Annotated in this window: 83 protein-coding genes, 2 tRNA genes, 2 rRNA genes, 1 other RNA gene and 2 riboswitches (2 of these 90 only partly in view); of the genes, 48 read left to right on the top strand and 40 right to left on the bottom strand. The window is 53.0% G+C overall.

What is annotated here, in order from left to right:
• The 3 genes from DS739_RS12425 to DS739_RS12415 form a co-directional block, all read left to right on the top strand.
• Positions 1 to 2,353, top strand: a 23S ribosomal RNA gene (locus DS739_RS12425) (it extends 390 nt beyond the left edge of the window).
• Positions 2,354 to 2,459: 106 nt separating this feature from the next.
• Positions 2,460 to 2,575, top strand: a 5S ribosomal RNA gene (gene rrf, locus DS739_RS12420).
• A 57-nt stretch (positions 2,576 to 2,632) separates the two neighbouring features.
• Positions 2,633 to 2,709 (top strand) — tRNA-Met (locus DS739_RS12415).
• A 545-nt stretch (positions 2,710 to 3,254) separates the two neighbouring features.
• Here the strand turns inward: DS739_RS12415 and holA are convergent.
• From holA to DS739_RS12380, 7 genes are all read right to left on the bottom strand, one after another.
• Positions 3,255 to 4,268: a DNA polymerase III subunit delta gene (gene holA / locus DS739_RS12410; protein WP_006115445.1), complete on the bottom strand. Its 1,014-nt coding sequence runs from the start codon at positions 4,266 to 4,268 to the stop codon at positions 3,255 to 3,257.
• 15 nt (positions 4,269 to 4,283) lie between these two features.
• Positions 4,284 to 4,979 (bottom strand): LPS assembly lipoprotein LptE, encoded by a 696-nt coding sequence (locus DS739_RS12405; RefSeq protein ID WP_035351832.1) that lies wholly within the window; start codon positions 4,977 to 4,979, stop codon positions 4,284 to 4,286.
• The gene (leuS, locus tag DS739_RS12400) at positions 4,979 to 7,597 is read right to left on the bottom strand and encodes a leucine--tRNA ligase (RefSeq protein WP_006115444.1); all 2,619 of its coding nucleotides are present in this window, start codon (positions 7,595 to 7,597) and stop codon (positions 4,979 to 4,981) included. The genes DS739_RS12405 and leuS overlap by 1 nt, the downstream gene beginning before the upstream one ends.
• A 59-nt stretch (positions 7,598 to 7,656) precedes the next feature.
• Positions 7,657 to 8,193, bottom strand: a complete 537-nt coding sequence (locus DS739_RS12395; protein WP_006115443.1) for a DUF3576 domain-containing protein — start codon at positions 8,191 to 8,193, stop codon at positions 7,657 to 7,659.
• 239 nt (positions 8,194 to 8,432) lie between these two features.
• Positions 8,433 to 9,527 (bottom strand): lytic transglycosylase domain-containing protein, encoded by a 1,095-nt coding sequence (locus DS739_RS12390; RefSeq protein WP_035351852.1) that lies wholly within the window; start codon positions 9,525 to 9,527, stop codon positions 8,433 to 8,435.
• A 71-nt stretch (positions 9,528 to 9,598) separates the two neighbouring features.
• Positions 9,599 to 9,820, bottom strand: coding sequence for a hypothetical protein (locus tag DS739_RS12385; protein WP_006115441.1), 222 nt, complete (start codon positions 9,818 to 9,820; stop codon positions 9,599 to 9,601).
• 187 nt (positions 9,821 to 10,007) lie between these two features.
• Positions 10,008 to 10,544, bottom strand: coding sequence for a DUF721 domain-containing protein (locus DS739_RS12380; RefSeq protein ID WP_006115440.1), 537 nt, complete (start codon positions 10,542 to 10,544; stop codon positions 10,008 to 10,010).
• Between the two features lie 10 nt (positions 10,545 to 10,554).
• Between DS739_RS12380 and DS739_RS12375 the strand changes: the two genes are divergently transcribed.
• Both DS739_RS12375 and hemH read left to right on the top strand, forming a co-directional pair.
• The gene (locus tag DS739_RS12375) at positions 10,555 to 11,628 is read left to right on the top strand and encodes an A/G-specific adenine glycosylase (RefSeq protein ID WP_035351836.1); all 1,074 of its coding nucleotides are present in this window, start codon (positions 10,555 to 10,557) and stop codon (positions 11,626 to 11,628) included.
• 2 nt (positions 11,629 to 11,630) lie between these two features.
• The gene (hemH, locus tag DS739_RS12370; RefSeq protein ID WP_006115438.1) at positions 11,631 to 12,659 is read left to right on the top strand and encodes a ferrochelatase; all 1,029 of its coding nucleotides are present in this window, start codon (positions 11,631 to 11,633) and stop codon (positions 12,657 to 12,659) included.
• Positions 12,660 to 12,702: 43 nt separating this feature from the next.
• On the opposite strand, the gene nth is transcribed toward hemH, so the two are convergent.
• Entirely contained in the window at positions 12,703 to 13,560 is an 858-nt protein-coding gene (gene nth / locus DS739_RS12365; protein ID WP_035351839.1) for an endonuclease III, read from the bottom strand.
• Between the two features lie 67 nt (positions 13,561 to 13,627).
• Here nth and DS739_RS12360 point away from each other — a divergent pair, with 67 nt between their 5' ends.
• Positions 13,628 to 15,421 (top strand): ABC transporter ATP-binding protein, encoded by a 1,794-nt coding sequence (locus tag DS739_RS12360; protein WP_035351855.1) that lies wholly within the window; start codon positions 13,628 to 13,630, stop codon positions 15,419 to 15,421.
• Positions 15,422 to 15,486: 65 nt separating this feature from the next.
• Here the strand turns inward: DS739_RS12360 and DS739_RS12355 are convergent.
• From DS739_RS12355 to gatC, 4 genes are all read right to left on the bottom strand, one after another.
• Positions 15,487 to 15,579: transfer RNA gene (locus tag DS739_RS12355), tRNA-Ser, on the bottom strand.
• A gap of 102 nt (positions 15,580 to 15,681) precedes the next feature.
• Positions 15,682 to 17,136: an Asp-tRNA(Asn)/Glu-tRNA(Gln) amidotransferase subunit GatB gene (gene gatB / locus DS739_RS12350; RefSeq protein WP_006115435.1), complete on the bottom strand. Its 1,455-nt coding sequence runs from the start codon at positions 17,134 to 17,136 to the stop codon at positions 15,682 to 15,684.
• Entirely contained in the window at positions 17,133 to 18,620 is a 1,488-nt protein-coding gene (gene gatA, locus DS739_RS12345; RefSeq protein WP_006115434.1) for an Asp-tRNA(Asn)/Glu-tRNA(Gln) amidotransferase subunit GatA, read from the bottom strand. Before gatA ends, gatB begins: the two co-directional genes overlap by 4 nt.
• A complete protein-coding gene (gene gatC / locus DS739_RS12340; protein ID WP_035351843.1) occupies positions 18,620 to 18,907 on the bottom strand; it encodes an Asp-tRNA(Asn)/Glu-tRNA(Gln) amidotransferase subunit GatC in 288 nt (95 codons plus the stop codon). Before gatC ends, gatA begins: the two co-directional genes overlap by 1 nt.
• 80 nt (positions 18,908 to 18,987) lie before the next feature.
• Here gatC and ruvX point away from each other — a divergent pair, with 80 nt between their 5' ends.
• Together ruvX and DS739_RS12330 are read left to right on the top strand one after the other, a co-directional pair.
• On the top strand, positions 18,988 to 19,452 hold the full coding sequence (ruvX, locus tag DS739_RS12335; RefSeq protein WP_006115432.1) for a Holliday junction resolvase RuvX: 465 nt from the start codon (positions 18,988 to 18,990) through the stop codon (positions 19,450 to 19,452).
• A gap of 3 nt (positions 19,453 to 19,455) precedes the next feature.
• On the top strand, positions 19,456 to 20,112 hold the full coding sequence (locus DS739_RS12330) for an endoglucanase (protein WP_006115431.1): 657 nt from the start codon (positions 19,456 to 19,458) through the stop codon (positions 20,110 to 20,112).
• Positions 20,113 to 20,477: 365 nt separating this feature from the next.
• Here DS739_RS12330 and gabT read toward each other — a convergent pair whose 3' ends face one another.
• Positions 20,478 to 21,764 (bottom strand): 4-aminobutyrate--2-oxoglutarate transaminase, encoded by a 1,287-nt coding sequence (gabT, locus tag DS739_RS12325; protein WP_006115111.1) that lies wholly within the window; start codon positions 21,762 to 21,764, stop codon positions 20,478 to 20,480.
• A 160-nt stretch (positions 21,765 to 21,924) separates the two neighbouring features.
• A complete protein-coding gene (locus DS739_RS12320; RefSeq protein WP_035351858.1) occupies positions 21,925 to 22,872 on the bottom strand; it encodes a LysR substrate-binding domain-containing protein in 948 nt (315 codons plus the stop codon).
• Between the two features lie 117 nt (positions 22,873 to 22,989).
• A riboswitch (cobalamin riboswitch) is annotated at positions 22,990 to 23,210 on the top strand.
• A gap of 118 nt (positions 23,211 to 23,328) precedes the next feature.
• Between DS739_RS12320 and DS739_RS12315 the strand changes: the two genes are divergently transcribed.
• From DS739_RS12315 to DS739_RS12305, 3 genes are all read left to right on the top strand, one after another.
• Positions 23,329 to 24,921 carry a carbohydrate porin gene (locus tag DS739_RS12315; RefSeq protein WP_006115109.1) on the top strand — a complete coding sequence of 531 codons (1,593 nt, stop codon included), beginning with the start codon at positions 23,329 to 23,331 and terminating at the stop codon, positions 24,919 to 24,921.
• Positions 24,922 to 25,067: 146 nt separating this feature from the next.
• The gene (locus tag DS739_RS12310; RefSeq protein WP_003627697.1) at positions 25,068 to 25,286 is read left to right on the top strand and encodes a CbtB-domain containing protein; all 219 of its coding nucleotides are present in this window, start codon (positions 25,068 to 25,070) and stop codon (positions 25,284 to 25,286) included.
• Between the two features lie 23 nt (positions 25,287 to 25,309).
• On the top strand, positions 25,310 to 26,044 hold the full coding sequence (locus tag DS739_RS12305; protein WP_006115107.1) for a CbtA family protein: 735 nt from the start codon (positions 25,310 to 25,312) through the stop codon (positions 26,042 to 26,044).
• A 186-nt stretch (positions 26,045 to 26,230) separates the two neighbouring features.
• Here DS739_RS12305 and DS739_RS12300 read toward each other — a convergent pair whose 3' ends face one another.
• From DS739_RS12300 to DS739_RS12285, 4 genes are all read right to left on the bottom strand, one after another.
• Positions 26,231 to 27,808, bottom strand: a complete 1,578-nt coding sequence (locus DS739_RS12300) for a carbohydrate porin (RefSeq protein WP_039891426.1) — start codon at positions 27,806 to 27,808, stop codon at positions 26,231 to 26,233.
• Positions 27,809 to 27,972: 164 nt separating this feature from the next.
• Positions 27,973 to 28,524: an iron transporter gene (locus DS739_RS12295; RefSeq protein WP_006115105.1), complete on the bottom strand. Its 552-nt coding sequence runs from the start codon at positions 28,522 to 28,524 to the stop codon at positions 27,973 to 27,975.
• 33 nt (positions 28,525 to 28,557) lie between these two features.
• On the bottom strand, positions 28,558 to 29,379 hold the full coding sequence (locus DS739_RS12290) for an FTR1 family protein (protein WP_006115104.1): 822 nt from the start codon (positions 29,377 to 29,379) through the stop codon (positions 28,558 to 28,560).
• A gap of 3 nt (positions 29,380 to 29,382) precedes the next feature.
• Positions 29,383 to 29,742: a cupredoxin domain-containing protein gene (locus DS739_RS12285; protein ID WP_006115103.1), complete on the bottom strand. Its 360-nt coding sequence runs from the start codon at positions 29,740 to 29,742 to the stop codon at positions 29,383 to 29,385.
• 74 nt (positions 29,743 to 29,816) lie between these two features.
• Here DS739_RS12285 and DS739_RS12280 point away from each other — a divergent pair, with 74 nt between their 5' ends.
• Positions 29,817 to 30,347 carry a hypothetical protein gene (locus DS739_RS12280; protein WP_006115102.1) on the top strand — a complete coding sequence of 177 codons (531 nt, stop codon included), beginning with the start codon at positions 29,817 to 29,819 and terminating at the stop codon, positions 30,345 to 30,347.
• Between the two features lie 73 nt (positions 30,348 to 30,420).
• On the opposite strand, the gene thiC is transcribed toward DS739_RS12280, so the two are convergent.
• Positions 30,421 to 32,298, bottom strand: a complete 1,878-nt coding sequence (thiC, locus tag DS739_RS12275; RefSeq protein WP_006115101.1) for a phosphomethylpyrimidine synthase ThiC — start codon at positions 32,296 to 32,298, stop codon at positions 30,421 to 30,423.
• 83 nt (positions 32,299 to 32,381) lie between these two features.
• A riboswitch (TPP riboswitch) is annotated at positions 32,382 to 32,535 on the bottom strand.
• 171 nt (positions 32,536 to 32,706) lie between these two features.
• On the opposite strand from thiC, the gene DS739_RS12270 reads away from it, so the two are divergent.
• A complete protein-coding gene (locus DS739_RS12270) occupies positions 32,707 to 34,194 on the top strand; it encodes a sugar porter family MFS transporter (protein WP_006115100.1) in 1,488 nt (495 codons plus the stop codon).
• A gap of 91 nt (positions 34,195 to 34,285) precedes the next feature.
• Here the strand turns inward: DS739_RS12270 and accC are convergent, their stop codons facing one another.
• Genes accC through aroQ form a run of 3 tightly spaced genes read right to left on the bottom strand, consistent with a single transcriptional unit; the run spans position 34,286 to position 36,554 of the window.
• Positions 34,286 to 35,629: an acetyl-CoA carboxylase biotin carboxylase subunit gene (accC, locus tag DS739_RS12265; protein ID WP_006115099.1), complete on the bottom strand. Its 1,344-nt coding sequence runs from the start codon at positions 35,627 to 35,629 to the stop codon at positions 34,286 to 34,288.
• Complete coding sequence (accB, locus tag DS739_RS12260) at positions 35,629 to 36,102, bottom strand: acetyl-CoA carboxylase biotin carboxyl carrier protein (protein WP_006115098.1); 474 nt, start codon at positions 36,100 to 36,102, stop codon at positions 35,629 to 35,631. Before accB ends, accC begins: the two co-directional genes overlap by 1 nt.
• A complete protein-coding gene (aroQ, locus tag DS739_RS12255; RefSeq protein ID WP_035352282.1) occupies positions 36,102 to 36,554 on the bottom strand; it encodes a type II 3-dehydroquinate dehydratase in 453 nt (150 codons plus the stop codon). The genes accB and aroQ overlap by 1 nt, the downstream gene beginning before the upstream one ends.
• Positions 36,555 to 36,814: 260 nt before the next feature.
• Between aroQ and DS739_RS12250 the strand changes: the two genes are divergently transcribed.
• Entirely contained in the window at positions 36,815 to 37,408 is a 594-nt protein-coding gene (locus DS739_RS12250; protein WP_006115096.1) for a septal ring lytic transglycosylase RlpA family protein, read from the top strand.
• A gap of 99 nt (positions 37,409 to 37,507) precedes the next feature.
• Here DS739_RS12250 and DS739_RS12245 read toward each other — a convergent pair whose 3' ends face one another.
• The gene (locus tag DS739_RS12245) at positions 37,508 to 38,578 is read right to left on the bottom strand and encodes a YihY/virulence factor BrkB family protein (protein ID WP_006115095.1); all 1,071 of its coding nucleotides are present in this window, start codon (positions 38,576 to 38,578) and stop codon (positions 37,508 to 37,510) included.
• A gap of 184 nt (positions 38,579 to 38,762) precedes the next feature.
• On the opposite strand from DS739_RS12245, the gene DS739_RS12240 reads away from it, so the two are divergent.
• Together DS739_RS12240 and DS739_RS12235 are read left to right on the top strand one after the other, a co-directional pair.
• Entirely contained in the window at positions 38,763 to 40,076 is a 1,314-nt protein-coding gene (locus DS739_RS12240; protein WP_006115094.1) for a type III PLP-dependent enzyme, read from the top strand.
• Between the two features lie 47 nt (positions 40,077 to 40,123).
• Positions 40,124 to 40,912 (top strand): YfdX family protein, encoded by a 789-nt coding sequence (locus tag DS739_RS12235; RefSeq protein ID WP_170315271.1) that lies wholly within the window; start codon positions 40,124 to 40,126, stop codon positions 40,910 to 40,912.
• A gap of 58 nt (positions 40,913 to 40,970) precedes the next feature.
• Here DS739_RS12235 and ccmB read toward each other — a convergent pair whose 3' ends face one another.
• Together ccmB and ccmA are read right to left on the bottom strand one after the other, a co-directional pair.
• A complete protein-coding gene (gene ccmB / locus DS739_RS12230; RefSeq protein ID WP_006115092.1) occupies positions 40,971 to 41,639 on the bottom strand; it encodes a heme exporter protein CcmB in 669 nt (222 codons plus the stop codon).
• A complete protein-coding gene (gene ccmA, locus DS739_RS12225; RefSeq protein WP_006115091.1) occupies positions 41,636 to 42,382 on the bottom strand; it encodes a heme ABC exporter ATP-binding protein CcmA in 747 nt (248 codons plus the stop codon). The genes ccmB and ccmA overlap by 4 nt, the downstream gene beginning before the upstream one ends.
• Positions 42,383 to 42,573: 191 nt before the next feature.
• On the opposite strand from ccmA, the gene acnA reads away from it, so the two are divergent.
• From acnA to DS739_RS12205, 4 genes are all read left to right on the top strand, one after another.
• The gene (gene acnA / locus DS739_RS12220) at positions 42,574 to 45,267 is read left to right on the top strand and encodes an aconitate hydratase AcnA (RefSeq protein ID WP_035352276.1); all 2,694 of its coding nucleotides are present in this window, start codon (positions 42,574 to 42,576) and stop codon (positions 45,265 to 45,267) included.
• A 64-nt stretch (positions 45,268 to 45,331) separates the two neighbouring features.
• The gene (locus tag DS739_RS12215) at positions 45,332 to 46,093 is read left to right on the top strand and encodes an amino acid ABC transporter ATP-binding protein (protein ID WP_003624594.1); all 762 of its coding nucleotides are present in this window, start codon (positions 45,332 to 45,334) and stop codon (positions 46,091 to 46,093) included.
• Positions 46,090 to 47,649 carry an ABC transporter substrate-binding protein/permease gene (locus DS739_RS12210; RefSeq protein ID WP_006115089.1) on the top strand — a complete coding sequence of 520 codons (1,560 nt, stop codon included), beginning with the start codon at positions 46,090 to 46,092 and terminating at the stop codon, positions 47,647 to 47,649. Before DS739_RS12215 ends, DS739_RS12210 begins: the two co-directional genes overlap by 4 nt.
• Before the next feature lie 211 nt (positions 47,650 to 47,860).
• Positions 47,861 to 48,775 carry a LysR family transcriptional regulator gene (locus DS739_RS12205; protein WP_035352274.1) on the top strand — a complete coding sequence of 305 codons (915 nt, stop codon included), beginning with the start codon at positions 47,861 to 47,863 and terminating at the stop codon, positions 48,773 to 48,775.
• Between the two features lie 6 nt (positions 48,776 to 48,781).
• Here the strand turns inward: DS739_RS12205 and DS739_RS12200 are convergent, their stop codons facing one another.
• The 3 genes from DS739_RS12200 to DS739_RS12190 are packed head-to-tail and all read right to left on the bottom strand — an operon-like array spanning position 48,782 to position 51,670.
• Complete coding sequence (locus DS739_RS12200; protein ID WP_006115087.1) at positions 48,782 to 49,750, bottom strand: hypothetical protein; 969 nt, start codon at positions 49,748 to 49,750, stop codon at positions 48,782 to 48,784.
• Positions 49,751 to 49,793: 43 nt separating this feature from the next.
• Entirely contained in the window at positions 49,794 to 51,077 is a 1,284-nt protein-coding gene (locus DS739_RS12195) for an AAA family ATPase (protein WP_006115086.1), read from the bottom strand.
• Positions 51,074 to 51,670 (bottom strand): hypothetical protein, encoded by a 597-nt coding sequence (locus tag DS739_RS12190; RefSeq protein WP_035352272.1) that lies wholly within the window; start codon positions 51,668 to 51,670, stop codon positions 51,074 to 51,076. The genes DS739_RS12195 and DS739_RS12190 overlap by 4 nt, the downstream gene beginning before the upstream one ends.
• A gap of 233 nt (positions 51,671 to 51,903) precedes the next feature.
• Between DS739_RS12190 and rimP the strand changes: the two genes are divergently transcribed.
• From rimP to rbfA, 5 genes are read left to right on the top strand one after another with little or no spacing between them, the layout of a single operon-like run.
• A complete protein-coding gene (gene rimP / locus DS739_RS12185; protein WP_006115085.1) occupies positions 51,904 to 52,509 on the top strand; it encodes a ribosome maturation factor RimP in 606 nt (201 codons plus the stop codon).
• Between the two features lie 30 nt (positions 52,510 to 52,539).
• A complete protein-coding gene (nusA, locus tag DS739_RS12180; protein WP_003624601.1) occupies positions 52,540 to 54,084 on the top strand; it encodes a transcription termination factor NusA in 1,545 nt (514 codons plus the stop codon).
• Between the two features lie 13 nt (positions 54,085 to 54,097).
• Entirely contained in the window at positions 54,098 to 54,748 is a 651-nt protein-coding gene (locus DS739_RS12175; protein WP_035352270.1) for an RNA-binding protein, read from the top strand.
• Positions 54,745 to 57,414 carry a translation initiation factor IF-2 gene (gene infB, locus DS739_RS12170; protein ID WP_006115083.1) on the top strand — a complete coding sequence of 890 codons (2,670 nt, stop codon included), beginning with the start codon at positions 54,745 to 54,747 and terminating at the stop codon, positions 57,412 to 57,414. The genes DS739_RS12175 and infB overlap by 4 nt, the downstream gene beginning before the upstream one ends.
• Positions 57,411 to 57,875, top strand: a complete 465-nt coding sequence (rbfA, locus tag DS739_RS12165; RefSeq protein WP_006115082.1) for a 30S ribosome-binding factor RbfA — start codon at positions 57,411 to 57,413, stop codon at positions 57,873 to 57,875. The genes infB and rbfA overlap by 4 nt, the downstream gene beginning before the upstream one ends.
• A gap of 4 nt (positions 57,876 to 57,879) precedes the next feature.
• Here the strand turns inward: rbfA and DS739_RS12160 are convergent, their stop codons facing one another.
• Positions 57,880 to 58,332 (bottom strand): Lrp/AsnC family transcriptional regulator, encoded by a 453-nt coding sequence (locus tag DS739_RS12160; protein WP_006115081.1) that lies wholly within the window; start codon positions 58,330 to 58,332, stop codon positions 57,880 to 57,882.
• A gap of 128 nt (positions 58,333 to 58,460) precedes the next feature.
• On the opposite strand from DS739_RS12160, the gene alr reads away from it, so the two are divergent.
• The 3 genes from alr to DS739_RS12145 all read left to right on the top strand — a co-directional run bounded on the left by alr (position 58,461) and on the right by DS739_RS12145 (position 62,678).
• The gene (gene alr, locus DS739_RS12155; RefSeq protein WP_006115080.1) at positions 58,461 to 59,606 is read left to right on the top strand and encodes an alanine racemase; all 1,146 of its coding nucleotides are present in this window, start codon (positions 58,461 to 58,463) and stop codon (positions 59,604 to 59,606) included.
• A gap of 30 nt (positions 59,607 to 59,636) precedes the next feature.
• Positions 59,637 to 60,896: a D-amino acid dehydrogenase gene (locus DS739_RS12150; RefSeq protein WP_006115079.1), complete on the top strand. Its 1,260-nt coding sequence runs from the start codon at positions 59,637 to 59,639 to the stop codon at positions 60,894 to 60,896.
• A gap of 249 nt (positions 60,897 to 61,145) precedes the next feature.
• Positions 61,146 to 62,678, top strand: coding sequence for a glucoamylase family protein (locus tag DS739_RS12145; protein WP_035352265.1), 1,533 nt, complete (start codon positions 61,146 to 61,148; stop codon positions 62,676 to 62,678).
• 48 nt (positions 62,679 to 62,726) lie between these two features.
• Here the strand turns inward: DS739_RS12145 and DS739_RS12140 are convergent, their stop codons facing one another.
• From DS739_RS12140 to ssrA, 4 genes are all read right to left on the bottom strand, one after another.
• Positions 62,727 to 63,119, bottom strand: coding sequence for a VOC family protein (locus DS739_RS12140; RefSeq protein WP_006115077.1), 393 nt, complete (start codon positions 63,117 to 63,119; stop codon positions 62,727 to 62,729).
• Positions 63,120 to 63,179: 60 nt separating this feature from the next.
• Positions 63,180 to 64,832 (bottom strand): fumarate hydratase, encoded by a 1,653-nt coding sequence (locus tag DS739_RS12135; RefSeq protein ID WP_006115076.1) that lies wholly within the window; start codon positions 64,830 to 64,832, stop codon positions 63,180 to 63,182.
• A gap of 46 nt (positions 64,833 to 64,878) precedes the next feature.
• Complete coding sequence (locus DS739_RS12130; RefSeq protein ID WP_006115075.1) at positions 64,879 to 65,415, bottom strand: SspB family protein; 537 nt, start codon at positions 65,413 to 65,415, stop codon at positions 64,879 to 64,881.
• Positions 65,416 to 65,582: 167 nt separating this feature from the next.
• Positions 65,583 to 65,910: a transfer-messenger RNA gene (gene ssrA, locus DS739_RS12125) on the bottom strand.
• Between the two features lie 120 nt (positions 65,911 to 66,030).
• On the opposite strand from ssrA, the gene thyX reads away from it, so the two are divergent.
• From thyX to DS739_RS12110, 3 genes are all read left to right on the top strand, one after another.
• The gene (gene thyX, locus DS739_RS12120) at positions 66,031 to 66,939 is read left to right on the top strand and encodes an FAD-dependent thymidylate synthase (protein WP_035352263.1); all 909 of its coding nucleotides are present in this window, start codon (positions 66,031 to 66,033) and stop codon (positions 66,937 to 66,939) included.
• A 22-nt stretch (positions 66,940 to 66,961) separates the two neighbouring features.
• On the top strand, positions 66,962 to 67,240 hold the full coding sequence (locus DS739_RS12115; RefSeq protein WP_006115073.1) for a hypothetical protein: 279 nt from the start codon (positions 66,962 to 66,964) through the stop codon (positions 67,238 to 67,240).
• Between the two features lie 123 nt (positions 67,241 to 67,363).
• Positions 67,364 to 67,645, top strand: a complete 282-nt coding sequence (locus tag DS739_RS12110; protein ID WP_006115072.1) for a hypothetical protein — start codon at positions 67,364 to 67,366, stop codon at positions 67,643 to 67,645.
• Between the two features lie 79 nt (positions 67,646 to 67,724).
• Here the strand turns inward: DS739_RS12110 and DS739_RS12105 are convergent, their stop codons facing one another.
• Positions 67,725 to 68,840: an Mrp/NBP35 family ATP-binding protein gene (locus DS739_RS12105; protein ID WP_035352304.1), complete on the bottom strand. Its 1,116-nt coding sequence runs from the start codon at positions 68,838 to 68,840 to the stop codon at positions 67,725 to 67,727.
• Positions 68,841 to 68,997: 157 nt separating this feature from the next.
• On the opposite strand from DS739_RS12105, the gene DS739_RS12100 reads away from it, so the two are divergent.
• The 6 genes from DS739_RS12100 (at position 68,998) to DS739_RS12075 (ending at position 75,830) form a co-directional block, all read left to right on the top strand.
• Positions 68,998 to 70,209, top strand: a complete 1,212-nt coding sequence (locus DS739_RS12100; protein WP_006115070.1) for an OpgC family protein — start codon at positions 68,998 to 69,000, stop codon at positions 70,207 to 70,209.
• Between the two features lie 33 nt (positions 70,210 to 70,242).
• Positions 70,243 to 70,878 (top strand): SGNH/GDSL hydrolase family protein, encoded by a 636-nt coding sequence (locus DS739_RS12095; RefSeq protein ID WP_006115069.1) that lies wholly within the window; start codon positions 70,243 to 70,245, stop codon positions 70,876 to 70,878.
• A gap of 132 nt (positions 70,879 to 71,010) precedes the next feature.
• Complete coding sequence (locus DS739_RS12090) at positions 71,011 to 72,543, top strand: DegQ family serine endoprotease (protein ID WP_006115068.1); 1,533 nt, start codon at positions 71,011 to 71,013, stop codon at positions 72,541 to 72,543.
• A complete protein-coding gene (locus DS739_RS12085) occupies positions 72,544 to 73,572 on the top strand; it encodes an aromatic acid exporter family protein (RefSeq protein ID WP_006115067.1) in 1,029 nt (342 codons plus the stop codon).
• Between the two features lie 101 nt (positions 73,573 to 73,673).
• Positions 73,674 to 74,669 carry a quinone oxidoreductase gene (locus DS739_RS12080; RefSeq protein ID WP_006115066.1) on the top strand — a complete coding sequence of 332 codons (996 nt, stop codon included), beginning with the start codon at positions 73,674 to 73,676 and terminating at the stop codon, positions 74,667 to 74,669.
• A 465-nt stretch (positions 74,670 to 75,134) separates the two neighbouring features.
• On the top strand, positions 75,135 to 75,830 hold the full coding sequence (locus tag DS739_RS12075; RefSeq protein WP_035352260.1) for a hypothetical protein: 696 nt from the start codon (positions 75,135 to 75,137) through the stop codon (positions 75,828 to 75,830).
• A gap of 125 nt (positions 75,831 to 75,955) precedes the next feature.
• Here DS739_RS12075 and ilvD read toward each other — a convergent pair whose 3' ends face one another.
• Positions 75,956 to 77,824 (bottom strand): dihydroxy-acid dehydratase, encoded by a 1,869-nt coding sequence (gene ilvD / locus DS739_RS12070; RefSeq protein WP_035352258.1) that lies wholly within the window; start codon positions 77,822 to 77,824, stop codon positions 75,956 to 75,958.
• Positions 77,825 to 78,088: 264 nt separating this feature from the next.
• Here ilvD and pstC point away from each other — a divergent pair, with 264 nt between their 5' ends.
• From pstC to phoU, 4 genes are read left to right on the top strand one after another with little or no spacing between them, the layout of a single operon-like run.
• Positions 78,089 to 79,072 carry a phosphate ABC transporter permease subunit PstC gene (gene pstC, locus DS739_RS12065; RefSeq protein ID WP_006115063.1) on the top strand — a complete coding sequence of 328 codons (984 nt, stop codon included), beginning with the start codon at positions 78,089 to 78,091 and terminating at the stop codon, positions 79,070 to 79,072.
• 2 nt (positions 79,073 to 79,074) lie between these two features.
• On the top strand, positions 79,075 to 79,950 hold the full coding sequence (gene pstA / locus DS739_RS12060) for a phosphate ABC transporter permease PstA (protein WP_006115062.1): 876 nt from the start codon (positions 79,075 to 79,077) through the stop codon (positions 79,948 to 79,950).
• Positions 79,947 to 80,777, top strand: a complete 831-nt coding sequence (gene pstB / locus DS739_RS12055; RefSeq protein ID WP_006115061.1) for a phosphate ABC transporter ATP-binding protein PstB — start codon at positions 79,947 to 79,949, stop codon at positions 80,775 to 80,777. Before pstA ends, pstB begins: the two co-directional genes overlap by 4 nt.
• A gap of 17 nt (positions 80,778 to 80,794) precedes the next feature.
• Complete coding sequence (gene phoU, locus DS739_RS12050) at positions 80,795 to 81,511, top strand: phosphate signaling complex protein PhoU (RefSeq protein WP_006115060.1); 717 nt, start codon at positions 80,795 to 80,797, stop codon at positions 81,509 to 81,511.
• Between the two features lie 27 nt (positions 81,512 to 81,538).
• On the opposite strand, the gene DS739_RS12045 is transcribed toward phoU, so the two are convergent.
• The gene (locus DS739_RS12045; protein ID WP_006115059.1) at positions 81,539 to 82,411 is read right to left on the bottom strand and encodes an SDR family oxidoreductase; all 873 of its coding nucleotides are present in this window, start codon (positions 82,409 to 82,411) and stop codon (positions 81,539 to 81,541) included.
• On the bottom strand, positions 82,411 to 83,742 hold the full coding sequence (locus tag DS739_RS12040; protein ID WP_006115058.1) for a hypothetical protein: 1,332 nt from the start codon (positions 83,740 to 83,742) through the stop codon (positions 82,411 to 82,413). Before DS739_RS12040 ends, DS739_RS12045 begins: the two co-directional genes overlap by 1 nt.
• A gap of 206 nt (positions 83,743 to 83,948) precedes the next feature.
• Here DS739_RS12040 and rplM point away from each other — a divergent pair, with 206 nt between their 5' ends.
• Both rplM and rpsI read left to right on the top strand, forming a co-directional pair.
• Complete coding sequence (rplM, locus tag DS739_RS12035; protein WP_006115057.1) at positions 83,949 to 84,425, top strand: 50S ribosomal protein L13; 477 nt, start codon at positions 83,949 to 83,951, stop codon at positions 84,423 to 84,425.
• Positions 84,426 to 84,430: 5 nt separating this feature from the next.
• Positions 84,431 to 84,919, top strand: coding sequence for a 30S ribosomal protein S9 (rpsI, locus tag DS739_RS12030; RefSeq protein ID WP_003624653.1), 489 nt, complete (start codon positions 84,431 to 84,433; stop codon positions 84,917 to 84,919).
• Positions 84,920 to 84,985: 66 nt separating this feature from the next.
• Here the strand turns inward: rpsI and DS739_RS12025 are convergent, their stop codons facing one another.
• Positions 84,986 to 86,578, bottom strand: a complete 1,593-nt coding sequence (locus DS739_RS12025) for a S10 family peptidase (RefSeq protein ID WP_006115055.1) — start codon at positions 86,576 to 86,578, stop codon at positions 84,986 to 84,988.
• Positions 86,579 to 86,762: 184 nt separating this feature from the next.
• Between DS739_RS12025 and DS739_RS12020 the strand changes: the two genes are divergently transcribed.
• The gene (locus DS739_RS12020) at positions 86,763 to 87,497 is read left to right on the top strand and encodes a hypothetical protein (RefSeq protein WP_232517462.1); all 735 of its coding nucleotides are present in this window, start codon (positions 86,763 to 86,765) and stop codon (positions 87,495 to 87,497) included.
• A gap of 60 nt (positions 87,498 to 87,557) precedes the next feature.
• On the opposite strand, the gene DS739_RS12015 is transcribed toward DS739_RS12020, so the two are convergent.
• Together DS739_RS12015 and DS739_RS12010 are read right to left on the bottom strand one after the other, a co-directional pair.
• Positions 87,558 to 89,312: a DEAD/DEAH box helicase gene (locus tag DS739_RS12015; protein WP_006115408.1), complete on the bottom strand. Its 1,755-nt coding sequence runs from the start codon at positions 89,310 to 89,312 to the stop codon at positions 87,558 to 87,560.
• Between the two features lie 121 nt (positions 89,313 to 89,433).
• Complete coding sequence (locus DS739_RS12010; RefSeq protein WP_006115407.1) at positions 89,434 to 91,503, bottom strand: hypothetical protein; 2,070 nt, start codon at positions 91,501 to 91,503, stop codon at positions 89,434 to 89,436.
• Positions 91,504 to 91,548: 45 nt separating this feature from the next.
• Between DS739_RS12010 and DS739_RS12005 the strand changes: the two genes are divergently transcribed.
• From DS739_RS12005 to ftsY, 4 genes are all read left to right on the top strand, one after another.
• Entirely contained in the window at positions 91,549 to 91,950 is a 402-nt protein-coding gene (locus DS739_RS12005; RefSeq protein ID WP_006115406.1) for a VOC family protein, read from the top strand.
• Positions 91,951 to 92,055: 105 nt separating this feature from the next.
• Positions 92,056 to 92,868 carry a diaminopimelate epimerase gene (dapF, locus tag DS739_RS12000; protein WP_035352252.1) on the top strand — a complete coding sequence of 271 codons (813 nt, stop codon included), beginning with the start codon at positions 92,056 to 92,058 and terminating at the stop codon, positions 92,866 to 92,868.
• Positions 92,865 to 94,109 carry a tRNA (N(6)-L-threonylcarbamoyladenosine(37)-C(2))-methylthiotransferase MtaB gene (mtaB, locus tag DS739_RS11995; protein WP_006115404.1) on the top strand — a complete coding sequence of 415 codons (1,245 nt, stop codon included), beginning with the start codon at positions 92,865 to 92,867 and terminating at the stop codon, positions 94,107 to 94,109. The genes dapF and mtaB overlap by 4 nt, the downstream gene beginning before the upstream one ends.
• A gap of 1 nt (position 94,110) precedes the next feature.
• Positions 94,111 to 94,829, top strand: the 5' portion of a protein-coding gene (ftsY, locus tag DS739_RS11990; RefSeq protein ID WP_006115403.1) for a signal recognition particle-docking protein FtsY. Its footprint extends 211 nt past the window's final position; only the first 719 of its 930 coding nucleotides appear in the window; the start codon lies at positions 94,111 to 94,113; the stop codon falls past the right edge of the window.

The following is a 94,829-nucleotide window of genomic DNA, read 5'->3' as shown; positions in this document are numbered from 1 at the left end:
GGGGGGACCACCCTCCAAGCCTAAATACTCCCTAGTGACCGATAGCGAACAAGTACCGTGAGGGAAAGGTGAAAAGCACCCCGACGAGGGGAGTGAAAGAGACCTGAAACCGGATGCCTACAAGCAGTCGGAGCCTCTTATGGGGTGACGGCGTACCTTTTGTATAATGGGTCAGCGAGTTTCTGTTTGCAGCGAGCTTAAGCCGATAGGTGTAGGCGTAGCGAAAGCGAGTCTGAATAGGGCGCATAGTTGCTGGCAGAAGACCCGAAACCGAGTGATCTAGCCATGGCCAGGCTGAAGGTGCGGTAACACGCACTGGAGGGCCGAACCCACGCCTGTTGAAAAAGTCGGGGATGAGCTGTGGCTAGGGGTGAAAGGCCAATCAAACTCGGAGATAGCTGGTTCTCCGCGAAATCTATTGAGGTAGACCGTCAGGTGGTTACCCCGGGGGGTAGAGCACTGGATGGGCTAGGGGGGCCCAAAGCCTTACCAAACCCAACCAAACTCCGAATACCCGGAAGTATAGCCTGGCAGACAGACAGTGGGTGCTAAGGTCCATTGTCGAGAGGGAAACAGCCCAGACCACCAGCTAAGGCCCCCAAATCGTGGCTAAGTGGGAAAGGATGTGGGGATTCCATAACAACCAGGAGGTTGGCTTAGAAGCAGCCATCCTTTAAAGAAAGCGTAATAGCTCACTGGTCTAATAGAAACCCTGCGCCGAAAATGTAACGGGGCTCAAGCCACGTGCCGAAGCTGTGGGTGCATATCTATGATATGCGCGGTAGCGGAGCGTTCCGTAAGTCAGTGAAGGAGACGGGGTGACCCTCTCTGGAGATATCGGAAGTGCGAATGCTGACATGAGTAGCGACAAACAGTGCGAGAAACACTGTCGCCGAAAGTCCAAGGGTTCCTGCGCAAGGTTAATCCACGCAGGGTTAGTCGGCCCCTAAGGCGAGGGCGAGAGCCGTAGTCGATGGGAAACAGGTGAATATTCCTGTACCTGCCAGAAGTGACGAATGCGATATGTTGTCAGGTCTTAACGGATTGACCTGGCTTTTGGAGCATTCCAGGAAATAGCTCTGGCGTATAGACCGTACCCGAAACCGACACAGGTGGACTGGTAGAGAATACCAAGGCGCTTGAGAGAACGATGCTGAAGGAACTAGGCAAATTGCTCGTGTAACTTCGGGATAAGCGAGACCCGTTGGTGGGCAACCATTGGCGGGTGGCACAGACCAGGGGGTAGCGACTGTTTATTAAAAACACAGGACTCTGCGAAGTCGAAAGACGACGTATAGGGTCTGACGCCTGCCCGGTGCCGGAAGGTTAAGAGGAGGTGTGAGAGCACTGAATTGAAGCCCCGGTAAACGGCGGCCGTAACTATAACGGTCCTAAGGTAGCGAAATTCCTTGTCGGGTAAGTTCCGACCTGCACGAATGGCGTAACGACTTCCCCGCTGTCTCCAGCATCGGCTCAGCGAAATTGAATTCCCCGTGAAGATGCGGGGTATCCGCGGTCAGACGGAAAGACCCTATGAACCTTTACTGCAGCTTTACAGTGGCATCAGAGACATTCTGTGTAGGATAGGTGGGAGGCTTTGAAGCAGGGGCGCCAGTTCCTGTGGAGCCATCCTTGAAATACCACCCTGAATTTTTCTGATGTCTAACCGTGGTCAGTTAGCCTGATCCGGGACCCTGTATGGTGGGCAGTTTGACTGGGGCGGTCGCCTCCCAAAGTGTAACGGAGGCGCGCGATGGTGGGCTCAGGCCGGTCGGAAACCGGCTGTTGAGTGCAATGGCATAAGCCCGCCTGACTGCGAGAGTGACAGCTCGAGCAGAGACGAAAGTCGGCCATAGTGATCCGGTGGTCCCGCGTGGAAGGGCCATCGCTCAACGGATAAAAGGTACTCTAGGGATAACAGGCTGATCTCCCCCAAGAGTCCACATCGACGGGGAGGTTTGGCACCTCGATGTCGGCTCATCACATCCTGGGGCTGGAGCAGGTCCCAAGGGTTCGGCTGTTCGCCGATTAAAGTGGTACGTGAGCTGGGTTTAGAACGTCGTGAGACAGTTCGGTCCCTATCTGCCGTGGATGTTGGAGACTTGAGAGGATTTGTCCCTAGTACGAGAGGACCGGGATGAACATACCTCTGGTGCACCGGTTGTCGCGCCAGCGGCACCGCCGGGTAGCTAAGTATGGAAGGGATAACCGCTGAAAGCATCTAAGCGGGAAACCCACCTCAAAACTAGGTCTCCCTGAGGGTCGTGGTAGACCACCACGTTAATAGGCCAGGTGTGAAAGCGTGGTAACACGTGCAGCTAACTGGTCCTAATCACCCAATAGGCTCACTCTCTTACTGTCCCCTTAAAAGGACAGCCCGTGCACAGAAATCATCCATATATACGCCTACTTCTTCTACCAACCGTCTTCCACACACCCTTACAGGGTGGACTGGATGACCTGGTGGCCATGGCGGGGAGAGATCCACCCGATCCCATCCCGAACTCGGCCGTGAAAACCCCCAGCGCCTATGATACTGTGGCTTAAGCCACGGGAAAGTCGGTCGCCGCCAGGTCTTCCAATCCACCCTGCCAAAACTTACTACCCCTACAAATTTCAACACAATCACAACCGCGGGGTGGAGCAGCCCGGTAGCTCGTCAGGCTCATAACCTGAAGGTCATAGGTTCAAATCCTATCCCCGCAACCAAAATTTCCAAATGAAATCAAGTTGTTAGCCCGCTCATAGAGCGGGCTTTCTGCGTTCCGGAGTGCCAACTTGCAATGCAAGCCCAGCTAGATCCCTAAGCTTGGCGGGGTGCTGCATATATGACCCGCCTCAACAGGCGTCTAAATCACTAGAATAATACATAATGGTGTCCGCGGCGGGATTCGAACCCACGGCCCCAGGATTCATACCACTTCAGTTTTCACTGCCGTTGCATGATACCATGCAACGTTCGTGGTCTGGACTGTCCCTTTGCCATAAACCTAAAATTTCAGGTTCTTAGGCACTGCCCGTCCAGTCTCTACACCTTCCTTGTTCTGTATTAAAGTACAAGGCTTGGCTCGGGATTGGCACAATCTGTTTTCCAGATTAAGCGTTCCCCGACTTTGAGCAGATTCACTATAATGTTTCCAATTATAGTGCCCAATTAAATAGGAATCCTGTGCTCTATCCTGCTGAGCTACGCGGACACACGCTTTTCGTATACTGAAAGAGGTTGATACGAACAAGTGATAAAACGAACAGGTCTACCGTCTCGCCTGCATGGCTGCCCGTGCAGTTAAAGTGGAAACGTACCGTCGGCACAGCAGCGCATCGGGGCTGCCTGTTTGTTTGCAGGCATATTCCAGTGCCTGTGTTTCTTCCACAGCTTTGGTAAGAGCCGGGAGAGACCACAACTCTAATGCTTTGTTAAAACTTGCTGTGCGTTTAAAAAAAACCGGGGGACGTAGCGCTTTAACCGCATCACTCCGACTAACCCCTGCGGCCATAGCGGCTCTTACACGGCGGAGCCTATGCAGATGCCCTAGAAAAGATCTCGCAATGGCAATGGGGCTTGTATCTTCAGCTAATGCTCTTTCTAGGGCCGTATCTGCGGCAATACGATTGCCTTCTGTGGCAGCAAAGGCAGCATCTTCCAAGGAAACGCTACCGGCATCTCCTATGCTTGCTCGAACATCATCTAGCGTCAGGCTGCCAGAATCACCGGCATACAAGCACAATTTTTCTATTTCACTACGCGCTGCGGCACGGTCTGCACCAAGCCGACTAGTCAGCCAATGCAAGGCATCAGAAGCAATGCGTACCTTATGTTCTGTCAGCATGTGCGTAATGGAGGATTCGAGATTACGACCTTCTTCAGGATAACAGCCAATACTGGCGCAGTTGGCGTGTTTTTCCAGAAAGTTACGTAGCTTGGAGCGCGATGAAAGGCCCGGAGCTTCTAGGATAATAAGAGTATCGCTGCTTTGAGCCAGAAAGGCTTCTAATGGTTTGAGTACGGTGTCGGATGCATCACGCACACGCACCACGCGGCGCCCACCCATAAGAGAAAGTGCCGTAGCCTCTTCCATCAGTTTGTCATGCGTTTCACGATCAAGCACTGCAACCCGGAATGGATCATCTGCTGATCCAGCTATTTTGATAACAGCGTCCTGAGCGCGTTCTTTAATAAGCCCTGTATCTTCACCATGTAGAAGAAGAATACGCCATGCTCCAGGATCAGCCAGAACGCGGGATAGGTTGCGGGCGTCTATCTTCATGAAATAAAAGTCGCCTTAATACTGGCTCGGCCCACCACGCCCAGTAGCCATATCTGGAATTGCATCAGCACCTTCCTGTTCCATAGGCACTTCTTTGTCTGATTCTGGCATGGCTGTAGGAATAGGATAAAAGGCTTTCGGCCCTTGATCCCGCGAGACTGCTGGAGCAGCCTGAGTGCGGAACCACGTAGAAACCTGTTGGGTAATTTGTTCACCAAGGGTTTGGGCTACGCGTCCCATAGCTGTTTCGTTGTTCAATGTCTGGGCGAAATACTGTTCGTATGTGTTGGTGTAACCATCCATTGTGGTGGTATCACCCTGCGCCAGCAGCGTGGGGTTTTGCGCTACGGTAAGTAATTGCCAGTGGGCATGCCCTGTAATGCGGGTGCGCCCAGATGTGTTGTCTGAGTGAATGTCGATCGCTTCTGCATTGAAGGATGGCATCACAATAAGTGTGTATTTATGGGGGTCTTCTGGCCCATCCGCAGACATTTGCTGCTGCAAGGCCAGCCGCAACTGCTGGCCAGTGCGTTCTGGTATGTTGGCAACGTAAATGTCTTTGAGTTCTGTATTCACATCTACGTTGTTCTTCCCGCTTTCTCCATACAGGGGCTGAAAGCCACAACCGCTCAGCACAACTGGCAACGCAACCAGAGGCGTGATTGCCAGAGCAAGACGCGCGGAACGTAGGAAAAAGCGGGAATGAACCATCAGCCTGCCGTTACAAAGTTAACAATACGGTTGGGAACATGAACGCGTTTAACAATGCGTTTGCCTTCCAGAAGTCGTGCCACGTTGGGCTCGGCTTCTGCGCGGGCAACAACATCTGCGGCATCTTCATCCGGTTGCGCTTCAATCGTGCCGCGCAGTTTACCCATAATCTGCACAGCAATGGTAATATGCGTTGCTGTAAGCAGATCTGGTTCCGCTTCTGGCCAAGATTGCTGTGCAGCCAAACCAGCAGACGGCATAATCAGAGCAAACATTTCTTCAGCCAGATGCGGCATCATGGGGGCGCAAAGGAGGCACAGTGTCTGTGCAGCTTCACGGCGTGCAAATGCCATGCCGGAAACAGTTGCAGACTTTTCAGCTTCTGCCAGAGCAGATGTCAGTTCATGAATACGCGCCACAGCCACGTTAATGGCAAAACCTTCCAGAGCTTCCGTTACGGCAGCAATGGTGCGGTGTGTGGTGCGGCGTAGCGTATCCGCCTGACGATCGATGTCTGTTGGGCATTCTGTTGTGGCAGGAATATCCTGTGCAACTGTGCGAATGGTGCGGAACAAGCGCTGGTTAAAGCGGGCCGCACCGGCCACACCAGCTTCTGTCCATTCCATGTCTCGTTCAGGCGGGCTGTCAGACAGCACAAACCAGCGGGCGGTATCGGCGCCAAAGCGTTCAATAATTGCAACAGGCGCAACCGTATTCCGCTTGGATTTGGACATTTTTTCCACACGACCAACGGTTACGGGTTCGGTGGTGCCGCGTTTCACACAGCCTTGGGCTGTGCGCTCTACTTCTTCTGGGTACAGCCAGTTGCCTGATGAATCCTTATAGCTTTCATGGCTTACCATGCCTTGCGTGAACAATCCGGCAAAGGGTTCATCCACATCCAGATGGCCTGTGCGGTGCATGGCACGGGTAAAGAAGCGCGCATACAGCAAATGCAAAATGGCGTGCTCAATCCCGCCGATATACTGATCAACAGGCAGCCAGCCATCGGCCGCAGCTCTTACCGTTGGGGTGGGTGCGTGCGGTGCTGTAAAGCGGGCAAAATACCACGAGCTATCTACAAACGTATCAAACGTGTCTGTTTCGCGGGTGGCTGGTTTGCCGCATTTCGGGCAGGAGGTGTGCTTCCATGTGGGGTGATGGTCCAACGGGTTGCCGGGTTTGTCGAAAGAGACATCATCCGGCAGCTCCACAGGAAGTTGCTCATCAGGCACGGCAACCGGGCCGCACTCTGCACAGTGAATAATGGGGATAGGGCAGCCCCAATAACGCTGGCGGGAAATGCCCCAATCACGCAGGCGCCAATTCACCACACCTTGCCCGATGCCCAGCCCTTCTAGCCGAGAAATGGCTTCTTTCCGAGCTTCTGCGGTGGAAAGACCATCCAGAAACCCGGAGTTAATCATGGTGCCATCGCCTGTATAGGCCGTAGTGGTGATGGCAAAATCTGCCTGATCTTTGCCAGTAGGCAAAACAACAGGTGTGACAGGCAGATTATATTTATGCGCGAAGTCCAGATCGCGCTGGTCACCAGCTGGGCAGCCAAACAGCGCGCCTGTGCCGTAATCCATCAGCACAAAATTGGCGATCCAGACCGGGAAGCTTTTATCCATAAACGGATGGTTTACGCGCAAGCCTGTATCAAAACCGCGTTTTTCAGCAGTTTCCACGGCTTCTACTGATGTGCCAAGCCGGCGGCATTCCGCCACAAACTCTGCGGCCTGTGGGTTCTGTTCGGCAGCCCATGCAGCCAGTGGGTGATCTGGAGCAATAGCAAGAAAGGACATGCCAAAAAGCGTGTCTGGCCGGGTGGTGAACACTTCTACTGCGTTCAGATTTTCATCAAGCCCAGCCGGGGGTTGATGCAGGGAGAAACGCAGCTTTGCCCCTTCAGACCGGCCAATCCAGCGTTCCTGCATGGTGCGCACGCGTTCTGGCCAGCGATCTAGCGTTTTTAAGCCGTTCAGCAGATCTTCGGCAAAATCTGTGATTTTCAGGAACCACTGTGAAAGCTGCTTTTTTTCAATGGGGGCACCAGAACGCCAGCCCTTGCCATCTACAACTTGTTCATTTGCCAGAACGGTTTGATCGATCGGGTCCCAGTTGACCCAGCTTTCGCGCCGTTCAACTAGGCCGCTTTTTAGAAAGTCTAAAAAGAGCTTCTGCTGTTTGCCGTAATAGTTCGGCAGGCAGGTTGCAATTTCTCTATCCCAGTTCAGAGAAAAGCCTAGACGCTGCAATGTGCCACGCATGGTGGCAATATTGTTCAGAGTCCATTCCTTGGGGTGCACGCCACGTTCGCGCGCTGCGTTTTCTGCAGGTAGGCCAAATGCATCCCACCCCATAGGGTGCAGCACAGAAAAACCACGTGCCCGCTTATAGCGGGCAATCACGTCCCCCAGTGCATAATTGCGCACATGGCCCATATGTAGCTGCCCAGATGGGTAGGGGAACATTTCCAACACATAGTATTTGGGTTTGTTCGCTGGGGGGGCATCCGGAACGGTGAAAATATCGGCATCTGCCCAGGCTTTCTGCCATTTGGGTTCAACCGTATTGAAATCATAGGGCGTGGGCGTGCTGGAAGACTGGGACATGAATATTCTGTGTCTGAGACCTAATGAAAGGGAATGTGGAAAATGGCGCTGGGATAAAATTAGCTATCCCGGTTGCCATTATCGGCTCGCAGCTTACGTGCGCGGGAGAGAATGCGTGCTGCAATATCAGATGCAGTATTGGGAGCAGGCGGTGTGTCCACCCATTCTTCCCCTTGCTTGATCTGGCGGAACACGCTCAGACGCAGGGCATCGGAACGCAGGCGTTTGTCCAGAATAAAGGCAGTTACCTTAAAGCGCTCATCATGGGCAGCAGGCGGGGTGTACCAGTCTGTCAGGATAATACCGCCTTCTGCATCTGCGGTAGAAACCGGCAGGAAAGAGAGGGTATCAAGGGTTGCGCGCCACAGATAGGCGTTTACACCTCCTTTAAGTTCCGCATCACCGCCAGATGCTCCGCGATCTTCGGCCAGCAGATGGTTGCGCGGTGCTGTCAGACCATTGTCTGATCTGTCACCAGAAGAGCACGCAGCTAACAGGCCAATACCCGCACATGCGGTAAGCAGGGTGCTGGTGCGGCGGAACCCGGCAGGCACATGGCTGGCGGCGGGACGGCAGGGCATGAGACGACGAAGCATGGTGTCGGTACGGCTCCTTCAGCGCTGGGTATCCGTGTTTCCCGGTCGCCTTTGCAAATGTTCAGGTCTGGCTTCGGGGTTAAGAGAGTATTCTGCTTATCTCATATCCTTTCAGTTCTGTCCCGCCAAGCATTTGCTGGGGAGAGATGTTCAACCGCATACTGAAAACACGGGCAAGGCAGGAAAAATCATGCCTTACATACGAACACGCTATTGATGCTGAAGGGATAAAAGAGAGCTCAGCGTGTCACGGCAACACAGTTTAACCCTTGCTGTTTCAAGGACATGCAGATTGTGTCTGTCTGTGCGGATGGTAGGCCCGCCAAGCGTGAACGCCACACAGATTGCCCGCTGCTTTTAAGGGCAATCCGGTCTATGCGATCTTCCGCACCGGCCAGGGCAGGGGTGGATTGATGTGCCATCTGAATGGCGTGCTGTGCTCTTTCCTGAGAGGAAAATGCGCCAATTTGGATAATAGCGCCGCCAGAAGGTGTATTTTGCTGCCATACCATTGCTGACCCAGAAACTGGCACAGTGTTTGCGGCCTGATAAGTTGGCGGCGTGTCTGTTACTGGCTGGGTATCAGCAGAAGATGATACCGGAATAGCACTGGTATCGGGGGCGGAAGGCGCTGGTGGCTGTATGTCATCGGTAATAGGTGGCGCGATCCCCGGTGAAGCAATGCTGGCAACGTGTTGAGCGGGCGCAACCGTTACAGCCGGGGTGGCTACTGGGGTTTGCGTGTCTGCAATGGCAATCGCGCTAGCTGGCGTAATGGCGCTTGGTACCGGATCATTTAGGTGCGGAGAAACAGACGCCAGATAAGTTTTGGCATATGAGGGCAGGGCCGTGTGGCGTGAGCGGTGGTTTTCCATGCATTGTGGCCCGCAGCTATATGCGGCCAGAAAATCAGGAGAACCAAATCTGTCATACAGTTGGCGGATGTAACCACTGCCCGCCATAATGTTGTCGTGCGGATTATAGGGGTCAGAGCCAAGCTGGTACCGCTTGGCCAGTTCGCGGTAAGTGTCTGGCTTAATCTGCATCAGCCCGACGGCACCGTGCACAGAACGTGTCAGATGGCCATGCATATATTGGTGACCACCAGATTCCTGCTGCATCACGGCCCGGATCCATGCCTGAGGAATGGAAAAGCGGGTGGAGGCTTCCTGAATGTAAGGCCCCCATTTATCTACGGCGGGGCCGGGTGGATTATAACTGGAGCGCGGCTGGTTCGCACAGCCTGCCAGCATGGCAAGGCTGGCAAAAGCCATTAAAAACCGTTTTTGCTGACGCAATAAGATAGGCAAAGAGCAACCCATACGCAAAGACATGGCGCTTATGGTGCGCTGTGCGCCTGTGTGATGCAATCCTGATTTTATGCGAATAATGGAGAACTGGTATTTTACGGCGTTTTATGTGTTTGTGCCGCCACTTTACGGACCAAATCCGGGTTGGTTCGGCGGATCTGTCCTGCCCGTAAAACGCTTGCAGTGGAATAAGCTGGAGAAGCCACCCATTCTTGCAGAAACTGCAAGTCGGACAGGCTATCCCGTGTTTTATGCCCTGCGGGAATGTTTGTGTTCTGGTGTGTCATGTTTGGTGTCGTGTTAGGTTTACGCAACATGGCGCAGATCCTGTGCTTATCCTGTATTTATTGTTTGATTGTCAGACAAAGGCCTGAAAAAGGTTTTGGTCTTGCCCAGCTTTTGAAAAACAGGGCTTTGTAAGGCAATAAGATTATGTCAATTTCAAGAACAGAAGCGTAAAATAACTTTTTTATTATAATATACTTGGGTAAATTTTTCTTTGTGTTACAGGCGTTTTTTGTTCTGACTTTTCAAAATATCTGCTCCCAAAGTTTCCAGGGCCTGCCGTAAAGGGCCTTCTTCCAGTTCAGGAAGTGTGCAGGTTACTGCGGATTTTTGAGGTTTTCGGCGTTGTGGACGGGAGCGGATGCCTGCGGTTGGGTCTTGCACAAAGCGCAAGCGGTTTACCAAAGGTTCTCCACACCATGTGTTGATGCGTGCAATCAACGTATCTCCCAAATGCTGAAGCTCCATGGCAACGGGGCCAGCGCACGCAATGGTTAAAGTGCCAGCAGAAAGGCGGCGCGGGCTTGTAACCGCCGCATGTGCCGGGCCCACAACATCTGGCCACTGGTTCATCAACATAGCGCCTGTGGGAGAGCGACGGCGAAAAGCCGGTGCCGTTACAGCCGGTAGAAGTGCTGCAAGGCTGCGTAGGTTTCTGGCGCGCGGCGGAGGTGCTGCTTCTGGTTTTTGAGGGGTACGGCGTGTGCTACGGCTTTTAGGTGTTACAGCCTTGCCGCCGTTGGCTTCCTTCTTCATAACTGCCTCCGTGACACATCCATCAGCCCACGCATTGCTTCATTGGTATGACCGACACCGCCGCACTTTGCCGTGGCGTGTTGTAGGCCAATCTCATCCAGATCCGTATCGGGTATGGCTGAGCGAGATCATGCTACAGCAGACCACTGTTAAAGCGGTTGCTCCATATTATCTACGCTTTACAGAAAAGTTTCCGACAGTGCAGGCCTTGGCAAGTGCTGATAGGGAAGATGTTTTGGCGGCGTGGGCCGGGCTGGGTTATTATTCCCGCGCTCGTAATCTGCATGCTTGTGCGCAGGCCGTGGTGGCTCTGGATGGGTTTCCGCAAGATGTTCAGGGTTTACGTGCCCTGCCAGGCATAGGCCCATATACAGCGGCTGCGGTGGCGGCCATTGCTTTTGGTGTGCCTGTGGTGCCTGTGGATGGCAATGTGGAGCGTGTAACCGCACGCTTATTTGCCATTACGGCCCCCTTGCCGCCAGCCCGTAAAAAGTTGGCACAACTGGCCATAACGTTAAATGCGGACCGTGAAGCACAGGAGCGGCCATCCGACTTTGCTCAGGCTTTGTTTGATTTAGGTTCTTCTCTTTGCTCCCCGCGGGCACCGGCCTGTGGGTTGTGCCCATGGCTAGGCGAATGTGCGGCCTATAAACAGGGTATTGCAGCCGAATTGCCGCGTAAGCTGCCTAAGGCAGAGCGCCCTGTACGTTTTGGCGCAGCTTTTCTTGCGCGAGATGCCGCAGGGCAAATTCTGCTGCGTAAACGAGCAGAGAAGGGGCTTTTGGCAGCCATGACAGAACTGCCCGGCACCGAATGGCGATTAAAAAACTGGAACGAAACAGAGATTCTGCAAGCAGCTCCATTTACGGCGGAGTGGACGTTAGCAGGTCGTGTTAAGCATGTGTTTACACATTTTACCTTATATCTGGATGTGTATGTGGCCCAGATAAAACACTTTTCCAATCAGGCTGTGAGTGATGGTTTTTTAGTGCCCATGGAATGTGTGAAAGATACAGCGTTACCTTCTATTATGCAGAAGTGCTTTGAAAAAGGTTTGAGCTGTTTGAAAGAAAAGAAGCTATAAGTATGGTTTTTCATCATATCCCGCCTCAGCCACAGCATGCACAGGCCGCTCCGCGCGTTGGTATTCTTCTGGTTAATCTGGGTACGCCGGATGATACAGGATATCGGGCCGTGCGCCGTTATCTTTCCGAGTTTCTATCCGATCGTCGGGTGATAGAAGGGCCTCCAGCGCTTTGGCAACCTATCTTGCAGGGGGTGGTACTTACAACGCGCCCACGTAGGAGCGGGAAGGCCTATGCGCGCATATGGAACACGCATAAAAATGAAAGCCCTTTACGCACTTATACGCGCCATCAGGCTGAAGCGCTGAACGAGCGGTTTGCGGCACAAAACGTGCCTGTTGCGTGGGGGATGCGTTATGGTGCGCCTTCCATTGCGGAAGCGGTGCAGGAATTACTTGAAAAAGGGTGTGACCGCATTTTGTGCATGCCGCTTTATCCGCAGTACAGTGCCACAACAACAGCAACTGCCAATGATCAGGTGTTTCGTACGCTTATGCGTTTGCGTAACCAACCTGCCATACGCACCCTTCCATCATTTCCAGATCAGCCAGCTTTTATTAAAGCCATTGCAGATTCTGTTCGTTTGGCAGAGGCAGAAGCCGATATTCCTTTTCAGATGGTTGTGGCGTCCTTTCATGGTTTGCCAGAAGAATATGTGCGCAAGGGGGATTCTTATCGGGCTGAATGTGAAAGAACTGTTGCAGCCTTACGCAAGGCTTTGGGGCGAGATGAAACCACCCTGCCCATGACATTCCAATCCCGATTTGGCCCAACCAAATGGCTGGAGCCTTATACGGCACCATTTATTGCCGGTTTGCCGGAAAAAGGCATTACCAGCATTGCTGTGGTAACGCCCTGTTTTATGGCGGATTGCTTGGAAACATTGGATGAAATCGGCAACGAAGTGCACGAAGAATTCATACAAGCTGGTGGTCAGGAGTTTACGCTGGTGCCGTGCCTGAATGATACGCCCGCCAGCATAGATTTGCTGGAGGATTTAGCGCGTCAGGAACTTGCTGGCTGGCTCTAAGGGTTTTTGCCACCGCGTTAGCGAGGCGCGGATCAGGGCTTTTTTATCCGGCTAAGGGTTTGGGTGCTTTTACACGTGGTGCTGGTGTTTTATCTGGAAACAGGCATGGAGTTTTAGCATTGCAGCGCCAGCATTCAGGTTTTCTGGCTTTGCAAACGTATCTTCCCTGAAGAATCATCCAGTGGTGAGAAGGCTGGATCATTTCCAGTGGAATGCGGGTTTCCAGAGCTTTTTCTACAGCTTCCACAGTTTTGCCTCGTCCCAGTCCAGATCTGTTGGCCAAACGGAAAACATGCGTATCCACTGGTACGGTAGGTTTATGGAACGCAACATTTAGCACAACGTTTGCTGTTTTGCGGCCTACACCAGCCAGCTTTTCCAACTCCTCCCGCGTACCGGGTAATTTCCCTTGATGATCTGCTACAAGTTGGCGGGAAAGTTCGACAACATTTTTGGCCTTGTTACGCCATAGCCCAATGGTGCGAATAAGTTTACCAACTTCTTCTTCCCCCAATTCCACCATGGCGGCTGGAGTAGGGGCGGCCTTAAACAAAGCGGGTGTCACGCGGTTGACGGAGGCATCTGTTGCCTGAGCCGAAAGCACTACGGCTACCAGCAGCGTAAAAGGTGTGGTGTAAAGCAGTTCCGTTTTAGCATCTGGCCATGCTTGGGAAAGATCTTTCAGAAAACTGTATATTTCCTGAGGTGTCATATCCCGTGGAGCAATAGCAGCAGGTCCACTGCTTTGATTTGCCGGAGCCTGTTTTTTGGCTGTTGTGCGTTTTTGCACACGCGGTTTATCAGTCGGTTTGCCTGAATTTACGGGCGCTGAAGTGGTGGATTTTTTAACCATAAGGCAGTGTAACGCGTCTGCCCGTCTGGCGTCCATGCTGATGCGTATTCCGGATTTGCAGGGCTTTATGTCTCAGGATACACAGCGCATCGGTTCCGTTTTTCAGGTTTTTATCATGTCACAAACTTCAGAAAGTCATGTCAAATCCGGACGTAAGGCATCGCTTTTTGTAGATGTGCTGAAGTTTGTGGTGCGGCGCTGGGTGGCTTTTCCGTTGCCCTTAACCATAACAGCCGGAAGTATTCTGGCAGCTACAGTGGCCGATGTGCTTATGCCTCTGGCTGCGGGACGTTTGGTGACGGATGTTTCCGCTCCGGCTGCGCAGGCAGGCAAAGTGCATGATGCCCTATGGATGCTTGCCGCTATGGCGGCATGTGGGTTCGGGAATGTGTTGTTAAAGCGATATGCTTATTTGGGCATCACGCATCTAACCACTCAGGTCATGCAGAAAATAGGTTCAGAAGCTTTTGCGCATGTACAAAAGCTTTCCGCAGAATGGCATGCCAATACGTTTGCCGGTTCCACGGTTCGGCGTTTAACGCGGGGTATGTGGGCTGTGGATATGCTGGATGATACACTGCTTCTAATGCTGATACCCGAAGCATGCCTGCTGGTGCTTACAACCTTGGTGTTGGGGTGGCATTGGCCCTTTATGGGGGTTATTCTGGGTGTGCTTTCTGTTTTGTTTGTTGCGCTTTCCTGCACCTTAACCCTGCGTTATGTGGCGCCATCTGCGCGGGTTGCCAATGCGTGGGATAGCCGCATGGGGGCTGCTCTGGCAGATGCCATCACCTGCAATGCAGTTGTTAAAACTTTTGGCGCAGAAAAGCGCGAAGAAAGCCGCCTACAAACACTTATTTCGCAATGGCGAAAGGCCACCATTTATACTTGGTCCAGAGGGACAGATAGCGCCAATATTCAGGCCGCAGTTGTTATGTGTATGCGGCTTGTTCTGGCAGGCGCAGCTGTTTGGTTGTGGTGGCAGGGGCGTGCTGGCCCAGGTGATGTTGCCTATGTGCTGACCATGACATTTTTGGTGCAAGGCTACCTGCGCGATATTGGGCAACAGGTTTCTGTGGTGCAGAGATCTGTCAATGAAATGGAAGAATTGCTTGCGTTGTGGCGTACGCCTGAGGCGGTGGCAGATCCCGCTTATCCGCTACCCTTGTTGGTGAGTGCGGGGGAAATCTGCTTTGAACATGTCTCATTCCAATATCCGGGGCAGGAGCGGGCACTTTTTGCGGATATTTCCGTTACAATTGCTGCTGGTAGTCGGGTTGGATTGGTAGGGCCTTCTGGATCGGGAAAATCAAGTTTCATTAAATTGTTACAGCGTTTTTATGTGCCACAGTCAGGCAGAATTTTAATTGATGGCATAGATATTGCGCGTGTGCGCCAGTCTGATTTGCGGGAAAAAATTGCTTTAGTGCCGCAGGAAGCTGTGTTGTTTCATCGGAGTTTGGCGGAAAATATTGCTTATGGTCGGCCAGATGCCACACCAGAGCAAATCGCGCAGGCTGCTCAATTAGCCAATGCCGCTGGTTTTATTGATAGGCTGCCAGAAGGATATCAAACGCTGGTGGGTGAGCGTGGCGTAAAGCTTTCAGGAGGAGAGCGCCAGCGCATTGCTATTGCCCGTGCCTTTTTGGCGGATGCCCCCATACTGGTGTTGGATGAAGCAACCGCCAGTTTGGATTCCGAATCGGAAGCGCTGGTGCAGGAAGCCATGGAACGCCTGATGAAAGGCCGCACCGTGTTGGTTGTGGCACACCGTCTTGCCACCGTTGTGGGGCTGGACCGGATTCTGGTTTTTGAGCACGGACAAATTGTAGAAGATGGCGCGCATGCTACGCTGATTCAGCAAAAAAATGGGCTGTATCGTCGCTTGTATGATTTGCAGTCCCTTTAAAAAGGGTAGTAGGGCAAAAAAGCCTGAAAATATGCAGATAAGGAGTTTATCGAGATTTCTATCTCTGGCGGAGGGGAAGGGATTCGAACCCTCGATACGACTTGACATCGTATAACGGTTTAGCAAACCGCCGCCTTCAGCCACTCGGCCACCCCTCCGCCGAAGAGTGCGAACATACACGACGTTTGCACCGCTGCTTTTAGGGGGTTCAACGCGTTCCGTCAAACCCCCTGAAAACTTATTTTTTCAAATTGTAGATTTTAGCCGTCTAACTGGGCTTTTAAGGCCGAATTGACCAAGGCAGGGTTCGCCTTACCTTTGGTTTCCTTCATGACCTGCCCCACAAAGAATCCAAACAGCTTGTCTTTGCCGCCACGGTATTCAGCCACCTTATCTGCATGCTTTTCCAAAATGGCAGCAATGGCGGAATCAATAACTCCTGTGTCGGTCACCTGCCGCAGGCCTTTGCGTTCCACAATGGCATCCGGGCTATCACCCGTTTCCACCATGTCTTCAAACACTTCCTTGGCAATCTTACCGTTAATGGTGCCATCCGCAATCAGATCAAGCATTTTGCCCAAGGAAGCTGCGCTAACAGGGCTGGTTTCAATGGTGTTGCTGGTGCGGTTAAGAGCCGCAAACAGATCACCAATCACCCAACTTGCCGCCAGCTTGCCATCGCGCCCTTTGGCCACGGTTTCGTAAAAATCAGCTACGGCCTGTTCTGCAACCAGCACGCCAGCATCGTAAGACGGAATGCCGTAGTCTTTCTGGAAGCGGGCACGCTTTGCGTCTGGCAGTTCCGGCAGCTTAGATTTCAGATCATCCACCCACGCCTGTTCCACTACCAATGGCAGCAGGTCAGGATCTGGGAAGTAGCGGTAATCATGCGCATCTTCCTTGGAGCGCATGGTGCGGGTTTCACCCCGGCCCGGATCAAACAGGCGTGTTTCCTGATCAACTTCTCCGCCGTTTTCCCAGATTTCAATCTGGCGGGTGGCTTCCACCTCAATGGCCTGCATGACAAAGCGGATGGAGTTGACGTTTTTGATCTCGCAGCGAGTGCGGAAAGGCTCGCCCGCTTTGCGCACGGAAACGTTTACGTCTGCACGCATGGAGCCTTCTTCCATGTTGCCATCACACGTGCCCAGATAGCGTAGAATCTGGCGTAGCTTACGCAGGTAAGCCCCGGCCTCTTCTGGTTCGCAAATATCGGGTTCGCTCACAATTTCCATCAGGGCTACGCCTGCACGGTTCAGATCCACAAAGGATTTTGAGGGGTCCTGATCATGCAGCAGCTTGCCAGCGTCTTGTTCCAGATGCAGGCGGGTAATGCCAATCTGGCGTGTTTCACCGCTCTGAAGTTCAATTTCGATAGAACCCGTGCCAATAATCGGGTGCTCGAACTGGCTGATCTGGTAACCCTGTGGCAGGTCGGCGTAAAAGTAGTTTTTACGGTCGAACCGGCTGAACAGGTTGATCTGGGCATTCAGCCCCAACCCGGTGCGGATGGCCTGCGCCACGCATTCCTTGTTGATAACAGGCAACATGCCGGGAAAGGCTGCGTCAACCAGGCTAACCTGAGTGTTCGGGTCTCCCCCAAATTTTGTAGAAGCACCAGAAAACAGCTTGGACTGGCTGATAACCTGTGCGTGCACTTCCAGCCCGACCACAATTTCCCACGGGCCGGTTTTACCTTCAATTACGTAGCTCATGCGCCTGCTCCCGCATGTACGGACGGAAGGTGCGTAAAGCCCGCCGCCGCTTCTAACGCGCCGCCAATAGACAGCACGGTTTCTTCATCAAAATGTTTACCAATCACCTGTAACCCTAGCGGCAGACCATTGCCATTAAGCCCCACCGGAACAGAAAGGGCAGGCACACCGGCCATGCTGGCGGGTACGGTAAAGATGTCGTTCAGATACATCTGCACCGGGTCATCCATGTTTTCACCCTGCGCAAAGGCAGCGGATGGCGCGGTAGGGGTAAGCAGCACATCTACGTTTTCAAACGCCTGTTCAAAATCGCGCTTGATAAGGGTGCGCACTTTCTGGGCTTTCAGATAGTAGGCATCGTAATAGCCAGCAGAAAGCACATAGGTGCCCATCAGGATACGGCTGCGCACTTCTGCCCCAAACCCTGCGGCGCGTGTGGCCTCATATACACCATCCAGTGTGGGGGCATCCTTACGAATGCCAAAGCGGATGCCATCATAACGCGCCAAGTTGGAGGAACATTCAGCCGGGGCAATAATGTAATATGTAGTCAGGCCGTATTTGGTGTGCGGAAGAGAAACGTCCACAATCTCGCAGCCTGCTTCTTTCAACCACGCAATGCCCTTTTCCCACATGGCCACAACTTCTGCAGGCAGGTTGGGAGAACGATATTCTGTGGGAATACCCACGCGCAGGCCTTTTACGCTTTTGCCAACAGCTTTGCTAAACGCGGGAACAGGGCGGTTGGAGCAGGTGCTGTCTTTTTCATCAAAGCCAGCCATGGCTTCCAGCATCAGCCCGGCATCTGCCACGCTGCGTGTCATAGGGCCAGCCTGATCAAGCGAGCTTGCAAAGGCAATGGTGCCCCAGCGGCTGCAACGGCCATAGGTCGGTTTAAGCCCCACAATACCACAATAAGCAGCAGGCTGACGGATGGAGCCACCTGTATCCGTGCCTGTAGCAGCAAGGCCCAGCCCAGCAGCAACAGCAGCAGAAGACCCACCGGAAGAGCCGCCCGGTACAAGTATAGCGGAGGGATCATCCTTGCGCTTCCACGGGCTTGCCACTGGCCCGAAAGCCGAGGTGATGTTGGCAGACCCCATGGCAAATTCATCAAGATTGGTTTTGCCGAGAAAGACCGCGCCAGCTTTTAGTAGGTTGGCCGTAACTGTGCTTTCATAAGGCGGCACAAAGTTTTCCAGCATTTTGCTGGCAGCCGTGGTGCGCACACCTTTGGTGCAGAACAGATCTTTTACACCAATGGGCAGGCCATCCATAAGCCCGGCAGTGCCTGCGGCATAGCGGGCATCTGCCGCATCTGCCGCAGCCAATACGGTTTCTTCAGGCAGCACGGTAATATAGGCGTTGAGCACCGGGTTGAGGCGGGCAATGGCGTCTAGTTGGGCTTTGGCCAGCTCCCGTGCAGAAAATTTGCGGGCGGCAAGCCCTTCACGCGCTTGGGTGAGCGTCAGTCCGGTTAGCATTATTCCACCACCTTGGGTACTGTATAGAAGGGGCCAGATGTTTCTGGCGCGCAGGCCAGCAGGGCATCACGGTAGTTGCCGTCTGTTACCTTATCTTCGCGCTGGCGCAGGGTTTCTGTTTCTGTCCCCACCATGGGGGGAACGCCTTCCACATCCACTTCGGCAAGCTGGTCAATCCAGCCCAGAATACCGTTCAGCTTCTGGCGTGCGGCTTCAAGCTCATGCTCTTCCAGCCCGATACGGGCCAGTTTGGCAATGCGGCGGGTGGTCGCAAGGTCTAGCGACATGAAAGCGGACCCCTCTTTTCTTGATCTCAATAGGAAGAAAGCACCTAGCATAATCGCGCGAAAGGCAACATACCGTCCGTATGACACTGCTTAGCCTGACAGACCTTGTTGCAACCCTGCCCAGACACGCACGCCTGCTAGGGATAGACCCCGGCAAAAAGCAGGTGGGGTTAGCGCTTTCCGATGTTTCCCGCATGGTGGCCTCACCCTTTCAAACAGTAAAGCGCGGAAAATTAGGGCAAATGGCCAGCTTTATTCGTGATCTTGCTACAGAACACGAAATTGGCGGCATGGTTGTGGGAATTCCCCTTTCTTTGGATGGGTCCTTTGGGCCAGCCGCACAGGCCAGCCGAGATTGGGCGCTTGCGCTTTCGGAGCAGACAGGTTTGCCCGTGTGCCAGTGGGATGAGCGTCTTTCCTCATCCGCAGTGAATCGTATGCTTATTGATGAAGCCGATCTTTCCCGTGCGCGGCGGGCAGAAATGGTGGATCGGCTGGCTGCGGCATATATATTGCAGGCTGCGCTGGATTCTTTGCCGCGTTAAAGTGTGTTGGGCGCTGCTGCCACGGATGTGGCGTACATTTGCCATAAAGCCTTTGAATACTTACCTTTAATGATAAGGTTTTCACTTAAGAGGATGTATTTCGTGTCTAATTATTCTTTTCGGACGGCCGCTACAACTCTGCTGGGTGCTGCCATGTTTGCTCTGAGCCTGCCTGGCGCTCACGCTGAAGAAGGTGTGCTGGGCCGCGCGTGGGATAACACCCGCGAAGGGACCGAGCATGCTTGGAACAAGACCAAGGAAGGTACGAACAAGGCTTGGGAAAAGACAAGCAACGGCACAGAAAAAGTGTGGGACAAAACCAAGGACGGTTCCCGCAAAGCTTGGGACAAGACCTCCGAGGGCAGTGAAAAGGCATGGGATAAGACCAAAGAAGGCACCCATAACGCGTGGGATAAAACCCACGAAGGAACCGAAAAAACTTGGGACAAGACCAAGGAAGGTTCTCATAAAGTTTGGAACAAGACGAGCGAAGGTACGGACAAGGTTTGGGACAAAACCAAGGATGGTTCTCGCAAAGCTTGGGACAAAACAAGTGAAGGGACAGAGCGCGTTTGGAACAAAACCAAGGAAGGCACAGAGAACGCTGCGCACGATGTTGGCCGGTGGGGCCAGAAGACGTTCTCTGACGATAAAAAATAACGCTGCATAACGGCACAAAAAAGCCCGCGCTACCTTTGATGGTAGGCGGGCTTTTTTGTTATTTTTGATGGAAACAGAAAGGCTTAATGTTTGATATGTGATGCTTTACGCATTTTTAAATTGAGTAAAGCTTGAAGTAATTTGCGAAAAGATTTTTGTATTTGCAGCCAATATGCACCAAATGCTGTCATTCTGGCCTCCTGTTTTTCTTAGTCATTATTTCTAAGAATAAGCAGGAATGATGGCCTGACTATGACATTACATTTAGGGTGACTCCTTATGAATGCTATAAATTGGTAACAGAACAAAAAAGGCGACCCGGGAAGGGCCGCCTTTTTGTTTGAAATACTGCAACAAAATGCAGATCAGGCTTTTGCGTCTTCCAGTAGAATCTGTTCGATAATATCCAGACCCTCATCAACCAGTTCATCAGATGCGGTCAGCGGTGTCAGAATACGGATTGTTGCGCCCTGCACACCACATGCCAGCAAAATCAGACCTTTTTCACAGGCGCGGGCACACAGTTTGGAACCAAAACCCTTGCGCTGTTCCACACCCGCATGGCGTTCCAGAATATCAAAAGCAACCATTGCGCCCAGCCCACGCGGCATGCTGATAGGCAGCATATCTGTGCGCTTATGCCAGCTTGCAATACGGGCCTTCAGGCGTTCACCCATGTTATTGGCACGGTCAAGCAGCTTTTCTTCCTCAATAATGTCCAGCACGGCCAAACCTGCTGCACAACCCAGAGGGGCACCTGCATATGTGCCGCCCAAACCGCCCGGAGGAACAGAATCCATCAGTTCTGCACGGCCAATCACACCGGAAAGTGGAAAACCACCTGCCAGAGATTTAGCAATGCACACCAGATCTGGTTCTACGCCGGAATGTTCAATTCCAAACAGCTTGCCAGTACGGGCAAAACCACTCTGCACTTCGTCGGCAATCAGTTTGATGCCGTGCTGGTCACAAATAGCGCGAAGCTGCTTGAGCAGTGCTGTAGGGGCAACCCGGAAGCCACCTTCCCCCTGCACGGGCTCAATAATAATAGCAGCTACATTGTTGGGGGAGATATCAGCCGCAAATAGGAAGTGCAGCATTTTCAAGCTGTCTTCCACCGTGATGTCATGATTATCGGGGAAGGGGATGTGGTACACTTCACCCGGTAGCGTGCCAAAAGGTGCTTTGTAAGGCAGTACTTTACCCGTAAGCGCAGAAGCTAACAGTGTGCGGCCATGGAAGCCACCGCAGAACGCAATGACACCGTTACGGCCCGTTGCAGCGCGAGCAATTTTTACGGCGTTTTCTGTTGCTTCTCCACCCGTGGTGAAGAAAATGGTTTTGGCATCGCCAGAAAATGGGGCGCGGGCGTTCAGCTTTTCGGCCAGCTCAATATAGGCTTCGTAAGCAGAAACCTGAAAAGCTGTGTGGGTAAAGCGATCTAGCTGCTTTTTAACAGCATCCATCACTTTTGGGTGGCGGTGGCCAACGTTCAGAACGGCAATGCCGCCTGCAAAATCAACATAGCGTTTGCCTTCCACATCCCATAGTTCAGCATTTTCTGCGCGATCTGCAAAAACGGGGGTGGAGGTGGCAACACCGCGTGGCACAGCATGGGTGCGGCGGTTCAGAAGGTCTTTATTCGTGGCCATTAATACGGGCTCCCGGGAACTATGTTGCGGGCAAAGTTATTTCTGTTCCGTAAAATGTTTCACACAGGAGGGGGAGGAGATTTTTTGTTGCCTCTGTGGTGATAAAAGGTCACCGCTCTTTCAGAGCACATATACCGTTCCGCACAATGCTTAGCTGCCATTAGGGCAGAGAGGGGGTGTTCTGTGTTTCCAGTTCCACCTGTTCCAAAAGCCAGTTTCGGAATGTGATGAGGGATTTTTTCTCCCACGTGGCTGTGGACGCGCGCAGAAGATAAGCCCCCAAAGCCACTTCTCGCAGTGGGGTTTGCGTTGGTTGCACCCGCACCAGATGGCCTGTTTCAAGATCATTCCCCAGCAGGAAAATATTGCCCAAAGCAATTCCTTCTCCCGCGCGGGCAGCAGCCAGTGTGATGTGGGCCTGCCAAAGGCGCGTTGCGGCAGGCAGTTTTGTGCAGGCAACATTCTGCGCATGAAACCAAAGTTTCCATTCGGCTTCATCTTCTTCTTGCAACAAGGGTGCGCGGAGTAAATCTGCTGTTGTGCGAGGCTGTCCTCCCAGTTCTGTCAGGCAGAGGGGGGCAGCTACCGGAAAAACATCAGGCCGGGCAATAATCATGCTGCGTGTGTTGCGGGGTTCTGCTAACGGCGCATCATCTCGCACATAGCCGATATGAGCATGATTATCTGTTTCCACGCCGGTAACATGGAACGCCGTGTTGGCATCTACCGGGCGTAGCATAATTTCTAGTTGAGGATGTGCGCGCCGAAAAGTGGAAAGCCGTGGTAGCAGCCAATGGTAAGCAAAACCATGCGCACAGGTAATGGTAAGGGGCGGCGTATGGTTGCGAATATCTGCCGTAGCTGTGGCCAGTTCTTCTAATAGTGGGGTTATGCGGGAATAATAGGTGTGGCCTGCTAATGTAAGGGTGCCTGTTTCCTTATCCCGCAAAGGGGTGCCCAGAATATTTTCCAGATCTCGAATATGGCGGCTGATGGCTGCGTGATCCACACGCAGCTCTGCTGCGGCGCGTCTAATTCCGCCTGTGCGTGCAAACGCCGTAAAGGCGTTGAGCATGGCAAGAGGTGGAATGCGGTATCGTTGGTCCATAAGCCGCCAGTCAGGGGTAAAGTGTGGAGGAACTGGTGGGTTAAAATGCGGCTGCTGGCAAGAGTTATCCATGCAATTCAGGCAAAGATTGAAATGTGAGGCAAAAATAAGGTAAGGGTTGCGCCATCTTGCAACGGTCCCGCGCAAGCGGGTTTGAAAGGGAATGCCGGAGGTTCTGTATCAGAACCAAGTCGGCAACTGCCCTCGCAACTGTAGGCGGAGAGCATATTACTCCTTGGTCGCTTTAAAGTGGCAGCCACTGATGGTAGCATCGGGAAGGCTGAGTAACGTGCGATGACCCGCAAGTCAGGAGACCTGCCGTTGTTGTCTTGTTTAACCGCCGGGCGAGGGAATCGGAGGTGGATAGTGTACTATGCTTACTCCTCTGCCTTTGGCAGGTTTTTCCGTTAATTCTTCCTGTTGTTTTGCCTTCACGCTGCACGGTGAAGCGTAACAATGCCTATCTTTACAAACAGAACTTGGAAGAAATTTCCGTATTCTCTGCATTGCTTGCTTCTGGCCGGAGGTGTGTTGGGCAACTTGCCTGCCTTAGCGCATGGTGAGGAGACGCAGATTGAGCAGGATCGTCGTCGGTTAGGCAATTCTGGGCCTTTGATTGAACAGATTGACCCGGCCACGGTGCGGGATTCCCAACGCGCATCCGAAGATGCGGCTGCCGAGAAAAAGGGCGATGACACACCCGACATGAGCGACCACCTGCTGGGCAACATGTGGGGCGCGCGAGACTGGATGGCCAAACACGGTATCAGCTTTGACATTCAGGAAATAGATGAGCTGTGGGGCAACGCCACGGGGGGCTCGGCCTCGGGGGCTGATGGCGCCAGTGGATCAGGCACCGGCCCTGCCTATGATGGGGTAACCATGCCTACCCTGACAGTGGATCTGGAAAAGCTGATCGGCCTGAAGGGCGGCACGTTCAATGTCAGCGCCCTTCAGTTGCGTGGACGCTCTATCTCGCAGGATCATCTGGCCAACTTCAACCCCGTCAGCGGGTTTGAGGCCGATCGTTCCACCCGTCTGTTCGAGCTGTGGTACCAACAGTCTTTTCTGGATGGCAAGCTGGACGTCAAGATCGGGCAGCAGGATCTGGATACCGAGTTCCTGATCAGTGATTACGGGGCGTTGTATCTGAACTCCAACTTCGGCTGGCCCATGGCGCCATCGGTCAACCTGTATGCGGGTGGGCCATCCTGGCCGCTCTCTTCCCCCGCCATCCGTATCCGTTACCGTCCAACAGATAAGTTCACCTTCATGTTTGCCGCAGCGGATGATAACCCGCCGGGCAACCGCAACAACTCCTTTGGTATTCAAAACGGGGGCAACAGCGCAGACCCCACCAACCAGAATACCCATGATGAGGATGGCGCCAACTTCAACATGGGCACTGGCGCCCTGCTGATTACCGAACTGCAATATGCCCTCAACCCCCAGCCTGATGACATGTCACATGTCACCAAGGATCCCGGCCTGCCAGGTATCTACAAATTGGGTGGGTATTACGATACCGCCAAGTTCCCTGATTATCGTTACAACAATCAGGGCAAGCCACTGGGGAGTGCGGCTGACACCACGGGCATTCCGCGGTGGGATCGGGGCAACTGGATGGTCTATGGCATTATTGACCAGATGATCTGGCGGCCCTCGCTCCAGTCTCCGCAGTCTGTGGGTGTCTTTGCACGCGCCACGGGTAATGGTGGGGATCGGAACATGATCAGCTTTGCCATTGATGCGGGTATCAACCTCAAGGCTCCGTTCAAGGGGCGTGACAATGATACGGTGGGTCTGGGCTGGGGCATTGGCCGGGCTTCTTCTGGCCAGCGGCGGTATGACCGTAACTCTGGTGCGCCTGTGCAGGGTAATGAAAACCATCTGGAACTCACCTATCAGGCGCAGGTCACGCCTTGGTGGGTCATGCAGCCAGACTTCCAGTATGTCTGGCACCCCTCTGGCGGTGTAACAGACTGGACAGGTAACCGCCTCGTCGGGAACGAAGCCATCTTCGGGCTCCACTCCAATATCACTTTCTAGGGGCGGGGGAGCAGCAGGCGTGTTCGGAATGCCCTTGCTGTTAGGCTTTGTCATTCTATGATGAGGGCCGACCAAACCATGACGTTCTGTTTCAAACTCTTTTGTGCCTGCTACGGTGGGCTCTGTTAAATAAAGGATACAACATCATGAACACATCTGTTCATACAGCTATGCCGGTTGCGGCAGCGGGCCAGAGCATTCCGGTTCGCGCCATTCTGCCTTGGGCTGTTTTCGGTCTGATTGTTTCTGCACTGCTGATCTACTTTGTGGGTGCAGAGCAGGGCGCTACTTCCCTAATTTCCGGGCATGCCGTGCATGAATTTGTGCATGATGGCCGCCACCTGCTTGGTTTCCCCTGCCACTAAGGCACTAAAAGAAAGTTTTACTCATGGTTGGTCGTCTTTTAGCCCGCGGCATGGTCGCGGGCATTCTGGCTGCATTGCTTTCTTTTGTATTTGCAAAATTTTTTGGTGAACCGCAGGTTGCTTTAGCTATTGCGTTTGAAGCTGCGCAGGATGCTGCCGCAGGTGCGGCGCCAGAACCTGAACTGGTAAGCCGTAGCGTGCAGGCATCTTGGGGGCTGCTTACTGCTGTACTCATGTATGGCGCAGCATATGGCGGTATTTTTGCTATTGTTTTCGCATTTGCGTACCAACGCCTTGCAGCATTAAGCCCACGCAGCATGGCTTTGTTGCTTGCCAGTGTTGGGTTTTTAACGTTTGTGTTGATACCAGATTTGAAATATCCGCCGAACCCACCCGCAGTTGGTCAGGAAGAAACCATTGGCCTGCGGACGGAAATGTATTTTGCAATGGTTGGCCTTTCCATTGCAATTTCCATGATTTCTCTGTTGGTAGGGCGGGCGCTTTCTAATGTTATAGGGTATTGGAACGCTGTGGTATGTAGTATTGTTCTTGGGCTTGCGCTTGTTGCCGCAGTGCAGTTTGGCCTGCCAGACATCAATGAAGTGCCAGATAATTTTCCCGCTATTGTGCTGTGGCGTTTTCGGGAAGCATCCATAGGGATGCAGATTGTTTTGTGGTCAGTTCTGGGGCTGGTTTTTGGTGCTCTGGCAGAAAAATGTCTGCCATCGTCCAATAGTGCAGTGCGCAAGACTGCTTGATTTTTTAGTGATCGGTGTGAATGGGTTTTGTGGGAAATAAAATTTTTCCACAAAACCTAATAAGGCAAACGATTTTTCTAAATATTCTCTGTGCATAATGCACATTAAAAAAGCATTTCCTGATGTTGTATTGTTCTGCGCCGTGATAACATTAACATACAGGAAATGCTTTTTTATTTATTGTCTTTAGAAAGTGATATTGGAGTGGAGCCCGAAGATAGCTTCGTTCCCGACGAGGCGGTTGCCTGTCCAGTCTGTCACACCACCAGAGGGGTGCCAGACATACTGGAAGTCTGGCTGCATGACCCACCAAGGCGTGACCTGCGCCTGATAGGTGAGTTCCAGATGGTTTTCATTACCCTGCACAGGCGCACCAGAGTTACGGTCATATCGCCGCTGGCCAGAAGAAGCCCGGCCAATGCCCCAGCCCAGACCCACCGTATCATTGTCACGCCCCTTGAACGGAGCCTTGAGGTTGATACCCGCATCAATGGCAAAGCTGATCATGTTCCGATCCCCACCATTACCCGTGGCGCGTGCAAAGACACCCACAGACTGCGGAGACTGGAGCGAGGGCCGCCAGATCATCTGGTCAATAATGCCATAGACCATCCAGTTGCCCCGATCCCACCGCGGAATGCCCGTGGTGTCAGCCGCACTCCCCAGTGGCTTGCCCTGATTGTTGTAACGATAATCAGGGAACTTGGCGGTATCGTAATACCCACCCAATTTGTAGATACCTGGCAGGCCGGGATCCTTGGTGACATGTGACATGTCATCAGGCTGGGGGTTGAGGGCATATTGCAGTTCGGTAATCAGCAGGGCGCCAGTGCCCATGTTGAAGTTGGCGCCATCCTCATCATGGGTATTCTGGTTGGTGGGGTCTGCGCTGTTGCCCCCGTTTTGAATACCAAAGGAGTTGTTGCGGTTGCCCGGCGGGTTATCATCCGCTGCGGCAAACATGAAGGTGAACTTATCTGTTGGACGGTAACGGATACGGATGGCGGGGGAAGAGAGCGGCCAGGATGGCCCACCCGCATACAGGTTGACCGATGGCGCCATGGGCCAGCCGAAGTTGGAGTTCAGATACAACGCCCCGTAATCACTGATCAGGAACTCGGTATCCAGATCCTGCTGCCCGATCTTGACGTCCAGCTTGCCATCCAGAAAAGACTGTTGGTACCACAGCTCGAACAGACGGGTGGAACGATCGGCCTCAAACCCGCTGACGGGGTTGAAGTTGGCCAGATGATCCTGCGAGATAGAGCGTCCACGCAACTGAAGGGCGCTGACATTGAACGTGCCGCCCTTCAGGCCGATCAGCTTTTCCAGATCCACTGTCAGGGTAGGCATGGTTACCCCATCATAGGCAGGGCCGGTGCCTGATCCATTGGCGCCATCAGCCCCCGAGGCCGAGCCCCCCGTGGCGTTGCCCCACAGCTCATCTATTTCCTGAATGTCAAAGCTGATACCGTGTTTGGCCATCCAGTCACGCGCGCCCCACATGTTACCCAGCAGGTGGTCGCTCATGTCGGGTGTGTCATCACCCTTTTTCTCGGCAGCCGCATCTTCGGATGCGCGTTGGGAATCCCGCACCGTGGCCGGGTCAATCTGTTCAATCAGAGGCCCTGAATTGCCTAACCGACGACGATCCTGCTCAATCTGCGTCTCCTCACCATGCGCTAAGACGGGAGTAGTCAGAATTGTCGCGTAAAGACAAAAAAACTTTAGAAATTTTCTATTTATTTTACGGGATTTTTGCATGGTTGTAAGCTGCTCTGGTAATTGGCGCGGATGATCTGCATTTAGCAACGGATAATCATTCTCAATTAGAGCGTATAAAAATGCAATTAGAATGCTGTCTTCATAAACGCAGGGCTGGAATGTAAAAAAGAGAGGGCAATGCCCTCTCTTTTAAAACATCATTATTACTTCTGTGGGTATTCAAAAGTGAATGATTCTGTAAAGGGCTGCCAAAAGCCCGGCGTGCCGGTTTCTTTATCTGTGTGATGAATAAACCCGTTGGCTTCCGGTGAGCTGTAGTTAAACACAACCGTGTAGCTGCCAGGGCCATCCATTTTAACATTGTTGGCGTAATGCGGGCCATCTTTTGCTGTCATGGGGTGCAGCGTGCCCTGATTTTTCCAGCTGGATCCTTTTTTGGTCAGGGTGTAATCTACCTTCAGGTAGGGAACCCAAGCACCATCAGGAAAGCCCCACTGGTTATCTGCCGTGGCATGTACATCGGTTTCCAGATGAATGGTATCTTTGCCCATCGCCATGTCAGATGTCATGGGCATCATGTCAATATCAAGCAGGTAGTTTGCTGCAATTTCCATGTCATGCGCATGCACGGGGCCACCCACTGGGTATTCGCGGGCTGCAGCCGGAAGAGCGATGGCAAGGGTAAGAACCGATGCCGCGGAAAGAATTGAAAGATAGGATTTCATATGTCTGCACCTCAAGTTTTTGTAAGGCACAGTGGCAGATATTTTCTGCGCACCTGTGACTGATTATGAAGCGCTGGATTGAGGACGTGTGCGAACAAAGCGTTCAGCAACAACCAGTCCGGCAAGTGTCAGCACCCATACAAGCAGCTGAATGCCCATTGGTCTATCTGTGTATCCAATCAGAACTTTGGCCGTGCGCCCAAGCATGCTGCCATCAGACAGCAGCCAAGATGTATCCCAGATATCGTAACCCATGGCGGGGATCAGATCATCATTCGCAAGGATGGCAGCAGCCTGACTGGCCATGCCAGCAGCCAGAAAGGAGACCAGAACATTCGTGACTGCAAAAAGATGTTTCAGAGGAATGATAATCAAACCTCTATAAAGAGCCCATGAAAGTGCAGCTCCCCCCAGAACGCCAAGGAGGCCGCCTGTAAACATGGGCACAAAACCGGTATGTGCGGAAACAGCAATACCATAAAGGAACAGCACAACTTCCATGCCCTCGCGCAGAACAGCTACTGCAACAACAGTAGCCAGAGCGAAAAGAGAGCGGCTTCCTTCTGATACTTCATTGCCAACACTACGCATTTCCTGAGCAAGCTCGCGGCCATGGCTGGCCATCCAGATAACATGCCATGAAAGCATAAGAACCGCGATGCACAGGATAACAGCAGAAAAAATATCCTGCCCGTTTCCTGAAAAAGCCTGAGAGAGTTCACCCGCAAACATGGCTACAATTGCTGCACCAACAACACCTGCGCCAATGCCTCCGGAAACCCACCATCCGCGCCCCGGAATGCCCCGTGTGGCTGCCAGCACAATGCCAACAATCAACCCGGCTTCCATAACCTCGCGAAAGACAATAATCAGGCTTCCAAGCATAATTTACTTCTTTTCTTCTGCTGTAACTGTACCCTTGGCCTCGTCTGGGTGGTAATCATCAAAAAAAGTATAGGTTCCAGGGTGAAGAGGCCCAGCATGCACTTTGATTGTTCCTTGTGGAACAACAATTTTTTCAAATTTCATATCGTAACTTTCGAGCTCATCAGTTGTTGTGTCCTGATTATTGAGTTCGATCATGAATCGCTCACCAGCAGGAACGGTGATATGATCAGGCTCAAAATGATGATCTTTGACAGTAAGCTGAAAAACTGTTTGAGAATGGGCCTGCTGAGGGAAACATATCCATGCACCTGCTAACAGAGGAATGGCTGCTACAAGCAGTTTCATTGTATGATACTCCATCAGTCATGCCGTTTGGATTAGTGCGAATCATTGTCAAAGTCAATCACACCAGATAACCCGCGAGCTTAACGCTTATGTCATCTCATCCCTTGGCGTTCCTGCGCCTGCCCAACTCCTTGCTTATGGCGTTAGATAGTCGGGCTTATCATTTCTGGTTCCAGCCAGTGCATTACCTTGCGAGAATTGTACATATTCTTACAATGGCAGCGTTTTTTGGTCTGGAATTTCTGTTTATTCTCGCTGTTATTCAAAATCTGGATCGGCCAACAGTGGTGCGCATTTCACGGTTTATGGTGAAGCCACTGCATATCAGTTATGCCTTGGCGATGATCTCTGGTTTCGCTTTGTTTTTTTATGATCCAGTGCATATCGGCAATCGGGCGTATCTTTCTCCTAAATTGATAGCATTGACCGTGGCGGGTGTTCTTGCATGGTTTGGGCATAAATCTATTTATTGGCCGGTGATGGCTGGTCGGGATAATGATCTGCCAAAATGGACAAAAGCGTTTTGTGTGGCGTCCTGCGTGGTATGGGCTGCTGTTATTGTATTTTCATGCCTGAACAGTGAAGGCGTGCCGAAAGTTTATTTGAGGCACTATTTCTAACAACGTGATTTTTGAGGGCATAAAAAAAGCCCCGGGCTATTGGCCCGGGGCTTTTTGGTATCAGTTTGGTAACTTACTCTGCTGGCACATAAACTTTGCCACCAGCTTGTCGGAATTCTTCTGTTTTCTGCTCCATGCCAGCAATGCGTATGGCGTCTTGCTTCAGATCCTGACTGATGCGCATTGAACAGAATTTAGGGCCGCACATTGAACAGAAATGTGCACTTTTATGTGCCTCCCGCGGCATGGTTTCATCATGATACGCGCAGGCTGTATCTGGGTCTAAAGAAAGATTGAACTGATCTTCCCACCTAAAGGAGAACCGCGCACGGCTAAGCGCATCATCCCGATATTTTGCGGATGGATGACCTTTTGCAAGATCAGCGGCATGCGCTGCAATACGGTAGGTGATCACACCTGTTTTTACGTCATTCCTGTCTGGTAGGCCCAGATGTTCCTTGGGTGTGACATAGCAGAGCATAGAGGTGCCAAACCATCCGATCATGGCTGCGCCAATGGCAGATGTAATGTGGTCATACCCCGGTGCAATGTCTGTGGTCAGCGGGCCAAGCGTATAGAAGGGGGCCTCCTTACATTCTTTAAGCTGCTTATCCATGTTGGCCTTGATCTTGTGCATGGGCACATGGCCTGGCCCTTCGATCATAACCTGACAGCCTTTTGCCCAAGCGATTTCTGTGAGTTCACCCAGGGTTTCCAGTTCGGCAAACTGTGCGGCATCATTAGCATCGGCAATGCTGCCTGGTCGTAGGCCGTCTCCTAAAGAGAAGGAAACATCATAGGCGCGCATGATGTCGCATATGTCTGCAAAGTGTTCGTAAAGGAAGCTTTCGCGGTGACCATTTAGGCACCAGCTTGCCATGATGGAGCCGCCGCGTGAAACAATGCCTGTAACGCGATGAGCTGTTAGCGGCACATGCTGCAACCGTACGCCCGCATGAATGGTAAAGTAATCTACACCCTGTTCTGCCTGTTCGATCAGAGTATCGCGAAAAACTTCCCAGTTCAGTTTGCTGACATCACCACCGACTTTTTCTAAAGCCTGATACAGTGGCACTGTGCCAATAGGTGTGGGCGCGTTACGTAAAATCCAGTCACGGATATTGTGGATGTTCCGGCCTGTGGAAAGGTCCATTACGGTATCCGCACCCCAGCGAATGGACCATACAAGCTTTTCAACTTCTTCTGCTGCTGATGACGTAATGGCGGAATTGCCGATATTGGCGTTAATTTTCACAAGGAAATTACGCCCGATAATAACGGGTTCCAACTCTGGATGGTTGATATTTGCCGGAATAATGGCTCGGCCGCGGGCAATTTCCTGCCGGACAAATTCAGGCGTAATGAATTCTGGAATACTGGCCCCAAAGGATTCGCCATCTTCCAGGCATTGTGCGGCATCATCCGCAGCTTTTTGCCGGCCCAGATTTTCGCGGTGGGCCACGTAAATCATTTCATCTGTAATAATGCCTGCTTTAGCGAACTCATATTGTGTAACAAGCTGGCCTTCTCGCCCCTTAAGCACGGTATGCGGAGCAGGGCAGGGGGCTACAAGATAGGTGCCTTCTGCATTGCCATTATCTTCTGGCTTAATGTCACGCGGTTTGATGTGCTCAAAACCGCGGGCAGTCAGCCACGGTGCCCGAATTTTGGGTAGCCCTTTGTTAACGTCAATTTCTACAGTGCTGTCTGTGTAGGGGCCGGAAGTATCATACACACGCACTGGGGGTTCGTTTGCAGAAGGTTCCAGCATGATTTCGCGGAACGGCACACGCATATCTGGCCGATCTGCGGGGCTAGAATACACTTTACATGAACCACGGATAGCACCGGTGGTGACATGCCCCGGAGCGGGTGCAGCCGTGTTGGCAGGTTTAGGGTTGCCCCCTACACTGGAAGGGGCCGCGTTTTGTTTGGAATCAACTGAAGACATAACGTCATCGTCTCCTCTGCCGAGGAGGACAGGTCTGAAGAGACTCCGCTTTTGTGGGCGGCTAGGTTCGGGAAGAACATATCTGTCTTTTCAGGCACCAGTCCCTCCGCCGGTATAAGCCGGATCAGGTTCCCCGCCAAAACATCATGTTCTGGCGGCAGGGTCGCCACGGTGCCCGAACGAATCGTGCAAAAAGTAGCCTCTCAGTTCCTTACCGGAACCCCCCTTGGTATCGGACAGCAGATAGCTTTAAGTGCAATTATGTCAAGAAAAATCAAAGGGAAACGAAAAACGTATGCGTGCGTTTTAGAAGGGTGAAATGCGTAAGGCATAAAAGCCTATTTGTGACATAATAAATAAAATTATGTCAGCTATGCAATAATTTTCTAATCGTGGCATAATCACAGCATGAAATCTGAAAAGAAACGAGCTCAAGAAGCTATACAAAATCTCGATATTTCTCCGTATGCCAAGCACGTGTTGTGGATTGCAGCATTTGTTTCTGCCATCTGTGGTGGTCTTTACGGCTACGATACCGGTATTATTTCTGGTGCCCTTCTTCTTATTACAAAAGATTTTCATCTGACTGCTGGTCAGGAGGAAATTGTTACATCAGCTATTCTGGTAGGCGCTGTTATTGGTGCCATGGGCATTGCCAACTTATCAGAACGCTTTGGCCGCCGGGTTTCGGTTATGGTCGTTACCGCAGTTTTTGTAATTGGTGCATTAGCGTGTTCTTACGCACCCAATCTTACCAGCCTCATTATTGCCCGTGTATTTTTGGGCTGCGCAGTGGGTGGGGCTACGCAGGTGGTGCCAACATATATTTCGGAATTGGCCCCAGCCAGCAAGCGCGGCAATTTGGTAACGCTGTTTAACGTGGCTATTGGAATTGGCATTTTTCTGGCCAACTTGGTTGGTTTTACCATGCGTGAAAAATGGGGTTGGCGGCCCATGATTTCTGTGGCTGCTATCCCGGCTGCTTTTGTTTTTATCAGCATGTTTTTTCTGCCCAAAAGCCCACGTTGGACTGCTGAAAATGAAGGGCTGGAATCTGCGGTAGAGCAGCTTGGGCGTGTGCGTTCTTCCCGCAAGGTCATTCAGCGCGAGATCAATGAGATCCACGCCAATGTTGTAAATCTGGATGAAGATGAGCGTGGCTGGAAGGGCCTGAAGCTACCTTGGGTGCGCCCTGCGGTGATAGCTGCCTTAGGGATTGCCTTCTTTACGCAGGCTGGTGGGCTGGAGATGATGATCTACTATACCCCTACCTTTTTGTCTGACGCAGGGTTTGGGAGTTCATCAGCACTGCTGACAAGCTTGGGAATCGCGCTTGTTTATCTCATCATGACCCTGCTTGGGTGCTTGTTTGTAGATAAAATTGGCCGTCGGCGCTTGGTGCTTATTATGGGGCCGGGCTCTGTTGTAAGCCTTATTGGCCTGGGCATTGTTTTTGCCATGCATCCAGCTCAGGGGAGTGTGGGAAGTTGGTTGATTGTGGCCTTCTTGCTGCTGTTTATGCTGTTTAATTCTGGCGGTATTCAGGTTGTGGGCTGGCTTTTGGGTGCGGAGTTGTTTCCGCTGCCTATGCGTGCTGCGGCAACCAGTATACATGCGGCCATGCTGTGGGGGGCTGATCTGCTGGTAACATCCACGGCTCTTACATTGGTGCAGACAGTTTCTTTGGGCGGCACCATGTGGATTTATGCTGGTGTTAACCTTGCGTCTGTCTTGTTTGTTTTCTTCTGTGTGCCGGAAACAGCTGGGGCAACGTTGGAAGATATTGAAACAGCTTTGCGCCGTGGTGAATTCCGCCCGCGTGTGGGACAAGATCCGCGCATTCGCTCCTATGATGAAGAAGAAGAGGAAGCTGTTGGGGTGACGCCTAGTGCCTAATTGCTGATCTTAAGATCCAAATACAAAAAACCCGGCGGCATCCTAAAAGATGCGCCGGGTTTTTTGTGGTCGAAAACAGTCAAACCGCAGTTTAGTGTGGTTTGGCTGTAAATTGCTCCAACCAATGGATGGTGTACTCACCCTTCTGGAATTCTGGATCTTCCAGAATACGGCGGTGCAGCGGAATAACAGTTTTAATACCTTCCACCACAAATTCATCCAACGCACGCTGCATGCGGGCAATAGCCTGCTCACGCGTAGGGGCGTGTACGATCAGCTTGGCAATCATGCTGTCGTAAAAAGGTGGTACGCGGTAACCGGTGTAAAGGGCGCTATCTACACGTACACCCAAACCGCCGGGTGGATGGTAAACAGCAACCGTGCCAGGGCAGGGGGTAAAGTTGTCTGGATCTTCCGCATTGATACGGCATTCAATGGCATGGCCAGAAAATGAAATATCCTTCTGCGTGTAGCCAAGCTGCTCACCAGCGGCCAAGCGGATCTGCTCACGCACCAAATCCACATCACACACCATTTCGGTTACTGGATGTTCGACCTGAAGGCGGGTGTTCATTTCAATGAAGCAGAACTGTCCATCCTGATACAGGAATTCCAGCGTGCCCGCGTTGCGGTAGCCCATTTTGGAAAGGGCCTGCGTGGCTGTCTGGCCAATGGCATCACGCTGTTCTGCCGTAAGGGCAGGAGAACCTGCTTCTTCCAGAAGTTTTTGGTGGCGGCGCTGGAGAGAGCAGTCGCGTTCCCCAAAATGCACCACGTTGCCGTAATTGTCCCCCAGAATCTGGAGTTCAATATGGCGTGGCCGATCCATGTATTTTTCCAGATAAACAGCATCGTTACCAAAAGCAGCACGTGCTTCGGCGCGGGCCATTTTCCAGGCATCTTCCAGATCGTCAGCCGTTTGGGCCACCTTCATGCCACGGCCACCACCGCCAGCCGCAGCCTTGATCAGCACTGGGTAGCCCACTTTATCAGCAACTTCGCGGGCTTCTTCTAGGCTTGTCAGTTCACCATCAGAACCGGGCACCAAGGGCACGCCCAGCATCTGCATGGTGGTTTTGGCGGTAATCTTATCCCCCATCATGCGGATATGCTCCGCCGTAGGGCCAATAAAGGTTAGGCCATGTGCTTCCACCGTTTCGGCAAAATCAGCATTTTCTGAAAGAAAACCATAACCGGGGTGAATAGCTTCCGCCCCGGTAATGGTGGCTGCAGAAAGAATTGCAGCTACGTTCAGATAAGAATCGCGCGAGGCTGGCGGTCCGATGCAAACAGCTTCATCTGCCAGCCGAACATGCATGGCGTCTTCATCCGCAGTGGAATGTACCGCTACGGTCTTGATCCCTAGCTCCCGGCAGGCGCGCAGGATACGAAGGGCAATTTCGCCTCGGTTGGCGATAAGGATCTTAGAAAACATTACTCAATAATAGCAAGCGGCTGGCCGTATTCTACCGGATCGCCCGAAGCCACCAGCAGGGCTTTAAGCGTGCCACCTTTAGGAGCCTTGATCTGGTTGAAGGTTTTCATGGCTTCAATCAGCATCAGGGTCTGGCCGGCAGTTACAATCTGGCCTTCGCTGGCAAAAGGAGGGGAGGACGGATCTGGGGTCAGGTAAGCTACACCCACCATTGGGCTGTTTACAGCGCCCGGATGGCGAGAAAGGTCTGCCGGGGCGGCAGGCACTGCGGCTTCCGCCGGGGCTGCGGCGGGTGCCGGTGCCGGAGCTGCAACGGCCTGAGGCGCGGCGGCCACAGCTTGCACGGGGGCAGGCATGCGGGCAACGCGAATGCGGCTGTCCTTTTCCGATACTTCAATTTCAGTCAGGCCGGTTTCGGCCAGAATTTCAGCCAGAGCCCGAATGGCCTCCGCATCCACGAGCAATCCGCTCATCAGTCATCCTCATTCAGAATAAGATCGGTCATTGCCTGCAATGCCAGAGAATACCCCGCCACGCCTAGCCCACAGATAACGCCTGTAGCGGCGCGAGAGACATAGGAATGATGGCGGAATGGCTCGCGGCGGTGAATGTTGGAGATATGAACCTCTATCACAGGCAAGTCTGTTGTCAGCAGGGCATCCAGCAGGGCGATAGACGTATGTGTATAGCCAGCCGGGTTGATGATAATGCCCCGCGCACGCTTGCGGCAGTCCTGCACCCAGGAGATTAGTTCACCTTCAATGTTGGTCTGGCGGAAATCTATGGCCAAGCCCAGCTTTTCAGCTGTTTGCAGGCAAAGTTGTTCCACGTCGTCCAGCGTTGCCCGCCCGTATATTTCGGGTTGGCGCTGGCCAAGCATATTCAGGTTGGGGCCGTTGAGTACAGCAATAAGAGGTCTTTCCATAACAGGAAGGGGCCGTAGCACGATGCTGCCCCGTATCCAAGAGAAGAGGCATGCTGGTGGACAGGAAAATGTAGTCTAGCAAAAATACGTGCAGCGGAGTTGCGCGCTTTAAGGCCATATTTTTGTCACGATAAGCGTGTTGAACATAAGTGACTATAAATCTGTATTTGCATTCTGAAAGTTGAAAAAGATTGCTTTTACAGTGTGAACACGGTCTTCTGGCGAACAGAACGATGTCAGAAAATGGAGTAAACAGGCGGATGTCAGCCCTGCGCCGGGCACTTCTTGGAAGTGTGTTTGTTATGTCTTCTCTTTTGTCGGCTTCCGCTGTTCAGGCAGCAGAGGCCGGGCAAGGTGGTACGGCGTGGGCAGATTCTGTCCGCCGTGCATTGGCTGGGCGTAGCGCACAGACAGTCGCCACTGCGGATTCTGATACAAATAAGGCGCAGCGCATTTTTCAAAAAGGTGTGGCCAGTTGGTATGGGGGGCGCTTCCATAATCGACGCACATCTTCGGGGGAGCGGTTTGACAAGGGCAGCTTAACAGCCGCGCATCCTACGGCACCGTTGGGCAGTAAACTACGGGTTGTTTCAGAAGATACAGGCCGCTCTGTGGTGGTTACAATCAATGATCGTGGGCCTTACAGCCGTGGCCGTATTATTGATGTCTCCAAAGCCGCAGCCGCGGAATTGGGGATGTTGAACAGTGGTATTGCCCATGTGCGGGTAGAGCCCGCTCCGGTTGAAGTGGCATCTGCGCCAGATGAAGGTGGTTTGGCGAATAGCAGCCTTTCCTTGCAGGATACTGTGTCGCATACAGCGCGCCCTCTTCATAGGGCACGTCACCGCCGTTAAGACGAATACGGTAGGTTTTTACAAAAAGCATTGTAGAGAATTAAAAAAGGGTATCCCGATCGGGATACCTTTTTTTGGTAAGTGCTGGATTCTGGTTGATCAAACTTCCAGAGGCTGCCGTGTAATACCACGGGCGTAACTTTCCATCTCAGCATTCAGTTCAGCCCCCATAAGTACCACCCATGCGGTTACAAAAAACCACATCATAATGGCGATAAAGGCCCCTAGTGGCCCATAAGTGGCGCTGTAACTGGCAATATGTGCCACGTAGTAGGAAAAGCCGAGTGATGCCGCAATCCACGTTAACGTGGAGCAGACGGCTCCGGGCAGAACCCAGCGCCATTGGGTGGAAATGTGCCGGTTGGGGCCAAATCTGTACAGTGCGGAAAGAGCCAGAGTTTCAAATGTAAACATCACCACCGGGCCGCTCCACCGGGCCATAAATTCAATGGAACCGGGAGGAGTGGGAATGTGTAGCAATGCCGGAAGGTTAAGCAGCAGAGGCATGGCTACCATAAGGGCCAAAGTAAGCACTGCGCCCAGAATGCCGCAAAGAGTAAGGGCAAAGGCAGTAATCTGAAATATAAAGAAATTACGATTTTCACGTGTATTATACGCGATATTCAAGGCAGAAATAATAGACCGCGTTGCCGCAGAGGCAGACCACAAAGCCACGCTGACTGAAATAATCAGGTTGAATGTGAGGGATGAGGGCGGCTCAGCTACCAGCGTTTGCACACGATCATAAAGCAAAGTGAAGGCATTGGGTGGCAGCAGGTTGCGCAAGACTTCCATCTGTGGCGCCACGGTCTGCACATCAAAAGCCAACCCATAAATGGAGATCAGGGAGCTGATGGCCGGAAATAGGGAGAGCGTGGTATAAAATGCGCAACCAGCGGCCACCAATGTAGTGGGGCCTGAAATAAGGCTTTTAACTGTGCGCTGTAAAATAATCTTCCAATCTTTCCGCCCCAGTTCAGAAGGGCGAGAAAAATTGGGTTGCACGTTTTCATGAATCGTGTGGGAGTGAGAATCCGGGTGCACAGATGGGCGCGTATCGGGCTGACAGATAACCTGCATCGGGATTGGAGCGTCCTTCGTTAAGGTAAGAGGCACCTTCTGCGGCACCAGCGATAAACTTGTAGCAGCACACCAAAACAATAACGGCATGGTGTGCGGTAAAGAGGCATGCTTTCTTGCAGGAACAAAAAGTTAACTCTGCATGCTTTTGCCAAAAACGAGCATAAATGCCGTGTATAAAGCTTGCCTTGTCTTATCGGGCATGATGGCCAAGTGCCATGTTTTTTTGTTTTTTGAATGTTTTTGACTTGCACTTGTTGCGCTTTGGCCTCATATGCACGCCCCTACGCAGCAACGCACGTGCCACTGGCCCTCTGAGGTTACGCAACGACGTCAAGCGTTCTGGCAATCGGGATGTTTCGTGCATCTGCCTTTGGTCGCTGGTCCGTTAGACCGTTTCGCAACGTCCTTCTCCGCGCTGTTCAGGCGGAGGAGCCTGATCTGGGGGAGTGGGGATATGAATCCCAAAATCACCCGTTTTCTTGCCGAGCAAAAGCCGGCAACGCCTTGTCTTGTTCTCGATGTGGATGCCGTAGCAGACCGCTATCATGCATTGGGCAAAGCTTTGCCGCAGGCTCGTATTTACTATGCCGTTAAAGCTAATCCAGCACAGCCTATTCTGCGGCGGTTGGTTGAGCTTGGCTCCTGCTTTGATGCCGCTTCGTGGGAAGAGGTTTCCCTATGCCTGCAGGCAGGCGCCAGCCCGGATGCCATTTCCTTTGGGAATACGGTTAAAAAGGTTTCTGCTATCCGTGCTGCTTATGAAGCCGGTGTGCGGATATTTGTTTTTGACTGCCGGGAAGAGCTGGAAAAACTAGCTGTACACGCACCGGGAAGCCGCGTTTATTGCCGCCTTCTGGTGGATAATTACGGGGCAGAATGGCCACTTTCCCGCAAGTTTGGCACTACCGTCGAATCCGCCAAGGAACTGATGCTGGCAGCCAGAGAACTGGGGCTGGACCCGTATGGGCTTTCCTTCCATGTGGGCAGCCAGCAGCTTTCTGCAGAAGCTTATGAGGTTGCCATTGCCCGTGCGGCGGCTCTGTTTACAGATTTAAGTGCTGCCGGGCTGGATTTGCGCATGGTCAATCTGGGGGGCGGTTTTCCCATCCGCTACCGGGATGATGTGCCTGAAATCGATCACTTCACTACGGCCATCTTCCGCGCCATGACAGAGCATTTTGGTAATGCATTGCCAGAAATGTTGGTGGAACCTGGCCGTTTTATTGTGGGTGAAGCCGGTGTGGTGCGCTCGGAAGTTGTGCTTGTCAGTGCGCGTGGGCGTAAGGACGGGCTGCGCTGGGTGTATCTGGATATTGGGCGGTTTGGCGGCTTGGCGGAAACAGAAAACGAATCCATTCGTTACGCGATTCGCACCAGTCGGGATGGTTCTCCCACAGGGCGTGTAGCGTTGGCCGGGCCAACCTGTGATGGTGCGGATATCATGTACGAGAAAACGCATTACGAACTGCCGCTGGACTTAGCTGCGGGGGAACAGGTCGATCTGCTGGGGGCCGGTGCTTATGTCTCCACTTACTGTGCGACGGGGTTTAATGGTTTTGCGCCATTAACCGAGCATTATATCTGATCCGATGTGAGGGCAGGCCAGCCTTGTGTTTGCCTGCCTTTGCTTTCGTGCTTTCTCGCTCAACAATTAGAACGCAAACAAGGCCATTATGGATGGCGTTCAGAAAGGGAGAAATCATGAAGAAAACGGGTATGCTGTTGGGCGCTCTACTGGCAGCAACAACGGCTGTTGCGCCGGCATGGGCACAGCAGCAGGCAGCATCTACGGCCGCTGTGCCTGCAACAAATGCTGCAACATCTGCGGCAACGCAGGATTTCGGCCGCCTTTCAGACGATGGGAACACAGCGTTTGAAGAACTGATGCTGGCACGCCGCGCCATTTTTGATGGTGACCTCAAAGGGGCTAAAACCCTGATTGCAAGCGCACAGCAGGCGCTAGATCGGGCACGGGCCGATAATACTGCTTTCCAGAAAGCAGAAGCTGAACTGATGCCGGTGAAAACTAAGCAGGCTCAGACAGCTAAAAAAGGCACGGGCAGCACTACGCCTGTGGCTTGGTTGCCGATTGATGGCGAACTGGTTCTGGATGAAACAGTTGAACCCACAACAGAAAAAAGTGCAGCTGTTGCCGCGGCAAACCGTCATCTGCGTGCAGGTGACCCGGATCGCGCTTCTGAAGTGCTAAAAGTTTCTGGTGTGGATGCAGATTACGTCATTGCTGCTGTGCCGCTGGAGCAGACACGGCAGGACGTGAACCACGCTGCACAGTTCATCAAGAACGATCCGTACAAGGCAAGTGAAGCCCTGCGTGATGCGGAAAATTCTGTGCGTTATGCCTCTGTTGATATTCAGGCTGTCAGCCATCAGCAGACGACATCTGGCAATACATCTAAGTAATTTTGCCAAATATGCTGCTGTTATGGCCTATTCAAAGGGCCATAACAGCAGATGCGTATTATTCTGCGGCGGCCCTCAGCCCAGCACCGGCTGCCAGCGGGCAGAGTGGGAGAGCCCCCACCACAAAGGCTGCCAAAAGTTCCAAATCTGGTTGCCAAGGTAGGCCGGTTGATGCGGCATCAATAGCCGCAGCTCCAAAAATTAGCGCAGGTGTTGCCAAAGGCAACGTAAGCAGTGGTAGCAGCACACCACCGCGTCGTGCGCCCAGCACAATAGATGCGCCCATCCCCCCAATCAGAGATAACACAACGGATCCAAGGAAAAGCCCGGCCAAAAGCACAGGCAAGGCAGAAGCTGGCAAGCCCAGCATGGTGGCCAATGGTACGGCGGCCAAAAGCAAGGGAATGCCTGTGGTCAACCAGTGTGCAGTTATTTTGGCTAAGGCGACAAGGGAGGCCGGAACGCCCAGAAGTAGGAGCTGATCCAGTGATCCATCTTCAAGCTCCGCACCAAATAGCCGATCTAGTGGCAGAAGAGCGGCCAGCAGGGCGCAAACCCAGATAATGCCGGGCGCCATATGGCGCAGCAATTCTGGGGACGGGCCAAGAGCAAGCGGGAACAGGGTGGCCGTAACAATAAAGAAGAGAATGGCCCCCATTGTGTCTGCCCCATGCCGGAGGGCAAGGCGCAGGTCACGCCCAACAATGGCCCAAAACAGCCCGATCATGCGTCATCCTCCTGCTGGCAAAAGGTGGAAGCAGCCGAATCGCCTGCGCCCGGCAATGTAAGGGGCTGCACGTTTTCTAGCGGTAAGGGCACATGTGTGGTGGCAATCACCAACCCGCCTTGTTGCCTATGTGCTGTAAGGGCTTGTCCTAACAGGGTAATGGCATTGGTATCCAAGCCAAGGCTAGGTTCATCCAGCAACCATAAAGGCGCATTGGCCAGCAAAACACGCGCAAGCGCCGTGCGCCGTTTCTGTCCAGCAGAAAGTAGGCGGGCTGGCAGATTGGCAAGTGGCAGCAGATCCATGGCCTCAAGGGCCTCCTGCATGTCACCTTGGCCTGCACGTGCGAATAATGCGAGGTTTTCGGTTACAGTCAGTCCCGGCTTAAGCGCATCCTGATGTCCCAGATAGGCCACTTGGCTGGCATGGGCCGCGCGATCTGCAAAAACCGATTCGCCATGCCAGAGCAACTGGCCGGAATCGGGTTTGCGTAGGCCCGCCAGAACGCGCAGCAAAGTGGATTTTCCTGCACCATTAGGGCCGGTTAGCAGCATGGCGGCTCCGGCTTCCATCTGAAAGCTGACACCATCCAGTACCAGTCTTTCCCCACGGAAAACACAAAGATCCTCAGCATAAAGTGCCGGAAATGCACCAGTTACAGGCCTGGTTGGGGCAGATTGCCCGGCAGGGAAAGGACTGTCGGCGATAACACTTCTCCTTATTGTTACCGTGCAAGGCCGCAAAAGCCGGGGTGCTCGCGTTCTCGTGGTCGCTCCCCGCCTTGTGCCTTTTCCAACTGCCGGTATGTTCTAGGCCCAACGGGATATCAAGCCGGTTGCCCGGCAGATCAGGCAGGCACTCGGCGCCGAATGGCATGTTTACGGTGTCCTGAACGCATCACCAGCCATCGGCTGTGATCGGGGAGAGAGCGATTATGAAAACGGTTGGGCACGATAAGCTAAAGACAGGCCGCACCCTTGAGGTTGACGGCAAGACCTACCATTATTTTTCCATTCCCGAAGCGGCAAAAACCATTGGCGACGTAAGCCGCCTGCCGGTTTCGCTGAAGGTTCTTCTGGAAAATATTCTGCGGTTTGAAGATGGGCGCTCCTACAATGTAGATGACGCTAAGGCCATTGCAGGTTGGTTGCCAAAAGGCAGCAGCAGCAAGGAAGTGCCTTTCAAGCCTTCACGCATTCTGATGCAGGACTTCACCGGCGTGCCGGGTGTGGTGGATCTTGCAGCCATGCGCGATGGGATTGTGAGCCTGAAGGGGGACCCGCAGAAGGTAAACCCAATGGTTCCGGTCAACCTTGTGATCGATCATTCCGTGATGGTGGACTATGCAGGCACAAAAGAAGCGCTGCAGGAAAACATCACTCTGGAATTTGAACGCAACGCAGAACGTTATGCCTTTCTGCGCTGGGGCCAGGAAGCTTTCGAAAACTTCTCTGTTGTGCCGCCAGATACGGGTATCTGCCATCAGGTGAACCTGGAATACATTGCCCAGGTGGCATGGACTGCCAATGTTGGTGGTAAGGAATACGTTTACCCGGATTCCCTTTACGGCACAGACAGCCACACCACCATGATCAACGGCCTGGGTGTGTTGGGCTGGGGTGTGGGTGGTATTGAGGCTGAAGCCGCAATGCTGGGCCAGCCCATTGCCATGCTGATCCCGGATGTGATCGGCTTTAAACTGACAGGCAAGCTGCCAGAAGGCGCAACAGCTACCGATCTGGTGCTGACAGTTACCCAGATGCTGCGTAAAAAAGGCGTGGTTGGTAAGTTTGTTGAGTTCTTTGGCCCGGCACTGGATCATCTGCCGGTTGCTGACCGTTCAACCATTGCCAACATGGCTCCGGAATATGGTGCAACTTGCGGGTTCTTCCCGGTTGATGCGCTTACGCTGGACTTCCTGCGTCAGACTGGCCGCGATGAACATCGCATTAAGCTGGTTGAAGAATACCTGCGTGCACAGGGTATGTTCCGCACGCACGAAACACCGGAACCCGTCTTTACGGATGTTCTGGAGCTGGATCTCAGCACGGTTGTGCCGTCTCTGGCGGGCCCCAAGCGTCCGCAGGACCGCGTGGAGCTGAAAAGCGCCAAAACTGCGTTTGAAAAAGAACTGACCAGCTCTTTGGGTGTAGCCGCCAACGATGCCAATAAAAAGGTGCCGGTTGCCGGAACAAACTATGATCTGGGGCAGGGCGATATTGTTATTGCCGCCATTACCTCGTGCACCAACACATCCAATCCGGCTGTGCTGATTGCGGCTGGTCTGGTTGCCCGTAAAGCACGCGCTCTGGGCCTGAAGCCTAAGCCTTGGGTAAAAACCTCTCTGGCTCCGGGGTCTCAGGTTGTTACGGATTACCTGAACCGTTCTGGTCTCACGACAGACTTGGATGCCATGGGCTTCAATACCGTTGGGTATGGTTGCACCACCTGTATCGGTAACTCCGGCCCGCTGCCTTCCCATATTGTGGATGCGATTGAAAACAACGATCTGGTTGCTGTTTCTGTCCTGTCTGGCAATCGTAACTTTGAAGGCCGTATTTCCCCCAACGTTCGGGCCAACTATCTGGCAAGCCCGCCGCTGGTGGTTGCATATTCCCTTTTGGGTACCATGCGGCAAGATATTACAACGGAACAGCTGGGCACATCCAAGGATGGCAAGCCAGTTTACCTGAAGGATATCTGGCCCACCAATAAGGAAATTGCAGACCTTATTGCTTCTGCCATCAGCCGTGACGAGTTTATCAACCGTTACAAGAACGTGTCCAAGGGCACAAAAGAATGGCAGGGCCTGAAGGTTGCTACGGGTTCTGAAACCTATAAGTGGGATCCAAAATCTACCTACGTGCAGGATCCGCCGTACTTCAAGCATATGGACGTTGAGCCTAAAGCTCCCGGCAATATCGAAGGTGCGCGTATTCTGGCCCTGCTGGGTGATAACATCACAACCGACCATATCTCTCCGGCTGGTTCCATTAAAAAGGATTCACCGGCTGGTCGTTACCTGATGGAACACGGGGTTGAACCGAAAGACTTCAATTCTTACGGCTCCCGTCGTGGGAATGACCGTGTGATGGTGCGTGGTACTTTTGCCAACATCCGTATCAAAAATGAAATGTTGCCGGGTACGGAAGGTGGATATTCCAAGCACTTCCCAGATGGGAAGGAAGGCGCCATTTACGATGTGGCCATGGAGTATAAAAAGGAACATACTCCGCTGGTGGTCATCGGTGGCAAGGAATACGGCATGGGTTCTTCCCGTGACTGGGCCGCAAAAGGCACCCTGCTGCTGGGCGTAAAGGCCGTTATTGCTGAAAGCTTTGAGCGTATCCACCGTTCCAACCTTGTGGGCATGGGCGTTCTGCCGCTGGTGTTCAAGGATGGCACAACCCGTAAGACCCTTGGTCTGAAGGGTGACGAGGTGATCAGCATCAAGGGTGTTGATAAACTTTCGCCGCGCATGGATGTAATTATGACAATTACAAGAAATGACGGCTCCACGCAGGAAGTACCACTGCTTTGCCGTGTCGATACTCTAGACGAAGTCGAGTATTATAGGCATGGTGGCATCCTTCAGTACGTCTTGCGAGGGATGACGAAAGCTGCCTGAGAACCATTTCGTTCAAGGTGAACGTCGAGATGCCGACCCGGTACGCACCGGGTCGGCGTTTTCTGTGGAAGACCCAGTCGTTTTGAGTGCGGAACATCTGCACAAAAATTTCGGCGAAGGGGATGTCCTGTGTGGTGTATCCATGCAGGTGCGAAAGGGTGAGCTGGTTTCTATTATTGGCCCATCCGGTTGCGGAAAATCCACTTTTCTACGGTGTTTGAATTTTCTGGAAATTCCCGATAGCGGTAAGATAACCGCCATGGGGGTGACCATAGAGCGCAAAGATGCCGTCTGGCGTCGCGCAGATGAGCATATGGCACACCGCTTGCGCACCCACGTGGGCATGGTGTTCCAGAGCTTTAACCTGTTTCCCCATCTTACAGTTCTGGACAATGTTCTACTGGCCCCCCGCGTGGTTAAGGGTGAGGGCGGAGAAGTTGAACGTGCCGAGGCTATGGCTCTGCTGGAAAAAGTAGGGTTGGCGCGCGTGGCGCAACGCTACCCAGTTTCGCTTTCTGGCGGCCAGCAGCAACGCGCCGCCATTGCACGCGCTTTGGCCATGCGGCCAGAAATTATGCTGTATGATGAACCCACATCAGCGCTGGACCCGATTGTTGCGGAAGAAGTGCTGGGGGTAATGCGCACCCTTGATGATGAAGGGATGACGCAGATTATCGTCACCCACGATATGCGTTTTGCCCAAGTGGCATCGGATACCATTGTCTATATGGATGGTGGCCATATTGTTGAATCCGGCCCGCCGGAGGTTCTGTGTGTGAACCCGGCCCATGAACAGACACGCCGCTTTTTGAGGACACTTCTGTGAAACAGAACGCACAGCATTGCCCGCCACGCCTTTGGGGTTTGTTTTTGCGCTGTGTTTGTTTGCTGCTGGCCGCAAGTTGGCTGGGTGCTGGCGCGCATGTGGCATACGCACAGGAAGAAAAGCCGATCCGCTGGGCTGCGGATGCTTCATCAGACGTACCCTATACCTTCCATGATCTGAAAGATCAGGACAAGCTGACCGGGTTTGAATACGACCTGATGCAGGAGCTGGGCAAGCACATGGGTGCGCCGCTTCAGTTCGTGCAGAATGATTGGGATGGTCTTATTCCCGGCTTGCAGCGTGGCCTGTATGAAATGGTCATCTGTGGCATTGAAATGACAGATGAGCATGCCGAAGGTATTGATTTTTCAAATCCATATTACATCACATCCGAACGGATTGTGGTGCGGCGTAATGGCCCGCAACTTAAAAATCTCGCGGATCTGAATGGTCATACCATTGGCACAATCAAGGATACGCAAGCTGAGCGGATACTGACGGAAAACGCCAAGGTTCAGCTTCGGACGTATGATGAAGAAACCGATGCATTCATGGATCTGGCGAATGGTCGCACGGATGCCATTCTGATTGATGGCCCCATTGCCAAATATTACGGTGATACCAACCCAGCCTTGCAGGTGGTGGGTGAACCTATTGGCCGTGTAGAATATGGCATAGCTTTTGCCAAAGGGCAGAATGTAGCCCTGCGGGCAAAGGTGAATGCCGCCCTGGCAACCATGCAGCATGATGGTACGCTCCATCGCGTATTGCTGCGATGGGATTTGTGGACGCCAGAAATGGCGCAGTTCACCAATGATCACACCACGCTTAACGTTACGCCTGCGGCGTGGAACGCATATGTGGCGGAGCTGGAAGGTAAAGGCGGCTGGCGCATTAAGCTGGATCGCTATGTTGGGTTTCTGCCGCAGTTGGCAAAAGCCGCATGGCTGACTCTGCTGGTTTCTTTGTGTGCGATGGTGCTGGCGGTTGGAGCGGGTTTGGCGTTGGCGCTTTTGCGCCTGTACGGCCCTACACCGCTCCGCTGGTTGGCGACCACATATGTGGAAGTGGTGCGCGGCACCCCATTGCTGATTCAGGTTCTGTTCATTTTCTACGGCTTGCCTGAATTTGGCATCAGCCTTACCCCCTTTCTGGCTGGCGTTGTCAGCTTGGGTATGAATTATGCGGCGTATGAGGCCGAAAACTATCGCGCAGGCCTGCAATCTGTGGCGCATGGGCAGATGGAAGCTGCTTTGGCTCTAAATATGACGCACGCTCAGGCATTGCGTTACGTGGTTGTGCCGCAGGCTTTCCGTCTGGTTATGCCTGTTATGACCAACGACTTTATTTCGTTATTGAAAGATTCATCACTGGTCAGTGTGATCACGCTGACAGAATTGACCCAGACTTACATCCGTCTATCTTCTTCCTATTTCGACTATTTCGGAACAGGGCTGATGGTAGGCGCAGCCTATCTGTTGCTGGGGCTGCCTTTTGTGCGTCTGGCACGTATGGCAGAAAAAAAGCTGGCACAACCGCATATGCGCCGCCGGTAAAACTTGTTTGGGATATCTGTTCCGTCATGCAAGACAAATGCAAGTGCATCTGTCACATGGCGGAATAGAGCCTGACGGATGTTGTGCGACCTGCCAGCTTGTTCCAAAATTGCCGATAAATCAGGAATACGCGCAACATTAGATACACTTCTTGCTGGTAAGAAGTTGTAATGTAATGTCCGCGTGTTCACAGGAACAGTGCTGGACTTCAATGGATCTTCTTTCCGCGCTTCACAGCTTTGTTCGCGTTGCGGCTACAGGCTCGTTTTCTGCCGTCTCGCGTGAGACAGGTGTTAGTCAGCCCACCATTTCCCGCCATATTGCGTTGTTAGAGGCGCATTATGGTACAACTTTGTTTGCGCGCACCACGCGCAGCCTTACCATGACGGAAGATGGCAGAAGCCTTCTTCCGCATGCTTATGAAGTGCTGGAAATTCTGGAAACGGCAGAAACAGTGCTGGGGCGCCGTCGTGCTTCTGTATCTGGTTTGGTGCGCCTGGGGGTAACCACAGCTTTTGGATTGTGTCTGACACGGCGGATAGGGGAGTTGCTAGAAAGGCACCCTGATCTGGCTATTGAAGTTGTTATGCGTGATGCATTTGGTGATCTGGTAGAAGAAGGGCTGGATCTGGCTGTGCGCGTAGGGGATATAGCCGAGGGTTCTCTTATTGCCCGTAAACTGGGCGTTGTGCGCAAATGGTTGGTGGCCGCACCATCTTGTCTGGCCCGCTGTGGCACGCCAATGCACCCGCGTGATCTGCCTGAATATCCGGGAGTCGTATATAATTACGGCTCTAGTCGGTTGGATTGGAACTTTGAGCGGGATGGTGAAGAAAGCGTAATTGCACCATCAGCTGTTTTCCGTGCCAATAGCAGTGAAGCTGTGTTGTATGCAGTGGAATCTGGATTGGGCATTGGCCTGTTGCCAGAGTTTCAGGTGCGTGAGGCTGTTGCCGATGGTCGGCTTACTCGCCTGTTTGCAGATTGGAATATTCCTTCCCTGCCATTCTATGCTGTGCATACTGGCCCACGTACACTCCCCCTGCGCACCCGGACGGTTCTGGATTTTCTGATAGAAGTTTCCGCAGATCTCTTGCGGGAAGGTAAGATGCATCAGGCCGTTTAACGGTTTTTAACCGTGGAACGCCGGATCTGCCGATACAGTTGCGGGCAGAGCAGTATCCGGTAGCTTGCTGTCAAACCCTTGGCGCAGATAAGGGCTCCATCCGCGTAGCCATGCGTTGGTGCGGCGGACAAAGTCCGACACAGCAGACGAATCGGACATACCTGCGCGAGACCAGTTTTCTGGCGCACCTGGTACGATTTTACTGCCAGCTTCCGCCGGGCTTGTCAGCATGTGAACACTCATGAAATCCACACCGGGGCCGGATTTGCTTTTTTCAATCCGATTCCAGCCGGCATCCACCAGAACGGGGGGCAGATCAAAGCCCATACCTGTCAGGCGCTGCACAGCAGGGGGAATAAACATGGGGCTTCCCAGTAAAGCCTGTAATGCGGGGTTGGATGTCAGAAAAACGTTATTCACTACTCGAATAGGGGATGTCATCCAGCATTCTGTGTGTGTGCCATCTTGCGGGAGGGCTTCTGACATAAAGTTAAAGTTGCTGTGGCATTCATCTTGCACAAGCTGCGTATCTGTAATGGGCAAAGATTGCGTGGTGGCCTGAGCAACTAGTAAGCCTGTTACAATGCCTTGTTCAGAACGTACATAAAGCGATGTCAGAATTTCCCCGTGTGCAACATCATCCTGATAATTCAGGAGAGGGTGCCATTTACCCGCAGGTAAGGGAAGCTGGCGGCCCGCAAAAGAAAGCGTACCTTCAAATTGTGCATCCATAGGGGGCGCGGAAACGGTGCGCCGATCTTCATCCGGCCGAAGTGCATCTTCCGACGAATCGGCAGAAGGTGCACCAGCAGGCAGCATATGGCTGATTTGGGATGTAAGTTTTGCATAAGCTGGCAAGCGTGAAGTTAGCCAAGGGGCAGGAAATATCACGGAAAACACACTGCATGCGCCAGCGGTAAACAGCGCTACACGCCAAACAGGAGCGCGTTGCCATAATCGGGTAAAAGCAGACATGCAGAACAGCCTTGTGCCGGAATAATAAACAGTAAAGGGCCGCTTATGGGATCAGGCGCGCATGAATGCCATCGCCTTCATCCGTGCGGTTGTTCGCCACTTTTGCAACAACTGCACCATCATCTTCCTTTACCAGCCGCACCATATTGGCACCTTGCTGGCGGGCTACAATCAGGGATTCGCTGATCATATCTTCAATCGAACGCACCAGATCTCGGGCAGAGGCAGCATCTCCCATGCGGCTCTGGCGGCGCATAACGTCCATTAGCAGAGTGGCATCAATACCGCCGGTTTCTACTTTCAGGCCGTAGCTTTCAATCATGGTTTCAATTTCCAGCGCGGCCACGCGGGCGATATCCAGCCCCTGTAGCGGACGGAAGATAAATATACGATCCAACCGGTTTAGAACTTCCGGCGCAAACCCAGCCTGACGCAAGGCTTCTACCGATTCGGCGCGCATACGGTCTGGGTCATCATGTAGGCGGTCTGCAATTTCTGTTAGTGCATCTGTTGCAATGTTGGATGTCAGCACAAAAATTGCGCGCACGGTAGAAATCTGTTGCCCGGTAGAGGCCTCGGTAATGTGCCCATCGTTCCATGCTGTCAGGAACTTTTTGAACACATCCGGATGTGCTTTTTCAATTTCGTCCAGAAGCACAACAGCATCCGGCTTTTCCTTCAGGCCGCCAGTCAGCTTTCCGTAAGTGTCTGAACCCACATAACCTTTGGGGGAGCCAAATAGCTGGGTTGCTGCGTGGGGGCTGCTCATCTGTGTCATATCAAAATGCAGCAGGGGGCGTTCAAGTTGGCGGGCAAGTTGTTTGGCCAGATAGGTTTTGCCTGTGCCCGGAGGCCCGGCCAGCAGAAAAATACCTACTGGTTTCCCGCGTACCTGCAAGGCAAGGCGGCGGCGCAACTGCGCAGCCACATCCTCGCATACCTGGTCCTGCCCAATAACGCGGGCGCGTAGGTTGGCTGCCAGTTCTTCCGCATCAATGGTGGTTTCACGCTGCTCGCGCGCCATCATTTCTTCCAGTGCGGCGCGGTTGGTCAGTCTGGCAAGAACGTCCATGATGAATCCCCGTCGGCGTAAAAGCCCTTTGCGCGCCAGCTTCTCGGCGCGTGTTTCAAACAGCAGCCCTGCTACTGTAAGTATAATGCCACTTACGGCCAAAATCGGCCATGCTGGTGCGCACCACTGCAAAACATGCGTAATGGAATGCAGGGAAAGATGCAGGCTGAGGGCAATCTGTATGCTGGCAAGCACCAGAAAGATCACCATCATCAACGGCATCAGCCGGTTTAGGGCGGGTAAAAGTCCCTTCATTGCGCAATCACCGTTAGTGGCAGAGTATCCCCTTTATACATAATCGGCAGTGTTTGTGGGCCGAATACCGTAATGGCACCGCTTCCAATACCAGTAGGCCCGGGGTCTGATGCCGGTATGATATCAACATTGCCACTGATCGTAATGGGCAGAATGACGGTTTGCGGGGTGGGGGACAAATGCACTGTATGGTGCCACGGCCCACAAATAAGCGTAATTATGCCTCCTGCGCCTGTGGCATCGTAAACAGGCATGGCCACTAAGCGAATGTCTCGCCGTTTAATACCTGCCAGAATATCTGCCTGTTCCTGTTCCGTATAATCGGATTTGGCAAGCGCTTGAGCAGCTTTTTGCGAGGCAATTAGCGTAAGGGGGATTCCCATACGGTTGGCGCTGTTATCATGATCTTGCGTGTTGTTTTCTGCCGCAGGGGTGGCGGTATTTCCGTGCCCACCGCCCATAAAATGCACGCCAGCTCCAGCCATGATAACGCATGTTGCCAGCCCAATCAGAGCCATACGCACGCCAGAAGGTTTATCTGCTGCCTGTGGCTGCGGTTGTGGCTTCCATGCGGGTTCTGGCTCTTTGTGCATATTGAAAGGTCAGCCCTTGCAGTGTGGAGGATGGCAAATATGTCGCAATAGGGTTAATAAAAGCATGTCCGACGTGCCCTGCAATGTGCAATTTGCATCCAGCCCGTAAAATTGTTTTTTATAAAGGGTAAAGATTTGCATGGCGGGCAGTAGCTTTATTCTACCCTTGCGGTTTCACTCCACATCCCTTACATAAAGAGCCATCCTTCTCAATTTGTTTTACGTTTCGGGGGGTGGCCTTGACGGCCGCCTTTTTTGCATTGGATACAGACCTTTCTACTCACTCTGGCCTAGAAGCTCGCGTTGCTGCGCTGATAGCCCCTGCCGTTGAGGATATGGGTTATGAGATTGTGCGTGTTGCTGTGCTGGGGCGTGAGCGTCCGACCGTGCAGATCATGGCGGATCGCAAAGATGGTTCCCTGATTAATGTGGAAGATTGTGAGCGGATCAGCCACGCGGTAGGTGCCGTGCTGGATGTTGAAGACCCCATTCCTGGGGCGTGGACGTTGGAAGTTTCCTCTGCCGGAATAGATCGGCCCCTTACCCGTGCGAAGGACTGGAACCGCTTTGCCGGGCACCAGGCCAAGGCAGAAGTTCTGCTGCCGGTAAATGGGCGCCGCCGCTTTTCTGGTGTGGTTCTGGGGTCTGATGGAACTGTTGCGCGGATGCGTCTGGATGATGGCACGGAAGTTGCCTTGCCGCTGGAAGAACTCCGGCGTGCACGGCTGGTGCTGACAGATGCTCTGATTGAAGCTAGTGCCCGTATGGTGCAACCTGCGCCCGGCACTGATCCCGCCCAGAAGAATGATAACGATTCTTCCGGGCCCAAGGTGCATTGATAAAGCTGCCTGTTTTGGAGAGCTGAGAGTATGGATACCTCTGTTTCCCGTCCTGAACTTTTGCTGGTTGCAGACGCTGTCTCGCGCGAGAAAGGTATTGAGCGTGAAGAAGTGCTGGAAGCCATGGAGCAGGCGATCCAGAAAGCCGGACGCGCCAAATATGGGCACGAAAAGGACATTCGTGCTACCATCGACCGCAAGACAGGTGATGTGCGCTTGTCCCGTTGGACGGAAGTGGTGGATGAAGTGGAAAATGAAGATACGCAGATTGCGCTCTCCATTGCCCGTAAGTTTCGCCCAGAAATTCAGGCAGGCGAATACCTGATCGATCCGCTGCCCCCGATTGATTTTGGGCGTATTGCCGCGCAAACCGCCAAGCAGGTGATTGTGCAGCGCGTGCGTGAATATGAACGCAAGCGCCAGTATAACGAATTCAAGGACCGCGTGGGTGAAATTGTAAACGGCACCGTTAAGCGGACCGAATACGGCAATCTGCTGGTTGAAATTGGTTCGGCAGAAGCGCTGCTGCGACGTGATGAGTTGATCCCGCGTGAAACGTTCCGTAACTCGGATCGCGTGCGCGCCTATATCTACGATGTGCGTGATGAGCCGCGTGGACCGCAGATTTTCCTTTCCCGCACGCATCCGGCCTTTTTGGCCAAGCTGTTTGCGCAGGAAGTGCCAGAAATTTATGATGGCATTATTGAAATTAAAGCCGTTGCGCGTGACCCTGGTTCTCGCGCCAAAATGGCCGTGATTTCTCGTGATGCGTCTATCGATCCTGTCGGGGCTTGCGTTGGTATGCGTGGTTCCCGTGTGCAGGCCGTTGTGGCCGAATTGCAGGGCGAAAAGATTGATATCATCCCGTGGAGCCCGCAGGCCGCTACTTTTGTAGTGAATGCGCTGGCGCCTGCTGAAGTCAGCAAGGTGGTGATGGATGAAGAAGCCGGTCGCGTAGAAGTGGTTGTGCCGGATGAGCAGCTTTCTTTGGCTATTGGCCGTCGTGGGCAGAATGTCCGTCTGGCTAGCCAGTTGACGCGTTGGGATATTGATATTCTGACAGAAGCGGAAGAATCCGAACGCCGTCAGGAAGAGTTCCGCCGTCGGACAGCGCTGTTTGTTGAAGCGCTGGATGTGGATGACGTAATTGCAGGTCTGCTGGTCACGGAAGGCTTCCATTCCATCGAAGAACTGGCTTTTGCAGATCCAGATGAGCTGATTGGCATTGAAGGATTTGACGAGTCGGTCGTTCAGGAGCTGGTTCAGCGTGCTGAATCTTACCTCGTTCAGCAGGAACAAAAGCTGGATGATCGGCGGAAAGAGCTGGGTGTTGTGGACGATATTGCCGATATGGGCGTGTTTACAAACCAGATGCTTGTGACATTGGGTGAAAAGGGTGTAAAAACCTTAGACGACCTTGCAGATCTGGCCGGTGATGAACTGGTTGAGATCTTGGGCACCGATGCCATTGAGGAAGATGCCGCCAATGAAATCATCATGGCAGCACGAGCTCATTGGTTTGAGGATGAAAATCAGCAGCCTTCCGATACCAAGGAAGGTGAGGCCAACGCCTGAGGCCTGATATAAAGTGGGTGGTGATTTCTTGCCAGAAACAGAAGAGAAAGGCAGCCTTCGGAGGTGCGCGGTAACGCGTGAAGAAGGCGAACCTTCTTTAATGATCCGGTTTGTGATTTCACCATCTGGTGAAGTGGTGCCTGATCTAGATGCACGTCTGCCGGGGCGGGGAATATGGTTGAGCCCCCGCCGGGATGTGATAGAACAGGCGCGTGTTCGGGGCGTTTTTTCACGCGCCGCACGCCAACAGGTTAAGGTGCCGGAAGATATAGTAGCCCGTGTAGAAACAGGACTGCTCCGGCGGATGAGTGAACTTGTAGGGCTGGCTCGCAGAGCTGGTCAGGCTACAAGTGGATTTATGAAGGTGCGGGAATGGCTGGTGCAGCGTAAAGCTGCCATTGTTGTTCATGCACTGGATGGAAGCAGGGAAGAGCGGGAGAGGCTGGTTTCCGGCCAACGCGATATTCCTGTCGTTGAGGCGTTGTCATCTGAAGATCTGGCAAAGATTTTTGGGCGGGAACGAGTGGTGAACGTGGCGCTTTCAGCCGGAGGGCTGGCACAGCGCTTACGTTGTGAGAATAAGCGTTTTACGGGGGTTGCTGAAGGCGGCCCTCGCATGCCCCGGACCTTTCCGGCGCATGGGTGTGAACAGGCGGGTCAATGAGCGAAGGCAAGGATCAGGATCAGGGTAAGGGGCGTTTGTCCCTTCGGCCGGCAGGGCGTTCGGAGGTCGGACGGACGGTTGATGCCGGGTCCGTGCGGCAGAGTTTCAGTCATGGCCGTTCCAAGGTTGTGCAGGTTGAAGTGCGCAAAAAACGTGGTGCCGGCCCGGGTGGTTCTGGCGGACGTGCCGGTGGAGCGCGCGGTGGCGGTCGTACGCTAACAGCCGCTGAACTGGCCATGCGTCAGCGTGTGCTGGCGGAACAGAAAAAAGCAGCGGAAGAAGCCGCCCGGCGCGAAGCCGAGCAGCGCGAAGCTGAAAAAATCCGTATTCTTTCGGCTGCTGAAGAAGCGCGCCGTAAGGAAGAGGAAGATAAGCGCGCGGCTGAAGAAGCCGAAGCAGCAAAGGCTGCCGCTGAAGAGGAAGAGCGTAAATCACGCATTGATTCCATTCAGCCTATCGCCGTGAAAGAGCCAGTTGTTTCGGCTGTGCCCATTCCGGGTGAAGTCACACTGGCTCCGCCGGTTGGGCGCCTGCGTCCGTTGGCTGAACGTGCAATTATGCCAGCCAAGCCGCTGAAGCCTGTTCCCTCACGCTCTCAGCCTGCTGAAGCTAAGGAAAAAGAACCAGCGGCTGCGCAAACACTGCGTCTGCGTAGCGGCCGTGACATGGAAAGTGACGATGCGCCGCGCCGTGGTGCATCTCGCAAGGCGCCCCCTGGTAACCATCGTAAAAGTGGTGGTGGGCGTAAGTCCGATGTCGGTGGTGGCCGTCGTGCAGGCCGTATTGACGTGCAGGCCGCGATTGAAGGTGATGATGATAAGACGCGGTCACTCGCATCTGTTCGTCGTCAGCGCGAGCGTGAACGCCGTCAGGCTGAACTGGAACGTTTGCGTTCCGATCAGGTGAAGGTTGTGCGTGATGTGGTTCTGCCGGAAAACATTACCGTGCAGGAACTGGCAAACCGTATGGCTGCCCGTCAGGGTGAAGTTATCAAAGCGCTGATGAAAATGGGCGTGATGGCAACAGTTACCCAGACGATTGATGCAGATACAGCTGAACTGATTGTTGAAGAATTCGGCCACCGCGTGCGCCGTGTTTCTGAAGCAGACGTTGAACTGGGGATTGAAGGTGTGGAAGACGCACCAGAAGCTCTGCGTCCGCGTCCGCCAGTTGTTACAATCATGGGTCACGTTGACCACGGTAAGACATCTCTGCTGGATGCTCTGCGCACAACAGACGTTGCGGGTGGAGAAGCAGGCGGTATTACCCAGCATATTGGGGCTTATCAGGTTACTCTGCCTTCCGGCTCCAAGATCACATTCTTGGATACCCCGGGCCATGAAGCCTTTACGGCTATGCGTGCTCGTGGTGCATCCATTACGGACGTGGTGGTGCTGGTTGTGGCGGCTGATGATGGTGTTATGCCTCAGACGGTTGAAGCCATTAAGCACGCTAAGGCTGCAAACGTGCCGATGATTGTTGCTATCAACAAGATCGACAAGCCGGGCGCTAAACCTGACCGGGTGCGTCAGGAACTTCTGAGCCACGAAATTGTGGTGGAATCCATGGGCGGTGACGTTCAGGATATCGAAGTTTCCGCTCTTAAACGCACTGGTCTGGACAAGCTGGAAGAAGCCATTCTTCTGCAGGCAGAAATTCTGGAGCTGAAGGCCAACCCAGACCGGGCTGCTGAAGGTGCCGTTATTGAAAGCCGTCTGGATCGTGGTCGCGGCTCTGTTGCTTCTGTGCTGGTGCAAAAAGGTACGCTGCATAAAGGCGATATCGTGGTTGCGGGCACCGAATGGGGCCGGGTGCGTGCTCTGCTGGATGATCGTGGCCGCCAGGTTACGGATGCAGGGCCTTCCATGCCGGTTGAAGTGCTGGGTCTTTCTGGTGTGCCATCTGCTGGTGCTCCGTTCGTGGTGGTTGAAAACGAAAACCGCGCACGTGAGATTTCCGAGTTCCGTCAGCGTAAGCTGAAAGAACATCAGGTGGCTGGTCAGGTTGCTGCACGTGGCACGTTGGATCAGATGCTAGCCCGTATTCAGGCGGGTGATCAGAAAGAAGTTTCTGTTCTGATCAAGGCAGACGTTCAAGGTTCTGCGGAAGCTATTCAGACAACAGTGCTCAAGCTGGCAAATGAAGAAGTGGGCGTTCGCGTTCTTAATGCTTCTGTTGGTCAGATCACGGAAAGCGATGTGCAGCTTGGCAAGGCATCGGATGCAGTGATTATTGCATTCAATGTGCGTGCTACAGCACAGGCGCGCCAACTGGCGCAGCGCGAAGGTGTGGATATCCGCTACTATTCCATCATCTATCAGGTTGCTGATGATGTGGAACAGCTTGTGCGCGGTAAGCAGGCACCTAAGCATCGTGAAAAGTTCCTTGGCTATGCCGAAATCCGCCGTGTGTTCGAAATCAGCAAGGTGGGCAAGGTGGCTGGTTGTTACGTTACAGAAGGCGTTGTCAAACGTGGCTGTGGCGTGCGTCTGCTGCGTGACGGCGTAGTGGTTCATGAAGGTGATTTGAGCCAGCTCAAGCGCTTCAAGGACGATGTGAAGGAAGTCAGCAAAGGTTACGAATGTGGCCTTTCCTTTGCAGGCTACAATGATCTGCGCGAAGGCGACGTGGTGGAATGCTTTGAAAGTGAGCTGGTTCCAGCATGAGCCGTAAGAACGGATCAGGCAGTAAAGTAGCAGGGCCGGCGGGGTATCTCGCCGGTCTTGCTCCATCTGGCCCATCGCAGCGTCAGTTGCGGGTAGGGGAAGAAGTGCGGCGTGTGCTGGCTGAAGTTTTTGCACGCACCACGTTTCGTGATCCAGATCTGGTAGATGTTGCCCTTACGGTAACAGAGGTGCGGCTTTCTCCAGATTTTCGTCACGCAACGGTCTTTATTACCCGTTTGGGACGTAGTGATGTTGCTGAGCTTCTACCTGCGTTAAAGCGGGTGGCTCCGTGGTTAAGAACACAGCTTGCGCATAAAATACGTGCGCGTACTGTGCCGGAGCTTCATTTCCAGCCAGATACAGCGCTGGATACGGCCATGCATATGGATACACTGCTGCGCTCACCCGAAGTGCAGCGTGATTTGGGCGCTTCCTCGGAAGATGAAGAACCGGAAGACTAATCGTTCAGTTACATTTGCCCTGCTGCACAACGGGGCGAATGGCAAAATTGCTTTGAATACGCACAACACCCGGCATGCGGGATAATTCCTCTTTGTGAATACGTTCGTAATCCTGCATGTCTCGGGCTTCTACGCGCAGTAGATAGTCGGCATCACCTGTCATCAGGTAACACTCCTTAACATCGGCACATTCCTTGATGCGGCTTTCAAAACGCCGAAGGCATTCTTCTGTCTGCTTCTCCAGCGTGATCTGCACAATAATCGTGGCAACTGCTGGGCTTTTTTGCCGGGTAATAAGGGCGCGGTAGCCTTGTATGGTGCCCTGTTGTTCAAGCATGCGCACTCGGCGCAGGCAAGCAGAAGGCGAAAGACCCACTTTTTCAGCCAGTTCAGCATTGCTTAGGCGGCCATTATGTTCAAGGTGCCGTAAAATAGCTTCTGTTACACGGTCTGGCATAATCTGCCTTTTGTGGGCTGATATTGAAATTTTATTCTAAAATATAGGAAAAATAATATATTCTGCAACACACAGACAGGATATCTTATAAAATACCTGTTAAAATTCTGGAATCGAAACAAATAAGGGTGGCGGTTGTGAATACTGTTTCGTCCTCAGCTAGAACACTGTGGCCAGCATCTCGCGCAGGGGCAGTTCTTACGGTTAATCTATCCGCCATTGCTGAAAATTACCGTTACCTTAAAAGCCGATTGGGCAAAACAGTTTGCGCCGCAGTGGTTAAAGCAGATGCCTATGGGCTGGGTGTTGCGCAGGTGGCTCCTGTTTTGGAAAAAGCGGGTGCAGAACATTTTTTTGTTGCACACGTAGATGAAGGGCTTGCTCTTAGGCCCTATCTATCTTCCACAACGTCGGTAACGGTGTTGCACGGCCCTCGGCCAGATGCAGCTGAAGTTTGTGTGCGCAATAATTTGCGGCCTGTTCTGAATAGTTTAGAACAGATTGCTGTTTTGCGAGAGCTGGCAGCCAAAATAGATAAGCCGCTGGATGTGGCCATTCAGCTTGATACGGGCATGTCTCGTTTTGGCCTTTCAGAAGCTGATATCCATAAACTGGCAGTATCTCCAGAACTGCTGGAAGGCTTATCCGTCAGCTTGGTAATGAGCCATCTTGCTTGCGCAGATACTCCAAAAAACCCAGCAAATACCATGCAGCGTGAACGGTTTGAGGCATATGCACGTATGCTGCCCAAAGCAACTTTAAGCCTTTCTGCCTCATCTGGCATTTTTCTGGGGTCGCAGTTTCAGTTTGATCTCGTGCGCCCTGGTGCGGCTTTATATGGCGTGGCACCACAAAATGAGGGTGAGAACCCACTTAAGCCAGTGGTTGGCCTGCAAGCCCATATTCTGCAAATTCGCCATTTATCCAAAGGGGATCGGGTAGGTTACGGGCTGACATGGCAGGCTCATGGTCCGTGCCGTGTTGCCACCATTGCAACAGGTTACGCAGATGGCTTTGCCCGTGCAGGGGCTGCGGCTGGCTGTGCTTGGTATAAAGGGTATCGGCTGCCAATTCTGGGCCGCATTTCTATGGATTCCATGACTGTTGATCTTTCTGAAGTGCCCGAAGGGTTGCTGGAGGAAGATAGCATGGTGGAACTTTTAAACGCGTCTTACGGCGTGGATGCTGTAGCCAAAGCAGAAGGCACAATTGGTTACGAAGTACTGACATCTCTGGGGCGGCGTTATCACCGTGTTTACACAACGGCTGCCTGAACAGTTTACCCAACAGAAAGATAAGCAGAAATGAAAATTCTGGTTCTGGGAAGTGGTGTTGTAGGGGTTACATCTGCCTGGTATTTGGCCAAGGCAGGGCATGAGGTTACAGTGGTGGACCGCCAGCCGGAAGCTGGTATGGAAACCAGTTTTGCTAATGCGGGGCAGGTCTCCCCCGGTTATTCTGCCCCATGGGCGGGACCGGGTGTGCCGCTAAAATCCATTAGCTGGTTGATGATGAAGTATCGGCCATTTGTGTTTTGGCCAATACCAGACCCGCATTTGTGGAAATGGCTTTTGCAGATGTTGGAAAACTGTACGGCTGCTGCGTATGATCGCAATAAGGGCCGTATGGTTCGGTTGGCAGAATATAGCCGTGATGTGATGCAGGATTTACGATCCAGCACAGGCATTACGTATGATGACCGTCAGCAGGGCACGCTACAGGTTTTTAGAACCCAGAAACAGCTTGATGCAACAGCCAAGGATATTGCTGTTCTTAAACAATACAATGTGCCCTACGAACTTTTGGATGTAGAAGGCTGCGTGGCTGCCGAACCAGGTTTAGTCGCATCTCGCCAGAAGATTGTAGGTGGTTTGCGTTTGCCGGGTGATGAAACCGGAGATGCCTTTAAGTTCACGCAGCGTTTGGCCAGCATGGCGCAGGAAGCAGGCGTGAAGTTTCTGTACGATACGGTTGTGCGCCGCATTCGTTCAGAAAGTGGGCGTGTTACGGGTGTAGAAACGTCTCACGGCGTATTAACCGCAGATTCCTATGTGCTGTCATTAGGCAGTTTTTCTCCTGCACTTCTAAGGCCTTTGGGGATTGATCTTCCAGTATATCCTGTAAAAGGTTATTCTTTAACAGCATCTATTCAAAATGCAGATGCTGCGCCGGTTTCTACTATTATGGATGAAACATTCAAAATTGGTATTACTCGGCTGGGAGACAGAGTGCGTATTGGGGGCACTGCGGAATTGGCTGGTTTTAGCCGCCGTTTACGTAAGCCACGGCGTGAAACGCTGGAACATTCCGTAACAGATTTGTTTCCTGGATGTTGCGATGTAGAGCAGGCGCTTTTCTGGACAGGGCTGCGCCCAATGACTCCAGATGGCACACCAGTTATCGGGCGCACAGGCTTGGATAATCTGTTCCTGAACACTGGGCACGGTACGTTAGGGTGGACTATGGCATGTGGATCTGGCAAAGTTTTGGCGGATCTTATGTCCAACAAAAAGCCAGATATTGATACGGCTGATTTGAATATCTTCCGTTATCGTCAGTCATAATTTCATTATCAGAACTTGTTTTCAGGTGCGGGCGGAAAGTGCTTTATGCGTTTTCCGCTTGTGCGCACCGCAAAAAATCTATCCTGAAAAGCATTGTTTTTGCATGCTCTGTGTTTCATGCTCACGTTTGTGGGAACTTTGCACAGTTGCTGGAATGTTTTCATGCGTCTTGCATACAAGCCGTGGCAGTGCGGTTTTGTAACGTAATGGTCGGGGCGGTTTGGGGTAACAATCGGATTTTTGGCGGTTATGAAAACAAAGTGCGTGCCTGATGTATGGAAAAGTAAAAAGCCGGATCTTTCTGAAAAAAGAAAATCTTTTCTAAAAACAGGGGTTTTGCTCCTTGCCGGAAGCCTCTTTCTTGGTGTTGCCAGTATTAGTGGGCAGGCCTATGCGCTTGCACCTTCTGGGCAGGCACCACAGGCTTATGTTCCCACACCGGCTGATGTGGCGATGGTATCGGATCTGGAACACCGTACATTCCAGTGGTTCTGGGATTCAGCAGATCCAGCTACGGGGCTTATTCCAGATCGCTATCCATCAGATCAAAAGCAGGATAGTGTTGCTTCCGTAGGCTTTGGCCTGACTGCTTATGGTATTGGTGTTAAGCGCCATTATATTTCGCGGCAGCAGGCTGTAGAACGTACGCTTACAACGCTGCGCTATATGTGGAAACTACCGCAAAATGAGAGTGCGGACAAAGCTTCTGGTTATCACGGGTTTTTCTATCATTTTCTGGATAACCGCACAGGCTTGCGTCTGAATCCGGATATTGAACTTTCCAGTATTGATACCGCATTATTAATGCAGGGTGTTCTGTTCTGTCGTAATTTTTATACGCAGGATACAACGCAGGAAAAAGAAATTCGCCAGCTTTCAGATCAACTTTTTAATCGGGTGGACTGGCAGTGGATGGAACGTCCGGACCATCGGTTGAGCATGGGGTGGTCACCCGAGCATGGTTTCCTCCCCAATTATTGGGAAGGGTACAGCGAAGGGATGATGCTGTATATCCTTGCTTTGGGCGCCCCAGAACATGGCTTGCAGCCTGTTTCTTGGCAGGCGTGGTTGGCAACAAATGATAAGCGATGGGGCGAGGAATACGGGCAGACATTCCTGAATTTTGCGCCGTTGTTTGGGCATCAGTATTCCCACGCGTGGATAGATTTCCGTGGCATTCAGGATAATTGGATTAGCAGCAAGGGCATTGATTATTTTGAAAACAGCCGGCGCGCTGTGTATGCACAACGTAATTATGCTGTGTCTAACCCCGGTAAATGGCAGGGATACGATGCCAATACATGGGGCCTGACAGCCAGTGATGGCCCCGGCGATGTGACCAAAACAGAAAACGGGCAGACACGCCATTTTCTGTCTTACAGTGCACGCGGTGTTGGGCGTGATTATACGCAGGATGATGGCACCATTGCCCCAACGGCAGCCGGTGGTTCTGTTGCCTTTGCGCCAGAAATTGCTATTCCAGCGCTACGCACCATGAAAAGCAAATACGGAAACCATATTTATGGCAAATATGGTTTTGCAGATTCGTTCAATCCCAGTTTTCATGATGCAAAGCAGGATTACTGGGCGGATAATACTTACCTGGGTATCGACCAAGGGCCTATTTTGCTGATGGTGGAAAACTGGCGAAGTGGCCTTGTGTGGGAGACAATGCGGCAAAGCACCGTTATTCGCCGCGGCCTGCTTCAAGCTGGTTTTCATGGTGGGTGGCTGCAACAGGTTGCGCAACAACCTTCATCAATCGTGCGCCGTAAAGGCTGAAAATGACAGGCTTCCCTCTTTTATAAAACTTAAGAGGGAAGCCATTTTTTAACCTTGATAAGATGCAATTTCGATAAGATTTTCATCCGGATCATGGCAGTAAACGGATGTAATAGGGCCTAATGCACCCAGACGTGCCACGGGGCCTTCTACAATGGTCACACCGCAGGTTTTTAGGTGTTCGCAAACATCTTCACTGGTAATGGCAGTTACAAAACATAAATCGTTTCCACCGGGCAGGGCGTGGGTGGCAGTTTCCCACCCTTCGGCGTTGTAAGGGCGCAGATTAAGTTTTTGCCCTCCAAAACGCAACGCCGTGCGATTGTTACGGCCATATTCTTCCCGATCCATCCCCAGCACGCGCTGGAACCATGAGGCGGAAATTTCTACATCCCTTACGGTCAGCACCACATGGTCTAACCGATCTACTGTAAAACGCATGAAACCGCATCGCTCCTTTGCTGTTGGCCCCTTTGCAGCAAAGGGGCCAAGGCTGCTGTCTTACAACTCAGCGTAGAAGTCGTTGCCCTTATCATCAATAACAATAAACGCAGGAAAATCTTCTACTTCAATTTTCCAGACAGCTTCCATGCCCAGTTCGGGGTATTCCAGCACTTCTACTTTGCGGATGCAGTCTTTAGCCAAGCGTGCGGCAGGGCCGCCGACAGACCCCAGATAGAAGCCACCATATTTCTGGCAGGCATCCTTTACGGCCTTGGAGCGGTTGCCTTTAGCCAGCATGACGTAGGAACCGCCATTGGCCTGAAGTTCTGCTACGTAAGAATCCATACGGCCAGCAGTTGTGGGGCCAAAGGAGCCTGTAGGCATGCCAGCCGGCGTTTTGGCCGGTCCTGCGTAATAAACGGGATGATCTTTTAGATACTGCGGCAGGCCTTCGCCTTTTTGCAGGCGTTCGCGGAATTTGGCATGGGCAATGTCACGCGCAACCACCACGGTACCTGTAAGAGCCAAACGGGTTTTGACGGGATATTTGGAAAGCTCCTTACGGATTTCATCCATCGGCCGGTTCAGGTCGATTTTGATGGCTTCGCCTTCCAGATGTTCATCTGTGGTTTCAGGCAGGAAGCGGGCAGGGTCATGCTCCAACTGTTCCAGAAAGAAACCTTCGGCTGTAACGCGTGCCTTGATTTGCCGATCTGCCGAACAGGAAACGCCAATGCCAACAGGCAAAGATGCACCGTGCCGGGGCAGGCGGATAACGCGCACATCGTGGCAGAAATATTTACCACCAAACTGTGCGCCAATGCCCAACTTGCGGGTAAGTTCCAGCACCTTCTGTTCCATCTCAACATCACGAAAGGCGTGGCCGGTCATATCCCCTTTGGTTGGAAGGGAATCGTACCAGTGGGTGGAAGCCAGCTTAACTGTTTTGAGTGTTTGTTCGGCAGACATACCGCCAATAACAATGGCCAGATGGTACGGCGGGCAAGCAGATGTGCCAAGCGTCTTGATTTTGGTGTCCAGCCAATCCAGCAACTGCTGTTCAGACCCCAGCAGGGCGCGTGTTTCTTGGAACAAGAAGGTTTTGTTAGCAGAGCCCCCCCCCTTGGCCACGAACATCAGATCCATCTGTTCATCGTGCTCACCAGCGGGGCTGGCAAAAAGATCGCACTGAACGGGCAGGTTGGTGCCGGTGTTTTTTTCATCAAACATAGTTAGCGGCGCCATCTGGGAATAGCGCAGATTGGTGCGTGTATAGGTTTCGTACACCCCCTTGGAGAAGGCAACTTCCTCGTTCCCTTCCACCCAGACGCGCTGGCCCTTTTTGCCGAACACAATAGCGGTGCCAGTGTCCTGACACATGGGCAGCACGCCACCTGCTGCAATGCAGGCATTTTTTAGCAGATCAAGCGCCACAAAGCGGTCATTATCCGAAGCTTCGGGGTCTTTCAGAATGGAAGCAAGCTGCGCCAGATGTGCTGGCCGCAGAAAATGCGCCACTTCATGAAAAGCCTGCGCTGTCAGTTCCGTAAGAGATTCGGGGGTAACATGCAGCACGGTTTTGCCACCGCACTGTGATGTGCTCACACCCGCAAGATCCAGCTTGCGATAGGTGGTTTTATCCTCTCCCAGCGGGAATAGGGGAGAATAGGCAAATTCCGGCACCGGGGGGCGAGGGGGCTGGCTGGTCATTTCTTCGTGTCTTCTCCGTCAACCTGGCCCCGTTTGCGCCGGGGCTTCAGGCGGGTGATGGTCCTTTCTTGCGGAAAGCGTCAAGACTCACGACCTGTGAGGACGAGTCGCTTTCCTCCGGCCTGTCCGGTTCGGGCTGGCCAGTGGTGGGTTCTTCCGGTGTGGGTTCCTCCGTTGGCTCCATGGCAGCAAAATGCAGGCTGAACCTTACGGCAGGATCAGCAAACCCAGTAATGGCCTGCACGGGAATAACCAGTATGGAGCCAACACCCCCAAAGGAAAGGCCGACAGAAACAGTTTTGGCTGCCCGGTCCACCTTCAGATCCCAGAACTGGTGCTGGAGCACGATGGTCATTTCATGCGGATACTGGGCGCGAAGTCGGGCAGGAATATCCACGCCGGGAAAATCCGTAAGGAAAGTCAGATAGAAATGGTGCTCTCCTGCAAGCCCTTCACGGCTCACATGTTCGAGCGCATTCAGCATCACGCTGCGTGAGGCATCGTTCAACCAGCGTTCATAAGGCAGCAGGCTGGTGGCCGGGAAAAGGGATTCGTCCTGTGTGGGGTCGTGGTCATCAGCCATATCATTTTCTCCTTGCCGCCACCGGGGAGACCCCGGCTTTTTGATCGATATCTATATAACGCAGGGATGCGCGAAAGATCACGCAAGCGCAAGCACGCCGGACATGTTTGTTGCAACACCAGCCATGCAAGCCGTGGTGTTTGAAGCCGAACTGAACGGGGAAATGAGGTGGGAGGGCTTCTGTTGCCCGGTGCCCTCCCGAACCGCGCTTATCGCTTATGCAGCGACAGCGAGCACCTCAGTGTTATCATTGGCACTTGTAAAAATAGCCCGATAACGGTGGTACAATACCGGGCAAAAAGAATATCTTTACTGCGCGTGTCGAGCCTATTTCGTCCCCATCTGTCCAAACCTTTACAGGCTGAATGATTGGTGGAGACGCCGGGTACCGCCCCCGGGTCCACTACGCCTATTCCATACCCCGTTTATTGCCATAGTCAGAAGCGAACTTCTCACACCCCAAACATAGGAAGTCCGGTAATGGATTGCAAGCGGAATTAACCCTTTCTCCCTCTTTCCTATAGTGCGTTGTGTACGTAAAATACCCGCGTTTCGCGGGGTGGTCGCTATTGGCTCAGTTCCGTGTTTTGCAAAGATTTTAGTAAGGGCCAGACCATGTCACTGACCGACGAACAGCGGGCGGAAATAGCAGCTCACGGGCAGGAAACCTTTGCCACGCGCAGGCCTACCGTGCCGGCGCTGGAAGCTATGCTGTATGAACCGCAGGAAGTGCTGGATCATGGGTTCTTGCGTGTTATTGACTATATGGGGGATGATGCTGCCATTGTGCAGGCTGCACGCGTTTCATACGGTCGGGGCACCCGCAAGGTTTCAGAAGATGCGGGGCTGATCCGGTATCTGATGCGCCATCGCCATTCCTCACCGTTTGAAATGTGTGAGATGAAATTTCACGTCAAACTGCCGATTTTTGTGGCGCGGCAGTGGATTCGCCATCGCATGGCCAGCGTGAACGAATATTCGGCACGCTATTCCATTCTGGACAGTGAATTTTACCTGCCTGCGCCAGAGCATATGGCCGCCCAGAGCGAAGTAAACCGGCAGGGCCGAGGGCAGATTCTGGCCCCAGAGCAGGCAGCAGAGGTTTTGGATATCCTGCGTGATGATGCCATGCGCACGTATCGTGATTACGAAAAAATGCTGGATGCGGAAAATGGATACGGTTTGGCGCGTGAACTGGGGCGTATCAATCTGACCCTGAACACCTATACCCAGTGGTACTGGAAAATAGACCTCCATAACCTCATGCACTTTCTGGCCCTGCGGATAGACCCGCATGCGCAGTATGAAATCCGGGTTTATGCAGAAATCATGCTGAAAATTCTGCATGCATGGGTGCCGGTAACAGCCAGCGCCTTTGAAGAGTATCGCCGTGGTGCTGTCACGTTCTCGGCAACAATGATGCAGGTTTTGCGCCGTATGCTGGCTGGAGAAACAGTAGAGCAGAAAGGTTCTGGCCTTAGCCGCCGTGAATGGGATGAAATGCTGGCCAGTTTGAAAGGCTGATTGCTAGAGTGTTATCCTGATCATGATAAACAAGCCGGATGATACAGATGCATCAAAGGGGGGAACACCGTTCTTTGAGCAGATTGTGCAGGAAGGCCAGCAAAGCACAACGCTACGGAAACCTTTGAAGGCAGGACATTTGCCGCCACTATGGCCTTTTGTGGTTATTGCCGTAGCGCTTGTAGTTGTGTGGGGTGTTCTGTTTTTGAATGCTCCACCCACCAAAGATAATTGGCACTTTCAATTCTGTGGTCATGCGCAAGGTGGAATGAAAAATATCTGCCCTCAGCTTGGCCCGTAAAGATGTCATGCAGAAGGGCAGGTGAGGATATGTCTTTCAACCTGCTTGGGTTTGTGAGTATTTTTAAATGTACAAATCTTTAATCTTGGCATGTTACAAGTGCTTGGAAAATTCTGAAATTTAATGGAGTATAGAATGATACATTTTATGCGGCGTATCTCTATGGTATTTTCTGGTGTGGCCATGATCGGGCTGGCATATCCTGTTCATGCAGACACATTGCGGGATAAGCAGACAGAAGCCTGTAAAGGGGATGCTGTGCGCCTTTGTGCCCTGGCTATTCCCAATGAAAAGAAAATTACAGCATGTATGGAACGTAAGCAGGATAAGCTCAGCCCCAAGTGCCGGGCTTTTTTCAAAAAAGGTTCAAAAACATCTCCGGCACATAAGCCGAAATCCAAATAAACTGTTTGTTGGGTTTATAGAAAAAACAGGCCTTTCCCTTATACTTAATGGAAAGGCCTGTTTCTGCTTTTAAAATTGTTTACTTTTGTATCTGTGGTCGCAGCATCTCTGCAACTGTATGTGCAATGTGGCGCCACGCTTTGGCGCCTTCACCATCCGGGTTTTCAATAATGCCTGGCACGCCTTTGTCTCCGCTGGCGCGAATGTCTGCCAGCAGAGGGACTTCCCCAAGGAAAGGTACGCCCATGGCTTCGGCTTCTTTTTTGGCGCCGCCGTGGCCGAATAGTTCTGTGTTGTGTCCACAGTTCGGGCAACAGAAATAGGACATATTTTCAATTAGCCCCAATACGGGCACATTTACTTTTTCAAACATTGTCACCCCACGGCGCGCATCAATCAGCGCGATATCCTGCGGAGTGGACACAATAACAGCCCCAGTTAGAGGCACTTTTTGCGTAAGAGAGAGCTGCGCATCCCCAGTGCCGGGTGGAAGATCCACCACCATCACGTCCAGATTTCCCCATGTCACATCTGTCAGCAGTTGGTTGATGGCGCCCATCACCATGGGGCCTCGCCAGATCATGGCGGCCTTTTCATCTACCAGCATGCCAAGGGAAACAGCCTTGATGCCCCATGCTTCAACGGGTTGCAGCTTGCCATCTACAACTTCAGGCTTGCCCCTTGCGCCCAACATGCGGTGCAGGGAAGGGCCGTGAATATCGGCATCCAGCAGACCAACTTTCAGGCCTTCCAAACCAAGCCCAACAGCCAGATTGGTTGCGGTGGTGGATTTGCCCACGCCGCCTTTGCCCGAAGCTACGGCAATAATGGTTTTTACACCGGGAAGAATAGGGGCATTGCCATCAGCGGGTGCCGTGCCGCCTAAAGGGCGATGTCCGCCAGATGCTGATTTGGGTTTGGCTGCTGCCCCGGCGGGGCGATGTGCGGTGAGAATGATGCTTGCACTTTGCACACCCGGGAGTGTTTCTAGTTGGCGGGCTGCACCATCACATAAAGCAGAAATTGTTTGGGCGTGTTCGCGCGCGACAGCAAAGGCCACAGAAAGTTTGCCTTCTGTGAGTGAACAGCCTTCCAGATGCCCATAAGCCAGCAGGTTTTTGCCCGTTTGTGGGTCTTTTACATTTTCCAGAACGCGCGCGATGTCCTGAGAGGAAATGGAGGGAGGCTGGGCCACAATTTTGCTCCTGTTGAAGGTAATGAGGTTTGGTGTGTTGGCAACAGCAAGCATGGCTTGCCGTCAAGAGGCAGCGCTGCGCGGGATGGTGTGCAGGCTTAGAGTGTTTCCTGCGTGTGACAGATTTTTTCTGGCACAGAACAGATGAGGCCGGTAGATGACGCACATGGTAAATGCAGTGGCGGATGGCCGGGTGAACAAAATGACCTCACAGGCTGAAAAAACTTCAGGATCTGGTGTTGTTTCTGCACAGCCACCCAAGCCTGTTGCGGGCCGAGGGCGAGATCATCGGATTGATGCCATGCGTGGTGTGGCGTTGCTGATGATGTTTATAGACCATATCCCTCAAAATCTGCTCAACCGTTTTACCATGCGCAATGTCGGGTTTGCAGATGCGGCGGAAGTATTTGTGCTGCTTGCAGGGTATGCATCGTGGTTGGCATATGGGCGTGGCTTTAGAAAATACGGTGTACCCACAATTCTAAAGCGGATTTTTCGCCGGTGTGTGCAGCTTTATATTGGCCAGACTATTATGGTGGCGGCTTATGTCTTCACCGTAAGGGCATGGCGTCATTTTACTCCGGTTTCAGTCGATTATCTAGAGCCTGAACTGGCACATGGCATGGGCTGGGTCTGGCGTGTGATGATGTTTGATGCCTTGCCCAGTAACCTTAACATTTTGCCTCTTTATATTGTTCTGCTGGGCGGGTTCCCACTTTTTTATGTGCTAATGCGTGTGCATCGCTCACTCGCGCTCGTGCTTTCTGGTGCCGTATGGTTGTTCGTTAATTTTGATCCGGAAATAAACTTTCCTAACTGGCTGGACCCGGATGGGTGGTACTTCAACCCGTTTGCATGGCAGTTTCTGTTTGCGCTGGGTCTTACGGCCTCAGCCGAAACCGAGCGGCGTGGGGGGGATCTACCGCAGAAGCGGTTACTGGTGATAGCCAGCATGTTGTATCTGGTGTTTTCTGCCATTCAGGCTTTTCCGTGGACATTGTGGGGGCTGCCAGATTTCCGCCCGTTTGGAGATTCCATAGCGCCTGCTAAAACATGGCTTTCTCCGTTTCGTCTGCTGGATGTTGTGGCCATTTTTTATCTGGTTCAGTCCTCAGATAAAGCGCGGCAGTGGGCGGCGGAAAGTAAGCTGGGGCAAATTCTGGCACGGGTTGGCCGTCATTCCTTGGAAATCTTTGTGGTGGGCACGGTGCTGGATCTGTACGCACGGCTCATTTTTAGCACGTTTGGTGAAGGTTGGGGCTTACAGGTGGCGGTCAACATTGTGGGGCTGGCTGTGCTGTTTTGGCTGGCTGCTTGGCTGGATGCCCGCCGTACACGCCAACGGGCTGCATTGGCTGCCAGTAAGTAAGACAGCGCCAGCGATTGTTGTGAAGGAAACACCATGTCCTTAACCAAGGTTTCTTCCCTACCGCATGTGGCCCAGCTTTTGCGGCACAAAAAGCCAGTAAGAATAACGTTGTTTGGATCTTCCTCCACAGAAGGGGTAGGTGCCTCATCACTCGCTGTCAGTTATGTAGGTGTTTTTGAGCAAAAAATGCGCGCTGCGGTGCCTGATAAGCTGGAAGTCATCAATCGCGGTATTGGTGGGCAAGGGGCCATGCAGATGCATGCACGGCTGGCACAGGTTCTGGCGGACAAGGCAGATCTTGTAATTTGGCAAGGCGGTGTAAATGATCCGCTAACAGGCATAAATCTGACAGATTTTGAACAGATAACGCGGGATGATCTGCTTGCCCTGCGTGAAAATGGAGCAGACGTTGCGCTCATGGATTTGCAATGGTGCCGTTTGTTGGATGAATGCCCCGTGGCGCCAGCTTTTCAGGCATCGGTGCATGCGCTGGGGCAGGAACTGGAAATGCCCGTGTTCCCACGTTTTGAGCTGATGAAGCTGTGGAGCAAAGCATACGGTTTAGGGCGGGAAGATCTTTCTCCCGATGGCATTCATATGGGTGATACGGGCTACCGCCTGTTAGGTGAGGCCGTGGCTCAGTGGGTGTTGGATTTAGCGGCGGAATAACGGCTTCAAATTGGGTCGATATGGGCAGAACAAAAAACCGCATGTGTAAATCGGGCTGACCTTTCAGTATGTTCATGCCATAAACTCACAATATCCTTTCCTGCCGCTGTCTGACAGAAAGACTATTTCTTCATGCGTATATCTGCCCGTTTTGCCCGTGTTTTTTCTCTGTCTGGTCTTTTGCTGGCGGGGGCAAGCTTTGCGTATCCTGCGCAGGCAGATCAGGCTTCCACGACTGCGCCACCTGTAATGGTTGCGCAGCGTGTGCCGGAAAGCTTTGCAGATCTGGCGGCAAAGCTTTTGCCTGCTGTGGTGAATGTTTCCACCACCCAGACAGTGCGGGCAGATTCGGACGATGATGATGAAGATGACCAACTGCCACAGATGCCCAATTTTCCGCAGGGCTCTCCGTTCGAGAAGTTCTTTCATGATTTCATGAACAGGCAGACCGAGCCAGATGCACCGCCACGGCGGATGCAGGCATTGGGGTCTGGCTTTATTATTGATCCTACCGGGTACATCGTGACCAACAACCACGTTATCCGTAAGGCAGACCGTATTACGGTTACCTTGCAGGATAACACGGTACTAACGGCCAAGGCTGTTGGGCATGATGATAGAACAGATCTGGCACTGCTGAAGGTGGAAAGCAAAAAACCTCTGCCTTTTGTGCAGTTCGGTAATAGTGATAGCCATAGAGTGGGGGATTGGGTGCTGGCTATTGGTAACCCGTTTGGTTTGTCTGGCACGGTTACGGCAGGTATTATTTCCTCACGCGGGCGCAATATTGACCAAGGCCCGTATGATGATTTCATCCAGACAGATGCGCCTATCAACAAAGGCAATTCCGGTGGCCCGTTGTTTGATATGAATGGGCAGGTTATTGGCGTAAATACAGCCATTTATTCGCCCTCCGGCGGATCTGTTGGTATTGGGTTTGCCATTCCTTCCAACGAGGCCCGCAATGTGGTCGAGCAACTGCGTAAAACCGGCAAGGTTTCACGCGGATGGCTGGGAGTGAGAATCCAGAATGTTACGCAGGATATTGCGGATGGTCTGGGGCTTACGCCTGCCCGCGGCGCCTTGGTGGCCGGGGTGGAAAAAAATGGCCCCGCTGCCAAAGCGGGCTTGCAGACCGGCGATGTTATTCAGGCGCTGAATGCGCAGCCGATTGAAGGCAAGGCATTACCACGCCTTTCTGCCCAATTGCCGGTAGGTAGTGTGGCCCATCTTGGCGTATGGCGGCATGGTAAAATCTTGGATCTGCCTGTCACTATTGCAGCATTGCCAGAGCCTGCGGCTGATACACCGCAGAAACCAGCAGCCCCATCTAAAACCAAGGAAACTGTCAGTTTTGCAGATTTTGGTTTTTCTGTTGGTGTGATTGATACAGCAGCCCGGCAGAAATACGGCCTGTCTGCAAATCAGAAAGGGGTGCTGGTGACATCGGTGCAGGATGATGGTCTTGCCGCAGACCGAGGGTTAAAGCCCGGAGATGTGATTACCGAAGTGCAGCAGGCAGAAGTCAATACGCCAGCAGATCTGAAAAAACGGATTGAAGCAGCCAAGAAGGACAAAAAGCGTTCAGTGCTGCTGCTTGTGCATGATTCGGATGGTTTGCGCTGGATTCCGTTTTCCTTAACGGGTGAAGATACGTCTCAATAAATGGTTCCATTTTCTATTCAGGCGCCATGGCTGAACAATGCTGTGGCGCGGCAGACCGTACGGCTGCTGAGTGCCGTTGGTCTTTCTGGCTTTATGGTGTGGCTTACCAATCTGCAGGAGCCGGGTTGGGCCATTATTACCTCCGTCATTGTCACGCAAAACAGCATTACGGACACTATTTCCAAAGGGCGGGATCAGATTGTTGGCACCCTGATTGGAGCGGTTGCCAGTATTGTACCCATTACGCTGATGATGTTTTTGCGTTGGCCATTATGGGAGGCCTTTGCAATCGCCTTTATTCCACTGGCCGTGTTGGTCAGTTGGAAGCCCGCAGCACGCATGGGCGTGGTTACGCTTATGATTGCCACTTTGTTTCCATCAGAAGGAGATCCTTACCTCCGGCCTATTGAGCGCGTGTTGGCTATTCTGATCGGGGTAGGTGTTTCCACACTGGTAACGTACGTTGTGCTGCATGAGCAGGCACGACGAGATGCCTTTCGCAACGCTGCGGAAACAGTGACGCAAATTGTGGCCATGCTGCAAAAAGCCCGCTCTGGAAATACAGACTGGGTGACCATTCAGGACATGAATGATGATTGCGCGGCATCGTTGCGCAAGGTTCAGGCTGCGTTGGAAGAGGCGCGGCGCGAACACTGGAAACCGTTGGAGCAACGAGACCCCATGCTGGCGCAACTGCCCAAGGAAGTGCGGCAATTGCAAATGGATGCATTGGTGGTAGCGCGCGCCATGCTGCGTTTTCCACATTCAGGTTCCACTATCCCTCCACAACAGGTGGCCACCATTAGTGCTGGTCTGCTGCGTGGGTTCCAATGGGTTATTCAGCGCTGCAATGATGAAGCCACTGCCCGTTCAGGTAATGATAGCCGTGTGGCGGCAGAAGTTATTTCTGCCCTTCCAGCAGAAGATGAAACGGCAGACCCCATCATACGTTTTGTTGTGGGAATCCTGCTTACGGATTTGAAGCATATTATCAGTTTTCTGGGTGAGGATGACGCAGACCGCCCCTGATTTTCAGGAAGGCAGGCCCTGCATGTCTGGAACGCTATAAACTTATTGGCCGCTGTGTTGCTTGGAAACATGACGGAGGGGCATGCAGCGGGCAGTGGAAAATGAGGCAAGAAATGGCAAGTGATCTCAACACAGTTGTGCGTGTACATCACACAGGGCCACCAGATGTATTGCGTGTTGAAACGCTTCCTGTTCCCCAGCCTCAAAAAGGGGAAGTGCTGCTACGGCAGGAAGCCATAGGTGTTAATTTTATAGATACCTATTTTCGTTCCGGTCTGTACCCGTTTCCAACTTTGCCAGCTATTCCGGGGAATGAGGGCGCAGGCGTGGTGGAAAAGGTGGGTGAAGGGGTACAACATCTTCGGCCCGGTATGCGAGTTGCTTATGCCGGAGCTTTGGGGGCCTATGCCTGTTATCGCACCATTGCAGCAGACAGGCTGGTGGTGCTGCCAGATGCTATTCCATTTGAGATTGCTGCGGCAGTTACCTTACGTGGCCTTACGGCCCATATGTTGTTGCGCCAAGTTTATCAGGTTCGTACAGGACAGGATATTTTGGTTTATGCCCCGGCAGGGGGTGTTGGGCAGCTTGTGTGCCAATGGGCGCGGTATCTGGGTGTGCGGGTGATAGGCGTAACCTCTACAGAGGAAAAAGCGGCTATTGCTAAGGCTTGCGGTGCAGCAGATGTTGTTATTGGCATATCAGATTTACCTGCCCGGATACGGGAACTGACTGACGGGAAAATGGTACCCGTTGTATATGACAGCATTGGGCGAGATACTTTTGAAACCAGCCTGAACTGCCTTGCGCCACGTGGGCTTATGGTCAGTTATGGTAATGCATCCGGGCCGGTTACCGGGGTATCTGTAGGTACCTTAAGTGCCCATGGAAGCTTGTATCTGACACGCCCATCTTTGATGACATATATTGCAGACCGCAAGGAGTTGGAGGCTGGGGCGCAGGAACTGTTTGCGATGGTAGAACAGGGGGTGTTGAAGCCAGCAATTGGCCAACGCTTCCCGCTTGCAGAAGCCGAGCAAGCGCATAGGGCGCTGGAATCGCGCAGCACAACAGGTAGTACGATTCTGACAGTCTAGATTTTTGCGCAGCTGTCATGAACATATGCCAACATTTGTTTCAATGGCATGACGTGCAGGCCCGTATAGGGTAGGGTAACTTATCTGCCTGATTGTAACGGGCGGAATAGATCAAGGATAACAAAACATGTCCAAGTGTGCGGTTAAGTGCCCGAAATCTCCGTGTGTGCGTGGCCTTCTGGTTGCCGGACTGATTGCAACAGTGGTGTATTTTCTGCGTAAGAAGAAGTCCTGCGCATAAAATTTGCTTCTTGCAGATTTCATGCAGCAAAGCCCGTCTGGTCTGCCAGACGGGCTTTCTGTTTTCTGATCGCGTCGTTGTCAGACACCATAACATGGCGTCATGGCTTGTGTTATGGTGAAACCATTGTATCACGGGCATTAAAATAACCCAGTGTCTGGCGCATGGCTGCATCAGACTGATGTTGGAAAGGATTAAGAGCGTTGCATCCTCTCGTTTCCCGTATGTCTTCTTTGGTCACAGGTTCTGTGGCTGTGTGCACGCTCGCTGTAGCTGGCTTAGCTGCTGCTCCTTCCGCAGCTCATGCTCAGGCTTCCGTGCTTTTGAAAAACCAGACCGCAACCGCTGTGGTTGAAACAGTGGACCGTGATGCGCGTGAAGTGCTGCTGCGTGAAGGCAATGGGCATCTGATCACCATTGAATATGGTAGTGCTGTGCGTGATCTGCCGCATCTGCATGAAGGTGATCACCTCAAAATTCGCTTTGTGGAAACACTCGGTGCCCAGATGGCCCCTCCAGGTAGCCCTCTGCCCGAATCCACACTCACAACTGCCCGTGGTTATGCGCACGGCCACCCGCGTGGTGTTATTGCAGCTTTCAATCGTGAACGTGGCACCATTAAGGCGATTGACCTGAAAACCCACACGGTTTCTTTTGTAACGGACGATGGCGCGCTGCATGTTGCCGTTTTGCGTACGCAGGCTATGCAGGATTTTCTGGCGACTCTGAAAATTGGTGACGTGGTGGATATTACCCGTGCGGAATCCATTTCTTACGTCATCACCAATGAAAACGTGCCCCAGCCGCCCACCAGTGGGCCGCAACTTGCCGCTCCGGGTGGTGATAGCGTAGCAGCCCCTGCAACACAGGCGGCTCCTGCTGCTGCTCCGCTTGAAGCTCCGGCAGCAGCAGGGCAGTAAGAGTTTATCTGCGTGGATATCGTTTTTTTGAGGTGATATCCGGTCTGGATGAAACGGCATGAAAAAGCCCCGGTGGATTTTTCCACCGGGGCTTTTTGTTGCTTAATGTGCTGAAAAGCTGCGTATTAACGCGGTGTCCGCCGCGTAAGCTGGCTTACATCTCTTACGGCACCACGGGCTGCGCTGGTGGTCAGGGCCGCATAGGCCTTCAGGGCGTTGGAAACCACACGGTCACGCTTGGGCTGCCATGCCTGATCACCCAGATCATCCATACGTGCCCGGCGGTCAGACAATTCGCTTTCCGGTACAGCTACAGCCAGTTTGCGGTTGGGGATATCAATTTCAATAATATCGCCTTCCTCTACCAAACCGATAACCCCGCCTTCGGCTGCTTCAGGGGAGATATGGCCAATAGACAGGCCGGAGCTTCCGCCCGAAAAGCGACCATCTGTAATGAGGGCGCATTTTTCAGCCAACCCTTTGGATTTCAGATAGCTGGTGGGGTAGAGCATTTCCTGCATGCCGGGGCCGCCTTTGGGGCCTTCGTAGCGGATCAGCACCACATCACCGGGTTTGATCTTGTCGCCCAAAATGGCGGAAACAGCGGCATCCTGACTTTCAAAAATACGTGCTGGCCCAGAAAATGTTTCCAAGCCAGCGGCAACACCCGCCGTTTTAACAATAGCGCCATCTTCGGCCAGATTGCCGTACAGAACAGCCAAGCCACCATCCTGATTATACGCGTGTGCGCCATTACGGATGGCACCGCTTTCCGTATCCATATCCAGTTCATGATACTGGCTGGACTGCGAGAATGCTTCTGTAGTGCGCACCCCGCCCGGAGAGGCGCGGAAGAAGTCTCGTGCTGTGGTGTTGGTTTCAGCACCCGGTGCGCGGATATCCCAATTTTTCAAGGCTTCAGGCAAGTTGGCGGCATGCACCATGGGCACATCGCGATGCAACAGGCCCAGCCGATCCAGCTCACCCATAATGGCTGGAACACCACCAGCGCGGTGCACATCTTCCATATGCACATCTGGGCGGGAAGGAGAAACCTTGCACAGATGCGGCACCTTGCGGGAAAGGCGATCAATGTCCTTCATCGTAAAAGGCACATCGCCTTCATGGGCGGAGGCCAGAAGGTGCAGTACGGTGTTCGTAGAGCCGCCCATGGCGATATCCACGGACATTGCGTTTTCAAACGCATCCATTGTGGCAATGCTGCGTGGCAGCACGGAGGTATCGTCCTGCTCATAATAACGCCGGGCCATATCCACAATACGCTGGCCTGCTTCTACAAATAGGCCGCGGCGTGCGGAATGTGTGGCCACAAGGCTGCCATTGCCGGGTAGGGAGAGGCCCAGTGCCTCGGTTAGGCAGTTCATGGAATTGGCCGTGAACATGCCAGAGCAGGAGCCGCAGGTGGGGCAGGCGGAGCGTTCAATAGCCAGCGAATCGGCATCGCTTACATTTGGGTTGGCAGCAGAAACCATGGAGGTCACAAGGTCTGCGCGCTGTTCAATATCCGCCAATGTTACGCGCCCGGCTTCCATGGGGCCGCCGGAAACAAAAATGGTGGGAATATTCAACCGCATGGCGGCCATAAGCATGCCCGGCGTAATTTTATCGCAGTTGCTGATGCACACCAATGCGTCTGCGCAATGTGCATTCACCATATATTCCACAGCATCAGCAATCAGCTCGCGCGAGGGCAAGCTGTACAACATGCCGCCATGGCCCATGGCAATGCCATCATCCACCGCAATGGTGTTGAACTCACGGCCAATTCCACCAGCTTCTGCAATGGATTGGCACACAAGCTGGCCCATATCCTTAAGATGAACATGGCCGGGCACAAACTGGGTAAAGGAGTTGGCAACCGCAATAATGGGTTTGCCAAAATCGGAGTCTTTCATCCCGGTGGCGCGCCACAGGCTACGAGCGCCTGCCATGTTGCGCCCGTGTGTGGTGGTGCGGGATCTGTAACCGGCCATGGTGGGGTCTTCTCTCTGGTTTCTGTCTGCTGTGTGGTTCCGGAGCAATCTGGCTTCCGCCAGATATATGGGGGCTGCACATTAGACTACAAAGAAACTTCTGTCAGGCCGGGATTGTGGCTAGACCGCGGATAGTGGTTTTTCCTGCTACAGTTTTGTGACAAATCTGCTTTTACCCAGCTTTCTTGCGGGGGGTATGTTGCAGGAGACGGAGGCGTTCAGTATTCCTCCTCGCATCCGGCGGACGTTCGGAACGGAGAGCAGATGGAAATTTCCGCAAGGCAGCCCCTGCCCGCAGCAAAAAAGAACCACCCAGCCGGAGGTGTTCGCACAGCAGATCCTTTCTTCAGGATGCTGGTGATAGCAACCGGTGTTGGTGTTCTGGTGGTGCTAGGGGCCATTATTGGTGTGATGGCAGTAGGAGGCTGGAAAGCCTTTGCTGTGTTTGGGCCTGAATTCCTTATATCTGCGGTGTGGAACCCCGTTACCCAGCATTTTGGGGCAGCGGCACCCGTTTTTGGCACCATTGTCAGCAGTGCGATGGCACTTGTTGTGGCGGTGCCATTGGCTTTTGGCACTGCATTTTGGCTGGCAGCCCTTGCGCCTCCGGCAGCGGCGGCTTTTATTGGCATGGCTGTGCAGCTTCTGGCTGCTGTTCCTTCCATTATCTTCGGGATGTGGGGCTTTTTTGTGGTGGTGCCGTTGGTTGCCCACTATGTGCAGCCTACAGCGCGGCATCTGTTCGGGCATGTGCCTGGGCTTTCTGCGCTTGTGGCAGGTGCACCGTTTGGCACCGGCCTGTTCACTGCCAGCCTTATTCTGGCGATTATGATTACGCCTTCCATTACCGCCGTTATGCGGGACGTGTTTGTTTCCATGCCTACGGTATTGCGTGAAAGTGCCTACGGGTTGGGCGCAACGCGCTGGGAAGTTATGCGCAACGTAGTGCTTCCGTGGTCTCGGCAGGGTGTGATTGGCGCTGTTGTGTTGGGCATGGGCCGTGCCATGGGTGAAACAATGGCTGTGACCTTTGTTATTGGGGATAGCAACCATATTGGTTGGTCACTTTTTGCACCGGCCAACACCATTGCCTCTCTTATTGCTTTGGAATTTCCCGAAAGCCCAGCAGGGAGCCTGAAGCTGGCGTCTCTTATGGCGCTGGGGGCTATTCTGATGGCGATTTCGTTCCTGACACTCTGGTTCTCTCGCTGGCTTCTGGCCCGTGGGCAGAAAGCTGCGGGAGGTTAAGGATGGCCACATCACGTTCTCTGCTTCGGTCCGATCGCTCTGCCTCGCTTCTGTTGCGCAGAAAAGTGACCGACAGAATGGCAACCGGCCTGAGCTGGTTGGCCATGCTGATTGTTGTGTGTGTTCTGGGGTCCATTTTATGGACACTGTTTAAAAACGGGTTAGCTGGCTTGAGCATTAACCTGTTTACACATTCCATGGCCGCACCGGGCCAGAATGGCGGCTTGGCCAATGCCATTATGGGCAGCATTTTGCAAACCGGGCTGGCAATTCTGCTGGGCACGCCAGCAGGTCTGCTGACAGGTATTTATCTGGCAGAATACGGCACAAACAGTGTGCTGGCGCGCACGGTGCGCTTTGTTTCTGATATGCTGCTTTCTGCTCCATCCATTCTGATTGGCCTGTTCATCTATATGGTGCTGGTGGCGCCGCTGGGACATTTTTCTGGTTATGCAGGCTCTCTGGCCCTTGCCATTCTGGCCATGCCGATTGTGGTGCGCACAACCGAAGATATGCTTTATCTGGTGCCCGTTGCCATGCGTGAGGCCGGTATTGCGCTAGGGGCTCCAAAATGGCGGGTGATCCTGTTTATCTGCCTGCGTGCAGCGCGTGGCGGCATTCTTACAGGTGTGCTGCTGGCTGTGGCGCGTGTGGCGGGTGAAACAGCACCGTTGCTGTTTACATCACTGGGGAATTCCGAGTGGTCTGTTGATATGAATCGGCCCATGGCCAGCCTGCCTGTGGCCATCTACCAGTATGCAGGTTCAGCTTATCAGGATTGGATGCAGCAGGCTTGGACAGGTGCGCTGCTGGTTACACTTGGTGTGTTGATTATTAATATTGTGGTGCGGGTCGGAACCCGTGGAGGACGGACATGAGCATAGAGGTCCAAACGGAAACCGTTGCCGCAGAGCAGACAGTGACTGTTGCCGAGACAGAAAAAGATGCCCGCCCGATTGCTTTGCAAGTGCGGGATCTGAATTTCTATTATGGTAAGTCACACGCGCTGCACGATATTTCTCTTAATTTTCCCGAACGCAGCGTAACGGGTATGATTGGCCCTTCAGGGTGCGGTAAATCTACTCTGCTGCGTGTGCTGAACCGGATGTATGATCTGTATCCGGGACAAAAGGCCACGGGTGAGGTGATATTTGATGGCCAGAATATTCTGGCCGCCGGAGTGGATCTGAACGTACTGCGCTCACGCATTGGCATGGTGTTTCAGAAACCCACACCATTCCCCATGTCTATTTACGATAACATTGCTTTTGGCATTCGACTGCATGAGCGTGTTGCTCGTTCAGAAATGGATGGGCGGGTAGAAGATGCTCTGCGGCGCGTGGCTTTGTGGTCTGAGGTTCAGGACAGGCTCAGCAGTTCTGCTACGGCTATGTCTGGTGGCCAGCAGCAGCGTTTGTGCATTGCCCGCACGATTGCCGTAAGGCCTGAAGTTATTCTGCTGGATGAACCCACAAGTGCGTTGGATCCAGTTTCCACCGCTCGTATTGAAGAGTTACTGGATGAACTGAAAACAGAGTTCACCATTGCTATTGTAACGCACAACATGCAGCAGGCTGCGCGGTGTGCGGATCAGGTAGCATTTTTCTATATGGGCAAGCTGATTGAAGTGGACAGCACAGCGCGCATGTTCACAACCCCGCGTGAACAGCAGACGCAGGATTATATTACCGGCCGCTTTGGGTAAGCAGAAAGGAACACGTTATGGGAAACGAACCCGCACATACCGTTACCCGATACGATCAGGAGCTTGATCGACTGCGTGGAATTGTTGCCCGCATGGGTGGCTTGGTGGAACGCCAAACCGCGCAGGCTATTGCCGCAGTAGTGGATCAGGACGAAGAAGCCGCTATTGAACCACCCGAACTGGATACAGAGGTGGATGCGCTGGAGCGTGAGGCAGAAATGCTGGCGATCCGCATTCTGGCCCTGCGCGCACCAATGGCGGTGGATTTGCGCATGATTGTTGCTGTTCTGAAAATGAGCGGTGATTTGGAGCGTATTGGCGATTACGCTTCCAGTATTGCCCGCCGCGCCATGAAGGTGGAGCCGCTGGACGGTGCGTTTTCCTTCAGCCCGTTACGGGCAATGGCGCGTCTTGTTCAGGAAAATCTGCACAAGGCCATTGAGGCCATGGTGGAAAATGACAGCACCCGCGCCATGGAAGTGTGGAATGCAGATACCGCTGTGGATGAGCTGTATACAGCCATGTTCCGTGAACTGGTCACGTATATGATGGAAGATCCGCGTAAGATCGGCCCATGTATCCATCTTTTGTTTGTTGCGAAAAACTTGGAACGTATTGGTGACCACGCCACCAATATTGCAGAGCGGGTGTACTACGCTGTAACCGGCAATATGCTGCCAGCAGTGCGCCCACGCGGTGGCGCTGCCAGAAAAGACACTCATAAAGAGTCTTGATTGTATAAGATCTAAGGTTGGCGCGTATCAGTCTTTAAAGGTACGCGCTAATCCTTCCTGCAGATCTATGGGCTGCACGCCTAAAAAATGCTGCATTGGTGAAATATCGAAATTCTTGTTTTCAAGCAGGCGACGAATTTCATCTGGCCCGATTTCAGGTAACCCCGGAATCCGAGAGGTTATATGGGCGCACGCCATCAGCAATTTGGCAGGTAATGAAATAAATGGGCGCGGGCGCAATCCGCTGGCCTGTTCCACCAAAGTGACAAACTGTTTGTAGGTTACGGCGTTTTTTCCAGCAATAACAAGGCTGCGTGGGCCGTGCCATGTTTGTGCAAGTGCAGCCAGAATACTGGCAGTTACATCTCCCTGCCAGATAGGCTGCACCAAAGCTGTTCCGCCATTTGGTAAAGGGATAACTGGCAAAAAGCGTAGAAGTGCAGCTAGGCGCTGCACATTATTTTCACCCTGAGCGCCATAAATCATGGTGGGGTGCAAAATAATACTGTCGCGCCCCGAAGCCATAAGGGCTTTTTCACCTAACAGAACGCCATTGCCGTGTGCATCGGGCCAATGTGTGAATTTACGTGTGCTGCCAAGGCATACCAGTTTGGCAGAATCTGGCGCAGCGGCCAGCAAGGAAGGGATATTACGCGCGTGCGCTGTGCAGACAATGCGCGTGGCATCTACCAACACGGGTTTTAAAAGCTCGGTAGGGGCTGTCAGATCGGCAATGCGAATATTTTCCAACCCATCAGCCCGGCTGGCGTTACGCACAACCGGGATGATGGGAATACCCCGTGCCAGCAAAGCCTGACACACAGCTCGCCCAGAACGGCCTGAGGCTCCAATAACATGAACCGGACCTAGCGCAGGCTGAAGTGTATGAAGAGGCAGCATTACGGCGTATGCAGGGAAAGGCCAACCTGCTGCGCAATTTGTGGTGCCACGCCCACAGCCCCTAAAGATGCCAGAACTGTCATGAGTGGGAGCGGACGCTGCGGCTGGATATAAATATCCAACGGGCCTTTTTCAGGGTGTAGGGCATAGGTAAGTGCTTGGGTCAGAATCGGGTTATTGCCCTGCTTGGTCTGTTCCTGCCATGTGGCCAGCATATCGTGCAGGTTCATGTTGCGGGCCTTGGCAGCCTGATCCAATATTTTAGGCACAAGCCCATGATCCATATAGTTCATGTGCATGTGTAAAACCTGCATATCTGCGTTTGCAGCCACAACAGCGTGGGAACCTGCTTGCGCAAAATCTCCATCCAAATGCAGACGGCCCATTTGAGCAGCATCTATACTCAGTTCTTCAATATGTAGTTTGTCTGTTTTTAGATCATGTGTGTCGTTCAAAACCAGAGAGGCGTGTAGGCGATCATAACCCAGGGTGGGTAACCATGCGAGATTAGGCATGCTCGGCCAGAGTTCTGCATCCTGCACGCTGGAAACTTCCTGCTCAGCAGATTCGGATTTGCTGGAATGAGACAGAATCTTCACAGCGCGCAAAAGTGGGCTGTCGCCATCAATGGCAAGATGATCAATCTGGATATCGCGGGTGCCGTTGCGGGCAGCATAAGCTGCACCGGTTGTAAGGCTATTGTACAACCCAGCCAGATCTAGGCCATCAATGCCAACATGGTCAGCAGAAACATGGCGGGCAGGGGGAACATCCGCAGAAAATTGCAGCTTTGTGGCCTCAAGATGCGAGGCCATGCTTTCTCCAAAATCATCTACTGTAACAGTATCAGCAGAGATATCGGATTGCAGGCTATCAATAAACCCGTGCAGCTTTGTGGCTTCTGCATGTTGGATAGAAAGCGTATGGGCTGGCGTGTGCATGTCTTCCTTTACCGGAAGCGTAACGCCTTCCATGGCCAATTTTGCCAGATGCAAACTGCCTGCCGTATCTGCCATCTGAAAGTTGCGGAAGGAAAGATGCTCGATAAGCGGAGACTCGGAGCCCTTGGTAACGGGTTTAGAAACCTCTGCTTCATCTGCCGTTATGGTTTCTGGCCCTTGGCGGAATACAAGGCTGGTAAATTTTACACTGCGCCCCAGCACACCGGGAGTGGCTTTTTTGTAGGTAAAAGAAGCATCAGGCCCCAAGGTTTGCCTAAAACGCTCTATGCTTTTGTCCAGCATAAGGTGTTCGGCATGGCGTGCACCAAGCCAACCAATGCCGCCTAGAATGGCAATGCCGGAAATCATGACCAGAACGTTCTTCTTCACCCGTTGGAAATCCTACTGTTTCGGGACACAAAACCAGCTTTAGTGCATGGCGGATGGGGCTGCAAGCGCTGGTACGGTAACATGTTACCTATAGAAAACCCCCTGAAAATACAGACATCAACGCAAACAATGCTTGACGTTTTGTTTTAGGCACCGCATAAGGCGCCATCTTGGATACACAACTGTTCTAGTATGGAATCAGTGTCATGAAGACCACCCTCTCGCTGAAGCCCGCGGAGGTGACGAAGAACTGGATCCTGATCGATGCCGAAGGTCTCGCTCTAGGTCGTCTCGCCGTCATCATTGCCCAGCGCCTGCGCGGCAAGCATAAGCCTCAGTTTACTCCGCATGTTGATTGCGGTGACCACGTTGTTGTCATCAACGCGGAAAAAGTTGCCCTGACAGGCCGCAAGGCTGATCAGAAGCTCTTCCACTATCACACCGGTTACCCCGGCGGCATCAAGGAACGCACTGTAAAGCAGCGCCTTGAAGGCAAAAATCCGGGTCAGCTGGTTGAAAAAGCTGTGGAGCGCATGATCACGCGCGGTCCGCTGCAGCGTCAGCAGATGCGCAGCCTGCATGTTTATGCTGGTGCAGAACACCCGCATGCTGGCCAGAACCCCCAGCAGCTTGATGTTGCGGCCATGAACCGCAAGAACGTTGTTAACGTGCAGAAGGGCTGAGCAGAATGTCTGAAACTCAGGAACGTACAGGCACGCTGGCCGATCTGAAGACCGTGGTTCCAGAAATTGCTTCTGATGCTCCGGTTTATGAAGCCAAGCGTGATGCGCAGGGCCGCTCCTATGCAACAGGCCGTCGTAAGGACGCAGTTGCTCGCGTGTGGATCAAGCCTGGCAAGGGTGAAATCACCGTTAACGGTCGCCCGGTTGGCACTTACTTTGCGCGCCCCGTGCTGCGCATGCTGCTGACCCAGCCTTTCCTTGTGTCTGACCGTTACAACCAGTTCGATGTGGTTTGCACCGTAACGGGTGGTGGTCTGTCTGGTCAGGCAGGTGCTGTTCGTCATGGTATCAGCCGTGCGCTGACACATTACGAACCAGAACTGCGCAGCATCCTTAAGGCTGCTGGCTTCCTTACGCGTGACTCTCGTAAGGTGGAACGTAAGAAATACGGTCGCGCCAAGGCTCGTCGTTCCTTCCAGTTCAGCAAGCGCTGATCTGTCAGGAAAAACGGTTTACCGTTTGGCAGAAACGGGTGGGGAAGCAATTCCCCACCCGTTTTTTTATGGTGTCATGAAAGTTTTGGCATCCTGCGCAAGTGCTGCGCGGCTGTCTGCCCGGATGTAAATCATATGGCCGCCGGGGTATGTGTGCAGGGCAATGCGGTTTCTGCCTACTGGAATATGCTCAGCCACCCAGCGGGATGAGGCGAAAGGGCAGACCAGATCATAATACCCGTTGGCAATAAAAATCCGCAGGGTTGGGTTAAGTGCCAGAAGGCGGCGGAGCGTCGGAATAGGACGGACAATGGGGCTGCCACCATCCCGATAATCCCACTCCTCATTCACCTTCATGTTCAAAAGTGAATAGCTCAGCGATGTGCGGAAGTTCAGGCTGGTTGCGGCATATTGCTCAAATGCGCTGCCATAGGCACGGGTAAAGCCATCCAGAATGGGGTCAGGGCTTGCACCATTTTCCACACCTTCGGGGAACGGGTCAGCAATAGAAAACGTGCCGTCATACAGAGAATAAAGCCGCCCATTGCGGCTGCGCACATCGTGGGCTTCTGGCTGCAGCATGCCGCGTTCTTTTGCCACCGTTTCAAGCGGTATGCCGGAATGCGTGGCAACGTCTTCGTAAAAATCCTGCGCGGCGTTTCCGGCAAGTGGTGCGTTGGCCAATGTGCTCAGGTAAGGGCCAATAGCGTAATGGTATGCGCTATCCAAATGCCCCGCAGCGTTTTCTGGTGTCAGTTTATGTTGGAGCGCTAGCTGAGATGCTTCTAAGGAAGGCAGGACAAAACTGGTTGCCAGAATATCGTTGGACGTATCCAACAATGTCATATCCAGTGCAGGTGAGATCATGATGATCCCATTCACCAGAATATTCTGATCCTGCGCCAAGGCATCTGCCACCTCAATGGCGCGTAGGCCACCATAGCTTTCACCTACAAGATAGCGCGGAGAAATCTGGCGGTTACTGCTTTGCGCCCAAAGCTGAATGGCCTTGGCAAATGCGTGGGCATCTTGTTTGACGCCATAAAATGTTTTGGCAGCTTTTTTAGCATCTGTGGGGATAGACCAACCAGTGCCGGGGGCATCTATAAACACCAGATCCGCCGCAGCCAGCCAGCTTTCTGTGTTGGGGGTAAGCTGGGCGTTGGCGCCATCTGCTGGGTTGCCATTGGGGAAAGAAAGAATAGAGGGGCCTGCGGCACCCAGATGTAGGTATGCCGTACCTGCGCCGGGCCCTCCGTTAAAGAAATAGGCAACAGGCCGATGTGCCGGATTTACGCCATCCTGCGTGTAGGCAACGTAAAAAACACGTGCAGTAGGGGCACCATCATCATCCCGTAAAGTCAGGGTGCCGGTATGGGCTGTGTAGGAGATCTTTCGCTTATCAAAAATGCCAGTGTGATGTGTGATGGCATCTTGGGGCAGCAGAGCGGCTGCATTGTGGAATGTATCTGTTTGGGTTTGCGCTGGAGCGGGCCCCGTTACCGAGGGGACGGCCTTGGCGGGCGGTGGTGATGGTTCAGTTGCGGCTATGGCTGTAGTGGAGAGGCTAAGGGCAACAGCCAAAGAGCCAGCAAGCTTTAGCTTGTTAAAATTTGGCCATTTTGCCGGGTGGAAAACAGGTTTCATCACGATACGCATGATCCTTGGTTCTGTCGAAAATACTTACCGCTATGCTGCGTCTGCAATCGTGTTCTCGCAAGGGCCGGGGTGGACTATTTTTTGCCAGAATTACATGTCTAAAAATTCATCAACGTTCCGCTTTATGTGGACAGGATTGAAGAAAGAATAGGTTATTATGCGATTTGTTCAGAAATTTGCGGTGATGAGTTTATCTGTAGCAGCTCTGGCAGGTACGGCATCTTTGGCACACGCTGATCCGTGTTTGTCTCTAACAGGTTGCTTACAGCAGGATGCAAAAGATCAATTGAATGCAACGCGTGACAGCGTGCGTAATGATGCAAATAATCTGACATCTGGTTTCAGAAATAGTGGTCAGGCTGCGCGAGATCAGGTGCGAAATAGTTGGAACAACAGCACCGAAGCAACACGTGAGAAGCTACAGGCTCAGCGCGACCGTGTAACCAACGCGGAAAAGAATGTACGTGACCGCTGGAACAACAGTGGTGAGGAAGCGCGTGAGAAGCTACAGGCTCAGCGCGATCGTGTAACCAATGCGGAAAAGAATGTGCGTGACCGCTGGAACAACAGTGGTGAGGAAGCACGTGAGAAGCTGCAGGCTCAACGCGACCGTGTAACCAACGCGGAAAAGAATGTGCGTGACCGCTGGAACAACAGTGGCGAGGAAGCGCGCGAGAAGCTACAGGCTCAACGCGACCGTGTAACCAACGCGGAAAAGAATGTGCGTGACCGCTGGAACAACAGTGGCGAGGAAGCGCGCGAGAAGCTACAGGCTCAACGCGACCGTGTAACCAATGCAGAAAAAAATGTTACAGATCGTTGGAATAATGCGGGGGAAAATACGCGGAAGGCTTGGAAAGCTCAGAAAGACCGGGTTTCTTCCGACCTTCGGGATGCAACCACTCTACCGCCTTTGTAAAGCTGGCTTAAACGACATCAGGCCGCTACGTGCGGCCTGATGAGTTGATGCGTATAAAGTTTATTTCGGCTTACGCTTGCGGGAAGAATTGCTTTTGCTAGCGCCTTCCCGACGTGGTGCAAAAGAGCGACCACCTTTTGGTTTCCGATCAGCATAGGCTGGGCGAGATCCGCCACCGCCACCTTTGCGGGGTGCTGCTGCGGGTTCAACTGTAATTTCGTCCGGGTCCGTAGCAGAAGCGCAAGATGCAAACTGCTCGGCTTTATCTGGAGAAATTTCAACCAGTGTATGATCCTGCGTGATACGGATAGACCCGATATCCTGCTTTTTAATGTTCCCCAACCGGCACAGCATAGGCACCAGCCATTTGGGGTCTGCCCGATCTTCACGACCAACAGAAAGACGGAACCATTTGCCATCCATGGCGGGTGCGCGTTCTCTTTCGCGCACAGGGCGGTTGGGATCACGCTCACGCGGGGCGGCACGGCGTGCATCTGGTGTGAGCACCCGCACGGAAACAGGGGCAGGCAGGCTTTTATGCCACAGGCCAACAAGGGCCGCCCCAAGTTGCTCTGGTGTGTGTTCGGCAGCTAGGCGACTAATCAGCGTTTGTGTTTCTGCATCTTCTGGTGCTGGGGCAGAAAGGAATGGCGCAGCCAAAAGGCGTTCGGCATCCGCAGTAGCAATAGCTGCCGGAGTAGGGGCACCGCTCCATTCTGCGGTTACCTTGGCAGCCTGAAGCAGACGTTCTGCCAATCTTCTGCGTGCTGGCGGTACCAGCAGTACACAAGTGCCTTTTTTGCCTGCGCGGCCTGTACGACCGGAGCGATGCAGCAAGGTTGCAGGGTTGGAAGGCAGGCTGGCATGGATAACCAGCCCCAAATCCGGAATATCAATACCGCGAGCGGCCACGTCTGTTGCCACGCATACACGGGCTTGGCCGTGGCGCAGGCTTTCTATGGCGCGGCTGCGTTCATTCTGTCCCAGATCACCTGAAATGGCGACGGAGGAAAAACCGCGTTCCGTCAGAATCGCCTGCAACTGGCGTACAGCTTCACGCGTATGGCAGAAAACGATGGCAGCGGAGGATTCCATCAGCCGCAGTACGTTTACAACCGTGCCTGCCATATCGCCCTGTTCTGTCAGAACGGCGCGGTAGGTAATATCGGCATGGGGGGTGTTTGTCCCCACCGTGTCAATGCGCAGGGCATCCTGCTGATAGCGGCGTGCAAGGGCTGCAATATCGCGGGCAATGGTTGCGGAAAACAGCAGGGTACGCCGCTCTTTGGGCATGGCGTCCAGCAGGGTTTCCAGCTCATCACGGAAGCCCAGATCAAGCATTTCATCTGCTTCATCCAGTACCACGGCTTTCAGGTGTGAAAGATCAAGTGCACCGCGGCGCAGATGGTCACACAGGCGGCCCGGCGTGCCCACAACAATGTGGCAGCCAGAGGCAAGGGCGCGGGCTTCCTTGCGGGGTTCCATGCCACCAACGCAAGAAACAATCCGTGCGCCGGTTTCGGCGTACAGCCATTCCAGCTCACTGCGTACCTGCAAAGCAAGTTCACGCGTGGGGGCAATAACCAGAGCAATAGGCGCGCCAGACGGCACGCAACGGCCTGCATCATTCAGCAGCAGGTCAGCCAGCGTTAGGCCGAAAGCAACAGTTTTGCCAGATCCGGTGCGGGCTGAAACCAGCAGGTCGCGATTTTTGGCATCATCGGCCAGAACGGCGGCCTGAACAGCGGTAGGAGCAGTAAAGCCGCGTGCAGCAAGAGCACGAGCGAGAGGGGCAGGAGCATTCTGAAAAGGCATACAATCCGGATCCGGGCAACGGGAATAGAAATGCGAGATAAAGGTTCCTGCCCGGAAAAGCTAGTAGTTTGACGGCAGAACCCTGTACTGCATGATTTTATAGCACAGGAATTATGCGCTTTTACTGGAAAGGAAGATAGCGGAAATCCATAAAAACCTGGCTCATACCAGCACTTGGCGCGCCACCTAGCCCTTCCCAAGCCTTGCGGCGGGAATAAGCAAGCTGCAAACCGGCTTCCACAGTGCCGTAATGGCCCTTGAAGAAACGATACCATGCGCCAACGGTGGCTTCCATGACGCTGCGGGTGTTGCCTGTGCAGCCAAGGGTTGAAAGCTCGGTGGCCATTTCAACATTACAGCCGCTGTTATCAAACGATGGGTTGCCATACCCATAGGCAGAGCCATTGGCATTAAAGTAACGACGTCCAGCCTGCTGATATCCAAAGTAACCATACACATCAATAAGTTGGTTAGGATGGGCAATGATACCAGCCGTGCCTTGTATGGATGGAATTGGTGAGGGCTCACCTTTAGAATTAAGCGTAGCATCCGGCAGCAGCACAGACCCGTAACGGCCAATACCCACCCCAGCCAAACCAGCAAGGCGCACCTCTACCTTATGCGGCAGAACTGGAAGGACAACAGAGCCACCACCACCACCAGCAATGGCAGTATGGTTGCGCCCGCCCCCAAGTTCAGAAACACGTGTATGAGGAAAGTGCAGAATGCCTTCAACTTCGTAGTGGCCCCAGTGTGGGTCCCATGCCAGTTTGCCAATAATGTCTGGAGCAATTTCGTTGGGGAAAAGGGCATTGTTGGTCAGGCCGGTGCCGTCATACCCTATGGTTGCAATACGCCCGTTTGGTAAGCGCACTTGCCCATCCGTTACACTGGAAAAGCTGTCGACATTATACAGCGTGGCCGAGTTTTCGATGGAAAGACCGGCCCACAGTCTGTGTTGGAAAAAGTCTTTTACAAACCGGAACTGTAGCTGCCGCGCCCATGTCTGGCCTGCCAGCATGGAGGATTCGATGGTGAGTGGCAGATTTTCCTGACGCGGAATAATACCCACGCGGCCTGGTGTGAGCATGCTCCATGCTTGCCCAGCCAGAAAGTGGAAGTTCAGAGCACTGTTATCGTAGGCCATATAAAGCTGGCGCATACGGAAAGTGTAGCTGTTACTTTCGTACGGATCTGTTGTGGAGGCGCCAGCCCCGAAGTCCATTTCGTAAAAGCCGGAAATGGTGGAGTTTTTATCTATGTTGCCGCGAGCCATAAGAGAAATGCGGCTGTAACGTGCGCTGCCCTCAAAGTTGTCTGTATGGTAACGGGCATCCCCTTTGTAAGGCATGTCCGCCCAATAGTTGAAGGTGCCGGTGGAGGTATGGCGGTTTGATTCCACCGCTGCGGCATCCAAAAAGCCACCCAAAATCAGGGTAAGCGGCCCAAGGTGGAACACCCCGTGGTCACCCAGCGCGCCAGCAGCCTGTGCGCCAGCAGTTTCACGCTGATGCGCGCCAACCTGGTTGTCTGCAATGCGGGCAATCATATCTTCTGCGCGATGCCCGACAACAGATTCCACTTCCGGGGTATCATTTTTGCCAGAAAACACAGGTTGTGCGTCTGGGCCCATAGCATGGCGCAAGGAGCCGCCAGAACGCGTTGAGGCTGGCGCACTAATACCCGGATCAGTGGAGGCTGTGCTGGCAATTGTGCCATCCTGCATGGCAACGGTAACACCAGAGCCTGAACCTGAGTTGGCAACTGCGTGGTGGCTGCCAGAAACAGCCCTGCCCGTAGAGGAGTTGCCATTGCTGGCGTGTGCTGTGCCGCGCCGCTGGGCAATCTGCTTTTGCACGCTTACCAACGCTTTTTGCAATTCGTGCTGTTCGGCTTGAATGCGCGAAATTTGCTGTTCCAACGCATCAAGGGAGGCCGCATCATCTGCCGCGGCATAAGCCGGAAAAGCGTAATTCATGGCCATTCCGCCAGAAGCCAGCACAGTGCCCATGCATAGGCCTGTTTTAATATGATGTGCCATGCGGCAGGAAAACTGGCGGAAGATGCGCATTCGCTTTTCAAATATTGTTGAAGTGGTTCTTATATGAATGTGAACCATTTTCCTTGGCTTGCCGTAAAGAGCTCTCTCCTTAAAAAATAATTTCAGGGAAAAAAGATGTGCGTTAAGCACAGGCTTTGGTTTTTATTATGCTCTGTTTGGTAAAGGAATATTTTTATGGCCAAGATGATCCACAGCATGTTGCGGGTGTTGGATGAGGCACGATCCACACATTTTTATGCAGATACGTTAGGCATCAAACCTGTGGGTCGGTTTGAATTTGAGAGTTTTACATTGGTATATCTGGCAAATGATGAGCAGACATTTGAGCTTGAACTTACAATTAACCACGGGCGGACTGAGCCTTATAATTTAGGTGAGGGTTACGGCCATCTTGCCGTGTCTGTTGCAGATGTGCAGCGTGAGCATGCGCGTATGGAAGCTGCCGGGCACCCGGTTACGCCGGTTAAAACGCTGGAAAACAAAAGCCATGTGGTTGGGCAGTTCTTCTTTCTGACAGATCCGGATGGTTATAAAATTGAAGTATTGCAGCGCGGTGCTCCGGGGCGCTTTGTGTAAGCACGTTACAATTATGCCAGCAGGGCGCGGAAAAGACTGATTTCCGGGCCTGTGGGCTGCTTTCTCTCATGGCATCGGCGCTTAAAGTGGCGTATAAGCCACAGCATGCTGACATCTTTCCGTAAAATGCATGGTCTGGGGAATGATTTCGTCATTCTGGACGAGCGTGGTGGGCATTTGCCCCTTACGCCAGCCCGTATTGCTGCCTTGGCGCATAGGCGCCGTGGCATTGGGTGTGACCAGTTGGTAACGTTGCGTCCGGCCTGTGCGGAAGGGGCAGACGTTTTTGTGCGCTTTTTTAATCCCGATGGATCAGAGGCAGGCGCGTGCGGAAATGCATCACGCTGTGTGGCTGATCTGATCTGGCGTGAAACGGGCAACAGAACGCCTGTGCTGCAAACGCGTGCTGGGCGTTTGCCTGCACGGATAGAAGAAAACGGGCTGATTACGGTAGATATGGGTGAACCTCGCCTGAATTGGCAGGATGTGCCTTTGGTTGCGGAAATGGATACGCTGCATCTGCCATTGGAGGGTGATCCCGCGGCTGCATCTATGGGGAACCCGCACGCAACGTTTTTTGTGGAAGATTTTGCGCGTCTCTCCCAAGGGCAGGCGCTGGAGCATGATCCGCTTTTTCCTGAACGGGCCAATATTGGGTTTGCGCGTATTGATGGATCTGCGCGTATGCGGCTTAAGGTGCATGAACGTGGAGCCGGTGTGACGGAGGCCTGTGGTTCTGGCGCATGTGCCGCGGTGGTGAATGCGGCGCGGCGCGGTTTGGTAGAGCGTGTGTGTGAAGTCGAGCTGGATGGTGGTATTTTGCAGATTGAATGGGCACCAAACAATCATGTGCTCATGACAGGCTCTGCAACAACAGCTTTTGAAGGGACGGTTGATCTGGCCGCGTACCCGGAATGAGCAAGCCGGAAATTCTCACATTTGGCTGCCGTTTGAACACATGGGAAAGTGAAGTGATGCGTAATCACGCAGCTTCACTGGATAATGTAATTATCGTGAACACCTGTGCCGTTACGGGAGAAGCAGAGCGGCAGGCGCGGCAGGCTATTCGTCGGGCGCATCGTGAAAACCCGGATGCCCGTATTGTGGTTACCGGGTGTGCTGCCCAGATTAACCCCGAAAGCTGGAGTGATCTGCCCGGCGTAGCCCGTGTGTTGGGGAATGAGGAAAAGCTAAAGGCCGAAAGTTGGTCTGCCGCTGCTTTGTCTCAGCCGCTTGCTGTATCCGATATCATGGCAGCCAAGGAAACTGCTGCGCATCTGGTTACTGAGTTTGCAGGCCGTACACGGGCCTTTGTGCAGGTTCAGCAAGGGTGCAATCATCGGTGCACGTTTTGCATCATTCCGTTTGGACGCGGGCCTTCCCGGTCTGTACCAGTTGGTGCAGTGGTGGAGCAGGTGCGTGCTTTGGTGCAGTCTGGGTATCGGGAAGTCGTGCTTACCGGGGTAGATATGACATCCTGGGGGGAAGATCTGCCCGGCAAACCGGTGCTTGGTCAGCTTTGCCGCCGCGTGTTGCGTTTGGTGCCAGAGTTGGAGCGGATGCGTCTGTCTTCGGTTGATCCGGTAGAGATTGACGAGGATATCTGGCAGCTTCTGGCAGAAGAGCCGCGTTTTATGCCGTATCTGCATCTTTCTTTGCAGGCTGGGTCAGACCTTATTCTTAAACGTATGAAGAGGCGGCATTTGGTGGCCGATGCGGCGCGGGTGGTGGAACGTGCAAGAAGCTTGCGGCCAGATATTGGAATTGGTGCTGATATTATTGCGGGCTTTCCAACAGAAGACGAATCGCTGTTTGAAGAAACACGCAATTTTCTTGCCCAGCAGGCGCTGCCGTATCTGCATGTCTTTCCGTATAGTGAACGCCCAGGAACGCCTGCTGCGCGTATGCGCGCGGTGCCGGTGCCCGAGCGCAAGGCACGTGCTGCGCAGTTGCGGGAGGTGGGGGCGGTTTCTGCCGCCCGGTATTATGAAAGTCTTATAGGTCAGCCCCTACGTGTGCTGATGGAAACCCCCACAACCGGCCATAGTGAACAGTTTGCGCCAGTGCGGCTTGCGCAGGGTGAAGCCGAAGTGGGGGAAATTATAACCCTTCAGTCCACAATGGCCGATAAGGCCGGGCTGGTGGTGGAAAGGATCTGAGATGGCGCTTGGTTTTTTCTCTCGTCTCAAGCAGGGCTTGTCGCGTTCCACCCAAAAACTGGGTGGGGGGATTACGGGCATTTTCACCAAGCGCAAGCTGGATGACGAAGCGCTGGAAGAGCTGGAAGACCTGCTGATTACAGCAGACATGGGCCCGGCTGTTGCAGAGCGTATTATCGAATCCTTCCGTTCCTCCCGTTTCGGAACCGAAGTGACGGATGAGGAAATCCGGACAACTTTGGCAGACGAAATTGCCGCGATTCTTGAGCCCGTTGCGAAGCCTTTTGAACCTGATCCCGAACACAAACCCCATGTTGTGCTGATGGTGGGTGTAAATGGCGTAGGTAAAACCACCACCATTGGCAAAATGGCCCGCTTTTTTACCGAAGAAGGTAAGAAGGTGATGATGGTGGCGGGTGATACCTTCCGCGCCGCTGCTGTAGAGCAGTTGCAGATCTGGGGTGAAAGAACGGGTTGCCCGGTTATTGCCGGTCCTCCCGGTGCAGATGCGGCTGGTCTGGCCTTTGAGGCACTTAAGCGGGGTAAGGCGGAAGGGGCTGATCTGCTGTTTGTAGATACGGCTGGCCGCCTGCACAATAAAAGTGCGTTGATGGAAGAACTTGCCAAGATTATTCGCGTCATGCGTAAGTTCGATGAAACGGCGCCACATTCCGTGTTGTTGGTGCTAGATGCCACAACTGGCCAAAATGCCGTGGAGCA

Origin of the sequence: Acetobacter sp. JWB (assembly GCF_003323795.1) — a bacterium.
GTDB classification, from domain to species: domain Bacteria; phylum Pseudomonadota; class Alphaproteobacteria; order Acetobacterales; family Acetobacteraceae; genus Acetobacter; species Acetobacter oryzifermentans.
The sequence above is the reverse complement of the archived record's forward strand: the minus strand, read 5'-3'. Positions and strand labels throughout refer to the sequence as shown.

What these genes read in the sequence shown, in the direction of transcription:
- holA (WP_006115445.1), bottom strand. Translation starts at nt 4,268, where the DNA reads ATGAAGATAGACGCCCGCAACCTATCCCGCGTTCTGGCTGATCCTGGA.
- DS739_RS12405 (WP_035351832.1), bottom strand. Translation starts at nt 4,979, where the DNA reads ATGGTTCATTCCCGCTTTTTCCTACGTTCCGCGCGTCTTGCTCTGGCA.
- leuS (WP_006115444.1), bottom strand. Translation starts at nt 7,597, where the DNA reads ATGTCCCAGTCTTCCAGCACGCCCACGCCCTATGATTTCAATACGGTT.
- DS739_RS12395 (WP_006115443.1), bottom strand. Translation starts at nt 8,193, where the DNA reads ATGCTTCGTCGTCTCATGCCCTGCCGTCCCGCCGCCAGCCATGTGCCT.
- DS739_RS12390 (WP_035351852.1), bottom strand. Translation starts at nt 9,527, where the DNA reads ATGTCTTTGCGTATGGGTTGCTCTTTGCCTATCTTATTGCGTCAGCAA.
- DS739_RS12385 (WP_006115441.1), bottom strand. Translation starts at nt 9,820, where the DNA reads ATGTTGCGTAAACCTAACACGACACCAAACATGACACACCAGAACACA.
- DS739_RS12380 (WP_006115440.1), bottom strand. Translation starts at nt 10,544, where the DNA reads ATGAAGAAGGAAGCCAACGGCGGCAAGGCTGTAACACCTAAAAGCCGT.
- hemH (WP_006115438.1), top strand. Translation starts at nt 11,631, where the DNA reads ATGGTTTTTCATCATATCCCGCCTCAGCCACAGCATGCACAGGCCGCT.
- DS739_RS12360 (WP_035351855.1), top strand. Translation starts at nt 13,628, where the DNA reads ATGTCACAAACTTCAGAAAGTCATGTCAAATCCGGACGTAAGGCATCG.
- gatB (WP_006115435.1), bottom strand. Translation starts at nt 17,136, where the DNA reads ATGAGCTACGTAATTGAAGGTAAAACCGGCCCGTGGGAAATTGTGGTC.
- gatA (WP_006115434.1), bottom strand. Translation starts at nt 18,620, where the DNA reads ATGCTAACCGGACTGACGCTCACCCAAGCGCGTGAAGGGCTTGCCGCC.
- gatC (WP_035351843.1), bottom strand. Translation starts at nt 18,907, where the DNA reads ATGTCGCTAGACCTTGCGACCACCCGCCGCATTGCCAAACTGGCCCGT.
- ruvX (WP_006115432.1), top strand. Translation starts at nt 18,988, where the DNA reads ATGACACTGCTTAGCCTGACAGACCTTGTTGCAACCCTGCCCAGACAC.
- gabT (WP_006115111.1), bottom strand. Translation starts at nt 21,764, where the DNA reads ATGGCCACGAATAAAGACCTTCTGAACCGCCGCACCCATGCTGTGCCA.
- DS739_RS12320 (WP_035351858.1), bottom strand. Translation starts at nt 22,872, where the DNA reads ATGGACCAACGATACCGCATTCCACCTCTTGCCATGCTCAACGCCTTT.
- DS739_RS12315 (WP_006115109.1), top strand. Translation starts at nt 23,329, where the DNA reads ATGCCTATCTTTACAAACAGAACTTGGAAGAAATTTCCGTATTCTCTG.
- DS739_RS12310 (WP_003627697.1), top strand. Translation starts at nt 25,068, where the DNA reads ATGAACACATCTGTTCATACAGCTATGCCGGTTGCGGCAGCGGGCCAG.
- DS739_RS12305 (WP_006115107.1), top strand. Translation starts at nt 25,310, where the DNA reads ATGGTTGGTCGTCTTTTAGCCCGCGGCATGGTCGCGGGCATTCTGGCT.
- DS739_RS12300 (WP_039891426.1), bottom strand. Translation starts at nt 27,808, where the DNA reads ATGCAAAAATCCCGTAAAATAAATAGAAAATTTCTAAAGTTTTTTTGT.
- DS739_RS12290 (WP_006115104.1), bottom strand. Translation starts at nt 29,379, where the DNA reads ATGCTTGGAAGCCTGATTATTGTCTTTCGCGAGGTTATGGAAGCCGGG.
- DS739_RS12285 (WP_006115103.1), bottom strand. Translation starts at nt 29,742, where the DNA reads ATGGAGTATCATACAATGAAACTGCTTGTAGCAGCCATTCCTCTGTTA.
- DS739_RS12280 (WP_006115102.1), top strand. Translation starts at nt 29,817, where the DNA reads ATGTCATCTCATCCCTTGGCGTTCCTGCGCCTGCCCAACTCCTTGCTT.
- thiC (WP_006115101.1), bottom strand. Translation starts at nt 32,298, where the DNA reads ATGTCTTCAGTTGATTCCAAACAAAACGCGGCCCCTTCCAGTGTAGGG.
- DS739_RS12270 (WP_006115100.1), top strand. Translation starts at nt 32,707, where the DNA reads ATGAAATCTGAAAAGAAACGAGCTCAAGAAGCTATACAAAATCTCGAT.
- accC (WP_006115099.1), bottom strand. Translation starts at nt 35,629, where the DNA reads ATGTTTTCTAAGATCCTTATCGCCAACCGAGGCGAAATTGCCCTTCGT.
- accB (WP_006115098.1), bottom strand. Translation starts at nt 36,102, where the DNA reads ATGAGCGGATTGCTCGTGGATGCGGAGGCCATTCGGGCTCTGGCTGAA.
- aroQ (WP_035352282.1), bottom strand. Translation starts at nt 36,554, where the DNA reads ATGGAAAGACCTCTTATTGCTGTACTCAACGGCCCCAACCTGAATATG.
- DS739_RS12250 (WP_006115096.1), top strand. Translation starts at nt 36,815, where the DNA reads ATGTCAGCCCTGCGCCGGGCACTTCTTGGAAGTGTGTTTGTTATGTCT.
- DS739_RS12245 (WP_006115095.1), bottom strand. Translation starts at nt 38,578, where the DNA reads ATGCCGTTATTGTTTTGGTGTGCTGCTACAAGTTTATCGCTGGTGCCG.
- DS739_RS12240 (WP_006115094.1), top strand. Translation starts at nt 38,763, where the DNA reads ATGCACGCCCCTACGCAGCAACGCACGTGCCACTGGCCCTCTGAGGTT.
- ccmB (WP_006115092.1), bottom strand. Translation starts at nt 41,639, where the DNA reads ATGATCGGGCTGTTTTGGGCCATTGTTGGGCGTGACCTGCGCCTTGCC.
- acnA (WP_035352276.1), top strand. Translation starts at nt 42,574, where the DNA reads ATGAAAACGGTTGGGCACGATAAGCTAAAGACAGGCCGCACCCTTGAG.
- DS739_RS12205 (WP_035352274.1), top strand. Translation starts at nt 47,861, where the DNA reads ATGGATCTTCTTTCCGCGCTTCACAGCTTTGTTCGCGTTGCGGCTACA.
- DS739_RS12200 (WP_006115087.1), bottom strand. Translation starts at nt 49,750, where the DNA reads ATGTCTGCTTTTACCCGATTATGGCAACGCGCTCCTGTTTGGCGTGTA.
- DS739_RS12195 (WP_006115086.1), bottom strand. Translation starts at nt 51,077, where the DNA reads ATGAAGGGACTTTTACCCGCCCTAAACCGGCTGATGCCGTTGATGATG.
- DS739_RS12190 (WP_035352272.1), bottom strand. Translation starts at nt 51,670, where the DNA reads ATGCACAAAGAGCCAGAACCCGCATGGAAGCCACAACCGCAGCCACAG.
- nusA (WP_003624601.1), top strand. Translation starts at nt 52,540, where the DNA reads ATGGATACCTCTGTTTCCCGTCCTGAACTTTTGCTGGTTGCAGACGCT.
- infB (WP_006115083.1), top strand. Translation starts at nt 54,745, where the DNA reads ATGAGCGAAGGCAAGGATCAGGATCAGGGTAAGGGGCGTTTGTCCCTT.
- rbfA (WP_006115082.1), top strand. Translation starts at nt 57,411, where the DNA reads ATGAGCCGTAAGAACGGATCAGGCAGTAAAGTAGCAGGGCCGGCGGGG.
- DS739_RS12160 (WP_006115081.1), bottom strand. Translation starts at nt 58,332, where the DNA reads ATGCCAGACCGTGTAACAGAAGCTATTTTACGGCACCTTGAACATAAT.
- DS739_RS12150 (WP_006115079.1), top strand. Translation starts at nt 59,637, where the DNA reads ATGAAAATTCTGGTTCTGGGAAGTGGTGTTGTAGGGGTTACATCTGCC.
- DS739_RS12145 (WP_035352265.1), top strand. Translation starts at nt 61,146, where the DNA reads ATGAAAACAAAGTGCGTGCCTGATGTATGGAAAAGTAAAAAGCCGGAT.
- DS739_RS12140 (WP_006115077.1), bottom strand. Translation starts at nt 63,119, where the DNA reads ATGCGTTTTACAGTAGATCGGTTAGACCATGTGGTGCTGACCGTAAGG.
- DS739_RS12135 (WP_006115076.1), bottom strand. Translation starts at nt 64,832, where the DNA reads ATGACCAGCCAGCCCCCTCGCCCCCCGGTGCCGGAATTTGCCTATTCT.
- DS739_RS12130 (WP_006115075.1), bottom strand. Translation starts at nt 65,415, where the DNA reads ATGGCTGATGACCACGACCCCACACAGGACGAATCCCTTTTCCCGGCC.
- thyX (WP_035352263.1), top strand. Translation starts at nt 66,031, where the DNA reads ATGTCACTGACCGACGAACAGCGGGCGGAAATAGCAGCTCACGGGCAG.
- DS739_RS12115 (WP_006115073.1), top strand. Translation starts at nt 66,962, where the DNA reads ATGATAAACAAGCCGGATGATACAGATGCATCAAAGGGGGGAACACCG.
- DS739_RS12110 (WP_006115072.1), top strand. Translation starts at nt 67,364, where the DNA reads ATGGAGTATAGAATGATACATTTTATGCGGCGTATCTCTATGGTATTT.
- DS739_RS12100 (WP_006115070.1), top strand. Translation starts at nt 68,998, where the DNA reads ATGACGCACATGGTAAATGCAGTGGCGGATGGCCGGGTGAACAAAATG.
- DS739_RS12095 (WP_006115069.1), top strand. Translation starts at nt 70,243, where the DNA reads ATGTCCTTAACCAAGGTTTCTTCCCTACCGCATGTGGCCCAGCTTTTG.
- DS739_RS12090 (WP_006115068.1), top strand. Translation starts at nt 71,011, where the DNA reads ATGCGTATATCTGCCCGTTTTGCCCGTGTTTTTTCTCTGTCTGGTCTT.
- DS739_RS12085 (WP_006115067.1), top strand. Translation starts at nt 72,544, where the DNA reads ATGGTTCCATTTTCTATTCAGGCGCCATGGCTGAACAATGCTGTGGCG.
- DS739_RS12080 (WP_006115066.1), top strand. Translation starts at nt 73,674, where the DNA reads ATGAGGCAAGAAATGGCAAGTGATCTCAACACAGTTGTGCGTGTACAT.
- DS739_RS12075 (WP_035352260.1), top strand. Translation starts at nt 75,135, where the DNA reads ATGTCTTCTTTGGTCACAGGTTCTGTGGCTGTGTGCACGCTCGCTGTA.
- ilvD (WP_035352258.1), bottom strand. Translation starts at nt 77,824, where the DNA reads ATGGCCGGTTACAGATCCCGCACCACCACACACGGGCGCAACATGGCA.
- pstC (WP_006115063.1), top strand. Translation starts at nt 78,089, where the DNA reads ATGGAAATTTCCGCAAGGCAGCCCCTGCCCGCAGCAAAAAAGAACCAC.
- pstA (WP_006115062.1), top strand. Translation starts at nt 79,075, where the DNA reads ATGGCCACATCACGTTCTCTGCTTCGGTCCGATCGCTCTGCCTCGCTT.
- pstB (WP_006115061.1), top strand. Translation starts at nt 79,947, where the DNA reads ATGAGCATAGAGGTCCAAACGGAAACCGTTGCCGCAGAGCAGACAGTG.
- phoU (WP_006115060.1), top strand. Translation starts at nt 80,795, where the DNA reads ATGGGAAACGAACCCGCACATACCGTTACCCGATACGATCAGGAGCTT.
- DS739_RS12045 (WP_006115059.1), bottom strand. Translation starts at nt 82,411, where the DNA reads ATGCTGCCTCTTCATACACTTCAGCCTGCGCTAGGTCCGGTTCATGTT.
- rplM (WP_006115057.1), top strand. Translation starts at nt 83,949, where the DNA reads ATGAAGACCACCCTCTCGCTGAAGCCCGCGGAGGTGACGAAGAACTGG.
- rpsI (WP_003624653.1), top strand. Translation starts at nt 84,431, where the DNA reads ATGTCTGAAACTCAGGAACGTACAGGCACGCTGGCCGATCTGAAGACC.
- DS739_RS12025 (WP_006115055.1), bottom strand. Translation starts at nt 86,578, where the DNA reads ATGCGTATCGTGATGAAACCTGTTTTCCACCCGGCAAAATGGCCAAAT.
- DS739_RS12020 (WP_232517462.1), top strand. Translation starts at nt 86,763, where the DNA reads ATGAGTTTATCTGTAGCAGCTCTGGCAGGTACGGCATCTTTGGCACAC.
- DS739_RS12015 (WP_006115408.1), bottom strand. Translation starts at nt 89,312, where the DNA reads ATGCCTTTTCAGAATGCTCCTGCCCCTCTCGCTCGTGCTCTTGCTGCA.
- DS739_RS12005 (WP_006115406.1), top strand. Translation starts at nt 91,549, where the DNA reads ATGGCCAAGATGATCCACAGCATGTTGCGGGTGTTGGATGAGGCACGA.
- dapF (WP_035352252.1), top strand. Translation starts at nt 92,056, where the DNA reads ATGCTGACATCTTTCCGTAAAATGCATGGTCTGGGGAATGATTTCGTC.
- mtaB (WP_006115404.1), top strand. Translation starts at nt 92,865, where the DNA reads ATGAGCAAGCCGGAAATTCTCACATTTGGCTGCCGTTTGAACACATGG.